This window comes from Streptomyces sp. NBC_00104 (assembly GCF_045160825.1).
In the GTDB taxonomy this organism is placed as follows: Bacteria; Actinomycetota; Actinomycetes; order Streptomycetales; family Streptomycetaceae; genus Streptomyces.
Map to the genome: position 1 here is coordinate 5230902 of NZ_CP108215.1, position 112536 is coordinate 5343437.

109 protein-coding genes, 1 tRNA gene, 3 pseudogenes and 1 riboswitch (2 of these 114 running past the window's edge) are annotated in these 112536 nt (G+C 70.8%); of the genes and pseudogenes, 51 read left to right on the forward strand and 62 right to left on the reverse strand.

What is annotated here, in order from left to right:
* Positions 1-524, forward strand: the 3' end of a protein-coding gene (locus OG272_RS22940) for a DNA repair helicase XPB (protein WP_326581893.1). It extends 1120 nt beyond the left edge of the window; only the last 524 of its 1644 coding nucleotides appear in the window; its start codon lies beyond the left edge, outside the window; it ends in the stop codon at positions 522-524.
* Positions 525-595: 71 nt separating this feature from the next.
* Positions 596-880 (forward strand): hypothetical protein, encoded by a 285-nt coding sequence (locus OG272_RS22945; RefSeq protein ID WP_326585754.1) that lies wholly within the window; start codon positions 596-598, stop codon positions 878-880.
* Between the two features lie 97 nt (positions 881-977).
* Here the strand turns inward: OG272_RS22945 and OG272_RS22950 are convergent, their stop codons facing one another.
* Positions 978-1175, reverse strand: coding sequence for a hypothetical protein (locus OG272_RS22950; RefSeq protein ID WP_326581892.1), 198 nt, complete (start codon positions 1173-1175; stop codon positions 978-980).
* Between the two features lie 332 nt (positions 1176-1507).
* On the opposite strand from OG272_RS22950, the gene OG272_RS22955 reads away from it, so the two are divergent.
* Positions 1508-3616 carry an ATP-binding domain-containing protein gene (locus OG272_RS22955; protein ID WP_327729034.1) on the forward strand — a complete coding sequence of 703 codons (2109 nt, stop codon included), beginning with the start codon at positions 1508-1510 and terminating at the stop codon, positions 3614-3616.
* Positions 3617-3742: 126 nt separating this feature from the next.
* Here OG272_RS22955 and OG272_RS22960 read toward each other — a convergent pair whose 3' ends face one another.
* A complete protein-coding gene (locus OG272_RS22960) occupies positions 3743-5002 on the reverse strand; it encodes a hypothetical protein (RefSeq protein WP_327729032.1) in 1260 nt (419 codons plus the stop codon).
* Positions 5003-5360: 358 nt separating this feature from the next.
* Here OG272_RS22960 and OG272_RS22965 point away from each other — a divergent pair, with 358 nt between their 5' ends.
* The 3 genes from OG272_RS22965 to OG272_RS22975 all read left to right on the forward strand — a co-directional run bounded on the left by OG272_RS22965 (position 5361) and on the right by OG272_RS22975 (position 9543).
* Positions 5361-6149 (forward strand): NPP1 family protein, encoded by a 789-nt coding sequence (locus OG272_RS22965; protein WP_327729031.1) that lies wholly within the window; start codon positions 5361-5363, stop codon positions 6147-6149.
* A gap of 485 nt (positions 6150-6634) precedes the next feature.
* Positions 6635-8377, forward strand: coding sequence for a tetratricopeptide repeat protein (locus OG272_RS22970; protein ID WP_326581888.1), 1743 nt, complete (start codon positions 6635-6637; stop codon positions 8375-8377).
* A gap of 707 nt (positions 8378-9084) precedes the next feature.
* The gene (locus OG272_RS22975) at positions 9085-9543 is read left to right on the forward strand and encodes a hypothetical protein (protein ID WP_326581887.1); all 459 of its coding nucleotides are present in this window, start codon (positions 9085-9087) and stop codon (positions 9541-9543) included.
* Positions 9544-9663: 120 nt separating this feature from the next.
* Here OG272_RS22975 and OG272_RS22980 read toward each other — a convergent pair whose 3' ends face one another.
* Positions 9664-10887, reverse strand: a complete 1224-nt coding sequence (locus tag OG272_RS22980; protein WP_405894690.1) for an ISAs1 family transposase — start codon at positions 10885-10887, stop codon at positions 9664-9666.
* A 240-nt stretch (positions 10888-11127) separates the two neighbouring features.
* Entirely contained in the window at positions 11128-12093 is a 966-nt protein-coding gene (locus tag OG272_RS22985) for an alpha/beta fold hydrolase (RefSeq protein ID WP_405894691.1), read from the reverse strand.
* Between the two features lie 118 nt (positions 12094-12211).
* Here OG272_RS22985 and OG272_RS22990 point away from each other — a divergent pair, with 118 nt between their 5' ends.
* The gene (locus tag OG272_RS22990) at positions 12212-13159 is read left to right on the forward strand and encodes a WYL domain-containing protein (RefSeq protein WP_327729028.1); all 948 of its coding nucleotides are present in this window, start codon (positions 12212-12214) and stop codon (positions 13157-13159) included.
* Between the two features lie 105 nt (positions 13160-13264).
* On the opposite strand, the gene OG272_RS22995 is transcribed toward OG272_RS22990, so the two are convergent.
* Positions 13265-13879: a YdeI family protein gene (locus OG272_RS22995; RefSeq protein WP_405894693.1), complete on the reverse strand. Its 615-nt coding sequence runs from the start codon at positions 13877-13879 to the stop codon at positions 13265-13267.
* A gap of 65 nt (positions 13880-13944) precedes the next feature.
* Here OG272_RS22995 and OG272_RS23000 point away from each other — a divergent pair.
* Positions 13945-14202, forward strand: a pseudogene (locus OG272_RS23000) (phytanoyl-CoA dioxygenase family protein); the annotation flags it as partial.
* 26 nt (positions 14203-14228) lie between these two features.
* Here OG272_RS23000 and OG272_RS23005 read toward each other — a convergent pair.
* Together OG272_RS23005 and OG272_RS23010 are read right to left on the reverse strand one after the other, a co-directional pair.
* Positions 14229-14984: a copper homeostasis protein CutC gene (locus OG272_RS23005; RefSeq protein WP_326581880.1), complete on the reverse strand. Its 756-nt coding sequence runs from the start codon at positions 14982-14984 to the stop codon at positions 14229-14231.
* A 514-nt stretch (positions 14985-15498) separates the two neighbouring features.
* Positions 15499-16179, reverse strand: a complete 681-nt coding sequence (locus tag OG272_RS23010; protein ID WP_327729025.1) for a maleylpyruvate isomerase family mycothiol-dependent enzyme — start codon at positions 16177-16179, stop codon at positions 15499-15501.
* A 57-nt stretch (positions 16180-16236) separates the two neighbouring features.
* Between OG272_RS23010 and OG272_RS23015 the strand changes: the two genes are divergently transcribed.
* The 3 genes from OG272_RS23015 to OG272_RS23025 all read left to right on the forward strand — a co-directional run bounded on the left by OG272_RS23015 (position 16237) and on the right by OG272_RS23025 (position 19440).
* Positions 16237-16968: a hypothetical protein gene (locus OG272_RS23015; protein WP_405894695.1), complete on the forward strand. Its 732-nt coding sequence runs from the start codon at positions 16237-16239 to the stop codon at positions 16966-16968.
* 73 nt (positions 16969-17041) lie between these two features.
* A complete protein-coding gene (locus OG272_RS23020; RefSeq protein ID WP_405894696.1) occupies positions 17042-18301 on the forward strand; it encodes a Cmx/CmrA family chloramphenicol efflux MFS transporter in 1260 nt (419 codons plus the stop codon).
* A 29-nt stretch (positions 18302-18330) separates the two neighbouring features.
* Entirely contained in the window at positions 18331-19440 is a 1110-nt protein-coding gene (locus OG272_RS23025) for a GNAT family N-acetyltransferase (protein ID WP_327732195.1), read from the forward strand.
* 198 nt (positions 19441-19638) lie between these two features.
* Here OG272_RS23025 and OG272_RS23030 read toward each other — a convergent pair whose 3' ends face one another.
* Positions 19639-19932 (reverse strand): DUF4031 domain-containing protein, encoded by a 294-nt coding sequence (locus tag OG272_RS23030; RefSeq protein ID WP_327729023.1) that lies wholly within the window; start codon positions 19930-19932, stop codon positions 19639-19641.
* Entirely contained in the window at positions 19929-20333 is a 405-nt protein-coding gene (locus OG272_RS23035) for a hypothetical protein (RefSeq protein WP_327729022.1), read from the reverse strand. The genes OG272_RS23030 and OG272_RS23035 overlap by 4 nt, the downstream gene beginning before the upstream one ends.
* A 55-nt stretch (positions 20334-20388) precedes the next feature.
* Between OG272_RS23035 and OG272_RS23040 the strand changes: the two genes are divergently transcribed.
* Both OG272_RS23040 and murQ read left to right on the forward strand, forming a co-directional pair.
* Complete coding sequence (locus OG272_RS23040) at positions 20389-21363, forward strand: MurR/RpiR family transcriptional regulator (protein WP_326581862.1); 975 nt, start codon at positions 20389-20391, stop codon at positions 21361-21363.
* Positions 21364-21512: 149 nt separating this feature from the next.
* Entirely contained in the window at positions 21513-22472 is a 960-nt protein-coding gene (gene murQ / locus OG272_RS23045; RefSeq protein ID WP_405894697.1) for an N-acetylmuramic acid 6-phosphate etherase, read from the forward strand.
* Between the two features lie 55 nt (positions 22473-22527).
* Here murQ and OG272_RS23050 read toward each other — a convergent pair whose 3' ends face one another.
* The 3 genes from OG272_RS23050 to OG272_RS23060 form a co-directional block, all read right to left on the reverse strand.
* The gene (locus tag OG272_RS23050) at positions 22528-22944 is read right to left on the reverse strand and encodes a PIN domain-containing protein (RefSeq protein ID WP_405894698.1); all 417 of its coding nucleotides are present in this window, start codon (positions 22942-22944) and stop codon (positions 22528-22530) included.
* Complete coding sequence (locus OG272_RS23055) at positions 22941-23165, reverse strand: type II toxin-antitoxin system VapB family antitoxin (protein WP_060891249.1); 225 nt, start codon at positions 23163-23165, stop codon at positions 22941-22943. The genes OG272_RS23050 and OG272_RS23055 overlap by 4 nt, the downstream gene beginning before the upstream one ends.
* Positions 23166-23269: 104 nt before the next feature.
* Positions 23270-24484 (reverse strand): IS110 family transposase, encoded by a 1215-nt coding sequence (locus OG272_RS23060; protein WP_405893262.1) that lies wholly within the window; start codon positions 24482-24484, stop codon positions 23270-23272.
* A gap of 297 nt (positions 24485-24781) precedes the next feature.
* Here OG272_RS23060 and OG272_RS23065 point away from each other — a divergent pair, with 297 nt between their 5' ends.
* A complete protein-coding gene (locus tag OG272_RS23065; protein ID WP_326581854.1) occupies positions 24782-25360 on the forward strand; it encodes a hypothetical protein in 579 nt (192 codons plus the stop codon).
* Between the two features lie 90 nt (positions 25361-25450).
* Here OG272_RS23065 and OG272_RS23070 read toward each other — a convergent pair whose 3' ends face one another.
* Complete coding sequence (locus OG272_RS23070) at positions 25451-25663, reverse strand: hypothetical protein (protein ID WP_326585993.1); 213 nt, start codon at positions 25661-25663, stop codon at positions 25451-25453.
* Positions 25660-25890, reverse strand: a complete 231-nt coding sequence (locus tag OG272_RS23075) for a hypothetical protein (protein ID WP_326581850.1) — start codon at positions 25888-25890, stop codon at positions 25660-25662. Before OG272_RS23075 ends, OG272_RS23070 begins: the two co-directional genes overlap by 4 nt.
* Before the next feature lie 114 nt (positions 25891-26004).
* Between OG272_RS23075 and OG272_RS23080 the strand changes: the two genes are divergently transcribed.
* Positions 26005-26844, forward strand: coding sequence for a helix-turn-helix transcriptional regulator (locus tag OG272_RS23080; protein ID WP_326581848.1), 840 nt, complete (start codon positions 26005-26007; stop codon positions 26842-26844).
* Positions 26828-27091, forward strand: coding sequence for a DUF397 domain-containing protein (locus tag OG272_RS23085; RefSeq protein WP_326581846.1), 264 nt, complete (start codon positions 26828-26830; stop codon positions 27089-27091). The genes OG272_RS23080 and OG272_RS23085 overlap by 17 nt, the downstream gene beginning before the upstream one ends.
* On the opposite strand, the gene OG272_RS23090 is transcribed toward OG272_RS23085, so the two are convergent.
* Complete coding sequence (locus OG272_RS23090) at positions 27088-27705, reverse strand: hypothetical protein (RefSeq protein WP_326581844.1); 618 nt, start codon at positions 27703-27705, stop codon at positions 27088-27090. The two genes, OG272_RS23085 and OG272_RS23090, sit on opposite strands and share 4 nt — an antisense overlap.
* Entirely contained in the window at positions 27656-28615 is a 960-nt protein-coding gene (locus tag OG272_RS23095; protein ID WP_326581842.1) for an LLM class flavin-dependent oxidoreductase, read from the reverse strand. Before OG272_RS23095 ends, OG272_RS23090 begins: the two co-directional genes overlap by 50 nt.
* A gap of 464 nt (positions 28616-29079) precedes the next feature.
* On the opposite strand from OG272_RS23095, the gene OG272_RS23100 reads away from it, so the two are divergent.
* Positions 29080-29952, forward strand: coding sequence for a hypothetical protein (locus OG272_RS23100; RefSeq protein WP_405896061.1), 873 nt, complete (start codon positions 29080-29082; stop codon positions 29950-29952).
* Between the two features lie 59 nt (positions 29953-30011).
* On the forward strand, positions 30012-30692 hold the full coding sequence (locus OG272_RS23105; protein ID WP_326581840.1) for a Uma2 family endonuclease: 681 nt from the start codon (positions 30012-30014) through the stop codon (positions 30690-30692).
* A gap of 147 nt (positions 30693-30839) precedes the next feature.
* Here OG272_RS23105 and OG272_RS23110 read toward each other — a convergent pair whose 3' ends face one another.
* The 6 genes from OG272_RS23110 to thrC all read right to left on the reverse strand — a co-directional run bounded on the left by OG272_RS23110 (position 30840) and on the right by thrC (position 37533).
* Complete coding sequence (locus tag OG272_RS23110; RefSeq protein ID WP_326581838.1) at positions 30840-31460, reverse strand: superoxide dismutase family protein; 621 nt, start codon at positions 31458-31460, stop codon at positions 30840-30842.
* Between the two features lie 195 nt (positions 31461-31655).
* A complete protein-coding gene (locus OG272_RS23115) occupies positions 31656-32789 on the reverse strand; it encodes an NADH:flavin oxidoreductase (RefSeq protein WP_405894700.1) in 1134 nt (377 codons plus the stop codon).
* A gap of 302 nt (positions 32790-33091) precedes the next feature.
* Positions 33092-34714: a chaperonin GroEL gene (gene groL / locus OG272_RS23120; protein WP_326581833.1), complete on the reverse strand. Its 1623-nt coding sequence runs from the start codon at positions 34712-34714 to the stop codon at positions 33092-33094.
* 449 nt (positions 34715-35163) lie between these two features.
* On the reverse strand, positions 35164-35370 hold the full coding sequence (locus OG272_RS23125) for a cold-shock protein (protein ID WP_005486335.1): 207 nt from the start codon (positions 35368-35370) through the stop codon (positions 35164-35166).
* Positions 35371-35853: 483 nt separating this feature from the next.
* Entirely contained in the window at positions 35854-36129 is a 276-nt protein-coding gene (locus OG272_RS23130) for a ubiquitin-like small modifier protein 1 (protein ID WP_326581831.1), read from the reverse strand.
* 117 nt (positions 36130-36246) lie between these two features.
* A complete protein-coding gene (gene thrC / locus OG272_RS23135; RefSeq protein WP_405894701.1) occupies positions 36247-37533 on the reverse strand; it encodes a threonine synthase in 1287 nt (428 codons plus the stop codon).
* Between the two features lie 17 nt (positions 37534-37550).
* Positions 37551-37726, reverse strand: a riboswitch (SAM riboswitch).
* A gap of 131 nt (positions 37727-37857) precedes the next feature.
* Between thrC and OG272_RS23140 the strand changes: the two genes are divergently transcribed.
* Positions 37858-38802 (forward strand): glucosyl-3-phosphoglycerate synthase, encoded by a 945-nt coding sequence (locus tag OG272_RS23140; protein WP_328223472.1) that lies wholly within the window; start codon positions 37858-37860, stop codon positions 38800-38802.
* 264 nt (positions 38803-39066) lie between these two features.
* The gene (locus tag OG272_RS23145; RefSeq protein WP_326581825.1) at positions 39067-40485 is read left to right on the forward strand and encodes a trehalose-6-phosphate synthase; all 1419 of its coding nucleotides are present in this window, start codon (positions 39067-39069) and stop codon (positions 40483-40485) included.
* Positions 40486-40577: 92 nt separating this feature from the next.
* On the opposite strand, the gene otsB is transcribed toward OG272_RS23145, so the two are convergent.
* The 3 genes from otsB to OG272_RS23160 form a co-directional block, all read right to left on the reverse strand.
* Positions 40578-41453 (reverse strand): trehalose-phosphatase, encoded by an 876-nt coding sequence (gene otsB / locus OG272_RS23150; protein WP_328223475.1) that lies wholly within the window; start codon positions 41451-41453, stop codon positions 40578-40580.
* A 17-nt stretch (positions 41454-41470) separates the two neighbouring features.
* A complete protein-coding gene (locus OG272_RS23155) occupies positions 41471-41698 on the reverse strand; it encodes a DUF3263 domain-containing protein (protein ID WP_326581821.1) in 228 nt (75 codons plus the stop codon).
* Positions 41699-41928: 230 nt separating this feature from the next.
* The gene (locus tag OG272_RS23160; protein ID WP_405894703.1) at positions 41929-43176 is read right to left on the reverse strand and encodes an ABC transporter substrate-binding protein; all 1248 of its coding nucleotides are present in this window, start codon (positions 43174-43176) and stop codon (positions 41929-41931) included.
* A gap of 242 nt (positions 43177-43418) precedes the next feature.
* On the opposite strand from OG272_RS23160, the gene OG272_RS23165 reads away from it, so the two are divergent.
* The 4 genes from OG272_RS23165 (at position 43419) to OG272_RS23180 (ending at position 47285) form a co-directional block, all read left to right on the forward strand.
* Positions 43419-44423: an ROK family protein gene (locus OG272_RS23165; RefSeq protein ID WP_327729013.1), complete on the forward strand. Its 1005-nt coding sequence runs from the start codon at positions 43419-43421 to the stop codon at positions 44421-44423.
* Positions 44423-45697 (forward strand): N-acetylglucosamine-6-phosphate deacetylase, encoded by a 1275-nt coding sequence (nagA, locus tag OG272_RS23170; protein ID WP_326581815.1) that lies wholly within the window; start codon positions 44423-44425, stop codon positions 45695-45697. Before OG272_RS23165 ends, nagA begins: the two co-directional genes overlap by 1 nt.
* Positions 45698-45916: 219 nt before the next feature.
* The gene (locus OG272_RS23175; protein ID WP_405894705.1) at positions 45917-46843 is read left to right on the forward strand and encodes a 1-phosphofructokinase family hexose kinase; all 927 of its coding nucleotides are present in this window, start codon (positions 45917-45919) and stop codon (positions 46841-46843) included.
* 154 nt (positions 46844-46997) lie between these two features.
* Positions 46998-47285, forward strand: coding sequence for a peptidase inhibitor family I36 protein (locus OG272_RS23180; RefSeq protein WP_371271434.1), 288 nt, complete (start codon positions 46998-47000; stop codon positions 47283-47285).
* Between the two features lie 132 nt (positions 47286-47417).
* On the opposite strand, the gene OG272_RS23185 is transcribed toward OG272_RS23180, so the two are convergent.
* Positions 47418-48389, reverse strand: a complete 972-nt coding sequence (locus tag OG272_RS23185) for a CBM35 domain-containing protein (RefSeq protein ID WP_405894707.1) — start codon at positions 48387-48389, stop codon at positions 47418-47420.
* 213 nt (positions 48390-48602) lie between these two features.
* On the reverse strand, positions 48603-50342 hold the full coding sequence (cdgB, locus tag OG272_RS23190) for a diguanylate cyclase CdgB (protein ID WP_405894708.1): 1740 nt from the start codon (positions 50340-50342) through the stop codon (positions 48603-48605).
* Positions 50343-50916: 574 nt separating this feature from the next.
* On the opposite strand from cdgB, the gene OG272_RS23195 reads away from it, so the two are divergent.
* Complete coding sequence (locus OG272_RS23195; RefSeq protein ID WP_327729010.1) at positions 50917-51429, forward strand: flavin reductase family protein; 513 nt, start codon at positions 50917-50919, stop codon at positions 51427-51429.
* 21 nt (positions 51430-51450) lie between these two features.
* On the opposite strand, the gene arfB is transcribed toward OG272_RS23195, so the two are convergent.
* Positions 51451-51879 carry an alternative ribosome rescue aminoacyl-tRNA hydrolase ArfB gene (arfB, locus tag OG272_RS23200; protein ID WP_326581805.1) on the reverse strand — a complete coding sequence of 143 codons (429 nt, stop codon included), beginning with the start codon at positions 51877-51879 and terminating at the stop codon, positions 51451-51453.
* A gap of 234 nt (positions 51880-52113) precedes the next feature.
* Between arfB and OG272_RS23205 the strand changes: the two genes are divergently transcribed.
* Positions 52114-52689, forward strand: a complete 576-nt coding sequence (locus OG272_RS23205) for a TerD family protein (protein ID WP_086762889.1) — start codon at positions 52114-52116, stop codon at positions 52687-52689.
* A 196-nt stretch (positions 52690-52885) separates the two neighbouring features.
* Here the strand turns inward: OG272_RS23205 and OG272_RS23210 are convergent, their stop codons facing one another.
* Positions 52886-53314 carry a hypothetical protein gene (locus OG272_RS23210; protein ID WP_405894710.1) on the reverse strand — a complete coding sequence of 143 codons (429 nt, stop codon included), beginning with the start codon at positions 53312-53314 and terminating at the stop codon, positions 52886-52888.
* 538 nt (positions 53315-53852) lie between these two features.
* Between OG272_RS23210 and OG272_RS23215 the strand changes: the two genes are divergently transcribed.
* Complete coding sequence (locus tag OG272_RS23215; RefSeq protein ID WP_405894712.1) at positions 53853-55076, forward strand: GNAT family N-acetyltransferase; 1224 nt, start codon at positions 53853-53855, stop codon at positions 55074-55076.
* A gap of 205 nt (positions 55077-55281) precedes the next feature.
* Here the strand turns inward: OG272_RS23215 and OG272_RS23220 are convergent, their stop codons facing one another.
* A complete protein-coding gene (locus OG272_RS23220) occupies positions 55282-56871 on the reverse strand; it encodes a M1 family metallopeptidase (RefSeq protein ID WP_405894713.1) in 1590 nt (529 codons plus the stop codon).
* 7 nt (positions 56872-56878) lie between these two features.
* Between OG272_RS23220 and OG272_RS23225 the strand changes: the two genes are divergently transcribed.
* A complete protein-coding gene (locus OG272_RS23225) occupies positions 56879-57379 on the forward strand; it encodes a hypothetical protein (RefSeq protein WP_326581795.1) in 501 nt (166 codons plus the stop codon).
* A gap of 153 nt (positions 57380-57532) precedes the next feature.
* Here the strand turns inward: OG272_RS23225 and OG272_RS23230 are convergent, their stop codons facing one another.
* The gene (locus OG272_RS23230) at positions 57533-58201 is read right to left on the reverse strand and encodes a pentapeptide repeat-containing protein (RefSeq protein ID WP_326581793.1); all 669 of its coding nucleotides are present in this window, start codon (positions 58199-58201) and stop codon (positions 57533-57535) included.
* 160 nt (positions 58202-58361) lie between these two features.
* Here OG272_RS23230 and OG272_RS23235 point away from each other — a divergent pair, with 160 nt between their 5' ends.
* Positions 58362-59672, forward strand: a complete 1311-nt coding sequence (locus OG272_RS23235) for an FAD-dependent oxidoreductase (RefSeq protein ID WP_328223482.1) — start codon at positions 58362-58364, stop codon at positions 59670-59672.
* 137 nt (positions 59673-59809) lie between these two features.
* Entirely contained in the window at positions 59810-60781 is a 972-nt protein-coding gene (locus OG272_RS23240; protein WP_405894715.1) for a zinc-binding dehydrogenase, read from the forward strand.
* 245 nt (positions 60782-61026) lie between these two features.
* Here OG272_RS23240 and OG272_RS23245 read toward each other — a convergent pair whose 3' ends face one another.
* A complete protein-coding gene (locus tag OG272_RS23245; RefSeq protein WP_405894717.1) occupies positions 61027-62439 on the reverse strand; it encodes an NAD(P)/FAD-dependent oxidoreductase in 1413 nt (470 codons plus the stop codon).
* 156 nt (positions 62440-62595) lie between these two features.
* On the opposite strand from OG272_RS23245, the gene OG272_RS23250 reads away from it, so the two are divergent.
* Complete coding sequence (locus OG272_RS23250; RefSeq protein ID WP_405896062.1) at positions 62596-63435, forward strand: aminoglycoside phosphotransferase family protein; 840 nt, start codon at positions 62596-62598, stop codon at positions 63433-63435.
* A gap of 46 nt (positions 63436-63481) precedes the next feature.
* Here OG272_RS23250 and OG272_RS23255 read toward each other — a convergent pair.
* Positions 63482-63555, reverse strand: a tRNA-Thr gene (locus OG272_RS23255).
* A 233-nt stretch (positions 63556-63788) separates the two neighbouring features.
* On the opposite strand from OG272_RS23255, the gene OG272_RS23260 reads away from it, so the two are divergent.
* The 3 genes from OG272_RS23260 (at position 63789) to OG272_RS23270 (ending at position 66582) form a co-directional block, all read left to right on the forward strand.
* A complete protein-coding gene (locus OG272_RS23260) occupies positions 63789-64925 on the forward strand; it encodes a sn-glycerol-3-phosphate ABC transporter ATP-binding protein UgpC (RefSeq protein WP_326581758.1) in 1137 nt (378 codons plus the stop codon).
* A gap of 264 nt (positions 64926-65189) precedes the next feature.
* Positions 65190-65639 (forward strand): hypothetical protein, encoded by a 450-nt coding sequence (locus OG272_RS23265; protein WP_327729002.1) that lies wholly within the window; start codon positions 65190-65192, stop codon positions 65637-65639.
* A 211-nt stretch (positions 65640-65850) separates the two neighbouring features.
* Positions 65851-66582, forward strand: a complete 732-nt coding sequence (locus OG272_RS23270; protein WP_326581754.1) for a nucleotidyltransferase family protein — start codon at positions 65851-65853, stop codon at positions 66580-66582.
* 161 nt (positions 66583-66743) lie between these two features.
* On the opposite strand, the gene OG272_RS23275 is transcribed toward OG272_RS23270, so the two are convergent.
* From OG272_RS23275 to OG272_RS23300, 6 genes are all read right to left on the reverse strand, one after another.
* Positions 66744-68549: a DoxX family membrane protein gene (locus OG272_RS23275; protein ID WP_327729001.1), complete on the reverse strand. Its 1806-nt coding sequence runs from the start codon at positions 68547-68549 to the stop codon at positions 66744-66746.
* Between the two features lie 104 nt (positions 68550-68653).
* Positions 68654-69595: a 23S rRNA (guanosine(2251)-2'-O)-methyltransferase RlmB gene (gene rlmB / locus OG272_RS23280; RefSeq protein WP_326581750.1), complete on the reverse strand. Its 942-nt coding sequence runs from the start codon at positions 69593-69595 to the stop codon at positions 68654-68656.
* A 108-nt stretch (positions 69596-69703) separates the two neighbouring features.
* Positions 69704-71107 carry a cysteine--tRNA ligase gene (gene cysS, locus OG272_RS23285; RefSeq protein WP_326581748.1) on the reverse strand — a complete coding sequence of 468 codons (1404 nt, stop codon included), beginning with the start codon at positions 71105-71107 and terminating at the stop codon, positions 69704-69706.
* 250 nt (positions 71108-71357) lie between these two features.
* Entirely contained in the window at positions 71358-71885 is a 528-nt protein-coding gene (gene ispF / locus OG272_RS23290; RefSeq protein WP_327729000.1) for a 2-C-methyl-D-erythritol 2,4-cyclodiphosphate synthase, read from the reverse strand.
* A complete protein-coding gene (ispD, locus tag OG272_RS23295; RefSeq protein ID WP_327728999.1) occupies positions 71875-72651 on the reverse strand; it encodes a 2-C-methyl-D-erythritol 4-phosphate cytidylyltransferase in 777 nt (258 codons plus the stop codon). The genes ispF and ispD overlap by 11 nt, the downstream gene beginning before the upstream one ends.
* Positions 72652-72957: 306 nt before the next feature.
* Positions 72958-73440 (reverse strand): CarD family transcriptional regulator, encoded by a 483-nt coding sequence (locus OG272_RS23300; protein ID WP_003953493.1) that lies wholly within the window; start codon positions 73438-73440, stop codon positions 72958-72960.
* Positions 73441-74120: 680 nt separating this feature from the next.
* Between OG272_RS23300 and OG272_RS23305 the strand changes: the two genes are divergently transcribed.
* The gene (locus OG272_RS23305; protein ID WP_327728998.1) at positions 74121-74801 is read left to right on the forward strand and encodes a copper chaperone PCu(A)C; all 681 of its coding nucleotides are present in this window, start codon (positions 74121-74123) and stop codon (positions 74799-74801) included.
* 82 nt (positions 74802-74883) lie between these two features.
* Here OG272_RS23305 and OG272_RS23310 read toward each other — a convergent pair whose 3' ends face one another.
* A complete protein-coding gene (locus OG272_RS23310; RefSeq protein ID WP_046707143.1) occupies positions 74884-75564 on the reverse strand; it encodes a response regulator transcription factor in 681 nt (226 codons plus the stop codon).
* Positions 75561-76877, reverse strand: a complete 1317-nt coding sequence (locus tag OG272_RS23315) for an ATP-binding protein (protein ID WP_326581388.1) — start codon at positions 76875-76877, stop codon at positions 75561-75563. Before OG272_RS23315 ends, OG272_RS23310 begins: the two co-directional genes overlap by 4 nt.
* A gap of 265 nt (positions 76878-77142) precedes the next feature.
* Here OG272_RS23315 and phoU point away from each other — a divergent pair, with 265 nt between their 5' ends.
* A complete protein-coding gene (phoU, locus tag OG272_RS23320; RefSeq protein WP_326581386.1) occupies positions 77143-77850 on the forward strand; it encodes a phosphate signaling complex protein PhoU in 708 nt (235 codons plus the stop codon).
* Between the two features lie 321 nt (positions 77851-78171).
* Positions 78172-78333 (forward strand): hypothetical protein, encoded by a 162-nt coding sequence (locus OG272_RS23325; RefSeq protein ID WP_327728997.1) that lies wholly within the window; start codon positions 78172-78174, stop codon positions 78331-78333.
* 130 nt (positions 78334-78463) lie between these two features.
* Here the strand turns inward: OG272_RS23325 and OG272_RS23330 are convergent, their stop codons facing one another.
* On the reverse strand, positions 78464-78910 hold the full coding sequence (locus tag OG272_RS23330) for a hypothetical protein (RefSeq protein WP_405894719.1): 447 nt from the start codon (positions 78908-78910) through the stop codon (positions 78464-78466).
* A gap of 114 nt (positions 78911-79024) precedes the next feature.
* On the opposite strand from OG272_RS23330, the gene OG272_RS23335 reads away from it, so the two are divergent.
* Positions 79025-79273, forward strand: coding sequence for an SCO4226 family nickel-binding protein (locus tag OG272_RS23335; RefSeq protein WP_405894720.1), 249 nt, complete (start codon positions 79025-79027; stop codon positions 79271-79273).
* 114 nt (positions 79274-79387) lie between these two features.
* On the forward strand, positions 79388-79690 hold the full coding sequence (locus OG272_RS23340) for a hypothetical protein (protein WP_327728995.1): 303 nt from the start codon (positions 79388-79390) through the stop codon (positions 79688-79690).
* A gap of 137 nt (positions 79691-79827) precedes the next feature.
* On the opposite strand, the gene OG272_RS23345 is transcribed toward OG272_RS23340, so the two are convergent.
* Both OG272_RS23345 and OG272_RS23350 read right to left on the reverse strand, forming a co-directional pair.
* Complete coding sequence (locus OG272_RS23345; protein ID WP_326581381.1) at positions 79828-80154, reverse strand: GYD domain-containing protein; 327 nt, start codon at positions 80152-80154, stop codon at positions 79828-79830.
* A gap of 272 nt (positions 80155-80426) precedes the next feature.
* Positions 80427-81188, reverse strand: coding sequence for a phosphoglyceromutase (locus OG272_RS23350; RefSeq protein ID WP_326581379.1), 762 nt, complete (start codon positions 81186-81188; stop codon positions 80427-80429).
* A gap of 387 nt (positions 81189-81575) precedes the next feature.
* Here OG272_RS23350 and OG272_RS23355 point away from each other — a divergent pair.
* Both OG272_RS23355 and OG272_RS23360 read left to right on the forward strand, forming a co-directional pair.
* A pseudogene (locus OG272_RS23355) lies at positions 81576-83160 on the forward strand (IS200/IS605 family accessory protein TnpB-related protein); the annotation flags it as partial.
* Positions 83134-83786 (forward strand): annotated as a pseudogene (locus tag OG272_RS23360) (helix-turn-helix transcriptional regulator); the annotation flags it as partial. The pseudogenes OG272_RS23355 and OG272_RS23360, both read left to right, overlap by 27 nt.
* Here OG272_RS23360 and OG272_RS23365 read toward each other — a convergent pair.
* Positions 83743-84255, reverse strand: coding sequence for a YbjN domain-containing protein (locus tag OG272_RS23365; protein WP_326581371.1), 513 nt, complete (start codon positions 84253-84255; stop codon positions 83743-83745). The pseudogene OG272_RS23360 and the gene OG272_RS23365 sit on opposite strands and share 44 nt — an antisense overlap.
* A gap of 75 nt (positions 84256-84330) precedes the next feature.
* Complete coding sequence (gene mshA, locus OG272_RS23370; protein WP_405894723.1) at positions 84331-85671, reverse strand: D-inositol-3-phosphate glycosyltransferase; 1341 nt, start codon at positions 85669-85671, stop codon at positions 84331-84333.
* 258 nt (positions 85672-85929) lie between these two features.
* On the opposite strand from mshA, the gene OG272_RS23375 reads away from it, so the two are divergent.
* The 3 genes from OG272_RS23375 to OG272_RS23385 all read left to right on the forward strand — a co-directional run bounded on the left by OG272_RS23375 (position 85930) and on the right by OG272_RS23385 (position 90191).
* Positions 85930-86844, forward strand: coding sequence for a class I SAM-dependent methyltransferase (locus OG272_RS23375; RefSeq protein WP_405894725.1), 915 nt, complete (start codon positions 85930-85932; stop codon positions 86842-86844).
* Between the two features lie 260 nt (positions 86845-87104).
* Entirely contained in the window at positions 87105-88208 is a 1104-nt protein-coding gene (locus OG272_RS23380; RefSeq protein ID WP_405894727.1) for a C40 family peptidase, read from the forward strand.
* A 564-nt stretch (positions 88209-88772) separates the two neighbouring features.
* Positions 88773-90191, forward strand: coding sequence for a PP2C family protein-serine/threonine phosphatase (locus OG272_RS23385; protein WP_405894729.1), 1419 nt, complete (start codon positions 88773-88775; stop codon positions 90189-90191).
* Between the two features lie 119 nt (positions 90192-90310).
* Here the strand turns inward: OG272_RS23385 and OG272_RS23390 are convergent, their stop codons facing one another.
* The 7 genes from OG272_RS23390 to OG272_RS23420 form a co-directional block, all read right to left on the reverse strand.
* Positions 90311-90646, reverse strand: a complete 336-nt coding sequence (locus tag OG272_RS23390; RefSeq protein ID WP_326585749.1) for a DUF2516 family protein — start codon at positions 90644-90646, stop codon at positions 90311-90313.
* A gap of 175 nt (positions 90647-90821) precedes the next feature.
* Positions 90822-91430: a hypothetical protein gene (locus OG272_RS23395; protein ID WP_328506802.1), complete on the reverse strand. Its 609-nt coding sequence runs from the start codon at positions 91428-91430 to the stop codon at positions 90822-90824.
* A gap of 143 nt (positions 91431-91573) precedes the next feature.
* Positions 91574-92044, reverse strand: coding sequence for a helix-turn-helix transcriptional regulator (locus tag OG272_RS23400; protein ID WP_327728975.1), 471 nt, complete (start codon positions 92042-92044; stop codon positions 91574-91576).
* A 151-nt stretch (positions 92045-92195) separates the two neighbouring features.
* A complete protein-coding gene (locus OG272_RS23405) occupies positions 92196-92987 on the reverse strand; it encodes an ABC transporter permease (protein WP_405894732.1) in 792 nt (263 codons plus the stop codon).
* Positions 92984-93964 (reverse strand): ATP-binding cassette domain-containing protein, encoded by a 981-nt coding sequence (locus OG272_RS23410; protein WP_405894734.1) that lies wholly within the window; start codon positions 93962-93964, stop codon positions 92984-92986. The genes OG272_RS23405 and OG272_RS23410 overlap by 4 nt, the downstream gene beginning before the upstream one ends.
* Before the next feature lie 65 nt (positions 93965-94029).
* Positions 94030-94866: a DUF4097 family beta strand repeat-containing protein gene (locus OG272_RS23415; protein ID WP_326581354.1), complete on the reverse strand. Its 837-nt coding sequence runs from the start codon at positions 94864-94866 to the stop codon at positions 94030-94032.
* A 129-nt stretch (positions 94867-94995) separates the two neighbouring features.
* Entirely contained in the window at positions 94996-95526 is a 531-nt protein-coding gene (locus tag OG272_RS23420; RefSeq protein WP_327728973.1) for a toxin-antitoxin system HicB family antitoxin, read from the reverse strand.
* Positions 95527-96238: 712 nt separating this feature from the next.
* On the opposite strand from OG272_RS23420, the gene OG272_RS23425 reads away from it, so the two are divergent.
* The 3 genes from OG272_RS23425 to OG272_RS23435 all read left to right on the forward strand — a co-directional run bounded on the left by OG272_RS23425 (position 96239) and on the right by OG272_RS23435 (position 99601).
* The gene (locus OG272_RS23425; RefSeq protein ID WP_326581350.1) at positions 96239-97129 is read left to right on the forward strand and encodes a GNAT family N-acetyltransferase; all 891 of its coding nucleotides are present in this window, start codon (positions 96239-96241) and stop codon (positions 97127-97129) included.
* Positions 97130-97622: 493 nt separating this feature from the next.
* Positions 97623-98222: a DinB family protein gene (locus OG272_RS23430; RefSeq protein ID WP_328223500.1), complete on the forward strand. Its 600-nt coding sequence runs from the start codon at positions 97623-97625 to the stop codon at positions 98220-98222.
* A gap of 482 nt (positions 98223-98704) precedes the next feature.
* The gene (locus tag OG272_RS23435; RefSeq protein ID WP_328223502.1) at positions 98705-99601 is read left to right on the forward strand and encodes a nitroreductase/quinone reductase family protein; all 897 of its coding nucleotides are present in this window, start codon (positions 98705-98707) and stop codon (positions 99599-99601) included.
* A 365-nt stretch (positions 99602-99966) separates the two neighbouring features.
* Here OG272_RS23435 and OG272_RS23440 read toward each other — a convergent pair whose 3' ends face one another.
* Positions 99967-102192 carry an AAA family ATPase gene (locus OG272_RS23440; protein ID WP_328223505.1) on the reverse strand — a complete coding sequence of 742 codons (2226 nt, stop codon included), beginning with the start codon at positions 102190-102192 and terminating at the stop codon, positions 99967-99969.
* Positions 102193-102459: 267 nt separating this feature from the next.
* On the opposite strand from OG272_RS23440, the gene OG272_RS23445 reads away from it, so the two are divergent.
* Entirely contained in the window at positions 102460-103242 is a 783-nt protein-coding gene (locus OG272_RS23445) for a DUF899 domain-containing protein (RefSeq protein WP_327728968.1), read from the forward strand.
* Positions 103243-103658: 416 nt separating this feature from the next.
* Here OG272_RS23445 and OG272_RS23450 read toward each other — a convergent pair whose 3' ends face one another.
* A complete protein-coding gene (locus tag OG272_RS23450; RefSeq protein WP_327728967.1) occupies positions 103659-104276 on the reverse strand; it encodes a TetR family transcriptional regulator in 618 nt (205 codons plus the stop codon).
* A gap of 10 nt (positions 104277-104286) precedes the next feature.
* Positions 104287-105375: an aminoglycoside phosphotransferase family protein gene (locus OG272_RS23455; RefSeq protein ID WP_327728966.1), complete on the reverse strand. Its 1089-nt coding sequence runs from the start codon at positions 105373-105375 to the stop codon at positions 104287-104289.
* A gap of 222 nt (positions 105376-105597) precedes the next feature.
* Between OG272_RS23455 and OG272_RS23460 the strand changes: the two genes are divergently transcribed.
* The gene (locus OG272_RS23460; protein ID WP_328223507.1) at positions 105598-106368 is read left to right on the forward strand and encodes an HAD family hydrolase; all 771 of its coding nucleotides are present in this window, start codon (positions 105598-105600) and stop codon (positions 106366-106368) included.
* Positions 106369-106371: 3 nt separating this feature from the next.
* Here the strand turns inward: OG272_RS23460 and OG272_RS23465 are convergent, their stop codons facing one another.
* Positions 106372-107232, reverse strand: a complete 861-nt coding sequence (locus tag OG272_RS23465; protein WP_327728964.1) for a winged helix-turn-helix domain-containing protein — start codon at positions 107230-107232, stop codon at positions 106372-106374.
* Between the two features lie 188 nt (positions 107233-107420).
* Between OG272_RS23465 and OG272_RS23470 the strand changes: the two genes are divergently transcribed.
* On the forward strand, positions 107421-107582 hold the full coding sequence (locus OG272_RS23470; protein ID WP_327728963.1) for a hypothetical protein: 162 nt from the start codon (positions 107421-107423) through the stop codon (positions 107580-107582).
* Here the strand turns inward: OG272_RS23470 and OG272_RS23475 are convergent.
* Together OG272_RS23475 and OG272_RS23480 are read right to left on the reverse strand one after the other, a co-directional pair.
* Positions 107573-108292, reverse strand: coding sequence for an HAD-IA family hydrolase (locus OG272_RS23475; protein ID WP_327728962.1), 720 nt, complete (start codon positions 108290-108292; stop codon positions 107573-107575). The two genes, OG272_RS23470 and OG272_RS23475, sit on opposite strands and share 10 nt — an antisense overlap.
* A 29-nt stretch (positions 108293-108321) precedes the next feature.
* The gene (locus tag OG272_RS23480) at positions 108322-109212 is read right to left on the reverse strand and encodes a winged helix-turn-helix domain-containing protein (RefSeq protein WP_326581329.1); all 891 of its coding nucleotides are present in this window, start codon (positions 109210-109212) and stop codon (positions 108322-108324) included.
* 164 nt (positions 109213-109376) lie between these two features.
* Here OG272_RS23480 and OG272_RS23485 point away from each other — a divergent pair, with 164 nt between their 5' ends.
* Complete coding sequence (locus tag OG272_RS23485; protein WP_327728961.1) at positions 109377-109568, forward strand: hypothetical protein; 192 nt, start codon at positions 109377-109379, stop codon at positions 109566-109568.
* A 61-nt stretch (positions 109569-109629) separates the two neighbouring features.
* Here the strand turns inward: OG272_RS23485 and OG272_RS23490 are convergent, their stop codons facing one another.
* The 3 genes from OG272_RS23490 to OG272_RS23500 all read right to left on the reverse strand — a co-directional run.
* Positions 109630-110547, reverse strand: coding sequence for a winged helix-turn-helix domain-containing protein (locus OG272_RS23490; RefSeq protein ID WP_405894741.1), 918 nt, complete (start codon positions 110545-110547; stop codon positions 109630-109632).
* Positions 110548-110855: 308 nt separating this feature from the next.
* Positions 110856-112145, reverse strand: a complete 1290-nt coding sequence (locus OG272_RS23495) for a GNAT family N-acetyltransferase (RefSeq protein ID WP_326581325.1) — start codon at positions 112143-112145, stop codon at positions 110856-110858.
* A 195-nt stretch (positions 112146-112340) separates the two neighbouring features.
* On the reverse strand, positions 112341-112536 hold the 3' portion of the coding sequence (locus tag OG272_RS23500) for an AmfC protein (protein ID WP_327728960.1). 437 nt of this gene lie beyond the right edge of the window; 196 of the gene's 633 nt are visible here — the last part of the coding sequence; its start codon lies off the right edge, out of view; it ends in the stop codon at positions 112341-112343.

Here is a 112536-nt window from a genome sequence, read left to right on the forward strand (position 1 = left end):
GGCTCGCCTACGCCACCGCCGAGCAGGAGGAGAAGTACCGCTTCTGCTCCACCACGGCGACCAAGCGCAAGGTGGCCGAGGCGATCGTCCGCCGCTTCGCGGGGCAGCAGATCCTCGTCATCGGGCAGTACATCGACCAGCTCGACGAACTGGGCGCCCATCTGGACGCCCCGGTGATCAAGGGCGAGACCAGCAACGCGCAGCGCGAAAAGCTCTTCGACGCGTTCCGGCAGGGCGAGATCAACGTCCTGGTGGTGTCGAAGGTCGCGAACTTCTCCATCGACCTCCCGGAGGCCACGGTCGCCATCCAGGTCTCCGGCACCTTCGGCTCCCGCCAGGAGGAGGCCCAGCGCCTCGGCCGCGTCCTGCGCCCCAAGGCCGACGGCCACCAGGCGCACTTCTACTCCGTGGTCGCCCGCGACACCATCGACCAGGACTTCGCCGCCCACCGCCAGCGCTTCCTCGCCGAACAGGGCTACGCCTACCGGATCATGGACGCGGACGAGCTGCTGACGGAAGGCTGAGCAACAGGTCACACGGGGTGGCCGCGCTCGGTACGCTGAGTCGTACCAGCATGGCAAGGAAGAAGGGCACCATGCCTCACGAGGACATCTACGAGGTGCTGTACACCGAGCCGGCGGCCCGTGACCGCGACCGGCTCGACCCCACGCGCCGGGCTTCCTTCGACAAAGCGATCGAACTGCTCGCCCGCGATCCGTACACCGACCTCTCCCGCACCATAGGAGTGGGCGACCAGGACCGCGAGATCCGGCTCACCTCGCAGATCGTCGCGGAGTACATGGTCTCCCGCGGTCGCCTGCTCCTGGTGATGCTGCGGATCTTCGACGACGCGGACATCCTGCTGCCCGAGGAAGGCTGAGGCCGCCGACGAGGGCGGCGAGGGGCTGAGCGGCAGGGGTGACCGCCCCGTGGGCCGGTCGGGGTGAGCGGCGTACGTACGTCTGGTGGGCCGGGCCTCACCGGCGGCGTATGCCCGCTTCCTCCGCGTACTCGCCGAGGACGACGACGCCGAACGCGGCGGTCGCGAAGACCCGGACGGCGCGGAGGGCGTCGGCGAGGCGGTGGCGGTTGTGGTGGTCGTCGATGCCGGTCGCGCCGGGCGGCGGACCGGGTCGGCCGGAGGCCGAGGCTGGGATGAAAGTCGCTGCACTCATGTCTCCATGGTGGAACGTCCGCCTTTGGATTACGTCGGTCTCCGGAGTGAACCCGCTGAGCCCCCGGCTCACCCTCAGGTCTCGCCCACCCCTAGTACCCGCGACGTACGCACCCCCTAGGGGTACGACGAGCGTGGATCGGGGCCCCACACGGGCGAGCCGGGGGAAATCCGTTGGCCCCCGCCCCCTCCCCTCACCTACACTCTCCGCTCTTGCCCGCCTCCCGTTCGTGGAGCGCCGCCGCCCGGACGGAAACCGGTCGGTCACCGCCACTGGGCAGAACCCGCCCTGAGGCAGACCCCTAGGTCCCGTAGGCCACCGGAGGCACCCCCTTGCCCGCGCACCCCGACGACCCCGCCCCCAGCGCCGTCATCGCTCCCCCCGCCCCCACCGACCCCCTCTCCCGCGAACGCTCCCACCTCGCCGCCTCCCGTTCCGCGCTCCGGGCCATGCGGGAGGACGTGGAGGCGCTGGACATCAAGGACGTCACCGCGAACTGGGTGAACGCGGAGGTGCTGGCGCGCCAGATCGAGGAGCGGATCAAGGCGCTGGCCGACCTGAGCCACACCCCGCTCTTCTTCGGCCGCCTCGACTATCTGCACGCACCCCGTGCCGACCAGGCCGAGGGAGCGGAAGGGGAGCGCCCGCGGCCGGAGGCCGCTTATCAGTCACTGCACATCGGGCGTCGGCATGTGCACGACGCGGACGGTGATCCCATGGTCATCGACTGGCGTGCCCCGGTCTCGCAGCCGTTCTACCGGGCCTCCAAGACCGACCCGATGGACGTCGGACTGCGGCGCCGCTTCGGGTACACCGGCGGCGACCTCACCGCGTACGAGGACGAGCACCTCTCCGACCCCGCCGAGGCGGCGGCCACCAGCAAGCTGCTCCAGCAGGAGATCGAGCGTCCGCGCGTCGGCCCGATGAGGGACATCGTGGCGACGATCCAGCCGGAGCAGGACGAGATCGTCCGGTCCGACCTCGCCGGCTCCCTCTGCGTCCAGGGCGGCCCCGGCACCGGGAAGACCGCCGTCGGCCTGCACCGGGTCGCCTACCTCCTCTACGCCCACCGCGAGCGCCTCTCCCGCACCGGCACCCTCGTCATCGGGCCGAACCGCTCCTTCCTCCACTACATCGAGCAGGTCCTCCCGGCGCTGGGCGAGCTGGAGGTCAAGCAGGCGACCGTCGACGACCTCGTCGCCCATGTCGAGGTGCGGAGCGCGGACGAGGCGCCGGCCGCCGTCGTCAAGGGCGACGCCCGGATGGCCGAGGTGCTCCGCCGGGCCGTACGGTCGCACGTCACCCTCCCCACCGAACCCGTCGTGGTCGTCCGGGGGTCGCGTCGCTGGCGCGTGCCGGCGTACGAACTGACGGACATCGTGCGAGAGTTGCTGGACCGGGACATCCGGTACGGAGCCGCCCGCGACGCTCTGCCGCAGCGGATCGCGCACGCCGTGCTGGTGCAGATGGAACGGTCCGGCGAGGCGCCCGACGACCGGGTTCAGGACGCGGTGGCCCGCAATCCCGCCGTGAAGGCGGCGGTCAAGGCGATCTGGCCGCCCGTCGAGCCCGCCAGGCTCGTCCTGCGTCTCCTCTCCGACGCGGACTTCCTCGCCGCCCACGCGGACGGGATCCTCACGGACGACGAGCAGAAGACGATCCTGTGGGCGAAGCCGGCGCGGAGCGTGAAGTCGGTCAGGTGGTCGGCCGCCGACGCCGTGCTCGTCGACGAGACCACCGACCTCGTGCAGCGCACGCACTCGCTCGGGCATGTCGTCCTCGACGAGGCGCAGGACCTGTCCCCCATGCAGTACCGGGCGGTCGGCCGCCGCTGCACCACGGGGTCCGCGACGGTCCTCGGCGACCTCGCGCAGGGCACGACCCCGTGGGCGACGAGGAGTTGGGCCGAGGCCCTGACGCACCTCGGCAAGGCGGAAGCCCATGTGGAGGAGCTGACGGCCGGTTTCCGTGTCCCGACCGACGTCATCACGTACGCCTCCCGGCTCCTCCCCCACATCGCGCCCGGTCTGACGCCCGTCGCGTCGGTCCGTGAGAACCCGGGCTTCTTCGACGTGCGGACGATCACGGACGACTCCCAAGTGATCGCCGCCTGCGAGGAGTTGCTCCGCAACGAGGGGTCGACCGGGCTCATCGCCGCCGACGCCCGCGTGCCCGCGCTCGCCGAGGCGCTCACGGCGGCCGGGATCGGATATCTGGCGCCGGGCGAGGAGACGACGTACGAGACGCGGCTGACTCTCGTGCCGGCGTCGCTCGCCAAGGGTCTTGAGTACGACTACGTCGTCCTGGACGAACCGCGGGCGGTCGTCGACGGCGAGCCGGACGAGCGGACGGGTCTGCGCCGCCTGTACGTGGCCCTCACCCGAGCGGTGTCGGGCCTGATCGTCACCCACGCGGCCCCGCTGCCGCCGCAGCTGACCTAGCCCGCCTCACCTGCCCCGGTCGAGCGTGGGGGCGGTGGGGGCAGTGGGGGCGGTGGGGGCGGTATGCGCGATCGGCCCCCGGCGACCGAGGTCACCGGGGGCCGATCACGCGGAACTCCGCTGTGCCTACTTGAACTTGTTGCTGGTCGCCAGGTAGACCTGCTTCGCGTTCTTCCCGAGCCGCGGCCCGGTGATGAACGTGGAGCGGTCGCTCAGGGAGTTGTTGGAGACCAGGTAGGTGCGGCCCTTGTAGGTGGTGAACCAGGGGCCGCCGGAGGCGCCGCCGTTCATGGTGCAGCCGACCATGTACTGGGCCGGGTAGTCGCTCGGGTAGCTGTAGCCGAGGACGAAGCGCTTGGTGGCGCCCTGGCAGTGGTACATCTTCGAGCCGTCGTACGGGGCCTCGGCCGGGTAGCCGCGGACCTTCATGTTCTTGACCTTGTTGGCGGCGGGGGCGTTGAACCACACCGGCAGGGCCGAACCGACGCGCTCCTCAAGGGACTTGGCGCCCTTCTCCGGCTTCACGTGGAGGACGGCGTAGTCGTACGCGGCGGCCACGGTGCCCTTGCTCGCGGCACCGCCCTTGATCCAGGTGCCTGAGGTGGTGGCCCAGTCGGCCCAGGCGATGCCGTACGGGGAGACGTTGCCCGCGCGGTAGTTCTTCGACGCCTGGGCGATGTTCAGCTTGCCCGTGTTGTTGAAGGACGGGACGAAGGCGATGTTGCGGTACCAGCCGCCGCCCTTGCCCGCGTGCACGCAGTGCCCGGCGGTCCACACGAGGTTGGACTTGCCCGGGTGCGCCGGGTCCTTCACGACCGCGGCCGAGCAGACGCTCGACCCCTGGGGCGTGGTGAAGAAGAGCTTGCCGACCGGGGCGGCGTTCTTGTGGTAAGTCGCCTTGACCTTGGCGGCCTTCTGCTTCTTGACCTTGCCGTCGGGCAGCCAGACCTGGGTGGTCTTGCCGGAACCGGTGGCGGTGTTGCCCGCCTCGGCGACCGCCGGCAGGTCCGGCAGGTTCTCCTCGGCCTCGGCGATGCGCTCCGGCGTCCAGAAGTTCTCGATGTACGGGTTGGCGAAGTCCTCCGCCTTGGAGGCCCAGTCGCCGCTGAAGTCCTGCCAGCCACCGTCCTTCCACTTCCGCAGCGCGTCACCGCTGAGGTCGGTGGGCACGCCCTCGGGGAGCTTGAAGCCGCCGATGGTCGTGTCACCGCCGCTCTCGTTCTCGCCGGTGTCGATGTTGTCGCCCGCGTCCGCCTGGGCGGTCGAGGAGTCCGAGGCCTTGGCCCCGCTCTCCTCGGTCTTGCTGCAGGCAGTGGTGGTGGTGACCATGATCGCGGCGATCACGGCGGCCGCGGCCGTGAGGCCGCGACGGCGTATGAATGGCATGGAGCCCGTCCCCGTGTGATGAAACTTGTCATGCCCCCGCTTGGCTGGGGCGGAGACAACTATGCACGCGGGCGGGCGCGTAACGATCTCCAGGGCGGCCCGCACGGCGACTTCGCACACAACAACTACGTGGCGGATATCTACCCGTGATGTGACACCGAGTCGCGGCGCCCGGCACTCACCCAACTCACAGGCCGCTCACATTGATTGATTCTTCATCACTCCGACACCTCCTGACACTTGTGCATTACCCGTGAGTAGGGCGAACCTGACCTGCGCATGCCATCCCCCATCGTCGGCATGCCCCCACCCGGCTCCCGGCCGTCACCCCCGCGCCGCGGTCCATCAGGAGGTCGCAGTGAAGACACGTTCGCGCACGCGCACTTCGCGCCGTTTCCGCAGATCCGCAGTCACCCTCGGCGCCACCGTCGCCCTGGTCGTCGGCGTCGCCGGCAGCGCGTACGCGGCTCCGCCCGCCGCGCTGCCGGCCAACGCGGAGACCCTGGAGACGACCTGGCAGCCGGCCTACGACTACGACACGGACGGCTGTTACCCCACCCCCGCGATCGGCCCGACGGGCACGGTGAACGGCGGGCTCAGCCCGACCGGTTCGCTCAGCGGCGACTGCCACGACCAGTCCGACCTGGACAACACCAACGGCTACTCGCGCTACAAGTGCAACAACGGCTGGTGCGCGATCATGTACGACCTCTACTTCGAGAAGGACCAGGCGGTCGCGGGCAGCAGCATCGGCGGGCACCGGCACGACTGGGAGCACGTCGTGGTCTGGGTGCAGAACGGCACGGCCCAGTACGTCTCGACCTCCGCCCACGGCGGCTACAGCGTGTACGCCGCGTCCTCCGTCCGCTGGTCCGGCACGCACCCCAAGATCGTTTACCACAAGGACGGCATCCGCACGCACGCCTTCCGCCTCGCCAACTCGAACGACGAGCCGCCGGAGAACCACGAGGGCACCTGGCAGTACCCGCCGCTCGTCGGCTGGAACGGCTACCCGTCGACCGCCATCCGCGACACCCTCGTCGCGTACAACTTCGGCAGCGCCAACTTCGGCCTCAAGGACGGCAGTTTCGCGTCCAACCTGTCGGCCGCGATGCCTTCGGGGATCTCGTTCAACCCCAACGCTTAGCCCTGCGGGCGGCGTCGGCCGGGTGAGTGCGGCGCCGCACGGGTACGGCGCCGTACGGCACGAGGCGGCGCCGTACGCCCGACGCTCACGCGTGACGTCTGTCCAGTGCCCTGCGCCGTTCGGCCCGGTGCGAGGTACTGAGCGTGCTTTCGTGAACGACTACGCAGAATGACGGCCCGCGTCCGGGCCAGATCGCATCGCCCGCTTCTGCCGACGGATCTACGGCGCATCACACTGGCTTGCGGGAGCGCCGGACGAGAGTGATGACCGGGCTCTCGCCGAACCTGGTGGGGGCGCCCCGGACAACTCCCCGCTCTGCAGGCCGTGCTCGGCGGGCGTGGACTTGACTCACTTCTCGATCTCCCGGCCCGCGCGTCACGACTACCGTGAACCACCACCCCACCGCCACCTCATACCTGTCTTCATACAACCAAGGCGCGGTCCCGGCAGTCATCCAGCCAGTCATCTCTCTGAAAGGGGGGTGGATGGGGGCTGTGCGGATCCTTCTGCCACTGCCGCGGACGCTGGCGCGGGCCGGCGTCGGGGTGGGTGGGCCGTTGCTCGGGGCCGCGTTGCTGCGATGCCTCACTCCCGGACTGTTCCTGCTGTGGCAACGGCCTCCGGCGCGGCGGCTCGCATGGAGCGCGGAGGCCGTCGCGGTGTACCGCGCTCTCCTCTCTCGTGGAGGCCCCCGGCGGCGTAACTGTGACGGCCTGGCGCGTGCCCTGGTGCACTACGCCGATGCGCTGTATCTGACCGACCAGTACGACGACGCGCTCGCCGCGGCCGACGAGTCCCTGGCCGTCCCCGGCGCCCGGATGTCCCAGACACAGACCGCCTACGCCCTGCGCGTGCGCACGCTGGTCCTCGCAGAAATGGGGCGGCTCGACGAGGCCTTGGAGACAGCCCGGCAATGCGTGGCGGCCTACCGGGATGCCGTACCCAGGGGCAGGGACAAGTCACTGGGCAGTCTCGCCGGTGCGTTGCGCATTCAAGCGTGGGTGCTGGGCACCATGGGCCGCGTCGAGGAGTCCGTGGCCCTCTACATGGAATGCGCCGCGCTGCTGCGCGCGATGCCCCTTTTGAAGGTGCTCCTGCGCACCCTGAAGGTACAGGTCCGCGTGCTGATCGAGCTGACCGGCGGCCTGCGTACTCTCGGCCGGTATGAGGAGGCCATCGCGGCCGGCACCGACGCCCAATGGTGGGCCGCCGACGTCACCCCCTGGTTCTACCCCGACATCCTGCAACTGCGCGCCCAACTTCTGACCGACCTGGCCTGGTGCCACTGGAGGACCGGCGACCCGTCGCGCGCGCGGGAAAGCGCCGAGCGGGCCGTGACCGTGTGCCGCGAGCTGGTCGAGCGCACCCCGGACATCGGCGAGCCCCGGCTCGCCCTGGCCCTGCAAAGCCGCGCCTACCTTGGTGGCGGGAGGGCCGTGTCCCCCGCGGCCGAACAGTCTGATCCGCAAAAGCTGGCTGACCTGCAGGAACTGTCGGATCTGTGCGCCCGTCTCACCGTCACCGATCCCGGTGCCTTCGAGCCGATGCTCGCCTGCGCTCTGGACGATATGGCCTACTGCCACGGGCAGAGCGGCGCCCACCGCCAGGCCGTCGAGGCCACCGAGCGCAGCGTCGCCGTTTACCGCCGAGCCGCCCGCCGTGACCCCCAGGAGTACGAACCGGAACTGGCCCGGACGCTGGCCAACCTCGTCATCCGGAAGCGCCAAGTAGACGTCCTGGACGACACGGTGGCCCACGCACGGGAGGCATTGGCCATCACCCGCCGACTTGCCGAAACCGACCAGGACCCATACCAGTCCCTGACCGCCCAGCGCTTGGGGATCCTCGCTCGGTCCCTTCGACGTACCGGGGACGACGAGCAGGCGCTGGCCTGTTACGACGAGGCCGAGACCATCCTGCGGGACCTGATGGAGACGGACCCCGGGTTCGACATGGGCTCACTCACCGCCGTCCTCACAGACCTTGCCGACACCCTCCGCTCGACGGCCGAGTCCCACCTCACCACAGGCCACTTCGACGACGCCGTCTCCGCCCTGCGCCGCCTGCTGGCCCTGACCCGGCGCACCGACCAGACCGCCGTCCACGCAGCCTGCCTCACCGCCTTCGCCCATGCCCGCGGCTCGGCCCCCGACGAGATCAAACGGGCCTGGCAGGCGGGCACAACGGACCCTTTCCCCTCGTTCGTCTACCGCGCTCCCTCTTCTTGACGAAGAACTCGGTCAGTTCGGCGACGGCGGGGGCACGGGCCCGACGCCCGGACCCGCCGGCCTGCACGGGGAGTACGACTCCGAGGTTCCGGATTCACGCCGGACGGGAGGCGACAGAAGTGGCCGCAGCACAGGCATTGGCCCTGTTCTCGTATAGCTACGACCAACGGAAATGTAACGCTGCGTAATGCCAGGGGTCAAACCCCGCGCGAGGGCGAGGGGGCGACGGGGCGAGTAGCCGATCGCGGCGCACGGGCGATGCCGCCCGCAAGTACGCCGAGGCCCTCTGCCGGGTGCTGATGTCGGCCCGCCCCGTCGGCCTGCACCTGCCGCAGTTGATGCAGGGCGGTTGCAAGTTCCGGGGTTGTGCGGCTGGTCGGGTTGTGACCGGTTGGGGCGCCTCACAGGGCATGCACGGGCTTCGTGATCATTGTGGTGTCTAAGCCAGATGCTCATGAGGTGGCCTGTGCCTGCTGCTGCATCCTCTCCCATTCCTGCGGGTGACTGCTCAGGTCCTTGTGTGACCTGAGCAGTCACCGGACACCTACAGAACTTGATCAAGCCCTGCCCGGAGCCAGGCCGAACACCAGCACATTGAGGTCGTACGTTCAACCTGAATGGTTAGAGGTACTCCGCTTCAGTGCGGCACCCGAACATGGTGAAGCCCTTACGAATCGTGACGGCGATAACTATGAGGGGAACGCACTATGAAGAAACTGGCCGCCCTGGCCATGACCGGCGCGATCGTCGGCGGCAGCCTGCTGGTCACCACGACAGCTGCCGCAGCCGAGGAGATCGGCAGCTGGAAGCCTTACGGCGACACAAACCCGATCACCTCCAGCTCCAGTACGTGGAGTTGCAACAGCAGCAGAGAGATCGCCCCCAATGTGGTCGCGCAGGTCTGCTCGATCAGGTCGCCAAAGGGGGGCTCCGTACAGGGGGCGGTGATCGTGCGTAACAACAACCTCGCCCTCTTCTCCACCACAGCAGAGGTGGACCTGGTCAACGCAACAAATGTCGAGGTGGGCTACTGGAAATGCCGGTCCTCAGGGGTCGGGCCGAAGTCCTGGTCGGTGTGCTTCGGGGATACCAGGCCCTACAGCGGCTGGGTGAACTCGGGAGGGTTGGCCGGTGGTATAAGCCTCGGCATATCACCGGGGGTCTGAACCTGAGCTCGTCGAAGCGGCACGAATCCTGCTGGGTTCCCAACGTCCGATACGGTCGCTGAGCTTGTGAGGGGGACCGAACGTCACACCCTTCTCACGGGCGTTGTTCCCAGGACGGCTTCAAGTTCCCGGTAGGAGCGGGCTGTCGGTGATGCCCCAGATCCAGACGGCGTGTTCGGGTGCGTCCCGGATCGCTCGGGTGGTCTTGGCGATGTTGTCGGCTCCCAGCAGCCGCAGCCTGCCGATGGCCAGGTTCCGCAAAGCGGCCATCGCCCGCGGCGCGTTGCCGGTGTGGACGGTGGAGGCATCCTCGGCGAACACCACATCTCTGACATGGTGGCTGGAATTTTCGATTCCCCAGTGCCCGCGCACGTATCCGCCCAGGTCAGCGGGGCTGGCCTGGTGGGTATCGAGGCTGGTGACGGCGTAGACCGTCTCCCGGGTCTGCCGCTTGCCGCTCTCCTGGCGGCGCCGGTGGATGCGCAAGGCCAGCCGCGCTTCGGGGAAGGCGATCCCGCCCAGGTTTGCCGCGATGGCCATGGTCTTGACCGAGCGAGACTCCCGCCGCCCGTGCCCGGTCCCGGAAACGGTGTGTGCCACGGGCACCTGCTCCCACGGCAGGGCCTTGACCTGGGCCGACGCGGTCGGCTGGTTTCCCTTGATCACCGCGATGTAGTGGGCCTTCTCCTCCTGCACCAGCCAGCGCACCTGGTCCTTGACGCTGTGCAGGGCATCGAAGGTGACCACGGCGCCGGCCAGATCGAGTGGTTCCAACAGCGGGCGGAAGGCGGCTGTCTCGTTGGTCTTGGCCCCCACCTCCCGCTGGGCCAGGGTGACGGTGGGGCCGTGGGTGACGGCGGACAGCAGGTGCCGGTGGCGCCGGTGTCGGTGCGCGGAGCCGGACAGCGCCTTGCCGTCCACCGCGATCGCCGGTCGCGGCGCCGAGCCGGTGGCGCCGACGGCGGTGTGGTCGTGTCCGGTCAGGTAGGCGCCGATCGCGGCGTCCAGGGCATCGCCGTCGAGGCTGGCCAGGAGCCGGGTAAAGGTGGCGTGGGACGGGGCGCGGCGACGTCCGGGCAGGTGGCGGCGGATGCCGAGCAGCTCCAGCACCGTGATGGTGGCGCGCTGTCCCCACTCGGTGATCTCGGTGATGGTCCGGGCGCCGGAGACGACTGCGCAGGCACAGATCAGCAGCAAGCCGACCAGGGGATACCACCGTCCGCGACGTGAACGCGGGTCGGGTACGCACTGGAGGTGGGCGCGCAGGCGGCCGGTGTCGTGCTGGTGGAGGGGACCCAGTTTCGCCAGAACGGCAGGGACCGGAGAGGATAGAGCGGCAGGCACGGGACCTCGATGTGATCAGCTGGCGTAGACACCCTGATGATCACCGGTCTCGTGCCTGTGCTGTTGCCACGTCAACTCCCGCTGGACGCGGACGATCTACGCGATCCCGGAACCTGCAACCGCCCTGCAGTTGATGCGGGCCACCGAACTGACCCACAGCCAGGTCCGCTCCGCGCTTGCGGTGCTGCGCGACGTCACCGCCAAGAAGGGCTGGCTACTGGGGCAGAGCCCCTACCGTGATCATCGCGACCTGCGGCGGGGCATTCCGGCATCCCGCTGGTCCAGCCACTTGAGAATGGCCTGGTTCGTTTCTTCCGGCTTCTCCTGCTGGATCCAATGACCGCAATCCAGACTGACTACTTCCACATTCGGCACGAATTCTGTCAGTCTCTCAGACCTCGAGATCACGTCGCGGTCGCCGTAGATCATGAGGGTGGGCTGTTGGATGATCGGGTCCACGTCCGCCAACAGGCACCAGTTGCGGTCCAGATTTCTGTACCAATTCACACTGGCCGTGAACCCTGATGCTTCGAAAGCGGAGACGAGAACAGCCAGTTCACTGTCGCTCATTACGGGATCACCGAGTGGTGTTTCCGCTCTGGCGAGATCGATCAGCGCTATACCCGGCTGAGGCTCCCTGGGGGTCTCGTTCTTCCGGTACAGGTTGCGAAGGAACTGGAAGGTGTTGTCTTCGAACACGGCGTCCGCGACGCCTGGCTGCCGATTGAAGTGGACGAAGTAGAAGTCGCCACCAAGCATATCTTCCATGAACTCGATCCAGGGCTTCTCTCCGCGCTCCTGGTAAGGCAGGCTCAGATTGATCACCTTGTTTACACGGTTCGGATGCAACAGGGCCAGTCCCCAGACGACGAACGCGCCCCAGTCATGGCCGACGAAGGTGGCGTCTTCGTATCCGTAGTGGTCGAGGAGCGCGACGAGGTCACCCGACAGGTGCTCGATGTCATAGTCCGTCACTTCGACCGGGCGGGACGAATTGCCGTAACCTCGCTGGTTCGGTGCGATGACGTGGTAGCCGGCTGCGGCGAGGGCGGGCATCTGGTGGCGCCAGGAGAAGGCGTGCTCCGGCCAGCCGTGGCAGAGCACGATGGGCTTTCCCACGTTCTCTCGGCCTGCTTCGAAGACTTCGAGTTCCACACCGTTGACCGGAATGAGGGTGGGCTTGGGAAAATCGGCTGGATTGAACATTTGCATTTCCTCTCTGGGGGCGTTCGCTAGCGGTCGACCTCCTCGGTGAGGTCATGTCGCCATCCTGCTGCCATAAACCGGTCACCCCATGACCGGTTTATGTGAAAGCTTTGTCGGCGTGCGAACCGACCGGCTGGTGGCCATCCTCCTCATGCTGCAACGGCGCGAGCAGGTGACAGCAGCAGAGGTCTCCCGAGAGCTGGAGGTCTCCGAGCGCACCGCCCGCCGCGACCTTGACGCCCTGACCATGGCCGGGGTGCCCGTGTACTCCGTGCAGGGCCGAGGCGGCGGCTGGCGCCTCGTGGGCGGCGCCCGTACCGACCTGTCCGGGTTGACCGCCAGTGAGGCCCGCGCCCTGTTCCTGGCTGTCGGCCCGGCCTCGGCTGCGACGCCGGCCGTGAAAGCAGCTCTGCGCAAGCTCGTCCATGCTCTGCCGGAGCCCTTCCGGGTGCAGGCCGAGGCAGCAGCGTCGTCGCTGGTCATAGACCCGCAGCGATGGGGGGCGAGCCGGGTCGAGCACCGGCCGCCTCACTTCCTCGACGAACTCCAGGACGCGGTGATCCGCGGCGTCCAGGTGCGGCTCGGCTACGTCGACAGCAAAGGCGTCGACACCCAGAGAACCGTCCACCCGCTGGGCATCGTCGCCAAAGGTCCGGCGTGGTACCTCGTCTCCAACACCGAGACCGGCCGACGGGCCTTCCGGATCGACCGCGTGTCGTCCGCCGACCCGACCGACGATCCCGTGCACCGACCCGAGGACTTCGACCTTGCCGAGAGCTGGTGCGAGATCACCGACGAGGTCGACCGCAAACGAACGCCGCTGGAGATCCAGGCGGTATGCACACCCCACGGGATAGGCATACTCCGGATGGCGCTCGGCGGCCGGCTCGACGTGGGAGGTTCCACGACCGACGGCCGCATCGAGGTCGTGATCCGCGGCCACAGCGAGTACATGCTCGCCGGCGAGCTCGCCGGGCTGGTCGAATGGCTCGAGGTGACCGGCCCTCCGGGTGTCCGAGACCACCTGGCCTCGATCGGCAACGCGCTCGTCGAACGATACGGCTGACCGCGCACCAGCGGAGACCTTCACGCTTCTTGAAGCGGACGAGACAGAGTTTCGAGAACAGTTCCGCTCAATAGCGTGGGTTTGTCCGTTCCGGCAGACGCCCGGTCACGACGTCGGCGGGTCCGCCGGCTTGGCTCGCTGCGGGTGGACCGTCTCGTGCCGGACCAGCATCGCCACGCACTCGGCGATCTTCCGGGTGCGCGTCTCGGCCCGCTTGACGGCATTGACCCGGCTGATGAGGGCGAAGCGGTTGGTCCTGGTGAGCACCTCGAACATCGCCTGCGCCGCCGGCTCGGCGGCGATCGCGGCTCGCAGGTCGGCCGGCACCTCCGCTTCCGATGACGGCGCATAGGCGGCCGTCCACCGCCCGTCGGCCTTCGCGGCGTCCACCGCGGCGCGGCCGGCGGGCAGCATCAGGCCGGCCGCCTCCAACCGGGCCACGTTGGCGACGTTGCGCTGGGACCAGACGCTGCGGGGCCGGCGCGGGGTGAACCGCCTCCAGGAACTCCCCTCGTCGCGCTTGCGGGCCTGCCCGTCGATCCAGCCGAAGCACAGTGCCTCGTCGACCGCCTGCTGCCAGGTCAGCGTGGTGACGGAGCCGCCCTTCCTGGTCAGGGCGAGCCACACGCCAGGAGAGGCGGTGTGGTTGTCCAGCAGCCACGCGCGCAGCGCCGCGCCGTCAGCAACGATCAACTCATCCAGCTCGGTTCCGGTCACCACCGCAGGTTAGTGTCGCAACCCGGTGTTGCGACCTGTCGGGGTGACTCGTTGAGCCCGCAGCGTCGGTGTCGGCCTGGCTCGCCCTCACCGAAGCCACCGTGGAGAACGGCTGCCTGCACATCGCCCCCGGCTCCCACGAACTCGGTTACCTGTCGCATGAACTGGAGGCCGAGCACGGACAGCGACGCGGCCGCGCGGACCAAGCCGTCCTGGCCGAGGCCGGGTTCGGGCATGGCGACGCTGTTCCCGTCCCGGTCGCGGCAGGCGACGCCGTCCTCCTGGGCGTCGCGCTGCTGCACCGCTCCGGCCCCGACGCCAGCGACGTGGCGCGCATCGGCCTGAACGCCCGCTACCTCGCTCCCGGCGCCGTCCGCACCCGCGACGGCTCCGCTCCCGGGGCACCCCGGCCATGGCGACGCCTGTCCAGTGCCCTGCGCCATTCCCGTACGGCATCGGCGGCGACCGGCGCGGTCCATCCTTCGGGGCGGGCCGCGCCTCCGATGTGGAAGGCGTCGACGCGGGCGGCGCGCAGGCGCGGGACGTGGTCGAGGCGCAGACCTCCGCCGATCATGAGGCGCTGCGTGTAGCCGGGGTCGCCACGGCGGGCCGCCTCCGCGAGGAGTACGGGCAGACCGTCGTCGACCCCCGCCGCCGAGCCCGCCGTGAGGTAGGTGTCCAGCCCCGGCAGGTCCGCGAGCTGCTTGCGCAGGGCGTCCCGGTCGGCGGCGCGGTCGATCGCCCGGTGGAAGGTCCACGCGCGTCCGTCCAGCTCCGCGACCACCCTCTCCACGGCGCCGAGATCGGTCCCGCCGTCCTCCCCGAGGAACCCGAGCACGAACTCCTCCGCCCCGGCCGACCGCATGTCGCCCGCAGCCCGCACCAGCGCGTCCACGTCCCCCGCCGCGAACCCGTCGGCGAGCCGCAGCATGACCCGTACCGGGATGTCCACGGCGGCGCGCACCTCCACGAACGTCGCGACCGTCGGGGTGAGTCCGTCGGCCCCCATGTCCGTGACCAGCTCCAGCCGGTCGGCACCTCCAGCCTGGGCGGCGACGGCGTCCTCGGCGTCGAGGGCGATCACCTCCAGAAGCGCGCGCGTGGTCATGGGGCCCCTTCCGTCGGGCATCGATCGGTGACGACTACAGGTCTAGTCCAATTTAGCAACAACCCGGACCGTTGGACGCCGCTGTCACGGTTCGCATGCGGACGACCACCGTCCGCATCTACCCTCGATGCGGCGCACCGCAACAAGACCGGCTGTTCAAGGGGGAGTTGCCCCCGAACTCAGTAAGTGGTGATCCGCTCGCTCCTGTGGACCTCGGTGCCGACGTTTTCGAGTACGCGCGGCCGTCGCCGGTAGGGAGTCACACCGGGGTCCGGCAGGTTCACTGCCCAGGGTTCGCCACCGGCCGTCGACCGCACTCCGAGCTGAGGCTGAGCGTCTCTCGCCCTCTGCGGGACCGATGTGGATCGGCTCCCCGGGAGCGCGCCATGCCTTTGCGGAGCCCTGGCCATCTTCCCGGCCCAGAGCCGGGGGTCGATGAATGGCCGGGTGTTTGTACTGTTCGACCAGCTCGGCCAGGTGCTCCTTCGTGCACCCGACGACCATCCGCTTACCGTCAGACGGCGTAAAGGTTGAGCTCGGCCTCGGTCGCGCCGGCCAGTTCGTACGACGTGCCGGCGGGTGGGCGGCGTCCGGAGTAGAGCCGTACGAGGGTGGTGGCGTCCCCGAGGTAGCGCGCGGGCGGCGCCTCGCCGCTCGGGGCACCGAGCAGCAGGGGCTCGTCGGTGTCGTCGAGGTCGGCGTGCAGGGGGCGGGTGCCGCGCGCCCGGGTGAGATGGGTCAACAGCTCGATCGCCGGAGCGAGTTGAGCGCCGCCGTACGCGTCGGGCAGGCCCCAGGCCTCGCGTACGTCACCGGCGTGCACCCACTCCCCGAGGGCGACCCCGTCCAGCACGCCGCCTGCCTCGGCGATGACCGGGCCCGCGTCGGTCATGCCCCGCTCCAGCTCGTCCACGATCCGCGCGACGGACCACTCGCCCCGCTCCGCGATGTCCCGGTCGTTCGACTCCGGGCCGAACACGCCCTTCTCGAACCGCCCCTCCACCACCCGCGACAGCGCGGCCGAGCAGTGCGCCAGCACATCCCGCACGGTCCACCCCGGACAACAGGTCCCCGCCGAGAAGTCCCCCTCCGGCCGCCCCCGCAACAGCGGCACCAGCACGTCCCGCTCACCGGCCAGCAGCCGCGCGGGGAGTCCGGGGTCCCGTACGTCGTGTGTATCAGCCACAGTCGTCATGGGATCCACGCTAGGGGGAGAGGCCCGCTGTGTGCACAGCACAGGCACAATGCGTATATGCCCGACCCTGACACCTCCGACGCTTCCGGCGCTTCCGGCGCTTCCGACGTCCCCGGCGTCCCCGGCGTCCCCGGCATCGACGCGGCCCGCCGGGAAGCCCTTCGCCACCGCTGGCTCCCCGCGCTGCTCTCCGCCCGGGACGGGGCCTGCGATCCCCCGCCGTCCCCGTATGCCGACAACCTGATCGAGCGGTGGTCGGAGCCCCAGCGGAAGTACCACACCCTTGATCACCTGACGGCGGTGCTGGACCGCGTCGAGGTGCTGGAGGACCACGCGGCGGACCCGGATCTCGTCCGCCTGGCGGCCTGGTTCCACGACGCCGTGTATCTGCCGGAGCGGTCGACGAACGAGGAGCGGTCGGCGCGGCTCGCCGAGCGGGCGTTGCGCGAGGCCGGGGTCGCGGAGGAGAAGGTGGCGGAGGTCGTGCGGCTGGTGCTGCTGACCGTCACCCATGATCCGGCCGACGACGACCCGAACGGGCAGGTGCTGTGCGACGCGGATCTCGCGATCCTGGCATCGGCACCGGACGCGTACGCCGCCTATGCCGCCGCCGTGCGGGCGGAGTACGGGTTCGTGCCGGACGAGGCGTTCCGGGCGGGCCGGGCGGCTGTGCTGCGCCAACTGCTCGATCTGCCCCGGCTGTTCAGGACGCCGTACGGGCAGCGGGAGTGGGAGGGCCGAGCTCGGGAGAACCTGCGGGCGGAGCTGACCGGACTGACGAAGGACTGACGGAGGACTGACGAGACCGACTTCCCGGCCCTGTCCGGGGGAAGGAATGCGACCCCGTGACCGCCTGTTGCCCATGAATGTGTCCTCATCCGCCACCGCTCCCGACCATGCCCGTTTCCGCGTCCCCCTCTCCGTCTACGTCCTCGGCCTGGCCGTCTTCGCGCTCGGGACCAGCGAATTCATGCTCTCGGGGCTGCTGCCGCCCATCGCCGAGGACATGCACGTGTCCATCCCACGGGCGGGACTGCTGATCTCGGCGTTCGCGATCGGGATGGTGATCGGGGCGCCGCTGCTGGCGGTGGCGACACTGCGCCTCCCCCGGCGTACGACCCTCGTCGCGCTGATCACGATCTTCGGCTTCGGGCAGGTCGCCGGGGCCCTCGCCCCCACCTACGCCGTCCTCTTCGCCTCCCGGATCGTGAGCGCGCTGGCCTGCGCCGGGTTCTGGGCGGTCGGGGCGGCCGTGGCCGTCGCGATGGTGCCGGTGAACGCGCGGGCCCGCGCCCTGGCCATCATGATCGGCGGGTTGTCGATCGCCAATGTGCTGGGGGTTCCGGCGGGGGCCTTCCTCGGAGAGCACTTCGGATGGCGGTCGGCGTTCTGGGCGGTGGCGGTGGCCTCGGCGATCGCGCTCGTCGGGGTCGTGACACTCGTACCGGCCATCCCGCTGCCCGACCAGCGGCCCCGGCTCGCCCGAGAGGCCCGGATCTACCGCGAACCCCAGGTCTGGCTCTCCATCACGATCGTGGCGCTGGCCGCGGGCGGCGTCTTCTGCGCGTTCAGCTATCTCGCGCCGCTGCTCACGGACGTGGCCGGGCTGGACGACGGCTGGGTGCCGACGGTTCTCGCGCTGTTCGGGATCGGGGCGCTGATCGGCACGGCGGTCGGGGGACGGATCGCGGACGCGCACCTCTTCGGGGTGCTGCTCACCGGTACCGCCGCGTCCACGGTGCTGCTCGTCGCCCTGGCGCTGCTCGCCGAGTCCGCCGTCGCCGCCGTCCTGCTCTCCTTCCTCCTCGGGGTGTCCTGCTTCTACACCGCCCCGGCCCTCAACGCCCGTCTGTTCAACGTCGCCGGTGCCGCCCCGACCCTCGCCGGCGCCACCACCACCGCCGCGTTCAACCTCGGCAACACCGGTGGCCCCTGGGTCGGCGGCGTCGTCATCGACGCGGGCCACGGCTTCGCCTCCACGGCCTGGGCGGGCGGCGCCATCACCGCGGCCGCCATCGGCACCACGGCCGTCTCGCTGCGCCTCCACCGGCGTACGCGGGCCTCCCGGCTCGTGGCCGGGAGCGGTGACAGCGCCGTAAATCCGGTACGTACGGACGTCTGAGCCCGCCTATCCTCGCCGCCATGCGACCAATGGGTGGGGAACAGGTTCAGGAAGCCGTCGAACACGGCCTGACGGTGCTGGGGACGGTGGTGGACCAGGACTGGAAGGGCGTCAAGGCCGGTCGGCTGGAGTGGGATTGCCGGGAGACCGCCGAGCACGTCGCGTCGGACCTGATCGCCTACGCGGGACAGCTGGCGGGGCGGCCGACGGCACGCTACGTACCGTTCGAGATCGACATGGCGGAGTGCGAGAACAACGCCGACGTGCTGGAGGTGATCCGCACGACCGGCGCCCTGCTCACGGCCGCCGTCCACACCACCCCCCGCTCGGTCCGCGCCTTCCACCCGTACCCGTTCCGCGCCGCCGACCGTGAGGGCTTCGCGGCGATGGGTGTCGCCGAGGTGCTGCTGCACACGCACGACATCGCGGAGGGCCTCGGGCTCCCGGCGTCCGCGGCCGTGCCGCCCGCCGGGCTCGGACTGTGCGAGTCCGTGCTCGCCCGCCTCTTCCCGCACGTCAGGCCGGGTGACGACCCCTGGACGACCCTGCTGTGGGCCACCGGCCGGGGCGAGCTGCCGGGGCGCGCACCGGTCACGGAGTGGCGTTGGAGCAATCCGCTGCACATCGACGCCGAGAACGTCGTCCTGCAGGGCGTCCACCCGGCCGCCGCGGCCGATCTCGCCGAGGGCGGCACCGGCGGCTTCGCGTGGATCGCGGGCGGGCCGGTCGAGGGGACCCGGGTCGGCGCGGGCATGGTGTTCCAGGCCTACGAGGCGGGGGTGCACCGGCCGGAGTGGGGCATGTTCGTGCTCGTACGCAAGGAGGACGGGTTCGCCGTCGGCGCGCTCGGCTACCACGGCGCGCCGGACGAGGAGGGCCGCGTCGAGATCGGCTACGACCTGGTCGAGGGGGCGCGCGGGCGCGGTCACATGACCGACGCGGTGCGCGCGCTGGCCGGCTGGGCGCGGGAGCGGAGCCGGGAGCCGGGGGACGTACGGTCGCTGTTCGCGGTCGTCGACAAGGTCAACGCCCCGTCCCAGAACGTCCTTTCGCGGGCCGGATTCGACAAGGTCAGCGACGACTGGGGCGACGGGGAGCACGGGGCGCAGTTCGCGTACGAACTCCGCCTGCGCGCCTGACGTACAACTCCGCCTGCGCGCCTGACGTACGACTCGGTCCGCGCGCCTGACGTACGCCGGGGCCCGAGCGGTGTCGAGTGCCCCGGCCCTTCAGACCGTGGCCCGCGACCTCTCAGGCCGTGGCCCGCAACCCCTCAGGTGTGTCCCCGACCCTTCAGGCCATGGCCCGCGCCCCCTCAGGCATGGGCCCCGACCCCTTCAGGCCGTGGTCCCCGACCCCTCACGCCGTGGTCCCCGCCGCTTGGGCCTGCGCAGCCCCGCCTCCGTCAGTCTGCGCAGCAACTCCTTCGAGCCCACCTCCACGGCACCCGCCCGCACGACCGCCTCGTAGCGGTGGGACGGGATGTCGTAGTGGTCGCGCTCGAAGGCCCGCTCGGGGATGCCCAACCGCCCGGCGAAGGCGTGCAGTTCGTCGAAGGACGCGTCGCTGACGAGGTGGGACCACATGCGCCCGTGCCCCGGCCAGGTGGGCGGGTCGATGTAGAGGGTCACGGGGACGGGGCCCCTCCGGACGCGGCGCCCAGCGTCCCCAGCGCCGCGACCCGCACCCCGGCCTTGTGGCACACCCACTGCGGATCGGGCCCGAGCTCGGGCTCGACGTCGAGCGCGTGCGGGTCGCCGACGCCGCAGACCGGGCAGAGGGGCCAGCGGCCGTACCGTTCGAGCAGGGCGTCCTGGACGTCCTGGGCGACGAGCCCGGCGACGTACGCCGCGCCGTCCGGCCACTGCTCGACCCACCAGCGGCGCTGGACGACGGAGTCCTCGACCATCGAGACGATGTCCGCGTCGGCGACCTCGCCGGATGCCAGGTCGGCGAGCACGAGGGCGCGGGCGGCGTGCAGCGCCTGCTCAAGGGGGCCGAGGGGGCTCACGGGGTCACTGCTGGGACTCATGCATCCATTGTGCGGCCCTTGACCATACGACCGGAAAGAAAATATCTTTCATAAGGTGAGCGATGAAGTGAAGGAAATTTCCGCACCTGCGGAAGGCCGGTCCCCGGGTCGCTCGCCCGGAGGGAAGAGCGGCACCGCGGGAGCGCCGCCCGCCCCCGCCGCCCTCGCCGCGAAGGTACGGACGCTGGCCCCTTCCATGACCCGTTCCATGCAGCGGGTCGCGGAGGCCGTCGCGAGCGATCCCGCGGGCTGCGCGGCGCTCACGGTCACCGGCCTCGCCGCTCTCACCGGCACCAGCGAGGCGACGGTCGTCCGCACCGCCCGCCTCCTCGGCTACCCCGGCTACCGCGACCTGCGCCTCGCCCTCGCCGGCCTCGCCGCCCACCAGCAGTCGGGCCGCGCGCCCTCGGTCACGGCCGACATCGCGGTCGACGACCCGCTGCCCGACGTGGTCGCCAAGCTCGCGTACGACGAGCAGCAGACCCTCGCGGACACGGCGGCCGGACTCGACATGGTCCAGCTCGGCGCGGCGGTCGGCGCGCTCGCCGGGGCCCGCCGCATAGACATCTACGGTGTCGGGGCGTCCGGGCTGGTCGCCCAGGACCTCACGCAGAAGCTGCTCCGCATAGGGCTGATAGCGCACGCGCACAGCGACCCGCACCTCGCCGTCACCAACGCGGTGCAGCTCCGCGCGAAGGACGTGGCCATAGCGATCACCCACTCCGGCTCGACGGGCGACGTCATCGAGCCGCTGCGGGTCGCCTTCGACCACGGGGCCACGACGATCGCGATCACCGGGCGGCCCGACGGACCGGTCTCCCAGTACGCCGATCACGTCCTGACGACGTCCACGGCCAGGGAGAGCGAGCTGCGGCCGGCGGCGATGTCGTCCCGGACGAGTCAACTGCTGGTGGTGGACTGCCTGTTCGTCGGCGTGGCGCAACGGACGTACGAGTCGGCGGCGCCCGCGTTGTCGGCGTCCTACGAGGCGTTGGCGCATCGGCACCGGGTCGGGGGGCCGTCGCGGTAGGTGGGCCGGGGACGAGCGCCCCGTCAGGGCACGGAACCGTGACCACCGCGGCTGCGCCGCGGAGCGCGATCGACCACGACGAACCCGCGGACCACCACCGCGTCTGCCCCGAAGGCACAGTCGCACCGCACCGTACGGAATGAGTCACCATGGCCACTTCCCCCCACGCCTCCGCCCTCCCCCACCATCTCTCCGTGCGCGCCGAGCTGGAGTCGCTGACGACCGAGGCGTTCCGCCCGGAGCTGGCCGACATCGATCAGCTGCCCACGCTCGACATCGCGAAGCTGATGAACGCCGAGGACGCCGCCGTGCCGACGGCCGTCTCCGCGCAGCTGCCGCTGATCGCGGCGGCGATCGACGCCATCGCCGAGCGGATGGCCCGGGGCGGCCGACTGATCTACGCGGGCGCGGGCACGGCGGGCCGACTGGGCGTGCTGGACGCGTCCGAGTGCCCGCCGACGTTCAACACGGCACCCTCGCAGGTGGTGGGCCTGATCGCGGGCGGCCAGGAGGCCGTGGTCACCTCGATCGAGGGGGCGGAGGACTCGGCGGAGCTGGCCCGGACCGACCTCGACGCGCTCGCGCTGACGCCCGACGACACGGTGGTCGGCGTCTCCGCCTCCGGTCGCACGCCGTACGCGGTGGGCGCGGTGGAGCACGCGCGCGCGACCGGCGCGCTGACGGTCGGCGTGTCCTGCAACACGGCCAGCGCGCTCGCCGCGGCGGCCGATCACGGCATCGAGATCGTCGTCGGCCCGGAACTGGTCACCGGCTCGACGCGCCTCAAGGCGGGCACGGCCCAGAAGCTCGTCCTGAACATGCTCTCGACGATCACCATGATCCGTCTCGGCAAGACCTACGGGAACCTGATGGTCGACGTCCGGGCCACCAACGACAAGCTCCGCGCCCGCTCCCACCGCATCGTCGCCCTCGCCACCGGCGCGACGGACACCGAGATCGAAACGGCCCTCACCGCCTCGGGCGGCCAGGTGAAGAACGCCATCCTCACCATCCTGAGCGGCGTGGACCCGAGCACGGCGACCCGCCTGCTGACGGAGAACGACGGCCACCTGAGGGCGGCCCTGGCGGCGGCGATGACGACGGGCTGATACTCCGCGGGCAGGCACAGGCGGGTGCCCCCGGAGCAGACACCGCATCAGCTCTCTACGGCGGCGGCCCTCGGCGCACGTCGAGCTGACGGAGTTCGACCGCCAGGCGAGCGGCCGTCACGAAGCCCCTGTCGTCGTGCAGGACGACAAGACCGTGGTGAGCGGCGGTGGCACAGACCTGCAGATCGACCGCGGACAGCGCCTGATGCTCGCCTCGCTCGGCGGCCCGCAGCTGCAGCCCGCCGATCCAGTGGGGCGCGCCCTCCGGGACGGAGACGTCGTCGTAGAGCTCGGCGAACATCGCGCTGTACTCGTACTCCTTGAGGCCGCGTGCCGAGCGCAGGAACTCCGCCCGCTGCGGATAGCACGACCGGAGGTCGCCGTCCATGACGACGGGGCGCCACGCCTCGTGAAGACGCCGGTCCCGGAGCAGGCGCCACAGGGCCGACGAGTCCAGCAGGTAGCCGGTCACGCGCGGTGGGCCTCCTTGTCCGCACGGTGCGCGGCCTCGGCCCCTTCGATGTCCCACTCCTGGGCAAGCTCGAAGTACTTGTCGTGGGCGGTGGCGCGCAGAAGCCGCATGTTGTACTCCTCCAGCGCCTTCGCCACCGCTGCGGTCTTCGTCCGGTGCCCACCCAGGCGCTTCGCGGTCTCCAGCGCCTCATCGTCGATGTCGATGTGTGTCAGAGACATGCGGCCTCCCGCGATGTACAGAATTTCCGGTAATCCCCTCATGGAATGTACATACCCCTCCGAGGTTGAGCCCGACCTTCGGGGACTGAAGCTCCTATTGGCTGTCAAGCAGTGGTGAGCCAGTCGCGGTAGACGTTGGCGAGGTCGTCGTCGCGGCGTGTGCCGCGTTCGATGCCGGAGATGACGGTGGGCCAGACACCGAAGTGGTGGGCGGCGGCGGTGAGGGTGATGTTCTTGGCCTGGCGTGCGGGCCGCAGGTCCGCGATGTCGGGGACCGTGACTGTGGTGGTGAGGTAGCGGAACACTTCACGGGCGATGGCCCGTTTGAGGAGCCGGATGATCTCCTTCTTGGTGCGGCCTGCTGTGGTTTGGCGGGCCACGTAGTCGCGGGTGCGGCGGTCGCTGGACATGCGGACGAGGGCTATCCGGTAGAGGGCCGCGTTCGCGGCCCGGTCGCCGCCTCGTGAGAGGCGATGACGGTTGGTTTTGCCGCTGGAGGCGGGCACGGGGGCGACGCCGCACAGAGCTGCGAAGGACGCCTCGGTGCGCAGGCGGTCCCGGTTGCCGCCGGCGGTGATCAGCAGCTGGGCCGCGGTGTCGGGGCCGACGCCGTAGGCGGCCCGCAGGCCCGGATTGTGTCCGGCGACGATGTCGTCGAGGGCGGCGGTGAGGTCGTCGTGCTCGGCGGCCAGGGCCTTCACGCGTCGGGCGAGGCTCTTCAGGGCGGTCAGGACGGCGGTGTGGACGGCGTCTCCAGTGGGACGCAGGCGTGCCAGGGTGTCGATCAGCGGTTTGCCGCCGAGGGCCCGGTAACGGGCGCGGATGGTGTCGGGGGCGCCGATGAGGATGTGGCCGATCTGGTTCATGGCGGCGGTGCGGGCTTTGACCGTGGACCGGGCGGCGTTGTGGAGGGCTCGTATGCCGGTGACGGTCTCGTCCTTGGGTGCGCTCGATGCGCGTCCGGAGAGTGCGGCGCGGGCGGCGGCGTAGGCGTCGATGGGGTCCGACTTGCCGCTGCGGCGGCGTTCGGCCCGGTCGGGGCGGTTGACCTCGATGACGGTCAGACCGTCGGCGCGGGCGGCGCGGGTGAAACCCGTTCCGTAGGACGCGGTGCCTTCGACGCCGATCGCGGCCACGTCTCCGTGTGCGGACAGGAACGCGAGGGCTGCCGCGTATCCGGCGGAGGTGGTGGGGAACTCGGCGTCGGCGAGATGGCCGCCGTTGCCGGTGACGACCGCGACATGAACGGTGTCGGCATGGGAGTCCACGCCGCCGAACACCCACTGGCCGGCCATGTCTGCTGTGCCCGCTGATGTCATGCTGGAGATGCCTTCCTAGCCGGAGGCGGCACCGGCCGGGTGGGGCAGACAGGACATTGAGGGGGCTTCTGACCAAGCTCCTATCAGGTCATGTTCCACCTGGCCGGAGCCATGGAGAACGGGCCCCGGCAGCCGGACGGTACAGCCGGAAGACAACCCAGCAGGGTGTCAGTCAGTGGCAGAGCCACGACCACCGGAACCCGCTTACGAGTATCAATGTCAGTGGCGTGTGGCACGGTGGTGGGGATCGCTGATGTCTCCCTTGTCTCCCCTGCCTCCCCGGGAAGGACCGCGCCCGTGAACCACGCGCAGCTCACCGCCCTCGGCCGCGCCCTGCGTCTCCTCGGGGAGCACGGCGACGCGCTGAACGCCGACACCCCGGACGCCCGGCTGCACGAGGTGAAGGCCGACCTCAGACGAGCCCTGGAGCTGCTGGACGAGACGGTCACGACGGCCGCCCCGACGACCCGCTGCGCCGAGCACCCGAACGGCCCCGTGGACGAGGAGGCCCCCGACCGCTGCCTGCTCTGCGAGACCCGCCGCCGAGCCGCCCGCCGCACCCAGCTGAACGACAGCTACGGCCCGGCCCGCCCCGCCGGCCCCGCCACCCCGACCCCCTCGCGCTACGGCGTACGGGACGACCGCCCCCAGCCCCAGCAGCGCTGGCTCCCGGAGGCGTGGAACGGCCAGGTCTGGCAGCTGTGCGGCACCCCCCGCCGCGACCGCCGCGAGGCCGAGCTCTACCTCGCCGCGCAGCGCCGAGGCCCCCGCCCCGCGATCGCCTACCGCCTGGTCCAGGAGTTCACCGACTACGACGTGACACGCATCTGGGGCGAGCCGGTCCGGGTGGACATCGAGCCGCTGGGCAATCTGTAGCGAGGGGACGAGAGGCCACCCCGGTCTCGGCCCAGGAGCCCGGCCGTCCCGGACGCCCGGCCGTCCTGGACGCCCCGACGCCGCAACGGCTCAACACGGCAGCCGCCCCTCCTCGTTGACCCGCCGCACCCGGGCCCGCAGCACCTCCCCCGGGGTCGCCTCCCGCAGGGTGTCCGGCGGACAGTCCCACTCCCGGCCGCCCCCGACCGGCCGCAACTGCACGTAACCGCCCTCCCGGCCCATCACCTCGCCGAGCCGCCCGTCCCGTACGTCCACGGCGTACGACCGCTGCGGGGCGGTCACGTCCGAGCCGCCTTCCGCAGCACGGCGGCGAGGTCGGCGGCGACCTGGAGGTTGCAGCACCCCAACTCGACGAGCGGGTAGGGCAGTTCACTGGCCCCGGTCACCGGGTCCACGCGCAGCGACGGGAGCACGATGCCGACTCCGCGCAGGGCCTGGTCGAGTTGCTCCACGGCTTCCTCGGTCGTCCGCACTGTGCTCCGCCCCTTCGCCGCCGCTCTGTTCTTCACGTCCGCTTCCTCCACGCTGGGTTGCCGATTCACCACACAGCGTGGCCGAGGGGCCTCTAGCCTGGCCAGATACGACGCCCCAACAGGGGGACTGCTGGACAGGAAGTTGCGGCCATGCCAGGACCGAAGGACCTCGACCCGTCGTCGTCACCCCGGGCGCTGCTCGGCGCCGAGCTGCGCCACGCGAGGGAGCGGGCGGGGCTCAGTCAGGATGATCTGGGCCAGCGGTTGTTCGTGAGCGGGTCGTTCGTGGGCCAGCTGGAGTCGGCCGTACGACGCCTGCAGCCGGAGATCGCGCGGCTGATCGATGTGGCGCTGGAGACGGGGGACTTCTTCAGCCGCAATTGCAAGGCGGCGTCCAAGTCCCGCTATCCCGAGCACTTCGCAGAGGCAGCGGAGGCGGAGGCGCTGGCCACGGCGATCCGCCAGTACACGCCGATGTTGATCCCCGGACTGCTCCAGACGCCCGCGTACGCACGAGCCGTGAACCGTGCCTACGCCCCGACAGCGCCGGAGGAGACCATCGAGGGGTGGGTGGAGGGACGGATCGCACGGACCCGGCTCCTCGACGATCCAACAAAACCTTTGCTGTGGGCGGTGCTTGACGAAGCCGCGCTACGCCGAGAGACCGGCGGCCGTGCCGTGATGGAGGAAGCCCTGACTCACGTCGCGGGCCTGGCCCGCCGGAGCCGGGTCATCGTGCAGGTACTGCCGTTCAGCGCGGGAGCGCACACGGCCATGGAAGGCGCGCTGAAGCTGATGGACTTCGACGACGCCCCTCCGCTGGTCTACTTCGAGGGCGTCCGTGTCGGACGGCTGGAGGACGACCCAGCCCTCGTCAGCCAGCTGCGGCTCACCTTCGAGCTACTCGCGGCCTCCGCCCTCCCGCCTGAGAAGTCCCTGGCCCTGATCGAGGCGTTGGCGCAGGATTATGCCCATGAGGAACATCCCTGACCACGACCTGAGCGCCGCCATATGGCACAAGTCCAGTTACAGCGGCGGCGGTGGCGGCGACTGCCTGGAGGTCGCCCGCTGGCGCAAGTCGACGTACAGCGAGGGCGGAGGCGGCAACTGCCTGGAAGTCGCCGAAGGCCACCCCACCCACATCCCCGTGCGCGACTCCAAGACCCCCCTCGGCCCGAAGCTCGTGTTCCGGGCCGAGGTGTGGTCCGTGTTCGTCGAGGACCTCAAGTCGCGCTAGGCGAACGGGTTGCCGTGCCCCGGTAGCCGTCCGCCCGGTGGCACATACCGCAGCCGCCCGACCTGGTCGGTCACCGGCGTGAACCCGGCGGCCTGGAGCCGGGCGGCATACCTGGCGGTGCGGCGTCGGCTGTAGCCGAGCCCGAAGTACACCAGGCCCATGAGCGCGGCCCAGACGCCGACGGCGATGACGACACCGGTGGCGCCGTCCGCGAACCGGAACGCGATCGCCGCGACCAGCGCGGTGAAGCCGAGACCCGAGATGGCCATCCGCTGCTTGTCGGTGAACTGGTGCCCGAGGTCGAACACCATGCGGGCCTTGAGAAGTTCGGCTTCGGCGGGCACGACGGGCGGCAGCGAGCCCCCGTCCCCTGCCTCGGGATACCGCTCCCGGTTCCGCGCGGCACGCTCCCGGCCCTCCCGGCTCGGGTCGGGCACGACGCGCAGCGCGAACCTGTTGTCGTTCAGGTTCAGGTCCGCGTACTCGTACCCGAACTGCTGCGCGATGAAGGCGAGTCGGGTGAGCCCCTTCATCGTCGTCATGCTGACGACGAGTTCCACGGGCTCACCGCTCTCCATCTTCCGCAGCAGTTTCCGCACACGTCTCTTGCCCACCAGATCCCCCGTCCGTCAACAACTTCTCCTGATCGAACAGCATTTCACCGAGACGGCCGATCTGGGCGGGGTCCGAGGACCAGCAATACAGGACCACCTCGTCCGCCCCGATCCCGGCGAACGCGTCGACCGCGCCGCGTACGGCCTCCGGCGTGGTCAGCAGCCCCTCGGCCATGTACTCCGCGCGCCCGGTGAAGGCGTAGTACCGCAGCAGGTTGGCGCGGGCGTCGGCGATCACCGACGGCCCACCGATCGCCACACTGGCCTGGGCCACGAGCTTCGGGCGCCCGGCCCGCCCGTGGTTCTCCCAGGCGGTCTCGACCTCACGGAACATCCGGTCCATGTGGGCCGGAGGCAGCGCCGCGCCGAGGAAGCCGTCGCCCCAGCGCGCGACGCGTTCGAGGGCGGCGGGGGCGAAGCCGCCGAACAGGACCTCGGGGCCGCCGGGGGTCGCGGGGAGCGGCCCGATCGGCCCGACGCCCTCCGCGTACGGCTGCCCGGACCAGGCCCAGCGCAACTGCTCCAGCTGCTCGTCGAGCCGACGCCCGCGCCGCCGGATGTCGATGCCGGCGACCTGGCAGTCGTCCTCCCGCCCGCCGATCCCGATGCCGAAGGTGAAGCGCCCGCCGGAGATCCGGTCCAGCGTGGCCGTCTGCTTGGCGAGGATGGCGGTGTTGTAGTGCGGGGCGAGCAGGACTTCGGTCTGGACGCGGATGCGGCTCGTCGCCCCGGCGAGGGCGGCCAGCGTGACCAGCGGGTCGGGGTTGTCGTAGACGAGCCGGTCGAGCAGTCCCAGCGTGCTGAACGAACTCTCCTCAGCGAGCCGGGCCCAGGTCAGCAGGCCGGCGGGGTCGTCGACGGGCAGACCGAGCCCGACGGGTATGCGTGCGGGTACGGAAACGGGGCTCATGGCGGAACACTCCTGTGAGCGGTGGAAGGGCAGGGCAAAATCACTGCCGCCCGCTTCCTGGCCACGCACGTGTGCGTGTGCGCCCGCTCCCGTTCTGCGGCGTCCTTCTGGAGAGCGTGATCGTCGAAGTGGCGCCACAGTACTCAGCCGCCCCACCCCCCGGCGACCGAATTAACGCCCCCGAAGCTCAAGCCCCCAGCTCCGAGCCCTCTTTTCAAGGAACGGGAGGCGGGCCTCACCCCCCCCCACCCGGCGAGTTGACTTGACGCGTTCGACTTGCCACGCACGGTGACGATGCTGATACCGTGCCCGCAGACGAAACAGCCCCCGCCAGGTGCTACCAACACCGGCGGGGGCTTGACCTACGAGATCGAAAGACACGGTTCGATCCCATGGCTGATGCCAACCTTAGTGCTGCCTCCCTGCCCGCGCACGCGGACCCGCACCCTCCGCGCCCCCACCCCATGGCCAACCCGGGCTACGGCAAACGCACCGCCCCCGACCAACACCCCCGCACGGCCCACGACTTCGCCGACCTCCCACCCCGCGAAGCAGCCGTCGCCGCGTACATCGACCGCCTCCCCGACGGCGCCGACATCTCCGTGAAAACGCTGGCCAAGACACTCCCGTACGGACAGTGCGCGCTGCGCACGGCCCTCAACAGGCTCCAGGAGGCGGGCCACTTGCGCCGGGGCCGGGAGTCCATCGAGGCCGGCTCGGGAGGTTCCCGCTGGATCACCCGATCGTGGTTCTCCCGGACGGCACGGGACGACGACTGGTGGGCGAGGTTCACGCGGGGCGACGTACCGCAGGAGCCGGGGCAGGTGCCGGGGCAGGTGCCGGGGCAGGTGCCGGGGCAGGTGCCGGAGAAGGCCCCCACCCGTTCCCGGGCCCACATCCTCCTCGCCGCGCTGGGCCGGGAGGCCCCCGCACTCTCCCTCTCCCAGGCGGACTGCGCGGCACTGGCCCCGCTCCTGCTGCCCTGGTTCGAGCGCGGCGCGACCGACGAGTCCATCCGCCAAGCCCTGACCTCCGGCCTCCCGACCCCGGTCCACAGCCCGGCGGCCCTCCTCCGCACCCGCCTCCTCGCCAAGCTCCCCCCGGAACCGGCGCCCCTCCCCGACCCCGTACGCCCTCCCCTCCGCATGCTGGAGTGCGCGAAGTGCGGCATCGCGGGCCGTCCCGAGGCCCTACCGGGCGGCATGTGCGGCGCCTGCCGAGGCGAACGCGCCCCTACTCAACCCAACACGCCCCTGTCCGCCGCCGCAGTACACACCCACGCGGCCCAGATCCGTGTGGCGATGTCACAGCAGTCACGAGAAAGGACACCCGTATGACCGCTCCTACGGTCCGTCGTCACCACACCGGGGCACGATGGGAGGAAGGAGGCGACCCCATGACCCCTGATACCGCCGAGCGTCCGCAGATGTCCGTCGAGGACTTCGAAGAACTCGTCCGCAGGGCTCCGACGGAGCTGCGGAACCGGCTGGAGTTTCTCGGCGGGAGGCTGTGCGTCCGGCACGGCCCGCTCGATGTCGACGAGTTCGAGGAGCTGGCCGCCGTGGCTCCCGAAACCGTGCGGCTCGAGTACATCAACGGAAATGTAAAGGTCAAGGCCATGCCTGACGGCAACCACCGCTCGATCTTCATGTGGCTGCTGCGCCAGTGCATGCAACACCGTCCCGACCTGGATCTCGTGCCCGAGTCCGGAGTGAAGGCCGAGGCCTATCGCAAGGGCCGCGCGCGCACTGACGGCACGCTGGTGCCGGTGGATCACTTCCGGGGAGACGGCGAGTGGTCCAACCCCGACGGCGCTCTCATGGCCGTGGAGATCACCTCCCGCGACCGCGACACCGACCAGCGCGACCGTATCGACAAGCCGGTCGGCTACGCGGCAGCCGGCATCCCCGTCTACCTCCTCATCGACCGCGACAACAACACCCTGACGGTCTTCAGCGAGCCGAGGGACGGTCGCTACCAGCAAGCCCCCTCCTACCCCTGGGGCGCAACCGTCGAGATCCCCACCCCTGTCGACATCACCCTCAAGACCGAGAAACTCAAGGACTACGCCGACTGACCCGTCCCGATACCGGCCCGGGCACAGCCCCATGAACGCGACGGTGACCGTCTGCCCGATGTGGGCGGACGGGTCGAAGACGAGGGGCGCGGCGGAGGTTCCGCCTGCCGCCCGTGCCGGTGATCGGCTCGGGCGGCACACGATCGCCTACTTGAACGGAACGTTCACGCAGGCCAGCCGCGCCCCGGCCGTCCCCGCGTGCCCCTCGTGCGTGGACGTCGCCGCCTCGTGCAGCACCACGGAACGGGCCCCGCCCTCCCGGAACCGCCAGTCGACGACGCCTATGGAACGCGCCGAGCCGTCGTCGTTCGTCGTCACGTCCAGCCACACCTCGTTCTCGGCGTTGGCGTACTCCGGGTCCACGGACGGCTGCTTCGGGTCCACCTCGTCCTGGTAGTGCGGCCCGGCGTCGGCGGGCAGCTTGCCGCACGGCTTGGTGTGCACGTGCGCGCCGTACACCCGGTTCGCGGTGAGGTCCCGCAGCCGCAGCTCGATCCGCGTACCGCCGTCGCGCCGCAGCTCCTCCTTGACCTGCACGCGCCCGGCGACGGGCACCAGGTCGGTGTTGTAGGTGACGGCGCGCGCCGCATCCGCGGTGCCGGCCGGGGCGAACACCGTCTTGACGAGCACCTTCTCCACCGGCTTCTTCCCGGTGGTCTCACTGGCGCCCGCGGTCGCGGCGACGCCGAAACCGCCCGCGACGGCCGCCACTGCGGCACCGGCCGCGATGAACCGCTTGTGCTTGAGGGTGAGCTTGTGTCGTGCCATTGGATCTCTCGTCCCGTTCGTGGGGGGTGAAGGGGAGCTGTCGCAGACAACAACGCACCCCAACTGCCTCCCTAAAAGCGGCAGTTGGGGTGCCTGGCGACGCTGTGGTCTCGACCCTACAGCGACACATATGACGGGATTGGCTCACTACCGCCAGGTACTCGCCAGGTAATGGGGAGACTTGGCGAAAGATCCTCAGCTGAGCGAGCCCAGCGCCGCCGGCTCGAACGCCTTCAGTTCGCCGAAGCGGCCGTCGAGCACCTTCGCCGCCCACTGAGGGTCCTGGAGCAGCGCGCGGCCCACGGCGACGAGGTCGAACTCGTCGGCCTCCAGGCTGGTCAGCAGGTCGTCGATGCCCTTGAGTGTCGCTCCCTCACCGGAGAACGCGGCGAGGAACTCGCCGTCCAGGCCGACCGAGCCGACGGTGATGGTGGGCTTGCCGGTGAGCTTCTTCGTCCAGCCCGCGAGGTTGAGCTCGGAGCCGTGGAACTCCGTCTGCCAGTAGCGGCGCGTGGAGGCGTGGAACGCGTCGACACCGGCCGCCACGAGCGGGCTCAGCAGCGCCTCCAGCTCCTGAGGCGTCTCGGCCAGCCGCGCGTCGTACGCCCCCTGCTTCCACTGCGAGTAGCGGAAGATGACCGGGAAGTCGGCGGACACGGAGTCCCGCACGGCCGCCACGATCTCCGCCGCGAACTTCGTGCGGGCGACCGGGTCACCGCCGTAGGCGTCCGTACGGCGGTTGGTGCGCTCCCAGAGGAACTGGTCGATCAGGTAGCCGTGGGCGCCGTGGAGCTCGACGCCGTCCATGCCGATGCGCTCGGCCTCGGCGGCGGACTGGGCGAAGGCCGCGATGACCTCGTCGATGTCGGCCTGCGTCATGGCCCGGCCGCCCTCGGCCTCGGTGCCGTCGAACCGCAGGCCGGAGGGGCCGAGGACCGGGGCCTCGGGGAAGAGCCTGCCCTGCTGCCGGACGGTCCCGATGTGCCACAGCTGCGGCACGATGGTGCCGCCGCCGGCGTGCACGGCCTCCGCGACCTTCGCCCACCCGGCGAGCTGCTCCTCGCCCGCGAACCTCGGCACCCCGTCCAGGTGCCCGGCCGTCTCGTGCCCGACGTAGGTCCCCTCGGTCACGATCAGACCGACCCCCGCGGCCGCCCGGCGCCCGTAGTACGCGGCCACGTCCGCACCCGGTACCCCACCGGGCGAGAACTCCCGCGTCATGGGCGCCATGGCGATCCGGTTCGGAACGGTCAGACCGTTGATCGTGACGGGCCGGGACAGCACCTCGGCGGCGCGGGAGGTGGAGGTGGAGGTGGAGGCGGTGGTCACGTGGGGACTCCTCGGAGAGGTCGTCGGGACATCGACATCGACATCTGCGTCGACATCTACGTCGACATCGACAGGGCGTCGACGGAACATCGACACGTACTGCGATGCGGGCATCGAATTGAATGGAGCATGCACTACATGCGCACGCATACAGCGTCTCTCCGCACAACCGCCCCGCCCGCCACGGAATTCCGCCGCCGCGCCCTCGTCCGCCGTGACCCAGGACACGCCCGAGGGCGGCACCCCCTGCGTCCAGGGAGTGCCGCCCTCGGTACTGAAGGACGGTGATCGACCGGGGTCGATCAGAAGTCCATGTCACCGCCCGGCATACCGCCGCCGGCGGGCGCGGCGGACTTCTCCGGCTTGTCGGCGATGACGGCCTCGGTGGTGAGGAAGAGCGCGGCGATGGAGGCGGCGTTCTGCAGGGCAGAGCGCGTCACCTTCGCCGGGTCGATGATGCCTTCGGCGATCATGTCGACGTACTCACCGGTCGCGGCGTTCAGGCCGTGGCCGACGGGCAGGTTGCGCACCTTCTCGACGATGACGCCACCCTCGAGGCCACCGTTGACGGCGATCTGCTTGAGCGGGGCCTCCAGGGCGAGCTTCACGGCGTTGGCGCCGGTCGCCTCGTCACCCTCCAGCTCCAGCTTCTCGAAGACCGAGGAGGCCTGCAGCAGGGCCACGCCACCACCGGCGACGATGCCCTCCTCGACGGCCGCCTTCGCGTTGCGAACGGCGTCCTCGATGCGGTGCTTGCGCTCCTTGAGCTCGACCTCGGTCGCGGCACCGGCCTTGATGACGGCCACGCCGCCCGCGAGCTTCGCCAGGCGCTCCTGGAGCTTCTCGCGGTCGTAGTCCGAGTCGCTGTTCTCGATCTCGGCGCGGATCTGGTTGACCCGGCCGGCGACCTGGTCGGTGTCACCGGCGCCGTCGACGATCGTGGTCTCGTCCTTGGTGATGACGATCTTGCGGGCGCGGCCCAGGAGGTCCAGGGTCGCGTTCTCCAGCTTGAGACCGACCTCCTCGGAGATGACCTCGCCGCCCGTGAGGATGGCGATGTCGCCGAGCATGGCCTTGCGGCGGTCACCGAAGCCCGGGGCCTTGACGGCGACGGACTTGAAGGTGCCACGGATCTTGTTGACGACCAGGGTCGACAGGGCCTCGCCCTCGACGTCCTCGGCGATGATCAGCAGCGGCTTGCCCGACTGCATGACCTTCTCCAGGAGCGGGAGCAGGTCCTTGACGTTGGTGACCTTGGAGTTGGCGATGAGGATGTAGGGGTCCTCGAGCACCGCCTCCATGCGCTCCATGTCGGTCGCGAAGTACGCCGAGATGTAGCCCTTGTCGAAGCGCATGCCCTCGGTGAGCTCAAGCTCCAGACCGAAGGTCTGCGACTCCTCGACGGTGATGACGCCTTCCTTGCCGACCTTGTCCATCGCCTCGGCGATGAGCTCGCCGATCTGGGTGTCGGCGGCGGAGATGGAGGCCGTGGAGGCGATCTGCTCCTTGGTCTCGACCTCCTTGGCCTGGTCGAGCAGCGCACCGGAGACGGCCTCGACGGCCTTCTCGATACCGCGCTTGAGGGCCATCGGGTTGGCGCCGGCGGCTACGTTGCGCAGGCCTTCGCGGACCAGCGCCTGGGCCAGGACGGTCGCGGTCGTCGTGCCGTCACCGGCTACGTCGTCCGTCTTCTTCGCGACTTCCTTGACCAGCTCGGCGCCGATCTTCTCGTACGGGTCCTCGAGCTCGATCTCCTTGGCGATGGAAACACCATCGTTGGTGATCGTGGGGGCGCCCCACTTCTTCTCGAGGACGACGTTGCGGCCCTTGGGGCCGAGCGTCACCTTGACGGCGTCCGCGAGCTGGTTCATGCCGCGCTCGAGGCCGCGCCGTGCCTCCTCGTCGAACGCGATGATCTTGGCCATGTGAAGTGGTCCTCCCGGACTGGGGTGGATTGCTCCGGACCGCGCTGGCGCCCGCGACGGACGGCCTGCCTGCCTCGTGGTTCCTTGCCCCACTTGGCCTGCGGGCCTCACCGACCCGGTCCTCGTTGTCACTCTCACCTTCAGAGTGCTAACGCCAATGATTAGCACTCGGCATGCCCGAGTGCAAGGTGCGCCCGCGAAGCGGGCTCGTCGAGGGGTGGTGGTCGGGCGGCGGGCGGGCGTAAGCGGCTCTCGGTGATCCGCAGGTGAACGCGCCCCTGCGCCCCCGTACGCGACCCCGCCTCGACCCCGCCTGACCCTCACCTCGACCGCGCCTCGGCCCGGACCGCCCCGGTCACGGGCACGCAGAAGGGCCCGCACCCGTGGACAGGGTGCGGGCCCTCCTTTGAAGAACGAAGAACGTCGCTGCGTTAAACCCGGCGCGTACTTCAGCCGGCCGCGAGTCGGACCATGTCCGCCTGCGGCCCCTTCTGACCCTGCGAGATCTCGAACTCGACCCGCTGGCCCTCTTCCAGGGTGCGGTAACCGTCCATCTGGATCGCGCTGTAGTGGACGAATACATCCGCACCACCGTCGACCGCGATGAAGCCGTACCCCTTCTCCGCGTTGAACCACTTGACGGTGCCCTGAGCCATGCCTAACTCCCCTATTACTGGCCCTTGCACAGATCCACACTTCGCGGATCCGGGTCAGACCTCACCCCCCAACGGTTGGGGGTGTGCGCCGGAACGCGTCGACCGCGGCCGAATGTATCTGTCCAACTGCCCTCTGCAACAGGTCAATCGGACGAGAATTCTGGACACGACCGGTCGGGAATGTACGAACAATTCGCCCGAATTCAGGGCAAGTCGGGCCCCATAAAAGGAACGAAATACGCAAAAGGCCTGCACACTTTGGCTACTTCATATAGGGCGTGCGGCGCGATCAGATATGCGCCCGGCATGAAATCACTACGGCGATCGATCCGGGTTCCCCAACTGTACCGCGCTCAATCATAGAGAATTGCCCCCTCCGCTTCTCTGGCGGAGAGGGCAATTCGATGAACGCTCGGTAATCAATGTTACCGACGGTTACTACCGGCGGGTACCGATCGCGGGTCAGCCACCGGCGACCGAGGGTCAGCCACCGGCGACCGCGGGAATGATCGACACGCCCGCACCGTCCGGCGTGGCCGTCTCCAGCCCCTGCTCGAACCGGACATCGTCGTCATTCACGTACACATTCACGAATCGCCGCAACTTGCCCTGATCATCCAGAACCCGGGCGGCGATCCCGTTGTGGTTCTTCTCCAGATCGGCGATGACCTCGGCGAGGGTGGCCCCTTCGGCGGTCACCTCGGCCTTGCCGCCCGTGTAGGTGCGAAGGATGGTGGGGATACGGACGGAAACGCTCACGATGGGACCTCCGGTCAGCTGTGTTTTTCAGGGGCGCGGGGCTGTACTGGACGTGCGGCTACCGCCGCGTGGGCGCGACCAGCCCCCACGGACCCGCAGACGAGTGACTACCAAGCCTTACGCAAGACCGGCTTCCCGGAACGAATCCAGGTTGGGCCGGATGGTCGCCGTCAGCCCGGTCCCGGCCACCGCGTCCAGCGTCTTGAGACCGTCACCGGTGTTCAGGACGACGGTCGTCAGCGTCGGGTCGAGAACACCGTCCTCGATCAGCTTCTTCGTCACCCCGACGGTCACCCCGCCCGCGGTCTCGGCGAAGATCCCCTCCGTCCGCGCCAGCAGCTTGATCGCCTCGACGATCTGGTCGTCCGTCACGTCCTCGACGGACCCACCGGTGCGCCGCGCGATGTCGAGCACATACGGCCCGTCCGCCGGGTTACCGATCGCGAGCGACTTCGCGATCGTGTTCGGCTTCTGGGGCCGCACCACGTCGTGCCCGGCCTTGAAGGCCACCGACACCGGCGAGCACCCCTCCGCCTGCGCACCGAAGATCTTGTACGGCTTGTCCTCGACGAGCCCGAGCTTGATCAGCTCCTGCAGCCCCTTGTCGATCTTCGTGAGCTGCGACCCGGAGGCGATCGGCACGACCAGCTGGTCGGGGAGCTGCCAGCCGAGCTGCTCGCAGATCTCGTACGCCAGGGTCTTGGAGCCCTCCGCGTAGTACGGGCGCAGGTTGACGTTCACGAAGCCCCAGCCCTCGCCGGCCGGGTCGCCGATCAGCTCGGAGCAGAAGCGGTTCACGTCGTCGTAGTTGCCCTCGATACCGACGAGCTCGCCGCCGTAGACGGCGGCCATGACGATCTTGCCCTGCTCCAGGTCGTGCGGGATGAACACGCAGGACCGGAAGCCGGCGCGGGCGGCGGCGGCGCCGACGGCACCGGCCAGGTTGCCCGTGGAGGAGCAGGAGAGGGTGGTGAAACCGAAGGCGCGGGCCGCCTCCAGCGCCTGGGCGACGACACGGTCCTTGAAGGAGTGCGTCGGGTTGCCGGAGTCGTCCTTGATGAAGAGCTTGCCCGCGTCGACGCCGAGCGCGCCCGCCAGGTTGTCGGCCTTGACGAGCTGGGTCCAGCCGGGGTTGATGTTCGGCTTGGTGGCCACGTCGGCCGGGACGGGCAGCAGGGGCGCGTACCGCCAGATGTTCGCGGGGCCGGACTCGATCCGCTTGCGGAGCTCTTCCGTTTCGTAGGCGGAGTAGTCGTACGCGATCTCGAGCGGTCCGAAACACTCCTCGCACGCGAAGACCGGTCCCAGCGGAACGCGGTGACCGCATTCGCGACAGCTCAGGGCGGCGGCGGGGCCGAGGTCTACTGTGGAGTCGGTGGTGCTTGCAACAGTCTGCGCAGCCATGGAGGCGAGGCCCTTTCTCCTCATCTTCCTCACGACGCACTTCGCCGTGAGACGGATTTGGCACCTTCCCGAGCCGGGAGCCTCGCGGAGCGATCGTCGGTGACGCGTCGATGCGCCGTCGATCGGTACGAGACCGGCTGGAGGGTTGCCGGGGCTTCATCGGGCCGTATCCCTCTGCCCCTCTGGATGAGCGGTATTTGGTTGTATACGCGGACGAGCAGCGACATGCGATGGTCACCAGCGTTGTCCAAGACTGTAACCGAAGGCCAGGACAGTTGAGTGAGCCGTCCGAACCGCGAGATGAACGCAGAGGAGCCGCGCACTGTGCTGAAGGAAGTCGAGCGCTGGCTGAGCACCCGCTCCTGGTCCATGGCCGACCGCCCGCTCCACAAGATCATGGCCGCGAAACGCGCCACCCATCAGACCGTCAGCGTGGTCCTGCCCGCGCTGAACGAGGAGGAGACGGTCGGCGACATCGTCGCGATCATCCGTCATGACCTCATGCGGCAGGTCCCGCTCGTCGACGAGATCGTGGTCGTCGACTCCGGCTCGACCGACCGAACGTCCGAGGTCGCGGCCGCGGCCGGGGCCCGGGTCGTGCACCGCGACGACATCCTGCCCCGCATGCCGACCGTGCCCGGCAAGGGCGAGGTCCTGTGGCGGTCGTTGCTGGTGACGTCCGGCGACATCGTCTGCTTCATCGACGCGGACCTCAAGGAGTTCTCGTCCGACTTCGTCTCCGGGATCGTCGGGCCCCTGCTCACCGATCCCGGCGTCGACCTCGTCAAGGCGATGTACGACCGCCCCCTCGGCTCCGCCGCCGGCCAGGGCGGCCGTGTGACGGAACTCATGGCCCGCCCCCTGCTCAACATGCACTGGCCCCAGCTGGCCGGCTTCGTCCAGCCGCTCGGCGGCGAGTACGCGGCCCGCCGCTCCCTCCTGGAGCAGCTTCCGTTCCCGGTCGGCTACGGCGTGGAGCTGGGCATGCTGGTCGACGCGCTGCATCTGGTCGGCCTGGACGCCCTGTCCCAGGTCGACGTGGGCATCCGCAAACACCGGCACCAGGACGGGCAGGCCCTCGGCCGTATGTCCGCGGCGATCTATCGCACGGCCCAGCTCCGGCTGGCCCGCGGCCACATGATCCGTCCCGTTCTGACGCAGTTCGAGCGGGGCCGGGAGGGGTTCGAGCCGCGGACGTATTCGGTGGACCTGGAGGAGAGGCCGCCGATGGTGGAGATCGCGGAGTACGTGGAGCGAAGGGCCGCGTGAGGGGGTGGGGGCGCGGTTCGTCGGCGGGTGCGGCTCCGGTGGAGGGCTGGTCGCGCAGTTCCCCGTGCCCCTGAAAAGCCGGGGCTGCGCCCCGTGCTTTCCAGGCCCGCAGGGCCTGGTCTTTTGGGGGCGCGGGGAACTGCGCGACCGGCCCCCACCGACCCGCACCCGCCGCCCCACGCACACCCCCCAACCCCATGGGCACTCCTGTATACGGCCGAACCGCACGTTTGACCACCGAACCCCCGGGCTAGGTTGAGCCGTATGGCATCAACGCACGGCTCGGCCCAGGTACTGGTCGCGTCCAACCGGGGTCCCGTCACCTACACGCTGGACGACGAGACCGGCGAGCTCACCTCCAAGCGAGGCGGGGGCGGCCTCGTGTCCGGCCTCTCCGCGATCGACCCGGAGTCGGGCGCGGTCTGGGTGTGCTCCGCCCTCGGCGACGGCGACCGCGAGGCCGTACGACGCGGCGTCGCCGAGACCGGCGTCCGCATGCTCGACATCCCCGCGGACGTGCACGCCGACGCGTACAACGGCGTGGCCAACTCCACGCTGTGGTTCGTGCACCACATGCTCTACCAGACCCCGCTGGAGCCGATCTTCGACGCGGAGTTCCGGCGCCGGTGGGCGTCGTACGAGACGTACAACCGCGCCTTCGCCGAGGCGCTCGCCCAGGAGGCGGCGGACGGCGCGTCCGTGCTGGTCCAGGACTACCACCTGGCCCTGGTCCCCCGGATGCTCCGCGAACTCCGCCCCGACCTGCGGATCGGCCACTTCTCGCACACCCCGTGGGCGCCCGTCGACTACTTCCGGCTGCTCCCCGACGACATCGCCGCCCAGGTGCTGGACGGCATCCTCGGCGCCGACCGGGCGGCGTTCCTCACCCAGCGGTGGGCGGACGCGTTCACCGAGTGCTGTCGCGCCGTCCTGGGCCCCGGCCATCCGTCCGGCACCCGGATCGGCGTGCACGGCCTGGGCGCCGACGCGGACTTCCTGCGGGCCCGCGCCCACCAGCCGGACGTCGACGACCGCATCGCCCTGCTGCGGGAGCAGATCGGTACGACCCCGGAGGGCACCCCGCGCCGCACGATCGTCCGCGTCGACCGCACGGAGCTCTCCAAGAACATCGTGCGCGGCCTGCACGCCTACCGGCAGCTCCTCGACGACCAGCCGTCCTGGCGCGAGCGCGTCGTGCACGTCGCGTTCGCGTACCCGTCGCGCCAGGACCTCGCGGTGTACCGGGACTACATGGCCGAGGTCCAGCGGGTCGCGGACGACATCAACGAGCGGTACGGGACGCCGGGCTGGACCCCGGTCATCCTCCATCTGAAGGACGACTTCGCACGGTCCCTGGCGGCGTACCGGCTGGCGGACGTGGCCCTGGTGAACCCCATCCGGGACGGCATGAACCTCGTCGCCAAGGAGGTGCCGGTCGTCTCCGACGAGGGGTGCGTGCTCGTGCTGTCGCGGGAGGCCGGGGCGTTCGAGGAGCTGGGGGACGACTCGGTGGTCGTGAACCCCTATGACGTGGTGGGTACGGCGCGGGCCTTGCACGAGGCGCTGAGTGTGCCGGTGGACGAACGGGCGGAGCGGATGAAACGGCTCGCCGCCGCGGCCACGGCGTTGCCGCCCACGCAGTGGTTCCTGGATCAGTTGCGGGCGTTGGAAGGCGCCCAGTAGCTCGGAGGAGCTGTTTGGGGGCGGGTGCGGGAGCGTCGTGGCTGGTCGCGCGGTGCCCCGCGCCCCTGAGGGGCCTGCGGCCCCTCGACGATCTAAGCCCCCCTTCCCTCCAGGTGCTCGGCGATCGCCGCCAGGAGTTGTACGACGCCCTCCGGGCCGTCGACCACCAGGTCCGCTCGCTCTGACAGTTCGGTGACCTCCGTACTGCCGCTGCAGACCAGCAGGCCCGGGGTGCCCTCGGTGCGGAGTTTCTCGATGGTGGCGAAGGCGGGGAGGTCGCCGAGGTCGTCGCCGGCGTAGAGGACGGCTTCGGCGGCGGTTTCCGTCAGGTGGTCGCGCAGGGCGACGCCCTTGTCCATGCCCGGCGGGCGGAGTTCGAGGACCAGGCGGCCGGGTTCGACGATGAGGCCGTGGCGGGCGGCGAGGTCGGCGAGGGGGGCGCGCAGGGCTTCGAAGGCGGCCTGGGGGTCGGTGGCGCGGCGGGTGTGGACGGCGACCGCCCGGCCCTTCTCCTCGATCCAGGTGCCCTGCCGCGCGCCGACACCGTCCAGGAGGCCGGGCAGCTCCGCGCGGACCGCCGCGACACCGGGGTGCGGGGCGGGGGCGGTGACCGTGCCGCTGACGGCGTCCCAGCGTTCGGCGCCGTAGTGACCGAGGACGACGAGGTGTTCCAGGCCGGGGACGCCGGCGAAGCCGCCGTGGCGGACGGCGACGCCCGCCGGGCGGCCGGTCACCACGGCGACGGAGGCGACCTTGGGGGCGAGCGCGGACAGCGCGGCGATCGCGTCGGGGTGGGCGCGGGCCTGTTCGGGGTCCGGCACGATCGGGGCGAGTGTGCCGTCGAAGTCGAGTGCGATCACCGTACGGCCGGGGCGGGCGAGGATCGCGTCCAGCGCGTCCCGCCCGGCCGGGGTCACGGGTGTCGGCAAGGTGGCCTTGGGGTTCTCTGCGTCCTTGTGGCTGCCCATGCCTGAGACCCTATCCGTCATCGCTCGGCCCGGCGCCCCTCCCGAACTCTGCGCAGCCGGTTGACGGTGACCGGGTCGTGGGCGAGGGCGCGCGGGTCGTCGAGCAGGGCGTTCAGCAGTTGGTAGTACCGCACGGGGGCGATTCCGAGCCGCTCCCGGATGGCCCGCTCCTTCGCCCCGGGTCCGGCCCAGCCCTGCCGCTCCACGGCAAGGATGGCCTGCTCCCGGACGTCCAGCTCTTCCATGCGACGACGGTAACGGACGGGTATGACATTCGGCCGCGGGTGGGTGGGGGCTGGTCGCGCAGTTCCCCGCGCCCCCTGAAAGACCAGGCCCCTGCGGGCCTGAAAAGCAGGGGGCGCAGCCCCTGCTTTTCAGGGGCGCGGGGAACTGCGCGCGCGGGGAACTGCGCGAGAAGCCCCCACCGGACCCGCACCCGCCGACACAGCCGCACCCCCGAGCTATGAGGCGCCCCTCACTCCTCCCGGTCCGCACCCGTCGCCGTCTGCTGCAGCTGCTCCAGCACGGCCCCCGGCTCCGCACCGGGCCGCACCGCCCGCCCGATCTGCTCCTTGACCGCCGCGCTGACGTCCGCCCAGGACGTCTTGCCGACGGGGTAGAGCCGGGCGTCGGGAAGCTCGTCGAGGAACGGCGTGAGATCGGCGTCGTCCTTCTCCGCGGCCATCGCCTCGGACGCGGACGCGGTCACCGGCAGCAGGTCGTACTCCCGGGAGAAGTCGAGGACGTTCTCGTCGCTGTAGACGAAGTCGAGGAAGTCACCGATCTCGTCGCGGTGACCGTTCTGCTTGAAGGCCATCATCCAGTCGGCCACCCCCATGGTGGCGTGCTCCCGCCCGTCGAACCCCGGCATGGCGGCCGTGCCGTACTCGACGCCCCGGTCGGCGGCCATCCGCATCAGGGTGGGGTGCCCGTTGAGCATGCCGACCTCACCGCGCGCGAACGCCGCGAACGCGTCGGCGCGGTTGAGTTCGGCGGGGGCGGTGGGCCCGGTGAGGCCCTTGTCGACCAGCTTGTCCTTGAGCCAGGTGAAGGTCCGCACGTTCTCGTCGGAGTCGAGCCGGTAGGTGCCGACGTTGTCGGTGTAGCCGGCCCCGCCGCTGAGCAGCCACTGCATGGTCTCGGCCTGGGCCTCCTCGGGCCCGAGCGGCAGCGCGTACGGCGTCTCGACCCCGGCCTCGTCGAGGGCCTCGGCATCGGACGCCAGTTCGCTCCAGCTGCGCGGGGCGCCGTCGATGCCGGCCTGGGCGAAGAGCTTCTTGTTGTAGAAGAGGACGCGGGTGGACGCGGCGAACGGCATCCCGTACGCGACCCGCCGCACCTTGCCCGCGTCGGCGAGCTGGGGCAGGAAACCGGCCTGGACGGGGATGGAGAGCAGGTCGTCGACCTCGTAGAGCCGGTCGGCGGAGGCGTAGTCGGCGTAGGTGCCGATCTGGGCCAAGTCGGGCGCCTCACCGGCGGCGACCAGCTCCTTGACCTTGCGGTCGACGTCGTTCCAGGAGTAGACGCTGACGTCGACCGTGACGCCCGGGGTCTTCTTCTCGTACGCCTTCACGACCGCGTCCCAGTACTTCCGGGAGCTGTTGGCCTCGGAGTCGCCGTAGTCGGCGGCGACCAGCTTCAGGGTGACGCCGGAGCCGCTCGCCTCCGAGACGCCGCAGCCCGCAAGGGTCGCCATCAGCCCCAGCGCGGACAGAGCCGCCATCCCGCTGTTCCTGACGCCGTTCTTCGTCCGCCGCTGCCACTGTCGCACCTACTGCCCCAACCTGTCGCACGTGCCCCGCACACAACAGCCTGGATCACAGGTCCTGCGCCCAAAGCCGTCAATCTCTCAACTTCTCGAACTTCTCGAACTTCTCCATAAGGTCTACACCACTTGGCCCCATAAGGTCTATACCACGTAAGTGGACTAGACCTCTCGTGGGTCGAAGGGCCACACTGTCCTCCGTGAGACATGTCATCGCCCTCGATGTGGGCGGCACCGGGATGAAGGCCGCACTGGTCGGGGCCGACACCGCGCCGTCCGGGGGGACACCCCCCGGACCCCCCGTCCTGCTGCACCAGGCGCGCCTGGCCACCGGGCGCGAACGCGGACCGGACGCGGTCGTCGGGTCGATCCTCGACTTCGCCGCCGAGCTGCGCGCGTACGGCGAGCGGCGCTTCGGCGAGCCCGCGGCCGCCGCTGGCGTCGCCGTGCCCGGCATCGTCGACTCCGACCGGGGCATGGCCGTCTACGCCGCCAACCTCGGCTGGCGCGACGTCCCGCTGCGCGCGCTCCTCGCCGAGCGCCTCGGCGGCGTCCCGGTCGCCCTCGGCCACGACGTGCGCACCGGCGGGCTCGCGGAGGGGCGCGTGGGCGCGGGCCGGGGCACGGACCGCTATCTGTTCGTGGCGCTCGGCACCGGGATCGCCGGCGCGATCGGCGTCGACGGCCGGGTGGAGGCGGGCGCCCACGGCTTCGCGGGCGAGATCGGCCACATCGTCGTACGGCCCGGGGGCATCCCGTGCCCCTGCGGCCAGCACGGCTGCCTGGAACGGTTCGCCTCCGCGGCGGCCGTCAGCCAGGCCTGGGCGGAGGCCTCCGGCGATCCCGAGGCGGACGCGGCGGACTGCGCCAAGGCCGTCGAGTCGGGCGACCCGCGCGCGAGCGCCGTCTGGCAGCACGCCGTCGACGCCCTCGCCGACGGCCTCGTCACCGCCCTCACCCTGCTGGACCCGCGCACCCTCATCATCGGCGGCGGCCTGGCGGAGGCCGGTGACACCCTGTTCACCCCCCTGCGGGCCGCCGTGGAACACCGGGTGACCTTCCAGAAGGTCCCCTCCATCGTCCCGGCCGCCCTGGGAGACACCGCGGGCTGCCTCGGTGCCGGCCTCATGGCCTGGGACCTCCTCACCCCCACACACCCCGCGGCCCCCACAGCCCCCAAGGACCCTTCGGAGGTAACCCCCTGATGGCCGATCAGCAGAGACTTTCTGCCGCCGGTTCCGACAGCGCCCCAGCAGGGGCGCGGGGCAGCGCTGAACATGCGGCTACCGCCGCGCGGGCGCGACCAGCCCCCACGAACCCGCGGCCGCCCCACACAGCGCATCCGTACGTCCTCGAAGGCGCCAACGTCGTCCTCCCCACCGGCACCGTGAAAAACGCCCGTCTCACCATCGACGGCACCAAGATCACCGAAAGCGCCCCCGAGAACGCCCACACCATCGACGTCCGCGGCCACTGGCTGGTCCCCGGCTTCGTCGACCTCCACAACCACGGCGGCGGCGGAGCCTCCTTCACCTCCGGCACCATCGACGACGTACTGACAGGCATCCGCACCCACCGCCTCCACGGCACCACCACCCTCGTCGCCTCCACGGTCACCGACGACATGGACGGCCTCGCCCACCGCGCAGGCCTCCTCTCCGAACTCGCCGAGCAGGGCGACATCGCGGGCATCCACTTCGAGGGCCCGTTCATCTCCCCCTGCCGCAAGGGCGCGCACCTGGAGGAACTCCTCCGCGACCCCGACCCGGCGGAGGTCCGCAAACTGATCGACGCGGCGCGCGGCCGGGCGAGCATGGTCACCCTCGCCACCGAACTCCCCGGCGGCCTCGACTCCGTCCGCCTCCTCGCCGAACACGGCGTCATCGCGGCGATCGGGCACACGGACGCGACGTACGAGCAGACGGTTCAGGCCATCGACGCGGGCGCGACCGTGGCCACCCACCTCTTCAACGCGATGCCACCGCTCGGCCACCGCGAGCCCGGCCCGATCGCCGCGCTCCTGGAGGACGAGCGGATCACGGTCGAGCTGATCAACGACGGTACGCATCTGCACCCGGCCTCGCTCCAGCTGGCGTTCCGTCACGCGGGCGCCGACCGGGTCGCGTTCATCACCGACGCCATGGACGCGGCCGGCTTCGGCGACGGCCGCTACACCCTCGGCCCGATGGCGGTGGAGGTCGTGGACGGGGTGGCCCGGCTGATGGAGGGCGGCTCGATCGCGGGCTCGACCCTCACCCAGGACCGCGCCCTCAAACGCGCCGTCACCGTCGACCGCCTCCCGATCGAGGACACCGTCGCCGCCCTCTCCGCCAACCCGGCGCGACTCCTCGGCCTCTACGACCGCATCGGCTCCCTGGACCCCGGCAAGGACGCCGACCTCGTCCTCCTCGACGCGGACTTCGACCTCAAGGGTGTGCTGCGCAAGGGCGAGTGGGTGGTGGACCCGTTCGGCGGCTGACCCATGGGCCGATGGACCGGCCTACGGGCGATCGGTCCCCAACCGACCTGATCCGTCCGTTTGTTGGCATGCGGTGCGGAGTGCGGCGGTTGGCCCGGGGGGACTGGGCCGACCGCCGCTCCTTTGGCATGATCGAGCCTCCGTGACAGCTTCCGGCGCTCGCATTCCGGTCAGTGCGGACCGAACGCGCGCAGCCGAGACCCAAGGGGGTAGGCCCAGGTGATCCTCACGGTCACACTGAACACCGCTCTCGACATCACCTATCGCGTACGGGACCTGAGGCCCCACACCACGCACCGGGTGACCGACGTGACCGAACGGCCCGGCGGCAAGGGCCTGAACGTGGCCCGGGTACTCGCGGCACTCGGCCACGAGGTGACGGTCACCGGCTTCGTCGGCGGGGCGACCGGCCGGGCCCTGCGGGACCGGCTCACGCACACCCCGGGTGTCGTGGACGCGCTGATGCCGGTGGAGGGTGCGACGCGCCGGACGATCGCCGTGGCCGACGCGAGCGGTGACACGACCCAGCTCAACGAGCCGGGCCCGCTGATCGCGCCCGCCGAGTGGTCCGCCTTCCAGGAGGCGTACGTCGATCTGCTGCGCTCCGCCTCGGTGGTGGCCCTGTGCGGCAGCCTGCCGCCGGGGGTTCCGGTGGGCGCGTACGCGGGCCTGGTCCGTACGGCCCGCACCCTCTCCGTCCCCGTCCTGCTGGACACCAGCGGCGAGCCGTTGCGTCGCGGGGTGGCGGCCCGACCCGATCTGGTGAAGCCGAACACCGACGAACTGGCCGAACTCACCGGCTCCCACGAGCCGTCCCGCGCGACCCGGGACGCCCGGCGCCGCGGCGCCCAGGCGGTCGTCGCCTCCCTCGGCCCCGAGGGCCTCCTCGCCCACACCCCCGAAGGCCACTGGCGCGCCACCCCGCCCCGCCGCTTCCGCGGCAACCCGACGGGCGCGGGCGATTCAGCGGTGGCGGGCCTCCTGTCGGGCCTCGTCGACCGCCTGCCCTGGCCCGACCGCCTGGCCCGCGCCGTCGCACTCTCGGCCGCGACCGTACTGGCCCCGGTGGCGGGCGAGTTCGACCGTCAGACGTACGAGGAACTGGTGGGGCAGGTGGCGGTGACGGGGGAGGTCACGGCGGCCTAACGCTACCCGCCCGCGATCCAAGCCAGTCTTGTGGCGCATTTCCCTGTTGCACTTCGAACTCACGTGCGAAATCGTCTTGATCGGCCAACCTCGATCAAGAAAGAGAAGGCATTTGATGAAGCCGCGCCTGCTTGCCCTAGTCGGAGCCACTGCGATGGCCATACTGCCGCTCACGACCGCCCAGCCAGCGTCCGCCGCGACGAGGTGCCCGCAGAATTACGCCTGTTCGTGGACGAGCGCCAACTTCGAGGGGACGAGGCGCCTCCAGAACAACTCAAGCGGGTGCAACCCGTTCAGCGGCCGATCGGTGTCTAACCAGACCGGCAGGCTCATCACCATCTACAGGGACGAGTCCTGCTACGGCGACCGAATCGACATCAGGACGGGCCACTACTCGGCCAATACTCCGTGGCGTTTCAAGAGCGTAGCCGTCTGGGGCTAGTGACGTTCTCCGGGCCATGCCCGGGGTGACGCCTTCCCAAGAGCGGGGGATTTGAGGGCCGTCAGTGCAGTGCTGGCGGCCCTCAACTGTTGCACTCTACGAAGCCATTCTGGGACTACAGGCCTTCAACGCCTACTCAGGAGGCTTGAGGTACAGCTGATCAAAATTCGCGTCACACTGGTTGCCCTCATTGCACTCAATCTTGATCTCGTTCGTCCCCTTGTTCAGGGTGACGAGGGACCATGTGTTCTGCCAGCCCTTCGCGTAGTCGCCCTTCGGGGATTCGGCGAAATTTTTGAGGTTGAGCGGCCGGCTCTGAACCGTTCCATTCACTACGAGCGTCGCATTAGCATCCACACCGGGGATGCCGTACTGCACGTACAGACGGTACTGGCCGGACTTGGCGAGGTCCTCGACCTTCCAGGTCACCGACGAACCCACCGAGTTGAAGTTCCCCACATAGACCCCGCCCTCCGACTTCGCGCCGGGGACGTCGGAGGCGATGGCCGCGTTGCCGCCGAGGAGGAGGGTCTTGGCCTCGGCCTTGGGGAGTTCGGCGGCCTCGGGCTTCTTGGACTTGCTGGCCGACGGGCTGGGGTCGGCGCTCTCCTGGGTGGTGGGGCCGGTGGAGGCACCGGTGTCGTTGCCCGAGGCCTTGTCGGAGTCGTCGCCGCCGAGCATGGCGACGCTGATGCCGATCACCACGGCGGCCACGACGGCGATCGCGCCGATCAGGAGACCCTTGGTGTTGGGGCCACGGCCGCGGCCACCGCCCCCGCCGTTGCCGTATCCCTGCTGGCGGGTCGTCTGGGCGCCGCCGCCGGAGAAGCTCTCGGGGGCCTGGTAGTGCGCGTTCGGCTGACCGGGGGCGCCCTGCGGCTGGCCGTACCCCTGCTGCGGGACCTGCCCGTACTGCGCGGTGGGGGCCTGCTGGGTCTGCTGCCCGTACTGGCGTTCACCGACCGGCCGCGCCCGGTTGACCGCGTTGGGGTAGCCGTAGCTCGCGCTGGGCGGCTGGGCTCCTCGGGCCTGCCCGTCCTCGTAGAGGTAGCCGAACGGGTCGTCGTCCTCGGGCGTGCTCGCGCCGTTGTTGCCGGGCGTCATCCCTAGGTCTCCTCAGCGGTGCGGTACTTACACGTACGGGTGGCGGGTCATTGCGTTGGGGTGTAGGAGAGCGAGCCTACCCGCTCGTGGTGACCCAAACGGGTGACTCGGACCTCATCGTCCCACCCATGCACCGCCCACCAGGCGTTTTCCAGCCGTGATCAGGCTCTGACCTGGGCTTCTCTCCGAGTGTCGCAGGGGTCACTCCGGCCGCTATCCGGCCCGCCTGTGCTGTCTGGGACGAGATCGTTTCTCGACGTACATCCGCTCGTCAGCTGATTTCAACACCTCGTCCGCCGTCATTCCGCAGTGGGCCCATCCGATGCCGAAACTGGCGCCGACGCGCATGGCGCGGCCGTCGACCCGGATCGGCTGAATGATCTCGTTGCGAAGGCGTACGGCGAGGTCCTGGGCGTCCGCGCGGCCGAGCCCGTCGGCGAGGACGACGAACTCGTCACCGCCGAGCCGCGCCACGGTGTCGCCGTCGCGCACACCCCGGCTGAGGCGCCGGGCCACCTCGATGAGGACGGCGTCGCCCGAGTTGTGCCCGAACCGGTCGTTGATCGACTTGAACCCGTCGAGGTCGCAGAAGAGCACCGCGAGCCCCTTGGTCCCGTCGTCCCGCTCGTCCTCCGGCGCGACGGTGTGCACATGGTGGTCGAAGGCGTCGTACGGCCCGCCTGCCGCGTGGAAGTCGAAGGCGTGCCCCTTGTGCCCGGCGGCCTCGTACGCGTCGAACGACGGGTGCGGCAGCCGCGCCGGCTGCTCGCCGACGGCGTACTCCCCCTGTTCCTGTTCCCCGAACTGCCCGAAGGCCGCGTCCATCGCGTCGGCCGCCGCACCCGCCGGGAGCGACTGGGGGCGCTGACAGATGCGGGCGGAGAGGCGCGAGCGCAGCTCGGCGGAGTTCGGCAGCCCGGTGAGGGCGTCGTGCGAGGCCCGGTGCGCGAGCTGCAGCTCCCGCCGCTTGCGCTCCTCGATGTCCTCGACGTGGGTGAGCAGGAAGCGGGGCCCGTCGGCGGCGTCCGCGACCACACTGTTGCGCAGCGACACCCAGACGTACGTCCCGTCGCGCCGCCCGAGCCGCAGCTCGGCGCGCCCGCCCTCGGCGGAGGTCCGCAGGAGGGTGCCTATGTCCTCGGGGTGGACGAGGTCGGAGAACGCGTACCGCCGCATGGCGGAGGCGGGGCGCCCCAGCAGCCGGCACAGGGCGTCGTTGGTCCGCAGGATCCGGCCGTGCTGATCGCCGCCCATCTCCGCGATGGCCATACCGCTCGGGGCGTATTCGAAGGCCTGCCGGAAGGATTCCTCGCTGGCGCGCAGCGCCTGCTGCTCCCTTTCGAGCCTGACCAGTGCACGCTGCATGTTGGCGCGCAGCCGAGCGTTACTGATCGCGATGGCGGCCTGGAAGGCGTACATCTGGAGCGCTTCCCGTCCCCATGCGCCCGGTCGCCGACCGTTTCGCGGCCGGTCCACGGACACGACGCCGAGCAGCTCACCGCAGGAGGCGCCACCGGCGCCCGGGGTGTACATCGGCGCGAAGAGCCGGTCGGAGGGGTGCCACTCGTCCTCGAAGCGGGGCGCCGGGCCGTCGGTGTACCACTGCGGTACGTCGTCCTCGTCGAGCACCCAGCCCTCGGTGTGCGGTATGAACCGCAGGTCCCCCCAGGCCTCGCCCATGCTCAGCCGGCGGTCCCAGGAGGCGCGGGAGCCGACGCGGCCGGTGATGAGGGCCTCGGCGGCGCTGTTCCCGGAGAGGGCGGCGACGACCAGGTCGCCGTCGGGGCGGACGAGGTTCACGCAGGCCAGTTCGTAACCCAGGCCGTTGACCACACCGTCGGCGACGGTCTGCAGCGTGTCGGCCAGGCTGCGCGCGGTGTTCATGTCCGCCATCACCTGGTGCAGCTGCCGCAGCGTCGTCAGACGGACGTAGGGCTCCGACTCGGTCTCCATTCGCCCTCCCCCCGAGATCTCGTGGCAGCTCCAGGCTCCAGGTAACCTGCTTAACTCGCGGGCTTACTACCGCTTACAGTTCCCGCTTACAGCTTGCAGCATCCCCGCCACTGAATCACAGCGCGAAGCCCACTCGGTACACAGGGTCAACAAAATATGGCTCCTGTGACTCAAGTCACAACAGAAGATGAGCAATTGAGTGGAGTTTATGCGTTTCTCTCGTGCGCTTATTGAACAGGATTCAGAACTCTGTGTAGGCACTGTGAGCGAGGTTGAGCGGGGCCGATGGGGGCCGAGTGTGGTCGGGGAGCGGGCCCGGACGTCGCGACGCCACGGAGATCCATCAGAAGGGCCCTAGGTCGCAGGTCCGGGTGACGGGTCGGGCCGTGGCCCGATGCGGTGGCCGGCCGCCGCGGATTAGCGTGCGGACGTGTCGAAGACCCCGCCCTCAGCCCCGCCGGTGACACCGCGCACCGTTCCTCCCGTCCGTCCCGTTCCTCTCGCACATGCGCCCGTGGCCGCCGGGCGCACCCCGGCCGCTCCCGGCTCCGTGCCCGGCGGGCATGCTGAGGGGGTGAGTGAAGACGAGTTCCGTGCCGCGATGTCCCGACTGGCGGCGGGTGTGGTCCTGGTGACCGCGCACGAGGCGGCGCTGGACCCGCAGGGCCCGCGCGGCGAGGACGTCGGCATGACGGCCACCTCCTTCATGTCCGTGTCCCTCGACCCGCCCCTCGTCATGGTCAGCCTCCGCGAGGGCTCCCGCATGGACGACCTCCTCGCCGAGCAGCCCCGGTGGGCCGTCTCCGTCCTCTCCGACCACCAGCGCGCCGTCGCCGGCCGCTTCGCCATGAAGAACCGTGTCAGCGACCGCCTCCTCTTCGAGGACCTCCCCCACACCCGAGGCGACATCTCCGGCGCCCTCCTGATCACCGGCGCCCTGGCCACCCTGGAATGCCACACCGAACAACGCGTGACCGCCGGCGACCACACCCTGGTCATCGGCAGAGTCCTGGCTTCGACGTCGCCGACCGCGGACGGAGGCCCACTGACCTACTTCCGGGGCCGCTACCGGCAGCTGGCCCCGTAACACCCGGGCGGGCCGGAGGCCTCAGCCCCAGTCCCGCCCCGACCGCCCCCGCTTGGTGTCGGACCGCTGCTTCTTCTCCCGCAGCCGCCGCTCGTTGATCCCCCTCGGGATACGGGTCGCCCGACGCGGCTTCGGCGGCGGCGCGGTCGCCTCCGCGAGCAGCGCGGCCAGCCGTACGGCGGCGGTCTCCCGGTTTCGCCACTGGGAACGGTGCTCGGAGGCCCGCACACTGATGACCCCGTCGACGAGCCTCGACGCGAGCCGCTCCAGCGCCCGCGCCTTCCACACCTCGGGCAGCGCCTCGGTGTTCGCGAGGTCGAACCGCAGTTCGGCCTGCGAGTCACTGGTGTTGACGTGCTGTCCGCCGGGACCGGAGGACCGGGAGAAACGCCAGATCAGCTCGGCCTCGGGAAGCGAGACGGAGCCACGGATGACGTGAGGACCGGACATGCCCCCATGGTCGCGCGAATGTCCGGTCCACGTCACGCCTTTTTCACCGGGCGCCCGGCCGCACTCGGAACGACAGCAACGACAGCAACGACAGCAACGGAGGGACCCGGGTAAAGAAAGTAAAAACCGCTGGAACCTCTGGCGCCCCTCCCGACGTTCATAGGGGTACAGGTAGCTTCGTCCCCGGCACGAAGCCTGTAAGGCACGTACGCAACGAGGGAAGGACTCCCAACCATGGCTGTAAGCCTGTCCAAGGGTGGCAACGTCTCGCTCACCAAGGAGGCTCCGGGCCTGACCGCCGTCACCGTGGGCCTCGGCTGGGACGTCCGCACCACCACCGGCACGGACTTCGACCTCGACGCCTCCGCGATCGCGGTCAACCCGCAGGGCAAGGTCTACTCGGACGGCCACTTCGTCTTCTTCAACAACAAGCAGACCCCGGACCAGACCATCGTCCACACCGGCGACAACCGCACGGGTGAGGGCGCGGGCGACGACGAGGCGATCAACGTCAACCTGGCGGGCCTCCCCGCCGACGTCGACAAGATCGTCTTCCCGGTCTCCATCTACGACGCCGAGAACCGCTCGCAGAACTTCGGCCAGGTCCGCAACGCCTACATCCGCATCGTCAACCAGGCCGGCGGCGCCGAGATCGCCCGCTACGACCTCTCCGAGGACGCCGCCACCGAGACCGCCATGGTCTTCGGCGAGCTGTACCGCAACGGCGCCGAGTGGAAGTTCCGCGCGGTCGGCCAGGGCTACGCCTCGGGCCTGGTCGGCATCGCCCAGGACTTCGGCGTCAGCGTCTGACGTTCTGACGTTCTGGCGTACTGGCGTACTGGCGTACTGGCGTTCCGACCTCTGGGAGCGACCGCGCCGCACCGTTGAAGGCCCCGCCGCGACACCGGCGGGGCCTTCGGCCGTCCCGCCCGCGCTCGCCCTCGCACCCGCCCTCGCTCCCGGCCTCGCCTCGCACCCGCTCCCGGCCTCGCCCTCGGCCCCGCCCTCACACCCGCCAGTCGGCGGAGTACTGGATGTGCAGTGGGGCGGGTACGCGCCGCCGGTTCCGCATCCGGGACCAGGGCCCCGGGCCGAGCTCGACACAGAAGTGCCCGGCGTGCGGGTACCGGTACGGGAACGACGGGGCCTGGTCGACGAGGCCACGCAGGGCGGTGCCGTACTCGCGGAACGCGGTGGGGCTGCCCACGACGAAGAGCGTGTGCGCCGCGATGTCGAAGGCGAGGTGGTCGCGGTACGAGCGGTAGTGCCGCCGTTGGTGGTCGATGGCGGCCTCGTCCGGGAAGTCCTGGTCCGGCGTGGCCGTCTTCTGGGGCATGCCCGCGTCGAGCCGTGACCGCACCTGTTTCCACGAGGCGGTCGGGAACCGCAGGCTGTGGTGGACCAGGACCAGCGCGACGGGTTGGTAGCTGCTCACCAAGGAGTGCACACAAGGCCGAGTTAGCTCGATCGTGTGATCGTCCACTTGTGAGCTTGCGGTGCTCTGGGCTGATCGGGCTAACGTGGTTGTGCGACCTGGGACACCGGGTACGGCGTCGGCGTGCGGGGCCCCTGCTCCACCGGAGTGATGGTTCAGGGCCTCCCCGTCGCCTCTGGCCGTACCTGATCGGCCAGGTCGCGTAGGCAGTGTCCATCAGCGGCCTCCGGCCGCGGGGGCCTCCGGGGTCCGGACCACGCACAGGATGCGTGTCGCCGCCCCCGGGTCGAGTACGCCGGGGACCAGCTCGCCCAAGACCGTTCGGGGCGCGCGGCTGAACGGGCTCACACCCGCTCAGTCCCTAGGAACGGTTCGAGCAGCAGCATGCCCCGCACGGTATCGATCGGGTCTGGCACCGGCTCCGAGCCGAGCGGCCCACTCCCCGCCGTGCGCCGGGATCTACCTTTGATCTTGTCCAGTGCTCCGCCGTTTACGACTCTGCTGAGGAATGCGTGATTCGAGCTGTCAGGCCGCGAGCATGAGGGCCTCGTGCGGGCTTGGTGCGCCGGAACCCCGCCAGGGGCCGCAGGTCGGCATCGCTCATTCGGCCCTGTGCGCACTCCTTGGTGAGCAGCTACCACCCCACTCCCCCGACGGTGTCGTCGGTGACCTCGAACCCCTCCGCACGGCCGAGGACGGCACCATTCCCGGCCCTCTCCTCGCCGAAATCACCGCCCTGCACGCCTCCAACCGCGACTTCTACGCCCTGAGCGGTGACTTCCCGGACGCGAACGACATCCGTCCCGAACAGGTGGCCGGCGCGTTGTCGGTGGAGCTGGCCAACCCGGACGTGGAGATCCTGCTCGCACGCGACGGCGAGGGCGGTGACAGGGACGGCGCCGACGGTGACAAGGACGGCGAAGGTGGCGGCGACGGTCGTCACGGTGACGGCGGGGGCGGTGGCGGTGGCCGACGGCTCGTCGGGGTCGCCATCACCCTCTCCCGGCATCCCGATCCGGCCGACCCCGACCCGTGGATCGGGCTGCTGCTCGTCGACGCCGGAGCTCAACGGCGGGGATACGGGCGTCAGTTGGCAAGCCTCGTCGAGGAACGGTTCCGGCTGGCAGGGCGTACCGCCGTACGGCTGGCCGCGCTCGACAACAACCCCGGCGCCCTGGCGTTCTGGACGTCCCTCGGTTACGAGGTCGTCGAACACCGCCGCGACCGGCAACTGGGGCGCCCCTGCACGGTGTTGCGCAAGACGCTGCGAAGGCAACGCCGGGCAGCACGGGTCGCCGTCCTCGATCCGGAAGGTGCCGTCTTCCTTTTCAAGTACCACAACGACGAGGTGGGCGTGCACTGGGCCCTGCCCGGAGGCGGTCTGGAGGCGGCCGAGACACCGCGCGAGGGTGCCCGGCGGGAACTGCGCGAGGAGACGGGCTGGACGGACCTGGAACCGGGCGCCTTCCTCTGCACCTGGTCCCATGACTTCACCCGCGCCGATGCCCCCGTCCGCCAGCACGACGACATCTACGTGGCCCGGAGGCCACGTAGAGAACCGGTCGGCGGCCTCCTCGCCGCCTCGCGCGCCGAGGAGGGCATCCTGGCGTGGCGCTGGTGGACCCGCGCGGAACTCGTCGCTCAGGCGGAGCCCGTGTGGCCACCGGAACTGGCGCGGCTGCTGGCGGAGTTCGAGGCAGCCGCCGAGGCCGAGAACCCTCCGGCCCCACCGGCCGACCTCACCGAACCCGGGCGGGCCTGACGACCGCTTCCCGGGGCCGTTCCTCCGGCGTCGGCCGACTCTCCCGCTCTCCCGCACGTGACCTTCGCCGTGCTCCCGAACCGACGGCCGGGCGACACCGCCGCCTCGGGGCGGTCCGGCAGACCGTCGGCGAAGGCTTTCGTCGGCGAAGGCTACGGAGGGTCCGGCCCCGGTGCCAGGGCCGCGAGGGGCCCCGGCGGCAGGATCAAGCCATCGGGGGCCTTCCCGTCCCGTACAGCCAGTCGTCCCAGACCGGGGTCAGGTCCGCGTCCGGAGCCGTCTTCTCCGCGAACTCCTCGACGTACGCCGTGAAGTCGGCCGTGTCCGCGTTGCCGTGACGGTGCGCGGTCGCCCAGCCCTGGAGCAGATCGAAGAAGGCGTCGTCGCCGACCTCCTCGCGGATCCTGTGCAGGACCATGGCGCCGCGTTCGTACACCGGGCTGTCGGAGATCCGGGCGGCGCTCGGCGGCTTCGCGGGCGGGAAGTCCCAGACGGCCTCGTTCGACGCGTCGTCCTGGTAATAGTCGCCCTCGTACAGCGCGTCGAAGGTCTCCTGGGCGGTGTCGCCGCCGTGGTCCTCCTCCCACAGCCACTCGGCGTACGTGGCGAAGCCCTCGTTGAGCCACATGTCCCGCCAGCTCTTCGGGGTGACGGAGTCGCCGTACCACTGGTGGGCCAGCTCGTGGACGAGGAGCGAGATGTCGGGGGCGCCGGGGAAGACGGGTCGGTTCTGGGTCTCCAGTGCGTACGCGACGTCGTCCGGCCCGTCGACGATCGCGCCGGTGGAGGAGAAGGGGTACGGGCCGAAGTTCCCCTCCGCCCACTCGACGACCTCAGGAATCCGGTCGAGGACCGCCCGGCTGTCCTCGGCCTGCGAGGGATCGACGGCGACGTACACCGGAATCCGGCCCGCGCCACCGCCGTCACCCTCGCCACCGCCCTCACCCTCACCCTCACCCTCGCCCTCGCCCTCGCCCACCGTCGCGCGCCGGATCTCGTACGTGCCGATCGCGATCGTGGCCACGTAGCTCGCCATCGGTTCGGCGGTGTGCCAGGAGTACGTCGTACGGCCGTTCTTGGTGGACTCGCTCTTCAACTCCCCGTTGGAGACGGCCCGCAGGCCCTCGGGGACGGTGACCTCGATGTCGTAGGCCGCCTTGTCGGAGGGATGGTGGTTGCCCGGGAACCAGGTCATCGAGCCCGTCGGTTCGCCGAGCGCGAGGACGCCGTCGGCGGTCGGCAGCCAGCCCTCCCGGGAGCCGTCGGGGTCGGTGATCGTCGTCGGGGCGCCCGAGTACCGCACGGTCGTCCGGAACGTCTCCCCTTCGTCGAGTCCTTTCCCGGGGGTGACGGTCAGCTCCTGCCCCGCCCGCTTCCACCGCGCCGCCACGCCCTCGACGGCGACCGACTCGACATCCATCCCCTTCAGGTCGAGGTTGAAGGAGTCGAGGTCCCGCGTCGCCCGTGCGGTGATGACGGCGGCGGCACGCAGGTGGGCGGCGGCCTCGGGGGCGTCCTCGGGGGCGTCGTCTGCGTCGTCCGCGGGGGCGTCCTCGGTCTCGGGCGGGGGTTCGTACCCGAGGGTGAGGGCGTAGTGGGTGACGTCGTAGCCGCCGTTGCCGAGCTTCGGGAAGTACGGGTCCCGGAGGCCGGCGGAACCCCTGGCCCCCTCGGCCTCGCCGCCGCCCTCGGTGCACGACGTGAGCGTGAGTGCCAACGCGACGGTGAGCAGGGCGGCACGGGCAACCGGTGCGGATCGGGACACGTCGGAGATCCTACGAGGACATGACACCATCGCCTACGTGCTCGACATCGGCTACGCCCTCTCCAACCGCTTCCCCGACCCGCCGCAGACGGACTACCGCCGCGCGGACGTGTACGCGCTGCGGCACGACCTGTTCTGCGGTGATGTCTACCTCGCCGACACCAAGGCGGACCGGGAGCTGTCCACAGCCTGGGGATGGGTGCCGGTGCTGGACTTCGCGTGGGCGCTGTGCGACATCGTGGAAAAGCTCGACCGGGACCCGGCGGGCTCCCGCGCCTCCCGGCCCCAGTACGCGGAACTCGACTTCACCGAGTCCACGGACCGCATGCTCTTCGAGCGCCGCTTCGGGTGGGTGGACGTCGAGGCGGACTGGATGCCGGCCGAGGAACCACCGCTGACCTTCTCCCACGCCGAGCTCCGCCGCGAGGCCCGCGACTTCCTGCACGATGTGATCGCCGACCTGTGCGACCTCCACGACGACCTCGACGAGAACCCGGCGATCTGGACCCTCCAGGCCCGCTTCCCCAGGGTGCCGTAGGGGCGCCGTAGGGATGTCGTAGGGGCGACGCCTTGTTCATTCGCGGGCCAGGTGGGGGCTGGTCGCGCAGTTCCCCGCGCCCCTCGACGGCATGGGTCGCGCCCGGAATCCTTCAGGGGCGCGGCGGCGAAACCCACCCGGCACCCCCGCACGTCACCCCTCCACTCGAATCCCCATCTCCCCCGCCAGCACCGGCGCCAAGTCCATCAACTGCGCCGCACTGATCACCGCCCCCGACAACCGCTCCACCCCCCGCGCGATCTCCACCGACGCGGCCTCCCGCAGATCCACGTCCACCAAGGTCACCCCGCTCAGGTCGGCCCCCTTCAACGCGCACCCCACGAACGCGACCCGCTCCAACCGCGCACCGCCGAAATCCGGCTCGACCAGGACACAGTCCTCGAAGACCACATCCTTGAGCCGGGCCTCACGCAGGTTGAGGTAGTCGATCTTCCCCCCGCGCACGAGCACCCGCTCCAGCACGGCCCCGTGCATCTGCACCCCACCGAGGCGCGCGTCCACCAGCTCCACGTCACGCAACGTCGCCTCGGCCAGATGCGTCCCGACGCCCCGTATCCCGGTGAGGACGGAGTCGAGCACACGAGCCCGGTGCAGTCGCGTCTCGTCCAGCGCGCAGCCCGTCAGCGCGCAGTCCATGAAACGGGCACCCCCGCCGTCCTGCCCGACGAAGTCCTGCTCCCGGAACTCCAGCCCGTCGTAGTCCCCGTCGGGCTCCAACCCCCCGCCCGCGTACGCCTCCAGCACCGGCAGCCGCACCTCCGGCCGCCGTGCCGCCTTCACCACCGACCTCGCCCTCACCATGCCCCCATCCTGCACCCCACCACTGACAATCCACCTGACCTGCGCGAACACGCCCCCGGCCCCTACCGACAGCCCTCATGTCACATTCCGGCGCCCTCGATCTGTCGTACCCACAGACAGCCACCGCGACGGCCGACACCGACCCGAGGGAGCCCCAGCCATGCACCGCGCTCCAGCCACGCCCCGCCCCTCCTCCCGTACGAACACGACCCCCCGCACCCGCACCCACACGTCCGCCGCCTCCCGACCCCCCACCCACCTCACCGTCATCGGCGGCGGCTTCGCCGGGCTCACCGCGGCGATCACCGCCGCCGAGGCGGGCGCGCGGGTCACCGTCCACGAGGCGCACCACACGCTCGGCGGCCGGGCGCGGACCACGGAGGGGCCGTACCGGACGAACGAGGGACCGCACGCGCTGTACAGCGGCGGCCCGCACTGGACCTGGCTCGAGCAGCGGGACCTGATCGGCCCGCTCGCGCCCCTCCCGCCCCGGGAGGCCGCCCGGCTGCGCCTGCACCACAAGGGCGCCCTGCGCCGGACCCCGCCGTTCGCGATGCTCAAGCTCCTCCGCCCACGCCGTACGGGCGGGCACGCGCCCGTCGACGTCGACTTCCTCACCTGGGCGACCGAACAGGCCGGCGAGGAGGCCGCGCGCGCCGCCGCCAACTACTCGGCGGTGGCCCTGTTCCACCACGACGCGGGCTCCCTGTCCGCCGCGTTCGTGCAGGAACGGCTGCGCCGGGCCACGAAGTTGCCCCCGGAGGCGCACTACCCGCGCGGCGGCTGGGCGAGCGTCATCGACCGGATGGCGGCCCGCGCCTGGAACCTCGGCGTCCGTATGGAGACCCTCAGCCGGGTCGACAGTCTGGACGCCCTCACCGGCCGCGACAGCGGCGGGAACCGCGGCCATCGCGCGTCCAGCGGCCCGGTCGTCGTCGCCACCTCCCTCGACGCCGCCCGCCGCCTGCTCAAGGACGACTCGCTGACCTGGCCGAGCGGCCGTACGGCCCTCGTCGACCTCGCCGTACGCACCCGCCGCGGCGACGCGTTCGCGGTCTCCGACCTGGACGCGCCCGGCTGGATCGAGCGGTTCACCGCGCAGGACCGCACGCTGGCCCCGGCGGGCGAGCAGGTGCTCCAGGGGCAGTTCCCGATCGGTCCGCACGAGTCGCGGGCGGACGGCGTCGCCCGGGCCGAGCACCTGCTCGACCTGGGCTTCCCCGGCTGGCGGGACCGGGTCACCTGGCGGCGCGAGGCGACCGCGAACGGCCGTACGGGCGCGGTGGACCTGCCCGGCACCAGCTGGCGCGACCGCCCGGCCGTGGACCGGGGTGACGGCGTGTACCTCGCGGGCGACCAGGTCGCGGCGCCGGGCGTGCTCTCGGAGGTGTCGTTCAACAGCGCCCTCGCGGCCGTGTCGCTGGCGCTGGGCAGAAGGTCGAAGAACACGCTTGACCTCAAGCATGCTTGAGGTCGGAGGCTGAGGCTCACCAGGCGAAACCAGGCGAGCGCGCGCCAGGCGTACGCACCCCACACGGACGCACGCCACACGGACGCACGCCAGGTGAACGCACACCACGCGAAAGCGAGACCTCCCAAGGGGCCCACATGCACGCCATCCGTCTGCACACCTTCGGCCCGGCCGAGAACCTGACGTACGAGAAGGTCGCGGACCCCGAGCCCGGCCCGGGCCAGGTGCGTGTCGCCGTCGCAGCGGCGGGCGTCCATCTGCTGGACACGGCCATCCGCGAGGGCCACCCGGGACCGGCACCGGCACCGGAACTGCCCACGATCCCCGGCCGGGAGGTCGCCGGAGTCGTCGAGGCGCTCGGGGAGGGCGTCCCGGAGCACTGGCTCGGCAGGCGGGTCACGGCCCACCTCGGCTTCGTGCCCGGCGGCTACGCCGAGCTGGCCGTCACCGAGGTCGAACGGCTGCACGAGATCCCGGAGAACCTCGACTACGCCGAGGCCGTCGCGATGATCGGCACGGGCCGTACGGCGATGGGAATCCTGCTCTTCGCCGCACCGGGCCCGGACGACGTGGTCGTGGTCCCGGCGGCGGCCGGCGGCCTCGGCACGCTCCTCGTGCAGTACGCCAAGAACGCGGGCGCCACGGTCGTCGGCCTGGCCGGCGGGCCCGAGAAGACGGCCCGGGTGGCGGCGAACGGCGCCGACCTCGCCGTCGACTACACGGACGCGGCGTGGCCCGAGAAGGTCGCGGCGTACCGGGGGAAGGCCACGATCGTCCTCGACGGGGTCGGCGGGGCGGCGGCGCGGGAGTCCGTCGCCCTGCTCGCCCCCGGCGGCAGGCACCTCGTCTTCGGCTGGTCGGCGGGCGGGAGCACCGGCACGGGTCCGTACGTCGTCGAGGGCGTCTCGGAGACGGTCCTGGGCGAGAAGATGCTGCGCCGGGCGGGCGGCCCCGACCCCATCCGCACCCTCGAACTCCGCGCCCTCACCGAGGCCGCCACCGGCCGCCTCACCCCGGCCGTCCACCGCTTCCCCCTCGCCGAGGCGGCCGCCGCCCACCGCGCCCTGGAGAACCGGGGCACCACCGGCAAGGTCGTGCTGGAGCCGTGACATCCCCTGCACCCGGCCCGGCCGTGATCCCACCGACGCCCCGAGCCACACGGCCCGGCCCCGTCGGACGCGCGGGCCGGGCCGCGGTCACCTCCCCCACCGCCCGCCCCGAGCCCGCCGCACCGCGTGCCGGCCTCTGGCCCAGCAGCACCCGCCGGGCGCGGCCGCGTCTCGGCGCCGACGGCGACTGCCGCCCGTGCCGAGTCGTGCCGCCAGTACTGAGCCGTCCCGTGAGTGCCGTCCCCTCAGTGCCGCCCCGCCACCCGGTCCGCCCACCGCGCCAACCGTGACGACTCCCCCTTCTGCGAGGCGGCTTCCCGCCGGTCGGCGGTGCGATACGTCGCGTACATCCCCTGCACGCCCACCCAACGCAACGGCTCCGGCTCCCACTTGCGCACCCGGTGGTTCACCCACGGCAGCGAGGTGAGCTCGGTGGCCCCGGCCTGCCCGGAGTCCCGCTGGACGAGATCGCGCAGGGTGCGGGCGGCGAGGTTGGCGGTGGCCACACCGGAGCCGACGTAACCGCCCGCCCAGCCGAGCCCCGTCGACCGGTCGAGCGTGACCGTGGCACACCAGTCGCGGGGGACCCCGAGCACGCCGGACCAGGCGTGGTCGACCTTCACCCCCGTCAGCGAGGGGAAGAACCGCACCAGGATCTCGTACAACGCCTCGATCGTCGCCGTCTGCGTACGCCCGTCGTTGTCCGTCCGGGAACCGAAGCGGTACGGCACGCCGCGGCCGCCGAGCGCGATGCGGTCGTCGGCGGTGCGCTGGGCGTACATGTACGCGTGCGCCATGTCGCCGAGCGTCTCGCGGCCCTCCCAGCCGATCGTCGCCCACTGCTCGGCCGTCAGCGGCTCGGTGGCGATCATCGAGGAGTTCATCGGCAGCCAGGTCCGCCGCTGCCCCTTGAGGTTCGCCGTGAAGCCCTCCGTGCAGCGCAGCACATAGGGCGCCCGGACCGTGCCGTACGGCGTGACCGCGTGCCCCGGACGGATCTCGGTGACCGGCGTCAGCTCATGAACGGTCACTCCCAGCCCCTCCACGACGGCCGCCAGACCCGTCACCAGTTTCACCGGGTTCAGCCGCGCCCCGTGCGGCGTCCACGTCGACCCCACGGCGTCCGCGACCCTGATCCGCTCGGCCGTCTCCCGGGCGCCGTACAGCTCGCGGTCGTCCTCGCCGTAGGCCGCTTCGTGCTCGTGAAAGGCCTTGAGACGCCCCAACTGCGCCGGTGTACAGGCGACTTCGAGCACCCCACCCCGATGGATGTCCGCCTCGACACCCTCTTCCCCCGCCACCCGCACGACCTCGTCGACGGTCTCGTTCATGGCCCGCTGCAGCCGCACGGCGGCCTCCCGCCCGTGCAGCCGCGCGTACCGGTCCCGCCCGGCGACGCCGTTGTAGAGCCACCCACCGTTGCGCCCCGAAGCCCCGTACCCACAGAACTTCTGCTCCAGGACCGTGATGCGCAGAGAGGGAGCGGCCTTCTTCAGGTAATAGGCCGTCCACAGCCCGGTGTACCCACCCCCCACGACCACCACATCGGCGGACGCGTCCCCGGCCAGCGGCTCCCTCGGAACGGGAAGGCCGGCCCGCGCGTACCAGAAGGAGATCCCACCGTTGACGGTGCCGACGATCGCGTCCGTGCTGCTCACGGCCGGACGCTAGCCCCTGCCGACGGGCCCTGTCACCTACGGATTCCGTGGCGCACGGGCATCACCGGGCCGGAAATCCAAGGGAAAAGGGGAGGGCGCGTGCGTAGTGTCGGCCTCGTGATCGATGTCCCCGAGGAGCTGGCCGCCACGCTGGAGATGTTCTTCGCGGAGGAGGGCGTGGCCTTCGCCGCCGCCCTTCCCGACCTCGCCGCCGGGTTCCTGGACCGCTGGGGGCTGCGCCTCGACGGGGCAGCCCTGCACGGCATGTGCGCCCTGGTCCTGCCGGTGGTCCGCACGGCCGACGACACCCCGGCGGTCCTCAAGCTCCAGATCCTCGACGCCGAGAGCGCGGGCGAACCGGTGGCCCTGCGCGTCTGGGACGGCGACGGGGCGGTACGGCTACTGGCCCACGACGCCGAAACCGGCACCATGCTGCTCGAACGCCTCGACCCGGCCCGCATGCTGTCCCACGAGCCCGACACCCGCGAGGCCGTCCTGGTCATCGCCCACCTGCTGGCCCACCTGACCACCACTCCGGCCCCACCGGACATGCGCCGCCTGTCCGACATCGCGACGGACATGCTGGACCGGACGCCGGCGGTACTGACCCGCATCCCGGACGCGTCCCACCGCCGCCTGATCGCCGACTGCGCGGCCGCCGTACGCGAGGTCGTCACCGAGCCCGGCGACCGTCTCCTCCACTGGGACCTGCACTTCGACAACGTCCTCGCCGCCGACCGAGCGCCCTGGCTCGCCATCGACCCCAAGCCCCTCGCCGGCGACCCCGCCTTCGAACTCTGGCCGGCCCTCGACAACCGCTTCGACCCCGCCGAGGTCCGCTGGCGCTTCGACGCGATGACCGACGTCCTGTCCCTCGACCGCGAACGGGCCCGCGCCTGGACCCTCGCCCGTCTCCTCCAGAACGCCGTCTGGGAGATCGAAGAGGGCCGCCCCCTCCCACCGGACGCCCTCGAAATCGCCCACCGCCTGCGCTGAACGCAAAACCCCAGGCCAGAGAACATCTGGCCTGGGGCAGCAAGAGAGCCCCCTGTCGGATTCGAACCGACGACCTACGCATTACAAGTGCGTTGCTCTGGCCAGCTGAGCTAAGGAGGCGTGGCCCCTCGCGGGGGCGCCCGTGCAGTGTACCCACGTCACAGGGCGCACTCGTCGAAAATTTCCGCGAAGTTCACAGGGGTCCAGGTACTGACAGACCTGGTGAACGGAAGGTACCGTCCTGACCCAATCCACTCCCGTGGACTACACCACCGTGGAAACGTCCGCGGTGGATCACCACCTTTACTCGGATCGTCCGGCACGTTCCTGCCGGTGAAGGGGGTCTACGACCCATGGCCACAGTTTCGTTCGACAAGGCGACCCGGATCTACCCGGGTTCCACGAAGCCCGCCGTAGACGCGCTCGAGATCGAGATCGAGGACGGCGAGTTCCTCGTTCTGGTCGGCCCGTCCGGTTGCGGCAAGTCCACCTCGCTCCGCATGCTCGCGGGCCTCGAGGACGTCAACGGCGGCGCCATCCGCATCGGTGACCGCGACGTCACGCACCTGCCGCCGAAGGACCGGGACATCGCCATGGTGTTCCAGAACTACGCGCTCTACCCGCACATGACCGTCGCCGACAACATGGGCTTCGCCCTCAAGATCGCCGGCGTCAACAAGGCGGAGATCCGGCAGAAGGTCGAAGAGGCCGCGAAGATCCTCGACCTCACCGAGTACCTGGACCGCAAGCCGAAGGCCCTCTCCGGTGGTCAGCGTCAGCGTGTCGCCATGGGTCGTGCCATCGTGCGTGAGCCCCAGGTCTTCCTCATGGACGAGCCGCTGTCGAACCTCGACGCCAAGCTCCGTGTCTCGACCCGTACGCAGATCGCGTCCCTGCAGCGCCGCCTCGGCATCACCACCGTCTACGTCACCCACGACCAGGTCGAGGCCATGACGATGGGCGACCGTGTGGCGGTCCTCAAGGACGGTCTGCTCCAGCAGGTCGACACCCCGCGCAACATGTACGACCGCCCGGCCAACCTCTTCGTCGCCGGCTTCATCGGCTCCCCGGCCATGAACCTGGTCGAGGTCCCGATCACCGACGGCGGCGTGAAGTTCGGCAACAGCGTCGTCCCGGTCAACCGCGAGGCCCTGAAGGCCGCCTCCGACCGGGGTGACACCACCGTCACCGTCGGTGTCCGTCCCGAGCACTTCGACATCGTCGAGCACGACGGCTCCGTCGCCTCCTCCCTGTCGAAGGACACCGACGACGCCCCGGCCGGCCTCGCCGTCACCGTCAACGTCGTCGAGGAGCTCGGCGCCGACGGTTACGTCTACGGCACCGCCGAGGTCGGCGGCGGGACCAAGGACCTCGTGGTCCGCGTCAACGGCCGCCAGGTCCCGGAGAAGGGCGCGACGCTGCACGTCGTGCCGCGTCCGGGCGAGAACCACGTGTTCTCGACCTCCACCGGCGAGCGCCTCTCCGACTGACCCGGACACCGCCGTTCATGCACGGCCGTGCATGGCCGTGCATGGCCGTTCGCGAAACCACCGGCCCGGGATAAATCACCCAGGTTGACGAAAAGGGCCCCGCAAACATCTGCGGGGCCCTTTTCGCTGCCACCAACTACCCCGGCAAATCGGTTCATTTCGACCAGTGTGCGTCAACCTGCCACTCGGAGAACGGCGCTTCGACATCCCCCGTACCGGTGACCTAATGTCGCCATATCACTACCCCGCGCTACCCTCACTCGCGTGAAGCACACCCACACCCACACCCAACGGACGCGGCACGGCCGCGGCCCGGCCCGCCGGATCGGCCGCTCCCTGGCCCTGGTCCTGCCCGTCGTCCTGGTCCTCTCCGGCACCCTCGCGGTCACCCGGGTCAACTGGTCGGGCTCCGACCCCGCGGAGTCGGTACTCGCCGCCTCGGAGGTCTCCCAGCGCGCCAAGACCCGCGCCCCGCACGAAGTGCTGCGCGACAAGCTGCTCGTGGAGCTCCAGAAGGAGGACCCGGGCGTCGCCCTCACCCACCTCCAGCAGGCGGTGAACGGCCGCCCGGCCCTGGCGAGGCACTGCACGTCCATCGCGCGCGCCCTCGGCCGCGCCGCCGTCCGCGCCTACGGCCCCACCCGGGCCCAGTCCTACGCCCGCCCGGTCTGCGACACGTCCTTCGCGACGGGAGTGGCCGCCCTGCACAGCTGAAGGCCGCGCGGGGCGGCGCTGAGAGCCCGACAGGGACCGTAGCGGCCCCTCCAGAGGCCCGGCCGCCCTCCGTGGCTCCGACGGGCCCTAAGGGCCCTAAGGGGCTCCAAGGGCTCCAGGGGTCGCGCCCCCGTATACCGCCCCGTTTCCACCCCGTATACCGATCCCAGGGCCGTGCTCCCGCGAACGGGGCGCCACGTACAGTTCGGTCATGACCGATCCGAACGCCGCGTCGCGCCCCGTTCAAGCCGTGGTCCTCGCCGGTGGCCAGGGCTCCCGGCTGCGTCCGTACACCGACGACCGGCCCAAGCCCATGGTCGAGATCCCCGGTACGGGCACCCCGATCATCGGCCATCAGCTCACCTGGCTCGCCGAGGAGGGCGTGACCGACGTGGTCGTCTCCTGCGGCCATCTCGCCGACGTCCTGCAGAAGTGGCTGGACTCGGCCGACCTGCCGGTCCGCGTCACCACGGTCGTCGAGTCGGAGCCCCTGGGCCGAGGCGGAGGGCTCAAGTACGCCGCCTCCCACCTCCCCCACCCCGACCGCCCCTGGTACGCCACCAACGGCGACATCTGGACCCGCTTCTCGCTCCGCGACATGGCGGACTTCCACGCCGAACGCGACGCCCTCGCCACCCTCGCCCTGGCCCGCCCCCGCATTCCCTGGGGCGCCGTGAAGACGGACGGCTTCGGCCGCGTCACCGACTTCATCGAGGCCCCGCCGACGACGTACGAGATCAACGCCGGCGTCTACGTCTTCTCCCCCGAGTTCACCGACCTCCTCCCCGCCCGTGGCGACCACGAGCGCACCACCTTCCCCCGCCTGGCCCGGGAACGCCGCCTGGCGGGCTTCCCCATCCCCCAGGGCGCCTACTGGCGAGCCATCGACACGGCCAAGGACCTGACAGAGGCAGCGAAGGAACTGGCGGCGCTGGGCCGTTGAGGGGGCGGCGCCCCGAAACGGGCGCGGGGAACCGCGACCAGCCACACACCGGCCCGCAGCCGCCCCACCACAGCGCCTCCCGAGCTCTCGGGCGTCCATGCCACGCACGACGACGGGCCCCGCGCGACAATCACGCGGGGCCCATCTGTCTGTCTGCGCGCCTACCCGAGCAGTCCCCCCACCAGCCCGGGCTGCCCACCCGAAGAGGTCCCACCAGTACCCCCGGTGGAGCCGCCCGACCCCCCGGTCGTACCGCCGGAGGCACCCACACCCGTGCTCCCGCTGGAGCTCGGCCCGGCGGTGGTGCTCGGCACCTGCTCGACCGGCGCGGACTGCGGCGGCGGCGCCTGCCCGGCCGTGCCCTGCGTCTGACTCGGCTGCCCCCCGGTGACGGCCCCGGTGTCCTGGGTCGCCCCCGGCGTGGTGGCCGCCTCCGAAGGCTTCGCGGACGTCGCGCCCGCGGTGGGCGAGTTGGACGCGGAGGGGCTGTCCTGGCGGCGCTTCGTCGGCTCACCCGGCAGCGGCGACCCCGGCAGTTCGTTGCGCGGTGCCTCGCCGGGCCCGGGAACGACGATCCGGTCGGCGTCCCGCACGGCCCCGCCGAGCACGGACCCCACCAGCAGCGTCAGCCCGACCACGATCGCGGTGACGAGCGCGCCCCGCCGCAGCACGTACCGCCGCAGCTCCCAGATGTGGGCGCGCGGCCCGAGCCTGCGCCAGGCGCCGCCCGCGAGCCGCCCGTCGACGGAGTACACCGGCGCGCCCGCGATGATCAGCGGGGACCAGGCGGCGAGGTAGATGATGTCGGGCGTCTCGTAGACGGGGACGGTCTTCCAGCTGACGGTGACGAGCAGCGCGGCCGACAGCAGCGCCCCGACTCCGGCGGCGACGCGCTGCCAGAGCCCGAGGACGGTCAGCACACCGACGATGACCTGCGCGAAGGCGATGACGAGCCCCGAGCCCACCGGATGTTCGAGGGCGAACTGCCGCAGCGGCTCGGCGACTTCCCACGGGTGCAGCGTGTTCAGCCACTTCACCATGGAGCCGCGCTTGCCGCCGTCGAAGTAGTGCGGGTCGCAGAGCTTGCCCATGCCGGCGTAGAGGGAGATGAACCCGAGGAAGACGCGCAGCGGCAGCAGCACCACGCCGAGGTTCATCCGTCGGCCGGGGTAGTAGGCGTGCCGGACGGGGTCGCTGCCGGCCCGCCGCCCGCTCCGCTCGTCCGCGCCGTCGTCGTACGGGTCGGCGAACTCCCCGTCGCCGAACTGCCCGTCACCGAACTGCCCGTCGCCGAACTGCCCGTTGGCGAACTCCCCGTCGGGGTAGTCGCCTTGGCCGTACCGCGCCGTCTGGTCGTACCCCGGTTCGTCGTACGTGCTGCCGACGCTCCGCATGGCGGGGAGCAGCCGGGTGCCGTCGGGGGCGGCGTGGTCGCCGTGGGTGCGCTGGTTGCCGACGATGGGCGTCTCGACGGTCTCGACGGTCAAGTCCGCGCCGTAGCGCCCGCTTTCGGTGTCGTAGCCACCGCTGCCCGTGCCGTCGAGGCGGGGGATGACCTGGGTCGAGCCCGTGTCGCTCAGCGGGTCGGGGGCGCCGACGCCCGCGCCGCGCACCGCCTGGAGGAGCCGGTGGGCTCCGGTGTCGTCCGGCGCGGACCTCCCGCTCCAGACGACGGGCGCGCGCCGGCGCCCGGCGGCGGGCGCGCCGGAGCGCCCCACCGTGCCCACGAGGGGGATGCGCGCGGTGTCCTCGGCGGCAGAGTGCCGTGCGATGCGCGGGGACGCCCGCGTGGAGACGCCCAACTGCACGCGGAAACTCGCGTGGTTGACGATGACCTGCGCCGGATCGCTCGGCACCTTCACCATGCTCAGCGCGGGAGCGTCGTCGAATCCCGAGTCGAATCCCGAGCCGAATCCCGACGAACGGTCGCCCGTGGGTGTGCGGGGTGTTCTGGTGTCCACACTCATCTAACCGAGTGACGTGTCGTTAGGACACTGCTTTGACCGCCCCTATCTGTCCGGACCGCGTCAAGGTGATCCAGAACATCCCGAACCCCCAGCCAGGACCCCTTTCAGGCCCTGCGCCGCGACGCCTCGTACAGCACAACTCCCGCCGCGACACCGGCGTTCAACGACTCGGCGCCACCCGGCATCGGGATCCGCACCAGGAAGTCGCACGTTTCACCGACGAGCCGGGACAGGCCCTTGCCCTCGCTGCCGACCACGATCACGACGGGCCCGTCCAGGACCTCCAGGTCGCCGACCTCGGACTCGCCGTCGGCGGCGAGACCGACCACGACGACACCCGCCTTCTTGTACGCCTCCAGCGTGCGCGTGAGGTTGGTGCAGCGGGCGACGGGCGTACGGGCGGCCGTGCCGGCGGACGTCTTCCAGGCACCGGCGGTCATGCCGGCCGCGCGCCGCTCGGGCACGACGACGCCGTGGCCGCCGAACGCGGAGACGGACCGGACGACGGCACCGAGGTTGCGCGGGTCGGTCACCCCGTCGAGGGCGACGATCAGCGGGTCCTCGCCCTCGTCGTGCGCGGCGGCCACCAGGTCCTCGGGGTGCGCGTACTCGTACGGCGGGACCTGGAGGACGAGCCCCTGGTGGTTGAGCCCGTTGGTCATGCGGTCCAGTTCGGGCCGCGGCGCCTCCATGAGGTTGATGCCGCCGCGCTCGGCCGCGAGCTGCAGCGCCTCACGCACCCGCTCGTCGTTGTCGATGAACTGCTGGACGTAGAGCGTCGAGGCGGGCACGCCCCCGCGCAGCGCCTCGACGACGGGGTTGCGCCCGACGACCATCTCGGACGTGCCCTTGCCACCGCGGCCACGCGGCGTGGGGCGGCGCGCGGCCTGCTTCGCCTTGGCGTTCGCGATGCGGTTCGCCTTGTGCTTCTTGCGCATCTCGGCGGGCGGCGTCGGCCCCCTGCCTTCGAGCCCCTTGCGCCGCTGGCCGCCACTGCCGACCTGCGCGCCCTTCTTGCCGGACATGCGGCGGTTGTGAGCGGCCATGACCTACCCGTCTCTGAGAAGTGTGCGTGTGTACGTAATGCAGTGTGCCGCCCGGATGGCCGGGCGGCACAATCGATCAAGGTCGATCGATCCGGGTGACCGGAGGACTCAGCGTGGGCCGAGCGTCCAGCGCGGACCGTCGGGGCTGTCCTCGATGGCCAGACCGGACTGGTTGAGCTGGTCCCGGATGGCGTCCGCGGTGGCCCAGTCCTTGCGGGCGCGGGCGGCCTCGCGCTGCTGGAGGACCAGCCCGACGAGCGTGTCGACGACCCCGTGGAGGTCCTCGCCGCGGTCGCCGCCGTCACCGGCCCAGTGCGCGTCCAGCGGGTCGAGGCCGAGCACAGCGAGCATGGCCCGCACCTCGGCGAGCCGCGCCACGGCCTCTTCCTTGTCGTCGGCGGCCAGCGCGCTGTTGCCCTGACGGACCGTGGTGTGCACGACGGCGAGCGCCTGCGGCACGCCCAGGTCGTCGTCCATCGCCTCGGCGAACGCCGGCGGCACCTCGGCCGCGGGCTCGACGACTCCGCCGGCCTTCTCGACGACCCGCTGGATGAACCCCTCGATACGGGCGAACGCCGACTCGGCCTCGCGCAGGGCGTCCTCGCTGTACTCGATCATCGACCGGTAGTGCGGGGTGCCCAGGTAGTAGCGCAGGACGATGGGCCGCCAGCGCTTGACCATCTCGCTCACGAGCACCGAGTTGCCCAGCGACTTGGACATCTTCTCGCCGCTCATGGTGACCCAGGCGTTGTGCACCCAGTACGTGGCGAAGTCGTCGCCGAAGGCCTTGGCCTGCGCGATCTCGTTCTCGTGGTGCGGGAAGATCAGGTCGAGGCCGCCGCCGTGGATGTCGAAGGCGCTGCCCAGGTACTTGTGGGCCATGGCCGAGCACTCCAGGTGCCATCCCGGCCGCCCCCGACCCCAGGGCGTCTCCCAGGTCGGTTCCCCGGGCTTCGCCGACTTCCACATGGCGAAGTCACGCGGGTCGCGCTTGCCGGTCTCACCCTCCCCGGAGGGCTGGAGGAGGTTGTCGAGCTCCTGGTTGGACAGCCGCAGATACTCGGGGAACGACCGCACGTCGAAGTAGACGTTCCCGTCCGCCTCGTACGCGTGTCCGCGCTCGATCAGCCCGCGCATCATCTCGACCATCTCGGTCACATGCCCGGTGGCACGCGGCTCGTAGGTCGGCGGCAGGCAACCGAGCACGCCGTACCCGTCGTTGAACGCGCGCTCGTTCTCGTACCCGATCGACCACCAGGGGCGGCCCTGGTCGGCCGCCTTGGCGATGATCTTGTCGTCGATGTCCGTCACGTTCCGCACGAACGTCACGTCGTACCCGCGGTACTCGAACCACCGACGCATGATGTCGAAGTTGAGCCCCGACCGGATGTGTCCGATGTGCGGGGCCGCCTGCACCGTGGCGCCACACAGGTAGATCGAGACACAACCCGGCGTGAGCGGGGCGAAATCACGAATCTGCCGGGCGCTGGTGTCGTACAGGCGAATAGTCACGACTCCCAGGGTAGTGGGCCACCGGCCGTGCCCCGAGCCCTTCGCCCCAAGGACAACAGATTCGTGACGTGTGCACACCCGGCACCGGGGCCTGCGGCCCTTTGACGGGCCGCAGGCCCTCAAGGGGCGCGGGGAACGGCGCGAGCAACCACGACGCTCCCGCACCCGAACGACTCACGAGAGCGGGGGGGGCTGGGGCGCAGCCCCGGGATGGGACGGGTAGGGGCGGCGGGGGCGAGAAACCCTCGGCTCAGCCCACCCGCACGACAAGCGCCGTGGCGACCGCCATCAACCCCTCACCCCGCCCGGGAAACCCGAGCCCGTCGGTCGTCGCCCCCGACACCGACACCGGCGCTCCCACGACCTCCGACAGCACCTTCTGCGCCTCGTCCCGCCGCTTGCCGATCTTCGGCCGGTCACCCACCACCTGCACGGCCACGTTGCCGATGGCGAACCCGCCGGCCCGCACGATCCGTGCGGCCTCCGCCAGCAACGTCACCCCGGACGCGCCCGACCACTCCGGCCGTCCCGTCCCGAAGTGCTGCCCGAGGTCGCCCATCCCGGCGGCGGAGAACAGCGCGTTGCAGGCGGCGTGCGCCACGACGTCCGCGTCGGAGTGCCCGGCCAGCCCCGGCCCCTGCCCCTCCCACTTCAGCCCGGCGCACCACAGCTCCCGCCCCTCCTCGAAGGCGTGGATGTCGGTACCGATCCCGACCTGCGGCACCACCACGGAACCCGGTACCGGGGGCACCGGTACCGGTGGCGTCTCAGAACCCATCGTTGAGCCTCCTGCGCGCCAGAACCGCCTCCGCGAGCACCAGGTCCAGCGGCCGCGTCACCTTGAACGCCTCCTCGTGCCCCGGCACGACCACGACTCCCAGCCCGAGCCGCTCCACCATGCTCGCGTCGTCGGTCACCTCCCCGGTGACCGTCTCGTGCGCCCGGACCAGCGTCTCCCGGTCGAACCCCTGCGGCGTCTGCACCGCCCGCAGCCGAGCCCGCTGCGGCGTGGCGACGACCGGCTCCGGCGCCCCCGGCGCGTCCGCCGGCTCGACCTCCTTGACCGTGTCCGCGAGCGGCAGCGCGGGCACCACGGCCGGCGCCCCGTCCCGTACGGCCTCGATGACCGCGTCGACCGTGTCGACGGGCACCAGCGGCCGGGCCGCGTCGTGGACGAGGACGATGTCGAAGCCGGGCGGCAGCGCGTCGAGGCCGAGTTTGACCGACTCCTGGCGCGACTCACCCCCGGGTACGACGAGGAAGTCGGTCCGCTCGGGCAGCGCGTGCGCGTCGAGCAGGGTCTTGACCTCCGGGGCGCCGTCGGGCGGCGCCACGACGATCACCAGGGAGACGGCACGGGACGCGGCCATGGCCCGCACCGCGTGGATCAGCATCGGGGTGCCGTTCAGCGCGCGTAGCGCCTTGGGGGCGCCCGGGCCGAGGCGTACGCCCCGGCCGGCGGCCGGAATCACGGCCGCCGTGCGGGTCGCCGTGCGGGTCGCCGTACCGGTTCCGGACGGTGAAGGGCGCGAATCGTCAGACATCGGTTCCTGTCAGGTTTGTGTGCTCGGCCTACGTGGGTATGGCCACAGCGTGCCGGGCGCGACACCTTGACCGGACCCTTCCGTGACATCTGGTCGAGCCAGCTGCCCGGGCCCGGCACGCCAAGTACGACCACTTACTGAGTACCGGGGCGCACCAAGTATCGGTGACCCCGTTCAGGCGTACGGCATCCGGGTACGAACATGCCGCAGCGCCCGGCGACATTACCTACGTCATCGGGCACCGCGGCATTTCAATGTGCTGCGCTGAACGGCTGAGCGGGCTGGCTGCCTGCCTCAGGAGTCAGTTCAGGACGCGAGAACCTCGTCGAGCAGGGCCTCGGCCTTGTCCTCGTTCGTGTTCTCCGCGAGGGCGAGCTCGCTCACCAGGATCTGGCGGGCCTTGGCGAGCATGCGCTTCTCACCGGCGGACAGTCCGCGCTCGCGCTCTCGACGCCACAGGTCACGCACGACTTCCGCGACCTTGATGACATCGCCGGAGGCGAGCTTCTCCAGGTTTGCCTTGTAGCGACGCGACCAGTTCGTGGGCTCCTCGGCATACGGTGCGCGCAGTACCTCGAAGACCCGGTCCAGGCCGTCCTGCCCGACCACATCACGCACGCCGACGAACTCCGCATTGTCCGCTGGCACACGCACTGTCAGGTCGCCCTGAGCGACCTTGAGCACCAAGTAGGTCTTGTCCACGCCTTTGATCTGGCGAGTTTCGATGGCCTCGATCAGCGCGGCCCCGTGATGGGGATAGACCACGGTGTCGCCAACCTTGAACGTCATGTGACAGGTACCCCTTCCGTGGCTATCCAGGGTAACACGGAAACGGCGTGTTCTGAATGGCGTTTTCGCAGGTCAGGGCGCATCTCGGGGCTTGACAACTGCAACAGGAACGTGCTGCGAGGGCCGAACGGAGGAGGGTATTCGCAGGTCGGAGCGGCTCTCCGGGCGGAGTGAAACGCGTACGTTACACGCATCCGGAGGGCGCCACGAGCATCCTAACGTCCCGCTTTGTCCGGCTCCAGGCGTGCGACTTCCGCTACTCCGTTCGGCTAGTGGAGTCGGGTACGAGACGAATCCGGAATTGATCAAGGAGTTCGATCCGCGGGCGATGTTCCGCCGTTACCGGATCGTGTTCTGCGCTGTTCCGGCGAGCGTTCCGGTGACGTTCTGACCGGCGTTCTGGCCGATGTTCTGGCGGGCGTTCCAGCAGACGTTCTGGCGGCTGATCGATTTTCTGTACCGCCTCGCATTCCTTGGTGGAAATCCAGGGCGCGGCGGCGGCGAGATCGAAGGCGGTTATGTGAATGCCGGACGGGCGTGCGGGTGACGCCTCCGCCCTTTGCTTCCGGTGACTTGTCGGGAGACTTGGGGAGGGTCGGGTGCGGCGGCGGCGGAACGGCTCGGTAACCTAAGGCCGCTACAGACCACGTACCGCCCACGTTCTAGGAGTTGCCGCAGCCGTGAGCAGCAGCCTTCGACGCGGCGCCCTCGCCGCCGCCGCCCTCGCGTTCTCGATCGCCTCACTCGCGGCGTGCTCCGCGGGCAGCAACGCCCAGACGCTGGGGGTCAAGCCGGACAACGCGGCCACCAGCGTCGGTGACATCAAGATCCAGAACGCGATCGTGGTCACCCAGCCCGGGACCGAGACCAAGGGCCCCGCCGTGGTTTCCGCGACGCTGTTCAACGGCGCCACGACCGACCAGACCCTGGACTCCATCACCGTGGAGGGCGCCGGCACCGCCGAGGTCACCCCGGCCAAGGGTGAGGGCAAGGGCGGCAAGATCGTCGTCCCGGCCGGTGGCTCCGTGGTCCTGGGCGGCGAGGGCAACGCCTCCGCGGTCCTGACGGACGTCACCGAGGCCGTCCAGGACGGCAACGCCCAGAAGGTCACCTTCAACTTCAGCGAGACCGGCGAGGTCAGCCTGCGCGCCTTCGTGGTCCCCGCCGAGCACTACTTCGAGAAGTGGGGCCCGAGCGACCTCCCCGAGGCCCCCGCCACCAGCCCCACGCCGGCCGACGAGACCTCCGGCTCCCCGTCCGCGTCCATCTCGGGCTCACCGTCCGCAGAGGAGGAGGGCACCGCCGCCGGCTCGACGTCCTCCCCGTCCGCCTCGGCCTCCGAGGAGACCGCGGGCCACTGAGCCACGCACACCAACGCCGAAGGGCGGCACCCCCTGCGAGGGGTGCCGCCCTTCGGCGTACGGCGAGCATGCGCCCGTCGGCCTACGGCTCGAACTTGTAGCCGAGGCCTCGCACCGTCACCAGATACCGCGGCGCGCCCGGGTCGGGCTCGATCTTGGCGCGGAGGCGCTTGACGTGGACGTCGAGGGTCTTGGTGTCGCCGACGTAGTCGGCGCCCCAGACTCGGTCGATGAGCTGCATACGGGTCAGGACGCGGCCCGCGTTCCGCAGCAGCATTTCGAGCAGGTCGAACTCCTTGAGGGGGAGGTCGACCTTGGAGCCCGAGACAGTGACCACGTGACGGTCGACGTCCATACGGACGGGGCCCGCCTCCAGCGCGGCCGGGCTGACCTCCTCGGGCTCGCCGCGGCGGCGCAGTACGGCCCGGATACGGGCGACGAGCTCGCGGGAGGAGAAAGGCTTCGTGACATAGTCGTCGGCTCCTATTTCCAGGCCCACGACCTTGTCGATCTCGCTGTCCTTGGCGGTCACCATGATCACCGGGACATTGGAACGGCCGCGCAGCTGACGGCAGACCTCGGTACCCGGCAGACCGGGCAGCATGAGGTCGAGGAGAACGAGGTCGGCTCCGTTGCGCTCGAACTCGTCGAGACCGTCGGGCCCGGTGGTCGCGATGGCGACCTCGAAGCCCTCTTTGCGGAGCATGTAGGACAGGGCGTCGGAGAAGGACTCCTCGTCCTCGACGACGAGCACTCGGGTCACGGAAGGACCTCCGGGGCAGGAAGCGATTCGTACGGTCCGTACGGGGATGGGTCGGGGTGAGGCTGTCCGTCCTCGTCGTCGAGGTCCGGGTGCTGGGCCGCGCGGTCACGGGCCACGCCCGCCTCCGGCAGCCTGAGGGTGAACGTGGAGCCCTGTCCCTCCGAGCTCCACACCGTGACCTCCCCGCCGTGCGAGGCGGCCACGTGCTTGACGATCGCGAGACCGAGACCCGTACCGCCGGTCTGGCGGGAACGGGCCGGGTCCACGCGGTAGAAGCGCTCGAAGATGCGCTCCTTGTCCTTGTCCGAGATGCCGATGCCCTGGTCGGTCACGGCGATCTCGATATGGTCCCCGCCGGGAGCGGTCACCCGGCGCGCGGCTATGCCGACGCGGGTGCGGGCCGGGGAGTAGTTGACGGCGTTCTCGACGAGGTTGCCGAGGGCGGCGGCCAGCTGCCCCCGATTGCCCCAGACGCGCAGCTCGGCGGTGCCGCCCGCCCGTCGCCCGCCACCACCCTGTTCGAGCCCTTCGGGCACCCCCGTGTTCGAGGCCATGGTGATCTGCTTGGTGCCGGCCTGGTGGCGGCAGCGGTCGACGGCCTCGGCGACCAGCTCGTCCACCCGTACGGGCTCGGCGTCCTCCAGCGGGTCGTCGTTCTGCACCCGGGAGAGGTCGATGAGTTCCTGCACGAGGTTGGTGAGCCGGGTGGCCTCGATCTGCATGCGCCCGGCGAACCGTTCCACGGCCTCGGGGTCGTCCGACGCCCCCATGACGGCCTCGGAGAGGAGGGAGAGCGCGCCGACCGGCGTCTTCAGCTCATGGCTGACGTTGGCGACGAAGTCACGCCGTACGGCCTCGATCCGGCGGGCCTCGGTCAGGTCCTCGACGAGGAGCAGCACGAGCCGGGAGCCCAGCGGCGCGACGCGCGCGGAGACGGCGAGCGCGTCGCCGCGTCCCGTGCCGCGCCGGGGCAGGTCCAGCTCGACCTGGCGTATCTCGCCGTCGCGGCGGGTGTCGCGGGCCATCCTGAGCATCGGCTCGACGGCGAGCTTCCCCCCGCGCACCAGCCCGAGGGCGTACGCGGCGGAGCTGGCCTTGACGACGGCGTCCGCCTCGTCGAGCACGACGGCGGAGGAGCGGAGCACCGACAGCACGGTGTCGACGCCGGGCGGAAGCACCGGGTCGGTGTGCAGGGAGGTTCTGGTGGGACGCTTCTGCTCGCGCTCGCTGAAGCGGAACGCCAACACGGCGATGACACCGGTGAGCACTCCGGCGATCGCTGCCGCTGCGGCGACCGCCGCGTTCACGTCCATGCATCCAGGTTAGGCACGAGGTCGGACATCCCCACAGCGATCGGAGGGCGACCTCGAACACTCGTCGCCCAGAGTTCACCTTGGAGCCAGTATTGGTTCATTTGAGATGGCCGAAACGGACGCGTACGGGTCGGAACGTGGGAGCGTGGGGTTCATGCGGGCCCCCGGTGACCGTTCATTCGGTCGTCCTGGCCTGGCGGAACGGCCTTCGGCACGGCTTTCCTGGTTACCCACGAGCAGACGTACGTAAGAGAGGGACACCCTGATGCGGGACGCGTACCACGAGGAACTTGACTCGATCGGTGAGGGCCTGGTCGAGATGGCCCGACTGGTGGGCTCGGCCATCGGACGCGCCACGACGGCGATGCTCGACGCCGACCTGAAGCTGGCCGAGAGCGTGATCGAGGCCGACAAGAAGGTCGACGACCTGCAGCACGAGCTGGAGGCCCGCGCGATAGCCCTGCTGGCCAGGCAGCAGCCGGTGGCGACGGATCTCCGTATCGTCGTGACGTCGCTGCGCATGTCGGCCGACCTGGAGCGCTCCGGCGACCTCGCCCAGCACGTGGCCAAGCTGACCCGGCTCCGCTTCCCCGACCACACGGTCCCGCGTGACCTGCACGCGACGATCCTGGAGATGGGGCAGCTCGCGCAGCGCCTGATGGCCAAGGCCGCCGAGGTCATCATCACCAAGGACGTCGACCTCGCGCTCCAGCTGGAGAGCGACGACGACGCGATGGACCTCCTCCACCGCACCCTCTTCCAGCACCTCATGGACGACCGCTGGAAGCACGGCATCGAGACCGCCGTCGACGTCACCCTCCTCGGCCGCTACTACGAGCGCTTCGCCGACCACGCGGTGTCCGTCGCCAAGCGCGTGGTGTACCTGGTGACGGGCGAACACGCGGACGAGCTGCAGGCGGACATCCAGCCGGTCCAGCCGGTCCAGCCGGTCGCGGGGGTGGATGAGGAGTAGGGCTGCCTGCCCGGCGCGGGAAGAGCGGTGAGCGCGGGGCTCCACATGCGGGGGCTCCACATGCGGGGGCTCCACATGCGGGGGCTCCGGCGCTCGATGGCCGACCCGCGATGGCCGACCCGCAATGGCCGGCGCTTGATGGTTCGGTGCTTGAGGGTCCGGCGCTCGATGGTCCGGCGCTCGATGGTCCGGCCGGGCGGGCGGACGCCTCTGTGCGCCGTTGATGCGCCCGGCTGAACGGGCGTGCAATGGGGCAACCAACGGGTACGGGCACCAGCCGTCGGTGCCTTGAGCCTTTGCCGCCTTCTTCGAGGAGGGACCATGGCCGAATCCCCCGCCAGCCCCAGCACGCCGGACCCGACACAGGTCCGGGACACCCATCAGCCCGCCGACATCAAGACCCTGCCCCTTTTCGGCGCCTGCGGCTGCGGTTCCGGATGCGCGTGCGGGTGCCAGTCCGGCAACCCGTGCCAGTGCGGCTGACCGGTAGGCAGGCGCTTTCGTACGCGGACCGTATGCGGGTTCCTACGCGTGCTGTACGCGGGCTGTACGCGGACGAAGGGGGCCAGTCGCTCGTGACGGGTCCCCTTCACTCATGCTCGCTCAGGCTCGCTCAGCACCAGTGCTCGGTGGCACCGTCGGCGGCGATGATCTCGACCTGCAGGGAGCCGTCGGCCGGCCCCTCCAGGATCAGACTCGCCACGGACCCGTCGATCGACTTGGTGAAACAGTCACTCGTCCGGTACCGCCACCCATGGGCCCGCGCGGCGTCCCGGTAGTGCACGAGCACGCTCTCCCGGTCCCCGCCGTACCGGTACGCCTTCCCCGCGACGACGTTCAGATCGTCGTCGTCGCACTCCTGATACGACTCCTCGGCCCTGGCCTCCTCCACCCCGGCGTCCAGCACGGGGTCCCCGGCCAACGCCTCTCCGAGTCGCTCCTCCGTGGGCCCGCACCCGTACTCCATGACGAACGACGCAGCAGGCACCCCCACGACCAGGCCCCCCACAGCGGCCATGACCCCGACCGCCGATATCCCCACCCACATCAGCATGCGCATGACGGGCGACGCTAGCGCACCGCGGAGTCGCCCGTACGGCCGTGCGGGCGCAGCATGAGGGGAGAGGCAAGGAAGAGGAACGGGAAGAGGAAAAGGAAGAAGGAGGTGCGGGCCATGACCAAGTTCATGGACGTCCACCACGACATGAAGGGCATCACCGCGGACCAGTTGCAGGCCGCGCACAAGGCCGACCTCGACATCGAGAAGGACGAGAACGTCCACTTCGAACGCGCCTGGGCCGACCCCCAGTCCGGCACCGTCTACTGCCTCTCCGAGGCCCCCTCCGCCGAGGCCGTCCAACGCATCCACGAACGCGCCGGCCACAAGGCGGACGAGATCCACCCGGTCCCCCTCACGGTCTGAGCGCGCGAGAGCGGCCGACAGACGCCGGTACGCCTCCGCACGCCCTGTCCGGCGGAGCTCGCGGGATGGAACCATCCCCATGCCGACACCGGTAGCACAAGGGGGGCTTTACACATGGCCGTAGTGATGTCGATGCACTGGGCAGAGGTGACTCCGGAGCAGTACGACACCGTGCGAGACGCGGTCGCCTGGGAGGAGATCCCGGCGGCCGGCGGGCAGGTCCACGTGGCCTGGTTCGACGACCAGGGACTCCACGTCACCGACGTCTGGGAATCCCAGCAGGCGTTCGAAACCTTCTTCATCGAACGCCTCCTCCCCGCCATCCAGAAGGCCGGCATCCAGGGCACCCCCGACGCCACCGCCCTCACCCCACTGCACCGCCGCTTCATCGCCCCGGACGTCAGTGGCGCGGCTTAGCCACCGCCGCCCATCCATCCATCCATCCATCCACGCAACACAACGAGCCCCCTGTCCGCGCATCAGCCATCGGCAGGGGGCTCTTGGTCAGAGATGCTTACGTCTTCTTCCCCGGGTCTCGCTACCGATCCGGACCGCTACGCGCCAGGAGCCCGGTACCGGACCTGCTCGGCTGTGCGCAAGGCCTCCACCGTCTCATCGACGGTCAGGAGAACAGTCGTCTCGAACGAACTCAGCGCACCGCCTCCGCTGATCGCCAACGCGACCGCGGCCATGGACACGTTGTCCGGAGCTTCCCAGAGGTTGTAGCCGTCGTGCGTGCCGAAGGCGTACCAGAAGCCATGGAGCTTCCCGCCGACGGACTCGATGTACGACTGAGCTGCCTGTGCGCGGTCCTCCGGATGGCCGATGAGCCTCGCCCATGTCTCCGGGGTGTAGCTGAACCTCGATAGGTAGAGCGGCATCGTGTCTCCCTTTCGTTGCGTCAAGGGATGCCCTGCGAGGCGAGGAAAGCGCCGGCGGAGGCCCGCCTGTCCCCCGAACGGCCGGGCACGATGACCGGCACGACGACAGTCGGCGAACGCCGCAACCGGCGACCGTCAGCCACGACAGCGGTGCGCCGAACGATCAGGCACCCGTGCGCCTCCCCGTGCCCCAGCCCCAGAGACGGCCCGAGGCCACTGAAAAGCCCCCCACCCGCAGGGAAACCGCAGGTAGGGGGCTTGTTCGGCTCTGGTTACTTCTTCTTGCCCTGGTTCTTGACCGCCTCGATGGCCGCCGCCGCCGCGTCGGGGTCGAGGTAGGTGCCGCCGGGGTTGAGGGGCTTGAAGTTGGCGTCCAGTTCGTAGGACAGGGGGATGCCTGTCGGGATGTTCAGGCCCGCGATGTCGGCGTCCGAGACGTCGTCGAGGTGCTTGACGAGGGCGCGGAGGGAGTTGCCGTGGGCGGCGACGAGGACCGTGCGGCCGGCCAGGAGGTCGGGGACGATGCCGTCGTACCAGTAGGGGAGCATGCGGGTGACGACGTCCTTGAGGCACTCCGTGCGGGGGCGGAGCTCCGGCGGGATGGTCGCGTAGCGCGCGTCCGAGGCCTGGGAGAACTCCGAGTCGTCCGCGAGCGGGGGCGGCGGGGTGTCGTACGAGCGGCGCCACAGCATGAACTGCTCCTCGCCGAACTCGGCGAGGGTCTGGGCCTTGTCCTTGCCCTGGAGGGCGCCGTAGTGGCGCTCGTTCAGACGCCAGCTGCGGTGGACCGGGATCCAGTGGCGGTCGGCGGACTCGAGGGCCAGCTGCGCGGTGCGGATGGCGCGCCTCTGGAGGGAGGTGTGGAGCACGTCCGGGAGCAGGCCGGCGTCCTTCAGCAGCTCACCGCCGCGCGTCGCCTCCTTCTCGCCCTTCGGTGTGAGGTTGACGTCCACCCAGCCGGTGAACAGGTTCTTCTCGTTCCACTCGCTCTCGCCGTGGCGGAGGAGGATCAGCTTGTACGGTGCGTCGGCCATGGCTCCGAGCGTAATCCACGGCCGGGAATCGTCGCCCATGCGGCCGATAGGCGGACAGGTAGGCAGCTCCTCGCCTCATTCGTCTTCGGCAGTGACTGGGGTTGCTCATCGGGTGGCCCGGTTCCTGAGCGGGTTCGTAAGGCGTGTTCACTGCCTTAGCCACTTACGTCCGTGGGGTTTGGAGCTGCTGCCGCTGGAGTGCGTTCAGGAGCGTTCTGGTGAGCGGGGGTGAGTGTGGGTGGTCTGTGCCGGGTCGCGTGTCTCGGCCGTGGGGGCGGGTTTCGGTAGGGAACTGACGTTCTCGCATCGAATGCGTGACCTTCCCGGGTGGTGCTCGTTTCTCATGGCGACGGGTTCTTCGGGTGGGGTCGGGCAGGGGGTGACGGGGTGGGTGAGCTGCGGAGTGTCGCGGCGTCGTTCGTCGTGTCCGGTCCGAGTGGTGTGGCTGTCCGGACCCGTCTCAAGCAGCTGACGCCCGGTGATGAGAAGGTGCTGCGTCTGGTGGGTGCGCATCTGGGGTCGCTGGCGGCGAAGGATCTCAAGGTCCGCTGCCGGGACGGCCTGTCGCATTCCGGTCAGGCGTGGGCGGTGCGTAAGCGGGAGCTGACGGCGCTGTCGTCGTCGCGGTGGGCGGGCAGTATCACCAAAGCCACGCATGACCAGTGGGCGCTGGCCCGCCGCTGCCAGCTCGCGCACATCCACACCCTGGAATCCGGTGTCCGTGCCATCGAGCACCGGCTGTCCCTGCCGGTCGGGCAGAAGGGGACGAAGAAGGCGCCCGGGGGTTACCGGTCCGCGCGGGAGTGGCATGCGAAGTCGAGGCGTCTGCGGGTGCTTGAGGACCGGCTGACCGCCGCGCGGGCGGACCGTGAGGCCGGCATCGTGTACGTGGTGCGCGGCGGCAAGCGCCTGGTCCGTACCCGGCATCACCTGGAGGCGGCCGGGCTGACGGAGTCCGGGTGGCGTGGGCGGTGGGAGGCGGAGCGCTGGTTCTGCCAGGCGGACGGGGAGTCCGGCAAGCGCTACGGCAACGAGACCATCCGCATCAGCCCGGACGGCGAGATGAGCCTCAAGCTCCCCGCGCCGCTGGCTCATCTGGCGAATGCCCCGCACGGACGGTACGTCATCGCAGGTCGGGTCGCGTTCGCACACCGGGGCGGCGAGTGGGCGGACCGCGTCGCGGCCGACCGGGCGATCGCCTACCGCATCCACTACGACACCGGCAGGGACCGCTGGTATGTGACCGCGTCCTGGCAGACCCCGCCCACCCCCACCCTCCCACTGGAGGCCGCGCTCGCCCACGGCGTGATCGGCGTCGACCTGAACGCCGATCACCTCGCCGCCTGGCGCCTCGATCTCCACGGCAACCCGACCGGCGCCCCGCGCCGCTTCTTCTACGGCCTGACCGGCACCGCCGAGCATCGTGACGCCCAGGTCCGCCACGCGCTCACCCGCCTTCTGCACTGGGCCCGTACCTGTGGGGTGAAGGCGATCGCGGTGGAGGACCTGGACTTCGGCGCGGAGAAGACCCGGGAGAAGCACGGACGCCGCACACGCTTCCGCCGGCTGGTCTCCGGCATGCCCACCGGCAAGCTCCGCGCCCGGCTGGCCTCGATGGCCGACGCCACCGGGATCGCGGTCATCGCCGTCGACCCGGCCTACACCAGCCGCTGGGGCGCCCAGCACTGGCAGAAACCCCTCACCACCACAAGCCGCACCACCACCCGCCACGACGCTGCCGCCGTGGCGATCGGAAGGCGCGCCCAGCAACCCCCGATCCGGCGACGGACGACACCGCCCCCACAGCACCGGAGCGATGCGGTGGGGCATCGGACCGTCCAGGCCCGACCAGGTGTTCCTGGGCGTGAGGAACCCCGCCGCCGCATCCCCGGACCACGGACACGATCCGTGCCGCCCGGACGCGGAGCGAACGCGGGCAACCAGAACGCCCAACACCGTCCGGGGCGTTCGGCCGAGCATGAGACCTGGCAACAGGACTCACTCCCGCTCAGTCCCTAGGAACGGTTTCCGCAAGCGGGTGTTGTATCGGCCCCGGATTCGAGCGCGCTGGACGAGAGTCTCATCGGGGCGGCGGTGGACGAGCCCGACCTGCGGGATCCACTGCTGCGGCGGCGCGTGGGGCAGGTGCACGCGGCGCTCGCGCGGCCGGGGGACGAGCTGGAGGCGGAGAGCCGGCTGGCGCTGGTCGGGGAGCGGCTGCGGGAGCATCTACGGCCACGGGCCCAGTCCGCGCGGAGAACCCCGGCCGACGGCCGTACGGTCGCCCATCGGCTGCGGGAACTGCTCGACGAGCGGGTCACGGACGGGGTGACGCTGGAGGAGGCCGCGGGGACGGTGCACGCCCACCCGGCGCATCTCGTGCGGGCGTTCGGGGCGGCCTTCGGGATCGCGCCGCACCAGTACCTGATGTCCCGGCGGGTGGAGCGGGCCAGGCGGCTACTGCTGGACGGGATGCGGCCGGGTGAGGCGGCGGCGATGGCCGGGTTCTACGACCAGGCGCATCTGACACGGCACTTCAGGCGCTGGGTGGGTGTCACCCCTGGCCGCTACCGGAGCGGTCGGCCACCTCACGCGTGAGGTTGCTGAACGCGTCCAGGTTGCGGGTCGACTCCCCCCGGGACACGCGCCAGGCGTACTCCTTGCGGATCGCGGAGGCGAAGCCCAGTTCGAGGAGGGTGTTGAAGGCGCCGTCGGCCGCTTCGAGGACCTGGCCGAGGAGGCCGTCGATGCCCTCGGGGGTGACCGTGGAGAGGGGCAGCCGGGCCGTGACGTAGACGTCGCCAAGCGGGTCGACGGCGTAACTCACGCCGTACAGCTTGAGGTTGCGTTCCAGGAGCCAGCGGTGGACGCCCGCCTCGTTCTCGTCGGGGTGGCGGATCACGAAGGCGTTGAGGGAGAGGGAGTGCCTGCCGACGATCAGGGAGACGGTCGTCGACAGTTTGCGGGTGCCGGGGAGTTTCACGACGTACGTGCCGGGTGCCGTGCTCTCCCACTCCAGCTCGGCCTCGGTGAGGACCTGCTCGATGATCGACGCTTCGTCAGCCATGGGGCGAGCGTACCCGCCGGTACGGGCGGACCGACGGCTCACCCGTGGTGCGCCCGGTACGGGCGGACCGACGGCTCACCCGTGGTGCGCCCGCGCCCAGTGGCGGCGGTGTTCGTGCATGGCGGCGGTGTACACGTCCGCGGTGGCGGCGGCCGACGTGTCCCAGCCGAACGACTCGGCGTGGCGGGCGGCGGCCGCGCCCATACGGGCGGGCAGGTCGGGGGTGTCGGCGAAATCGCGCAGCACGCGCGCGTAGGCGACCGGATCGTGGCCCTGGACCAGGAAACCGGTCTGCCCGTCCCGCACGGCGACCGGGAGGCCGCCGACCGAGGCCGCCAGCACCGGCGTACCGGCCGCCTGCGCCTCGATGGCGACGAGCCCGAAGGACTCGCTGTAGGAGGGCATGACCAGCACGGACGCCGCCCGGAACCAGTCCGCGAGCTGCTCCTGGCCGACCGGCGGCCGGAACCGTACGACATCCGCGATGCCCAGCCGCGCGGCCAGCTTCTGCAGCCCCTCCGGCTTGGCGAGGCCGCTGCCGCTCGGCCCGCCGACCACCGGCACGACCATCCTCGACCGCAGCTCGGGGCGTTCGTCGAGGAGGACGGCGACGGCGCGGAGGAGGACGTCGGGGGCCTTCAGGGGCTGGATGCGGCCGGCGAAGAGGGGGATCAGGGCGTCCTGCGGCAGGCCGAGACGGGCCCGGGCCGCCGCGCGGCCGTCGGCCGGACGGAAGCGGTCGAGGTTGACACCCGGGTGGACGACGGCCACCTTGGCCGGGTCGGCCTCGTAGTGGCGGACGAGTTCGTCGGCCTCCTCGGCCGTGTTGGCTATGAGGCGGTCGGCGGCGCGGACGATCTGGGTCTCGCCGATGACACGGGCGGCGGGCTCGGGGGTGTCGTCGTCGGCGAGCGCGGCGTTCTTGACCTTGGCCATCGTGTGCATGGCGTGCACCAGGGGGACCCCCCAGCGTTCGGCGGCGAGCCAGCCGACGTGGCCGGAGAGCCAGTAGTGGGAGTGGACCAGGTCGTAGTAGCCGGGGCGGTGGCCCGCCCAGGCCTGCATGACACCGTGCGTGAAGGCGCACAGCTGGGCCGGGAGTTCCTCCTTCGCCAGCCCCTCGTACGGGCCCGCGTCGACGTGCCGGACCAGGACCCCCGGGGCCAGCTCGACCGTCGGGGGCAGGGCGCCGGTCGTGGCGCGGGTGAAGATCTCCACCTCGACGCCCTGCGCGGCCAGCCGCTGCGCCAGCTCCACGATGTAGACGTTCATCCCGCCCGCGTCGCCCGTACCGGGCTGGTGCAGCGGTGACGTGTGCACCGACAGCATCGCGACCCGTCGCGGCTTGCGGTGCAGCCTCAGCCGCGCCGCCGCGGCCGGAGAGCGTCGCCCGAGCCTGCTGACGTAGTGGCTCACGTGGCGTTCCTCCTCGCTGCGGGCATGCCGTTCGGAGGGCGTGGGGTCCCTCTAGGCAGGAGGAACGCCGGAGGAGGCCGTTCCATTTCCTCTTTGCAGAATTATTACCGAGCTTCGCTCAACCGTTCGAGCCCGTGGGGAGTGGCCCGTGGGGAATGAAGGGGCACGCGCCGCCTTCAGGAGCGTGCGCAAGCAGGCGGCCTCGCACGGCACGGGGCCTGGGCCGAGAGCCGCGGAAGGCGCGCTTACGCTCACCCCATGGCAAGACCAGTCGGCACCGCGACGCCAAGACCAGTCGGCACCGTGACGCGCGGCACCACCAACCCCAACCGCCTGCGCCGCATGGACCGCTGGATCGCGGCGACGCACGGCGCCGAACTCCGCCGCGCCACCACGCCCCTCGCCGTCGACCTCGGCTACGGCGCCGCCCCCTGGACCGCCGTCGAGCTCCTGCTCCGCCTCCGCGCGGCGGCGCCCCGCACCCAGGTGGTCGGCGTCGAGATCGACCCGGCCAGGGTCACGGCGGCGAAGCCCTACGAGTGCGAGGGCCTGACCTTCCGGCACGGCGGCTTCGAGGTGCCGGTGCCGGGCCGCCCGACCCTCATCCGGGCGGCGAACGTACTGCGCCAGTACGACGAGGAGGAGGTCGCCGCCGTCTGGGAGCGCCTGTGCGCCCGCCTCGAACCCGCCACACCCCCTCCCTCCGGCAGCCGCCACGCGACCAGCCCCGGCGCCATGAGCCCCGCAGGCCCCCACTCCCCCACCGCCCCCTACCCCTCCGCCGGCCCCTACCCCTCCGGAGGTCTGCTCGTCGAGGGCACCTGCGACGAGATCGGCCGCCGGCACGTCTGGGTCGCCCTCGGCCCGGAGGGCCCCCGCACGGTCACCTTCGCCACCCGGCTCGGCTCCCTCGACCGCCCCTCCGATCTCGCCGAACGCCTCCCCAAAGCACTCATCCACCGCAACGTCCCCGGTGAACCGGTGCACACCTTCCTCCGCGACTTCGACCGGGCCTGGGCCGCCGCGGCCCCGTACGCCTCGTACGGCGCCCGCCAGCGCTGGATCCGCGCCGTCCGCACGCTGAGCGCGGACTGGCCGGTACGGGACGGGGTGACGCGCTGGCGGCAGGGCGAAGTCACGGTGGCGTGGGAGGCGTTGGCGCCAGGGAGGTGAGCGTCCGATCAAGCCGCACCCTGATCACCCAGAGCGACGATATGGTGACACATGGGAACGATACCGTCGGGCCGTTCGTCACACGGGCGGGGGCGACGTCACGGCAGGTGGGAGCGAGGGAGGACCAAGAAGGAATGGGGGGAAGTGAGTCCTTGCCCACCTCTGTCGCATTCCGCGACGCCGTGACACGATCACCCGGGCACCGGCAAGTTACTGACGGTTAATCATTTCTGTTTCAACTGGGGTGGGAGGCAAGGGGTATGGGAGCCGGCAAGCGGAACCTGACCATGGCCGCCGTGGCCGTGGTCTGCGCGATGACCGTGCTGGGCGCACCGGTCACCGCGTACGCGAGCCAGACGACGCCGACCGATCCGACCCCGAGCGCGAGCACGAGCCCGACGCCCTCGCCCGTGTCGACTCCCGTGACGAACGAGGAGTTGGAGACCGTCCGTCTGAAGCTGGAGGGCCTCTACCACGACGCCTCGGTCGCCACGGACGCGTACAACGCGGCCGAGGAGAAGGCCGACAAGCAGTCCGAGGAGATCGTCGACCTGGCCCACGAGGTCGTCCAAGGCCAGCAGAAGCTGGACAAGTTGCAGGATCTCATCGGCGCCGCGGCCCGCGCGCAGTACCGCGGCGGCGGCCTCCCGCCCGAGGTGCAGCTGTGGCTGAGCCAGAACCCCCAGGACTTCCTGGAGGGTGCGGACCGCCTGCGCCAGGGCCAGCTCGCGACCAAGGGCCTGCTCGCCGAAATGAACCGGACCCAGGAGGACTTGGAGCAGTACTCCAAGGACGCCTCCGCGCGCTGGGAGAAGCTCGAGGCCAACCGCAAGGCCAAGGAAAAGGCCAAGAAGAAGATCAAGAAGCAGATCGCCGCCGCCGAGGAGCTGGAAGCACAGCTGGAGGACGACGAACTGGAGCGGCTGGCGCAGTTGGAGGAGGACGCCGCGCAGGAGTCCCAGGCCGCGTGGCTGGACTCCGGCATCCTCGACGAGATCAACGGCAAGGCGTCCCCGCAGGGCAAGAAGGCCGTGAAGTTCGCGACGGACCAGATAGGCAAGTGGTACGAATGGGGCGCCGAGGGCCCCACGACGTACGACTGCTCCGGCCTCACCAGCCAGGCCTGGGCCGCCGCCGGCCTGACCATCCCCCGCACCTCCCAGGAGCAGTGGCGGCAGCTCAAGCACATCGACATCCAGGACATGCGCCCCGGCGACCTCATCATCTACAACTCCGACGCCAGCCACGTGGCCATGTACCTGGGCGACGGCTCCGTAGTCCACGCCCCCCGACCGAACCGTAAGGTGACGATCGCGGGCGCGGGGACGATGCAGATCCTGGGAGTCGTACGACCGGACGCGTAGACGGGACACCGCGCGGCGGCGTCAGCCGGGGTCGCGGGCTGAAGGCAGCGGGCCGGAGGTTGAGGGCCGCGGGCTGAAGGCCGGGTACTGAGGGCCGCGGGCGCGGGTCGCGGGGTCGCGGGGTCGCGGGGTCGCGGGGTCGGTGCGGGTGTCCCGCCAACTGCGGGGGTCTCACTCGCATCCGGCCGGGGCCCACCGGGCACAGCACCCCGGGCGCGGGCCGGGCGTGAGTCCCAGGGGCAGCCGAACGAAGGCCGCCACCCGGCCACCCGGACCCCCGGCCCCCTGACCCCGCCCCGAAAACCCCCGCGTGACCCACCCCACGTGACTCTCACCACCTTCCCCACCCCGGCTCAACCTCCGCCGCGTGACATTCGTCATCCCAGGAGAAAGCCCTGCCATGTCCAAGTGCGATACAGGATGCGGCATATGACGCGGGCCGATTGCCGCCCGGCGTCCCGCCAACCATTCCGTTGCGGCGGCGCCTGGCGCTAAGGTCCCCGTCGGTGGGTCGAGGTCCTTCGCCCCACCGTGCCCTCGGGGGGAGGGAAGGAACCCAAGACGATGCCCGTACCCGTACCGCGGCAGAGAGCCATACCGGCCGCGGAGAGTGGTCAGGCGCACGCCGTGTCCGCGCCCAGCGGACCGTCCGGAGAGGGGACGGCCATGAACGCCTCGGCCCTGGCCCCTGCTGACAACGCCACAAACCCGCCCGGCCCCGGCGCCCTGAGTCCGGCAGGCCCCACGGGTCCGGCCCCCCAGTCCGGCCCCACCAACCTCACGGTCCTCCTCATCGAGGACGACCCCGCGGGTTCCCTCAACGTGCCCGAACTACTCGACTCCGCGGGCAAACCGATCCGCGTCCGCGCCGCCCGCAACCTCACCGAGGCCCAGCGGCTGCTGACCGACGACGTCAACTGCATCCTCCTGGACCTGGCGCTCCCGGGCCCGGCCCGTCCCGCCGACGCGGACGCCGAAGCGGCCGACCGCCCCGCCGACGAACTCTCCGTCCTCAAACACGTCCTGGAGCTGGCCCCCCGCCACGCCGTACTGGCCCTCACCGACTCCGGCGACGCCGAACGCGGCACGGAGGCCGTACGGGTCGGCGCCCAGGACTACCTCTTCCGGGACGAACTGGACGGCCGTCTCCTGAGCCGCGCGATCCGCTACGCGGTGGAGCGAAAGCGGTCGGACACGGCCGAGCGCCGGCTCACGGAGTCCAAGCTGCGTGCCCAGGAGAACGCCCGCCTGGAACGCGGTCTGCTGCCGACGCCCCTCCTGGAGGGCTCGTCCCTGAAGTTCGCCGCCCGCTACCGGCCGGGCCGTTCCCGCGCCCTGCTCGGTGGCGACTTCTACGACACGGTCCGCACCCCCGACGGCACCGTGCACGTCATGATCGGAGACGTCTGCGGGCACGGCCCCGACGAGGCGGCGCTCGGTGTGGAACTGCGGATCGCCTGGCGGGCGCTGACGTTCGCGGGGCTGTGCGGCGACGAGCTGCTGTCCACGCTCCAGCGCGTCCTGGAGCACGAGCGCGAGAGCGACGAGATCTTCGCGACGCTCTGCACGGTCGACATCGCCCCCGACGGCCGCCGCGCGGGCCTCTGCCTCGCCGGCCACCCGTCCCCGCTGATCGCCCGCCACGGCCAGGGCCGGACCACCCCGCCGGCCGAGCTGCTGCCGTACGACAACGGCGGCCCCGCCCTCGGCCTGCTCCCGAACGCCCGCTGGCCGCGCACCCAGATCGAACTGGGCGCCGCCTGGAGTCTGATGCTCTACACCGACGGCCTCATAGAGGGCCGGATCGGCGAGGGCAAGGAGCGGCTGGGCCAGGACGGCATGGTGGCGATGGTCCGCCGCCAGCTCGCCGAGGGCCTGCGCGGCGAGGAACTGCTGCGCGCCGCCGTGAACGAGGTACGCGACCTCAACGGCGGCGAACTGACCGACGACGTGGCGGTCCTCCTGCTGGACCGAGAGGGCTGACCGAAGCGGGCCTCGCCTGCATCCACTCGGCCTGGCTCGGGGTCACCGCCGTCCGCTCGGGACGGGGTCACCGCCCGTCCGCCCGGGACGGGTCCACCGCCCGTCCGCCCGGGACGGGGTCACCGGCCGCCGTTGTACGGCCCGTACGGACCGTCGCTGCTGGAGCCGCGGCGGCCCCCGCCGCCTCCGGAGACCTGCCGAAGCGCCGGCCGTACGTCGACGAGGAACACGATCGTCGCGATCAGCCCCGCGATCTGCAGGAAGAGCATCGGCACCACAAGGTTCACCACCACCGTGACGCCCAGAAGGATCAGCCAGAACATCTTGTTCTGTTTGTCGGCGGCACGATACGCGTCGTCGCGTGCCAGTGCGGCCATGACCAGCGCCGTCACCGCGAGGAGCAGCATGGCGAGGTAGAGCAGCGACACGAAGTCACCGAACGCCGTCAACAGCACAATGCCCACCACCCGGATCGAGTCGACTTACGGCCACCGTACCCGCAGAACGGGCCGGCCACCCCAAAGGTGCCCGGCCCGTATCCGTACCGCGAGATACCACGCGGGTACCTCTCGCTCTGTCGCCGACTCCGCCGTCGGCTATGTCGTCCACTTCGGCAGGGTGTCCTGCCGCTTACTTGGCGGGCGGAGTGGTCTTCTTCGCGGCGGTCGGCGTCTTGCGGGCCGGGGCCTTCTTCGGCGCGGCGGCGGCCTGCTTGGCGGCCGGGGCGGGGGCGGGCGCGGCCTTGGCGGGCTTCGCGGCCTCCGGCTCGTCCTTGACCGGCTGGGCCTTCGGCTCGACGGCGATCGCGAGCTCCTCGATCTCCTCCGCGGCCTCGCCACGCCAGGTCTTCACGGCCTGCTCGCCGTGCTCGGCGACCTTCTCGTACGTCTCCCGGGCCTTCACCGCGTACTCGGCGGCCACGCCGACGCTGCGCAGAGCGAGGTCCTGAGCGGTCTCACCGAGCTTCTTCAGGTCGGTGTCGAGGGTGCCGATGAGCTCGGTGACCTTGGTCTGCAGGTTCTCCTGGGTCTCCTTGACGCGGGCGGTCGCCTTCTCCTGCACGGCCTTCGGGTCGGTCTGGCGTACGGCGTCGATCCGGGCCGGCGCCTCGGCGCGCAGCTGCTCGACGATGCCGGGGACCTTCTTCGCCTGCTGGAGGGCGAGGTCGGCGGTGCCGGCGGCGAAGTAGAACGGCGTCGGGTCGGTGACGGCCTTGCGGATGTCGTCGGTGATGGCCATGGTGATGGTCCTCCGGGTTGCTTCAGCTGAGGGTTTTGTGTGGTTCCGGTCCGCGTCGACGGCTGGGTCGTTCGTCCGAGCCGGTCGCGCCACCGAGGCTGACGGGATCGCCCAGGTCATCGCAGTCGTCGAAGTCATCGAAGTCATCGACCCTCCGTCTGCCGCGGACCGGCATCGTCGCCGTCGGCCGCACGAGGGCCGGGGGCCGAGGGTTCCTCGGCGTCCGTCGCCGCGCCGGTGCCGAGGTCGATCTCGAACCCGTTCTCCTTGCGGAAGGACTCGTAGATCTGGAGCAGCACCTGCTTCTGCCGCTCGTTCAGCGTGGGATCGGCGAGGAGGACGGCGCGTGTCGTGTCCTCGCGTCGGCGCTCCTCCCCGTCCCGCTCGGCGTCGAGGATCCCGGCCCGCACGTACAGCGTCTCGGCGGAGATCCGCAGCGCCTTGGCGACCTGCTGCAGCACCTCCGCGCTCGGCTTGCGCAGCCCGCGCTCGATCTGGCTCAGATACGGATTGGACACCCCGGCGGCGTCGGCGAGCTGCCTGAGCGACAGCTGCGCGTTTCGCCGCTGTTCACGCAGGTACTCACCGAGATTGCCGACGTTGAGCGATGCCATGTCTCCACCATGCCCCACCCCCGCTAACTTTTGCAAGCACCCGCTTGCAAAAGTGCGCCACGCCACTCACCGGGCGGATTCAGCCGGATCCGTTCGGTTCCGGGCGGGTCAAGGCCGATATGAGCGTATATGACATCCGCAGCCGGGGCGTTCAGCTGCGGACGCCCCGCTTGAAGGCGGCCTTGGACCAGAGGTAGCCGGTCACTCCGATTCCCGTGCACCAGGCCAGGGCGATCCAGCCGCTGTTGCCGATCCCGGTGCCCATCAGGAGGCCGCGGAGGGTTTCGTTGACGGGTGTGAAGGGCTGATGGTCGGCGAACCAGCGCATCCAGGACGGCATGGAGTCGGTGGGGACGATCGCGCTGCCCAGGAAGGGGAGGAAGGTGATGGGCATGGGCATGTTGCTGGCGGACTCGACGGTCTTGGCGACCAGGCCCATCCCGGCCGCGAGCCAGGTCAGGGCGAGGGCCAGGAGGGACAGCAGGCCGAGGACGGCGAGCCACTCCACGACGGTGGCATCCGGGCGGAAGCCGATGGCCAGGGCGACACCGGTGACCACGGCGGTGCCGAAGACGGTCTGGACGAGCGTGCCCAGGACGTGGCCGGTGAGGAAGGAAGCCCGGGAGATCGACATGGTGCGGAAGCGGTTGACGATGCCCTCGGTCATGTCCATGCACACGCCGAGCGCGGCTCCGATGCAGCCGGTGGCAACCGTCATCAGGATGATGCCGGGGGCGATGTAGTCGATGTAGTCGCCCTTCGGGGTCTGTGGGCCCTGGATGCCGGCGCCGAGTGCGCCGCCGAAGGCGTAGGTGAACAGGAGCAGGAAGAGGACCGGCATCATCACGATGGTGATGACGACCGACGGATAGCGGATCGCGCGCTTCATGGTGCGGCGGAACATGGTGACGGAGTCACGGGCCGCGTAGCTGACGCTGCTCATCGGGAGATCTCCTGCTGCTGCTTGTCGCCGGTCAGGGTGAGGAAGACGTCGTCGAGGTCCGGGGTGTGCTGGGAGAGGGCCTCGGGGGTGATCCCGGCACCGTCGAGGATGTCCAGGACGGCGCGGAGGGTGGGGACGGTGCCGTCGGAGGGGATCTGGAGGGTGAGTTCCTCGTCGTCGCGAGCGGTGGCGGCGAAGTGGGAGGCCGCCAGGTCCAGGGCCACGGCGTCGGCGAACTTCAGCGAGATGTGCCCCCCGGGGATGAGCCGCTTCAGCTCGTCCGCCGTGCCTTCGGCGACCAGCTTTCCGCCGTCGAGCACGGCGATCCGGTCGGCCAGTTGGTCGGCCTCCTCCAGGTACTGGGTGGTGAGGAAGATCGTCACGCCGTCGTCCGCGACCAGCGAGCGGATGATCTCCCACATGGTGCGGCGGGAGCGCGGGTCCAGGCCGGTGGTGGGCTCGTCGAGGAAGATGATGCGCGGGTCGCCGACCAGGGTCATCGCCAGATCGAGCTTGCGGCGCATGCCGCCGGAGTAGGTGGAGACGGGGTTGCGGGCGGCCTCGGTGAGGTCGAAGCGGGCGAGCAGTCCGGCGGCGCGACGGCGGCCCTCGCGGCGGGGCAGATGGTGCAGGTCCGCCATGAGCAGCAGGTTCTCCTCGGCGTTGAGGAGGTTGTCGACGGCGGCGAACTGGCCGGTGACGCCGATGAGTTCGCGTATGGCGTCGGGCTCGCGGTCCAGGTCGCGGCCGGCCAGGCGGGCGGTGCCGGAGTCGGCGGCGATCAGGGTCGAGAGGATCTGGACGGTGGTGGTCTTGCCGGCGCCGTTGGGGCCGAGGAGCGCGAAGACGGAGCCGGCCGGGATGTCGAGGTCGATGCCGCGCAGGACCTGCTTGTCGCCGTACGACTTGGCGAGGCCGGTGGCGGTGATGGTGGCGGTGGCGGTGGCCGTGTCGCGTTTCATTTGTGTTGTGGGCATGACAGACAGCTCCTTGGCGGAGGGGAAGGAGAGGTGTGGTTCACGGGCGCGGGCCGCCCTGTGGGTCAGGCGCGGCGGATGTGGATGTCGCCGACCGAGGTGCGGGCGCTGACCTCCACCGTGTCGGTGGCGTCGCCGGGGCCTTCGGCGGAACCGAGGGTGGAGCGCAGGGTGCCGACCTTGGTGTGGATGTCGAGCCAGGCAGCGGTGGTCTCGGGGATGCCGACCTCCAGGTTGCCGGTGGAGCCGCGGAGGGTGACCTTGCCGCGGGTGACGCGGTCCAGGCGGATACCGCCGTTGGCGGACTTGGCCTCCACGTCGGCGTGGGCGGTGCCGACATCGATCCGGCCGTTGGCGGCGGCGACCTCCAGGGGGCCCGTGATCTCGCCGAGTTCGGTGTCGCCGTTGCCGTTCTTGACGGTGAGGCCGCCGTCCACCGTGCCGACGGCGACACGGCCGGCGGCGACGATCTCGGCGGAGGCGGTGGCGCGGTCCAGGCGGACCATGCCGAGCTCGCCGTGCAGTCGGACGGCGGCGGCCTCCTCCACGTGGAGGTCGCCGACCGAGGTCTTCAGACGGGTCTCGCCCAGGCGTCCGGTGCAGTGGAAGTCGCCGACCTGGGCGGTGCCTTCGAGGGCGGAGCCGGCCGGCAGGGCGATGACGATGTCGATGCCGCCCACCCGCCCGAAAAGCGAGGACTTGCGCGGGCCCTTGACCGTGAGGACACCGCCGGAGCAGGTCACCTTGGTCTGGTCGACGGCCTTGGCGTCCGCGTCCGAGGAGGGGTTGGCGGGGTGGACCTCGACCACGGTGTCGGTGCGGTCGGAGGCGATGATCCGGGCGGTGCCGATGGAGTACTCGACGATCGCGGTGATCGGCTTGGGGGTGTCGTAGGAAGGCATGACGGATCTCCCGTCCTCTCCGGATGGGTGGATGAAGTGGTCTCGCGGCAGTCGTGCGGCAGTCGGTGAAGCCCGGTGAAGCAGTCGGTGATGCAGTCGGTGATGCAGTCGGTGAGGGGGCTCAGTGCGTCAGCGGACCCAGCCGGTGAAGCCCCGGTCGCCGGTGGCGAGGTTCGGTGCGGAGGCGGGGGGCGCGCTCGTACGGGCACCTGCCGTCGGACCGAGTGCGGCGGAGGTGGCGCGGACCAGCCAGGCGTTGACCGAGAGGCCCTCGCGGCCGGCCGCCTCCTCCAGGCGGGCCTTGAGGTGGGCGGGCAGGCGGAAGTTGATACGGGCCGAGGCGCCGTCGTCGCCTTCCGGCACCGGGGGCGGGGTGGGCGCCTCGGTCCACGGTGCGGCCTCGTGGACCGGGGCGGCGGGTGGCAGGGTCACCACGAACTCCGGGTCGGCGCCCCGGAGCCGTACGTCGACCGAGCCCGGGGCCAGCTCGCGGGTGACCTCGCTCATGGCCGCCGAGAGCGCGGTGAGGAGGGTGAGGCGGGTCGCGGAGTCCAGCGGGGCGGTGAGGCGGTCGGCCAGGGCGCGGGCCTCGTCACCGCCGGCTTCGGCGGCGACGGCGAGCTCCTGGCGGAGGCGGTCGACGTAGGGCGTGAGGTCCATGACGCCATAATGGCACACTAATGGCGCCACGGGAAGCAGGTTTGGCGCCGCGAAGGCGACGAGAGGGGGCGAGGGAGGCCCACACGCGCCACCTTTTCGCAGGTCGGACTGCTTTTACCGGAAGCAGGACCAGCCTGGCACCACGGGACTTCAGCGGCTCTATCCGGCTCCCCACGAGACCGTACGGCGCCACTCGACACACAAGTGGCGCACCACGTGGCACCGAGTGGCACTTAGTGGCGCCGAATGGCGTCATGCAGCACGGGCACGGGCACGGGCGCGGGCGGACCCGTGACCGGTCGACCATTTCTGGACAACGATCTCGGCGGGCTCGGCGGCAGCCCCGTCTCCGTCGCCCGCGCGCACCCCGGCGGTCGACCGATGACGAAGGCCGCGTAGGGGACGTAGTAGGGGACGCAGGGGATGCCGTGCGTCTGCTCCGGCGCGGGCGGGCGGCGGTCAGCCGGTGTCCTTCGAGTGCCACCGCTCCCGGCGGATCGGATCGTCGCGCGGTCGAACGGACTGGGGCCGTCGCCACCGCACGCCTGCCGCAGAAGCCTCTCGCAGGAGCCTGCCGACGGAGCCTGACGACGGAGCGGAGAGGACGATCGCCACCTTCTCGGCGCAGAGGGCCGGACAGCGGGAGGAAGCCCCCTGTCTCGTCCTGGCGGAAAAGCACGGGGCAGGCCCGCGGAGCGGGACACCATGCGGCATGCGCCCGGATGACTGGCACCTCACCGAAGACGTCGACGCGTTCCTGTCCCGAGCTGGGGACTTTCTGCGCTCGCGCCCCGCCCTGCACACCATGCCGCTGACGGTGACCGAGAAGTATCGGACGAACGGGGCGCCCGCGCACGGCGCCGCAGCCCCTGTATTCGGCCGACTGGAGCGAGGGGACGAGGTCCACGCCGCCTTCTTCCAGCGCACCCCGTCCGGCCCACTGAGCCTCACCTCGGTCACCCGCGAGCAGGCCGACGCGCTCGCCGCCCGCCTGGCCGACCTCGGTCACCCCGTCCCCGGCGTCGGCGGGGACCACGACGGGTCCACCGCTTTCGCCGAGGCCTGGCAGCGGCGGACGGGCGCGAATCCGGTCCTCACCACGCGGCTCCATCTCTACCGCCTCGGCACACTCACCCCGCCGGAGCCGTTCCCGGAGGGCCGGGGTCGCCTCGTGGGCGAGGAGGACCGCGAGCACCTCATCCGCTGGTGCCGTGAGTTCTGCGTCGACGTCGGGGAGGACTCCTCCATCAAGTTGATCGACGCCGGTTCCTGGGCCGAATCGCGCTTCGCCGACAGACACTTCACGTTCTGGGAGACCCCCGACGGCACTCCCGTCTCCATGGCGGCCGCGACCTCGATGGTCGGCGGCATGGTCCGGGTGGACCCCGTCTACACCCCGGCCCACCTCCGGGGCCGCGGCTACGCGGGCGCGGTGACGGTCGAGGCGAGCCGCGCCGCGTTGGCAGGGGGAGCGACGGACGTCGTGCTGTTCACGGACCCCGGCAACCCCACCAGCAACGCCCTCTACCAACGCCTCGGATACGTCCGGATCACCGACTTCGCCGTGTACGACTTCTCGGGTGCCGCACCTCAAGCCGGTTGAGAACCAGGGAAGTTGTGGAGCGCCCCCCCGGCCTGGCTACGGGCCTGCGCCGGGGGGCGGTTTCTGCGCCTCGGGGTCGGCAGTGCGGCAGATGCGTACCGTGCCTCGGTCCGGGTCCACCCGGAAGGGCGGGTCCTCCGCAGGCCTGACGTTCTTGCGGGCGAGGCGACGAAGGAAGGTGAGGGACTGCGGAAGGGACTGCGGCAGGGACTGCGGGAGGGACCGCGGGAAGGGAGACGGACGACGGAGGGCAAGGGACGACGGAAAGGGCGGCGGGCGGCGGACGGCGGGCGGCGGACGGCGGGCGGCGGGCGGCGGGCGGCAGGCGGCAGGCGGCAGGCGGCAGGCGGCAGGCGGCAGGCGGCAGGCGGCAGGCGGCAGGCGGCAGGCGGCAGGCGGCAGGCGGCAGGCGGCAGGCGGCAGGCGGCAGGCGGCAGGCGGCAGGCGGCGGAAAGACGGTGGACAACGATCGCGCGAGCGGCAGACTGACCGTATGACCGCCGCCGCTTCGGACGCCAAGGCCGACCTCCTCTTCTATCTGCAGTCCGCCCGTGATGCCCTGCTGTGGAAGCTCGAAGGGCTGTCGGAGTACGACGCCCGCCGCCCGCTGACGCCGACCGGCACCAACCTCCTGGGGCTGCTGAAGCACGCGGCCGGTGTCGAACTGGGCTATCTCGGCGACACCTTCGGACGGCCGTCGGGCGAGGCACTGCCCTGGCTCGACGGTGACGCCGAGCCCAACGCGGACATGTGGGCCACCGCCGACGAGTCCCGCGCGGACATCGTGGAGTTCTACCGCCGGGCCTGGGCACACGCGGACGCGACCCTCGACGCGCTGCCGCTGGACACCGTCGGCCGGGTGCCGTGGTGGCCCGACGGCAAGGACGACGTGACGCTGCACCACGCCGTCGTCCGCGTGATCGCCGACACCCACCGGCACGCCGGGCACGCCGACATCCTCCGGGAACTCATCGACGGCGCGGTCGGCATGAACGAGGGCAACACCAGCACCCCGTCGAGTGACCCGGCGTGGTGGGAGGACTATCGCGGCCGACTGGAACGCGCGGCCAAGGAGGCCGACCGAAAGGCGTGACCCACGGCCGATCGAGAGCGTGTGCTTTCCGGGCGGCCGTCCTGCCGCCCACGTACGCCGGAATCCCGGCCGAATATGCGTTGCCCGGCCCCGCCCCCTCCCCTTAATGTGGGTCGTATGACTGCCGGGTCGGCCTTGAGCCGTGAGCGGATTGGTTGCCCGGCCTCCGAGTGAGGCCGGGGCGGGCCAGGGGCCCGCCTGCTGAAGTTCCGCGCACCGAACACCGTTCTCTTTCTTCCGAGTTCCTTCGGTGCTCCTCGGTATTCCCTTGGCGCTCTCGCGCGCGCCGAACTCTCACTGCACTGCACTGCACTGCACTGCACCTCACCGCGCCGCACCGGACCGCACCGCACCGCACCGCACCGCACCGCGAAAACGCCCCACCGCACATTCCGACGGCAATGTGCTGACGCGCGCGCTGCGGTAATCACCCCTGCCCGAATTCCGCGACAACCGTTGTCGCCATCCATGGAAAGCAGAGAATGCCCAACCCCTTCAATCAGCAAGTCATCGACGAGTTCCGCGCCCATCACGGCAAGGTCGGCGGTTATTTCGAGGGCGCCCGTCTGATCCTCCTGACCACCACCGGCGCCCGTACCGGCAACCGGCACACCACCCCCCTCGGCTACCTCCCCGACGTCGACGGCACGATCCTGGTCATCGCGTCGGCCGGGGGATCGCCCCAGCACCCCGACTGGTACCGGAACATCACGGCCGACCCCCGTGTCACCGTGGAGAGCGGGGCGTTCACCTACGAGGCCGATGCCGTCGTCCTGGACGGCGAGGAACGGGACCGGGCGTTCGCGCGGGCGGTCGAGTCCGATCCGGGGTGGGCCGAGTACCAGGCGAAGACGGACCGCACGATCCCCGTCGTCGCCCTGCGCGAGGCCCCCGTGGCCGGCCCGCCGAACATCAACGCCGGTTCCATGGGCGAGGCCCTCAAGGTCGTCCATGACGCCTTCCGTCGCGAACTCGCCCTGATAAAGCAGGAGTTGACCGCGAGTGGCGGCAGGGCCGACCTCGGGGCCCAGCTCCGCGTCAACTGCCTCGCCTTCTGCCAGGGCCTCCACAACCACCACACCGGCGAGGACATGGGCCTGTTCCCCTTCCTCGGCGAACGCCACCCCGAGCTGGCCCCGACCCTCACCCGCCTCCACGAGGAACACGAGCGCATCGCCGCCCTCGTCGAGGACCTGCGCCGGGTGGTGACCGCCGAGAACGCCGACCCCGTCGCCGTACTCCCCGAGGTGGAGCGGCTCATCGCCGAACTCGAAGCCCATCTCACCTACGAGGAGGAGCAGTTGATCCCGGCGCTGGATGCCGCGGCGAAGCCCGAGGAGTGGGAAGCGGGGCGCGAGAGCGAGCCCACCACCCCGTGAGCGAGGCGCGAAGGCGGGCGCGCATCCCCGTGAGAGGGACGCGGAAGCGGGCGCGTCGGCCCGCGTGATCAACCGGCGAGCGGCGCACGAGCCCCCTGGGGGGAGGGAGATCGGGCTCGTGTGCCGCTCACCGGCGCCCGCTCACCGTAGCCACGGGCCCGATCACCAAGGTGCCGGTACGGTCATGACTCCGCCGCCTTCCGGTAACACGGCCTGCCGCCAGATCCCGTGGCACGCGCCACCACGGCGGCACAGGCCCGCCCGCACCCGTCTCACCACGGCGGCTCACGTCAGAACCCGTCTCACCACGGCGGCACAAGCCCGCACCCGTCTCACCACGGCAAGGCACCCGCATGCCCCCCGTCTCACCACGGCAGCGCACGCGCATGCACCACGTCCAGTCGTGACACCGCCCGGGTGAGTACGACATACAGCCGGTGCAGCCCCCGCCCCTCGGCCGCCGCGATCGCGGCCGGCTCGACGACCACGACATGGTCGTACTCGAGCCCCTTCGCCATCCCGGCCCCCAACACCGTGACGCGCGAACGGAGTTCGTCCGGGCCGCCCGTCACGACACCGGCCTCGCCGAGCACCTTCCGCAGCCGAACGACCTCCGCGTCGGCCGCGATGACCCCGACGGACCCCTCGCGGGCGAGCGCGTCCCGCACGGCGGCCACGGTCTCGGCGGCGACACCCTCGCCGCCCTCGCCGTCCTCGTCCCGGGCCTCTGCCCCGTCCACCCTCCTGATCCGCAACTCCCCGCCCCTGCGCAAGGACCGGGCGGCGGGCACGTCCACCGCCAGCCGCCCCAGCAACCCGTTCGCCAGCCCCACGACGGCCTGCGGCACCCGGAAACCGGTGGTGAGAGGGACGACTTGAGCGTCCGGCTTGCCCAGGTGGGCGAGGAGTCGGGGCCAGTCGCGGGCGGCCCAAGGGGTGGTCCCCTGGGCCAGGTCGCCGAGGACGGTCACCGAGCCGTAGGCCGCCCGGCGGGCGATCGCGCGGCACTCCATCGGGGAGAGGTCCTGGGCCTCGTCGACGACGACGTGGCCGTAGCCGTCGGGGTGGGCGAGGAGCCCCGCGACCTCGTCGAGGAGGACCAGATCGGCGGCCGACCAGCGGGCCGACCGCCACGTGCGCGGCGGCTTCGTCCAGGAGACGGCCTTCTGCTCGTCCGCGTCGAGCAGTCCCTCCGCCGCGTCGGCGAGCGCGTCCGGGTCCCCGAGCAGCCGCGTCACCACCTCCTCGGGCCGGGCCTTCGGCCATCCGGCGTCGACGTACGCGCCGACCGGCCGCGACCGCGAGACCCGGTACAGCCACGCGTTCGGGCGCGGCCCGGCCCGCCGCTCCGCCTGCTCCCGCAACAGCCGCACGACCCGCGCCCGGACGCGCTCCCGCCCGATGTCGTACGGCAGTTCCTCCGCCCGTACGTCCGCCACGATCCGTCGCAGCTCGTCCCCGGACACCCGCCAGCGATACGAACCCTCCGCCAGGACAAGGGAGTCGAACCGCTCCCCGGATCCGCCGCCGCCCGCGACGCCGGTGTACAGGGCCCGGCGGAGCACCTCCGCCATCCGGGCGTCGTGCTTCACGACCGCCGCCCGCTCGTCGTCCTCCGCCGTGACCGGGTGCCGGGCGATCTCGTCGGTGACCGTCGACTGGCGTACGCCTGTCTCGCCCAGCGCCGGCAGAACCTCCGCGATGTACGAGAGGAAGGTGCGGTTCGGGCCGAGGATCAGCAGTCCGCCGCGGCGGATGCGCTGGGGGTGGGTGTAGAGGAGGTAGGCGGCGCGGTGCAGGCCGACAGCCGTCTTGCCCGTACCCGGGGCGCCCTGCACACAGACGGAGGTGGTGAGATCCGCCCGCACCAGGTCGTCCTGCTCCGGCTGGATGGTGGCGGCGATGTCCCGCATGGGGCCGAGGCGGGGTCGCTCGATCTCGGCGGCGAGGAGGCTTCCGGGGCTCCCCTGGCCGCCCTGGCCGTCCTGGCCGTCCTGGCCGTCCTGGCCGTCCTGGCCGTAGGGGCCGCCCAGACCGTCGCGGCCGTCCGGACCGCCCGAGGCGGGGCCCGGGTCGCTGGAGGCTCCACGCCGGTCCAGGCGCTCCAGGTGCTCGTCCTCGAGCCCCGTGAGGTCGTCCGAGTCGCCGCGGCTGCCCGGCGCCCACCCGAAGCGACGCCGTACGGCGACACCCCGGGGATCACGGGAACTCGCCTGGTAGAACGCCCGCGACACCGGCGCCCGCCAGTCCACGACGAGGGGCGGCGCGGCCGGATCCTCACTGATCCGCAGCCGCCCGACGTGGTAGCTCTGCCCGGCGTGATCGCTTCGGACGTGAGCGGCGAAGTCCAACCGCCCGAAGAACAACGGCCCCTCCGGGAGCTCACGCATCTCCTTGGCGTGGCTGCGCAGCCGGTACCCGAGCACCTCCGCGTCGGCCCCCGAGGCGGAGACGTCCTCCCCGACGACGACCTGCTCCCCCGCCCCCTCGACCATGGCGGCGAGGGCGGCGCGGCAGGTGTCGTGGTACGCCCGCTCGTGGGCGAGGGCGTGCCGGAGCTCGGCGTCGGCGGCAGGTTCGAGAGGCGTCATTCCACCGAGCGTACCAAAAAACGTAACCGAGTCACATTCTTTACTGAGGCTCACTGATTGCCGAGAGACTCGCCGATCGGGGGCGACCATCGCACGGACATCGCCTCCCCCCAGCGCGTCAGTGAACTTGTCCGCCCGACGGGGCCCCTGCAGGCTCGACGAGGGCGTCCCCGCCGCGATGAGTTCCGGCCGGGTCGCGAGTCCGTACTCGTGACCGTCGTACGCGTCGTACGACGCCGCCCGGCACGAGACACCACGGAGGACGCCATGACGGCCACACCGAGTGACCCGACCACCCCGCTGCCCGGCCGCCCGCCCGTCGTCGACCTGGCCACCTGGCAGGCCGCCCGTGACGAGCTCCTGGTCCGCGAGAAGGCCCACACCCGTGAGGGCGACGCCCTCGCGGCTGCCCGCCGCCGGCTGCCGATGGTGGAGTTCGACGGGACGGTCGAGGTCGTCGGACCCGACGGCCCGGTCCCGTTCCTCGACCTGTTCCAGGGCCGCGACGAGCTCGTGGTCTACCAGCACATGTGGTACGACGGCGCGCCGCACCAGGGACAGTGCGAGGGCTGCACCACCACGGCCTGGCATCTGAAGGACGCCGTCTATCTCAACGCCCGCGGTATCTCGTTCGCCATCCTGACCACGGGCCCGTGGGAGGAGGTGGCCTCCTACGTCGCGTTCATGGGCTACACCCAGCCCTGGTACTCGGTGCGCGGCGTGGACCCGCCGGTCGGCGGCGAGATGGGTTACCTCGCCTGCTTCCTGCGCGACGGCGACCGCGTGTTCCTCACCTACTCCACGACGGGCCGCGGCAACGAGCGGGTCAACGGGTCCCTCGGCCTGCTCGACATGACGCCCTACGGCCGCGGCGAGGCGTGGGAGGACAACCCCGAGGGCCGCCCCGAGGGGGGCAGCCCGTGCTGGTCCTGGCGCTCCGACGCGGACGGGAACGCCACCTGGGGCCCGACCAGCCGCCCCGTACCGCAGTGGACCCGCCCCGGCGCGACCCCCGTGGAGACCCTCGGCAGGCGCGGCCACCACCACTGACGCACCTTCACCGACGGCCCTGACGGCGGCCCGGCACCGACGAAAGGGGTCAGGCTGCGGCTGGCGGACGACGGACGCGGACGACGGACGACGGACGACGGACGACGGACAGCGAACAGCGGACAGCGGACAGCGGACAGCGGACAGCGGGCGAATCCTCCGGACGGCGCGAGGGCCCGCCCACCCGCCCGCTCGGCCGGCCGGCAGACCAGGAGACCGGGAGACCGGCAGACCGGCAGACCGGCAGACCAGGAGACCGGGAGACCGCTCCGCCGGAGACCGGCACACCGCTGGGCCGGTAGCCCACACCCCACTCGCCCGCTGGGCCGACAGGCGGTTCACCCGACAGGCGGTTCACCCCGGAGGGAAAGGGCTCCTGGTGGAAAAGAGCTGTCCGGGCTCGCGGGCCCACCCGCTCAGACCGCCCCGAGCGGAAGCGCCCCCTCCAGCCGCCCGAACACACGCTCGGCGGCGGCGACGGCGTCCCGCTCGACCCGCTCCATCGGCTCCCCCCGCTCCACCCGCCGCCGGTTCTCCTCCGCGAGCACCCGCCGTACGGCGACGATCTGCCCGGCGGCGACCCGCGCGTCGAGCCCGCCCCCGAGCACCTCGGCGAGCGCCGCCTCGGCCCGCTCCAGATGGCCGTAGGCCCGGGCGACCAGCGACGGCGTCCCGTAGAGCAGCCGATGGAACGCGAGCACCTGCGGATGGTCGTTCAGCCCGGTCACCGGGTCCCGCCGGGCCAGCCCCGCCAGAAAATGCGCCCGCACCGCCCCCACCACGGACTCCCCCTCGGCCCGCCCCGCGACCACCCGCGCCGTCTCGTCCTCGTGATCGGCGATCCGGTACAGCACGAGGTCCTCCTTCGCCGGGAAGTACCGGAAGAGCGTCGGCTTCGAGATCTCCGCCGCCGCGGCCACCTCGGCCACGGACACCGCGTCGAACCCCTTCTCGAGGAACAGCCGGATCGCGACCTCCGACACCGTCTCGTACATCCGCCGCTTCTTGCGCTCCCGCAGCCCGCTCTCGCTCATGCCGTCGAGCCTAAGCACCACCGCCACGCGCCCGGAGCCACCGGGTGAGCGCGGCCTCGATCACCGACACGCCCGGCGCCTCCTCGACGCCCAGGGGCTGTGCGCCTCTGCTCAGCACGTCCCAGACCGTCCAGCTCGCACGGCGAAGCAGGCTCCGGTCCACCTTCGCCTCCAGGCGCAGGGACTGCGAGGTGCGGATCACGTCGGTGAACACCGACTGCGCCTTCTTGTAGTCGAGAAGCTTCGGCAGGTCCTCCCGCCAGCCCCGCGAACTCCCCGGCCGGACGTCCTCGACGAGCGCGCACCACCGCTGCGTCATCCTCCGTTCCTGCTCCAGCGGGTATCGCATCAGGTACAGGTGGGTGGCCAGGTCGTAGAGCGGGTCGCCGAACATCGCGAGTTCCCAGTCGATGGCCCAGAGCCGGTGCTCGCGGTCGACGATGAGGTTCTCGCGGTGGAGATCGGCGTGGAGGAGGCAGAACGGGCGTTCCCGCAGGCCGGCCACACGCTTCCGGAGCTGTTTGAAGGAGTCGAAGTCCAGCCGCAGGGCCGCGAACAGCTCCCCGTACTCCGGGAGGTTGTCCCCGTAGACCCGCTCCTCGGTGAAGCGGATCAACCGGTCGAGGAAGCCCGCGCTGTCGCCCTCCGGCGCGCGGTCCCGCCGCTCGCACCTCCGCTTCACCAGAAGGGTCCCGGGTGTGACGGCGACCAGTTGCCGGAACAGGGCGAGGATCTGCTCGAACTCCTTCTCCGGAACCGCCGTGTCGGACGCGTGGAGCGCCCCGAGGGTGTCCCCCTCGATGAACCGCTGGAGGACGGTGCCCTCGACCTCGATGAGATCGGGGATGTTGTCGATGCGCCCCTGCAACTCGGTGAGCAGGCGCTCCTCCGAGTCGAAGCAGCGCCGGTCGAACCAGAGCAGGCTCTCTCTCGGGTCACGGCACTTCCACCGTGCGCTCCCCCCGACCCCGGCCTCGGGCGGCAGCCGGAAGACGTAGGTCTCGTGGTGGTAGCCGCTGAGCGGTCCCTCCACCCCACCCGGGTCGGCGCTCATCTCACCGGCGCGGCGCCGCCCCGTGGAATCCGATTCAGCTGGCATTGCCCGTTCTCTCGCCGTGGTCGCACCAGGGGTGAAATCAAGGAAGTGGAGGCACGTTACTCCTCCGTGGGCGAGCATCGTGCCAGAAGCGGGTGTTTCGCCGGTGGCGGTCCACTGGTTGAACGCTCACGCGCCGGGGCCCGTACAGACACGCATCGAGCGACTGCCCGAAGGTCTCCCGCTCCCGGAGCGGGCGGCCGGCCCTGCACCACACTCACCACGATGACAGCGATGAATCCCACGCTCGGCGGGACGACCGATCCGCTTCGCCTGCGGCGGCTGCTCGGCAGCGCCCGAGCCGTCCTCCTCGACTTCGACGGCCCCGTCTGCGACCTGTTCGCCGGGCGGTCCACCCAGCCCATCGCCGGGGAGATCAAGGCCATGGCGCGGAGGAAGTGGAACGCACTCGATCCCGCCGTCGAGGCATGCGACGACTCGCACGGCGTCCTTCATCTCCTCAGGGACATGCTGGACCGAAAGAGGGATGGCGTCCTCGACCCGGCCGCCCTGGGCGCGGCGGACGGCATCGTCACGCGGTACGAGTACGAGGCCGCGGGTTCCGCCGTGCCGGCACCGGGGATCCACCTGCTGCTGGACACCCTGCTCGGTCACGGGAAGCGTCTGGCGATCGTGACGAACAACGCCGAGGGACCTGTGCGGAAGTTTCTCGAACTTCACGGGATGTCCCGGAAGTTCGAGGCGGTCTGCGGCCGTGATCCTCGTGAACCGCGCCGTATGAAGCCCGACCCGGCGTCGGTCCACAGGGCCCTGCGGACTCTGAGCCGTATGAGCCCGGCCCACGCCGTCCTGGTCGGCGACCAGCTCACCGACCTCCGGGCCGCCACGGCCGCCGGGGTCGGGTTCCTGGGCTACGCGACGGATCACGAGCGGGGCCGGCTCCTGCTCCGCGAGGGTGCGCGGGGCGTGGTCGGGTCACATGCCCAGCTCATCGCGGCGTGCGCCCCCCTGACGGTCAGTCGCTCTCGTCCCTGACGGTCAGTCGCTCTCGTCCGTGAGCAGGTTCCAGACCGAGTCGAACCAGGCCTGGACGGCCTCTACGAAGACGGTCCCCTGCGACGACGGATCGGTGTCCCCGGCGTGGTGGGTCAGGGTGGCGCCCAGTCCGAGTACGTCGAGGACCTCGATCCCCTCGCCGTCCACCTCGATCTCTCTCTCGACCACCTGGTAGAAGCCGTGCAGCGCTTCGGTCCGGTTGAGCAGATACACCTTGAAGGTCGGCGTCAGCGGCGCGTGCCGGATCGCGACGTCGACACGCGGGACAAGGCCTTCTCGCTGGAGATCCTCCAGCGCCTCTCGCAGAGATGATTCATGCACCCGGGTGATCCCACGAAGGCGTTCTTGAGGTCGCGTGTCCTCATCGGACCCTTTGGCCGCCGGATACGGCAGGGACATCGACTCCCGGGGCAGCAGCATGCGCAGGACGATGCGCTCGGGGGTGATCTCCCGGTCGCGGACCCGTTCGGCCTGCAGTCGGATGTGCGTACCCACGGACTCCGACGTCAGCGTGTTGATGTCCAGGAGCACCTCACTCTGCTCGAAGGCATGATCGAAGAACGAGCGCAGAGTCACCCTGCCCGCTGCCCGGGGCGGCACCCGCTGAGCACTCAGTACCCGGGTGCCGCTCCCCTGGCGGGACTCGACCCAGCCCTCTTCGCTCAACCTGGTCAGGACCCGCTGCAGGGTGTGGCGGGAGACATCGAGCTCCTTGACCAGCTCGCGCTGCGGAGGCAGGGACGCCCCCACCGCATAGGTGCCGTCCCCTATCCGAGCCCGCAGCGTCTCCAGAGCCCGCCCGAACTTGCTGCCGCCGCCCTCGCCGGTCCGCTCATCACCCACACCCCGACCGTACCGCCCACGACCGTCAAGCAAACCAGTTCCAGCCAACCAGCGCTCCAACTGGACTGCCTGTTAAGGGATCAGCCCAATCGGGAATACCAATCACAGGTCAATCACCGACCAATTGGACTGGTCGGTGAGGCAGTCGGCAGAACGGGGTGGAGAACATGTTTCTACGGGAAGTGGTGGTGGCAGCAGTCCAGTTCACCGCGGGTCATCTGGTCTCGCGGACGCTCGGCCCCCTCGGGCTCGTACTCCTGCTCATGGCGGCCGTGGCTCTCCGGGTCGGTCATGTCCGCCCGGCCTGCTGGGCGGCGCTCTTCTTCGTCCTGCTGATGGTTCAGGCCTGATCCGGTAGTCGGGTACGCAGGATGTCCAGGACGGGCTTCAGTGAGTTCACGATGTGCTCGGGCGGGACCTCCGCCTCCAGAAGCGCCTTGAGCTTGCGCTCGTTACGCGCGTAGCCCAGGAAGGGGACGCCGGCGTCCCGGGCCGCCTCGAAGTCGGTCGGGGCGTCGCCGAGCATCAGGGAGCGCGAGGGGTCGGCGCCCATCGCGTTGAGGGCCTGGCGCAGGATGTGGGGGTGCGGCTTCATGAGGTCGAGGTCGCGCGTGCGGCCGTAGATATAGGGGAAGCAGTCGGCGAGGCCGCGGGTGTCGATGTAACGGGCGGCCGCGAGCGCCGAGTTGTTGGTCGTGATGGCGAATCGGGCCCGCCGCGACCAGGTCCGGATGAGCGGGTCGGCCCAGGTGGTGGGGTACGCCTTCGGGGCGGCGGTCAGCTCCTGCTGGGTGAGCCATTTCTCCAGGTCGATGATCAGGTCGCTGCTCGGGTGGCGGCGGCCCAGACCGAGGAGGACGACCTGGGGGTCGGCCGTACTCCGTTCCCGCTCCGTCAGCAGGCCGCCCAGCCCGCGCCTGTCGATCAACGTGACCAGGTCTCGGGCCACTTGGTGCGCGGGATGCCCGGAAAACAGTCGACAGATCGGCCCGTCCAGGTCCCAGAGCACGAAGCGGACGGGAGTGATCAGTTCTCGAAGGGACTCTGTCTCTACTGTCACCGGTTCAGTCTGCGCCGTATCAGGAGTCACTAGGAGAGTGTCAGGTCCGTGGTGATGGTTTCCCAGAGGGCGTTGAACCATTGCTGGGACTGATCGACGAAGGCGGCGTCGCGGGGGCCGGTCTCCTTCTCGAAGGAGAAGAGGAGGGACTGGGTGCCGAAGGCGTCGTACATCTGCAGGGGGCCGTCCGCCATCTGCTCCTCGCGCTGCATGAGCATGTAGTACGCGATCAGCGCCTCCCGGCCGTTGAGGAGGTAGAGCTTGACGGGCGGGGTGAAGGGCAGGGCGCGGAAGGCCACGCGGACGTCGAGCTGGTGGGACGTGCGCAGGGCCAGGAGGTTGTGGCGCAGGACGCGGATCTGCGCGTTGCGCTGGTCGAGCCAGCGCTTGTGGACGGGGTCCTCCTCGTCGTCCTCGCCGCGCGCCTCCACCGGGACCGGGAACGCCAGGTTGATCTTCCGGGAGGGAAGGAGGATGCGGACGTCGATGGACTCGGGGCGGATCGTTCCCTCGTGGATGCGGCGGACCGGTTCACCGAGGGCCATCATCAGGGTCTCGGCGGTGAGGCAGGCCGCGTCGACGCGGACGTGCGGTGCGGAGAAGGCCTCGGCCAGGCGGGGGCCGAGGCCCACCATCGTCGGCTGCGGCTCGTCCCTCGCGGCATGGCCGGCCTCGGCGACCCTGGGCGGGCTCCCCTTGCTCACGTTGCTCAGCAGCCCGTCCTCCTGCAGGGCGCGCAGGGCCTGACGGACCGTGCCGCGCTCCACGCCGAACTCCTCCGCGAGTTCGGCCTGGGTGGGCAGGCGCTCGCCGGGCCTGAGGTCGCCACCGCGGATGCGGTCCCGCAGGGTGGCGGCGATCTCCTGGGACGAGAGCTTTCTGCTGCCGTTCACTGCAACGTTCTCCTGGGTCACGACCAAACGCTACAACTAGCACCCATCTTTGGGGAGTTCACGGGAAGGTGGTTATGAACATAGACCAAGTGGGAACCATTTAAACAAAGTTGGTTGCCAACTTGGTCAAGTTGGCGAAAGTTCCCCCCACGCCGGCCCCGGTCGCCCAGCCCCTCGGAGGAGGTACCACCATGCCCGCTGCCATCGCCCTCATCTCCGCCCTCGCCGTCCTCGCCTTCCAGCGATTCGTCGAGTGGCGCTTCGGCACGATGGGATTCGTCGGCCTGCTGTTCCTCACCATCGGGCTGAAGGCGAACAACCACACATGCAGCTCCATCGGCGCGGTCATCCTCGCGCTGATGTTCGCCGGGCCCGCGATGTGAGGCCCGCCGCCGGGCCCGCACGGGCCCGTCCGACCCCCGTACGACCCCCGTACGACCCCCGTCAGGTCGTGAGCAGCAGGTCGGAGCTGATGGTCTCCCAGAGCGCGTCGAACCAGAGGCGGGACTGCTCGACGAAGGTCGTGTCCCGCGGGGCGGCGGCCGCGCTCCGCTCGAACGCGAACAGCGTGGACTGGGTGCCCTCGGCGTCGTACATCTCCAGGTGCTCACTGTCCACTTCGGCCTCCTTCCGCTGGATCGTGTAGTACGCGAACAGCGCCTCCCGTTCGTTGAGGAGGTACAGCTTCACGGGTGGGGTGAAGGGCAGCGCGCGGAAGGAGACATGGACGTCGACGCCGTGCGTGGACCGTAACGCCAGCAGGTTGTGCTTCAGGACCTGCCCCTGGGCGTTGCGCTGGGCGAGCCAGCGGCGCTGCAGCCGGCCGTCGGCCGAGGCGACGACCGGGGCCGGGAAGGCGAGCGGGATGTCACGGCTGGGCAGCATCACCCGGACGTCGACCCTGGCCGGTTTTATGCGCCCCGCGTGAATCTCGCGCAACGGCTCACCCACGGCGAGCGTGAGGGACACGGACGTCAGGCAGAGGGCGTCGATCTTCACATGCGGGGCCGCGAAGGCGGCGGATATGCGGGGGGCAAGCTCCACCATCGTGGGCCGCGGGGCCGCTCCGGGCCCGCCGAGGGCCGCCGCTCCCCGGCTTGGGGCGACAGTCGCCGGGCTGCCCTTGGAAACGTTGGTGAGCAGGTGCTCCGACTGCAGGATGCGCAAGGCCTGCCGTACGGCTCCGCGCTCGACGCCGAACTCGTCGGCCAGCTTCGCCTGGGTGGGCATGCGCTGCCCCGGTCGCAGCTCGCCGGACCTGATCCGGCCGCGCAACACGTCGGCCACCTCGTGATGTGACCTCTGGGGCCGCTGTGACGACTTCCGCCCATCGACGGCCGTTCGTTCCCGCTCCACGAACAAACACTACAACTTCTCGCCATCTTAGGGCAGTTCGTGGGAAGGTGGTTATGAGACGACTCCAAGCGGAGATAAGTACGGTGGAGTTGGTCGCCAACTTTCACAACATGGTCAAACTTTCAGATGGTTGGCGACACCGAGAGTGACATCGGGAGCGACACCCAGACCGACCGATCGACCTCCCTTCCGGAGGGGAGCCGGGAGTTCGACCGGTCCGCACAGCCACAACTGAATGGTTCAGCCACAACTGAATGCGCAGCCACAACCACAACTGAACAGCTACGGATACCGCACACACACCAGGAAAGGTCTCAGAAGATGTCCGGGCACCACGGGCGCCTGGACGTCCGCAGCAGGGCGTCGGCTACGGAGGCGGCGCCCTTCCGCTGTTCCCGCACCCGGCCGAGCGCGGCGAGCCGTACGGCCGACTCGTCGCCCAGCCACAGCGCCGCCAGGTCCGCGGCCTCCAGCACGAGGTCCCCGTCCTGGCCCGTCGGCACACAACTCGCCCCGTCCGGGCCCGCGTCCAGCCGGTAGCGCCCGTCCGCGAACCCGTCCCTGTCGACGACCTCCAGCACCAGCGCCCCGGTCCCCGCGTACGTACGGGCCTCCAGCGCCCGGACGACGTCCAGGATCCGCACCCACAGCCAGTCCGCCTGGGTGGTGAGGCTCGCGGCGCGCGGGTCGGGGAAGAAGTGCGGGAGGAGGTCGTCGGGGGCCCGCCAGCCCGACTTGACCTTGGTGATCCAGTCGATCGAGCAGAGGTAGTGCCACAGGGCGCGCTCGGCGGCCGGGGTCGTCGCGATCAGCCAGTTGACGTCCGCCGTGTTCTGCGGCTGCTTCATCTGCCAGGTGTCGTCCGCCTCGTACGAGACGAGGCCCTCGATCTCGCCGGCCGCCGAGCGGTACACCGCGTAGAACGGGTCGGTCCAGGGGGTGTGGGTCCGCAGGTCGCCCGTGTTGACCCGCCACCAGCGCTCGTCGCGGCTCACCGCGCCGGGCTGGGCACGGCGGAGCCGGTCGTGGAGGGCGGGGCCGAGGGCGCGTACGGCCGCGCCGTCGACGAGGTCGACCCGGCCGCCGTCCGCCGGGCCGGACCAGCGGGGGTCCAGACCGGTGCGGGGTACGTCGACGGTCCACTCGGTGGTCCAGGTGGCGGGGCCGAAGCCGTAGCGGCCGTAGATGGGGTACTCGGCGGCGATCAGGGTGGCGACGACGTCGCCCCGGTCCTTCGCGGCCGTGAGGTCGTGGGCCATCATCCGGCTCAGCAGGCCTCGGCGGCGATGGGTGGGGCTGACCGTGACGTTCGAGATGGCGTCGGCGGGGACGGTCCGGCCGCCGACCACGGTCAGCTCCTGCGGGAAGGAGCGGAAGGTCGCGACGACCTGCGTGGTGTCGGCGGGGGTGAGGGGAGTGCGGGAGCGGGACGCGTCGAACGCCCCGAGGGTGCGGGGTGGGTCGATGTGGGCCGAGCGGTCCTTGAGCTCCTGCTCGGAGAGGGATTCCGGGGCGCGGAGGAAGCCGGTGTTCAGGGCGTTCAGCCAGGCCGGGATCTCGTCCTCGGTGACGGGGCGCACGGCTATGTCGTGGGAGGAGCTCATGGGGCCACGCTAGGGGGGCGCTCCGCGGTGTGTCTCGGGGTTTTCCTCGCCCCCGCCGCCCTTACCCGTCCCTCCCCCCAGGGGCTGCGCCCCTTCGACCCCCAGGCGCGGGTCCGGTGGGGGCTGGTCGCGCAGTTCCCCGCGCCCCTGGAGGACGGCCCTTCGGGCCTGTCCTCCAGGGTGCGTGTCCGCCGGTCACATGAGCAGGTCATCCACCTGGGCCTCGCCCTCGCGGTAGCGGCGGCCGATTTCGGCGCTGCAGTCGTCCGCGGTGCGCTGGAGGTGCTGGCGGCGGCCGGAGATCTGTCGCTCGTGGTGGACGAGGCGGGCGAGGCCGGCGGTGAGTTCGTCGTCGGTGCGTGCCTCCAGGTCGGAGAGCCCGACCTCGTCG

Coding starts and splice junctions, on each gene's coding strand:
- OG272_RS22945 (WP_326585754.1), top strand. CDS start 596: ATGCCTCACGAGGACATCTACGAGGTGCTGTACACCGAGCCGGCGGCC.
- OG272_RS22950 (WP_326581892.1), bottom strand. CDS start 1,175: ATGAGTGCAGCGACTTTCATCCCAGCCTCGGCCTCCGGCCGACCCGGT.
- OG272_RS22960 (WP_327729032.1), bottom strand. CDS start 5,002: ATGCCATTCATACGCCGTCGCGGCCTCACGGCCGCGGCCGCCGTGATC.
- OG272_RS22970 (WP_326581888.1), top strand. CDS start 6,635: ATGGGGGCTGTGCGGATCCTTCTGCCACTGCCGCGGACGCTGGCGCGG.
- OG272_RS22975 (WP_326581887.1), top strand. CDS start 9,085: ATGAAGAAACTGGCCGCCCTGGCCATGACCGGCGCGATCGTCGGCGGC.
- OG272_RS22985 (WP_405894691.1), bottom strand. CDS start 12,093: ATGTTCAATCCAGCCGATTTTCCCAAGCCCACCCTCATTCCGGTCAAC.
- OG272_RS23005 (WP_326581880.1), bottom strand. CDS start 14,984: ATGACCACGCGCGCGCTTCTGGAGGTGATCGCCCTCGACGCCGAGGAC.
- OG272_RS23010 (WP_327729025.1), bottom strand. CDS start 16,179: ATGACGACTGTGGCTGATACACACGACGTACGGGACCCCGGACTCCCC.
- OG272_RS23015 (WP_405894695.1), top strand. CDS start 16,237: ATGCCCGACCCTGACACCTCCGACGCTTCCGGCGCTTCCGGCGCTTCC.
- OG272_RS23020 (WP_405894696.1), top strand. CDS start 17,042: ATGAATGTGTCCTCATCCGCCACCGCTCCCGACCATGCCCGTTTCCGC.
- OG272_RS23025 (WP_327732195.1), top strand. CDS start 18,331: ATGGGTGGGGAACAGGTTCAGGAAGCCGTCGAACACGGCCTGACGGTG.
- OG272_RS23035 (WP_327729022.1), bottom strand. CDS start 20,333: ATGAGTCCCAGCAGTGACCCCGTGAGCCCCCTCGGCCCCCTTGAGCAG.
- murQ (WP_405894697.1), top strand. CDS start 21,513: ATGGCCACTTCCCCCCACGCCTCCGCCCTCCCCCACCATCTCTCCGTG.
- OG272_RS23055 (WP_060891249.1), bottom strand. CDS start 23,165: ATGTCTCTGACACACATCGACATCGACGATGAGGCGCTGGAGACCGCG.
- OG272_RS23060 (WP_405893262.1), bottom strand. CDS start 24,484: ATGACATCAGCGGGCACAGCAGACATGGCCGGCCAGTGGGTGTTCGGC.
- OG272_RS23080 (WP_326581848.1), top strand. CDS start 26,005: ATGCCAGGACCGAAGGACCTCGACCCGTCGTCGTCACCCCGGGCGCTG.
- OG272_RS23085 (WP_326581846.1), top strand. CDS start 26,828: ATGAGGAACATCCCTGACCACGACCTGAGCGCCGCCATATGGCACAAG.
- OG272_RS23095 (WP_326581842.1), bottom strand. CDS start 28,615: ATGAGCCCCGTTTCCGTACCCGCACGCATACCCGTCGGGCTCGGTCTG.
- OG272_RS23100 (WP_405896061.1), top strand. CDS start 29,080: ATGGCCAACCCGGGCTACGGCAAACGCACCGCCCCCGACCAACACCCC.
- OG272_RS23105 (WP_326581840.1), top strand. CDS start 30,012: ATGACCCCTGATACCGCCGAGCGTCCGCAGATGTCCGTCGAGGACTTC.
- OG272_RS23110 (WP_326581838.1), bottom strand. CDS start 31,460: ATGGCACGACACAAGCTCACCCTCAAGCACAAGCGGTTCATCGCGGCC.
- groL (WP_326581833.1), bottom strand. CDS start 34,714: ATGGCCAAGATCATCGCGTTCGACGAGGAGGCACGGCGCGGCCTCGAG.
- OG272_RS23125 (WP_005486335.1), bottom strand. CDS start 35,370: ATGGCTCAGGGCACCGTCAAGTGGTTCAACGCGGAGAAGGGGTACGGC.
- thrC (WP_405894701.1), bottom strand. CDS start 37,533: ATGGCTGCGCAGACTGTTGCAAGCACCACCGACTCCACAGTAGACCTC.
- OG272_RS23145 (WP_326581825.1), top strand. CDS start 39,067: ATGGCATCAACGCACGGCTCGGCCCAGGTACTGGTCGCGTCCAACCGG.
- otsB (WP_328223475.1), bottom strand. CDS start 41,453: ATGGGCAGCCACAAGGACGCAGAGAACCCCAAGGCCACCTTGCCGACA.
- OG272_RS23155 (WP_326581821.1), bottom strand. CDS start 41,698: ATGGAAGAGCTGGACGTCCGGGAGCAGGCCATCCTTGCCGTGGAGCGG.
- OG272_RS23160 (WP_405894703.1), bottom strand. CDS start 43,176: ATGGCGGCTCTGTCCGCGCTGGGGCTGATGGCGACCCTTGCGGGCTGC.
- nagA (WP_326581815.1), top strand. CDS start 44,423: ATGGCCGATCAGCAGAGACTTTCTGCCGCCGGTTCCGACAGCGCCCCA.
- OG272_RS23180 (WP_371271434.1), top strand. CDS start 46,998: ATGGCCATACTGCCGCTCACGACCGCCCAGCCAGCGTCCGCCGCGACG.
- OG272_RS23185 (WP_405894707.1), bottom strand. CDS start 48,389: ATGACGCCCGGCAACAACGGCGCGAGCACGCCCGAGGACGACGACCCG.
- cdgB (WP_405894708.1), bottom strand. CDS start 50,342: ATGGAGACCGAGTCGGAGCCCTACGTCCGTCTGACGACGCTGCGGCAG.
- arfB (WP_326581805.1), bottom strand. CDS start 51,879: ATGTCCGGTCCTCACGTCATCCGTGGCTCCGTCTCGCTTCCCGAGGCC.
- OG272_RS23205 (WP_086762889.1), top strand. CDS start 52,114: ATGGCTGTAAGCCTGTCCAAGGGTGGCAACGTCTCGCTCACCAAGGAG.
- OG272_RS23215 (WP_405894712.1), top strand. CDS start 53,853: ATGAGGGCCTCGTGCGGGCTTGGTGCGCCGGAACCCCGCCAGGGGCCG.
- OG272_RS23220 (WP_405894713.1), bottom strand. CDS start 56,871: ATGGTGTCATGTCCTCGTAGGATCTCCGACGTGTCCCGATCCGCACCG.
- OG272_RS23230 (WP_326581793.1), bottom strand. CDS start 58,201: ATGGTGAGGGCGAGGTCGGTGGTGAAGGCGGCACGGCGGCCGGAGGTG.
- OG272_RS23235 (WP_328223482.1), top strand. CDS start 58,362: ATGCACCGCGCTCCAGCCACGCCCCGCCCCTCCTCCCGTACGAACACG.
- OG272_RS23240 (WP_405894715.1), top strand. CDS start 59,810: ATGCACGCCATCCGTCTGCACACCTTCGGCCCGGCCGAGAACCTGACG.
- OG272_RS23250 (WP_405896062.1), top strand. CDS start 62,596: ATGTTCTTCGCGGAGGAGGGCGTGGCCTTCGCCGCCGCCCTTCCCGAC.
- OG272_RS23260 (WP_326581758.1), top strand. CDS start 63,789: ATGGCCACAGTTTCGTTCGACAAGGCGACCCGGATCTACCCGGGTTCC.
- OG272_RS23270 (WP_326581754.1), top strand. CDS start 65,851: ATGACCGATCCGAACGCCGCGTCGCGCCCCGTTCAAGCCGTGGTCCTC.
- OG272_RS23275 (WP_327729001.1), bottom strand. CDS start 68,549: ATGAGTGTGGACACCAGAACACCCCGCACACCCACGGGCGACCGTTCG.
- rlmB (WP_326581750.1), bottom strand. CDS start 69,595: ATGGCCGCTCACAACCGCCGCATGTCCGGCAAGAAGGGCGCGCAGGTC.
- ispF (WP_327729000.1), bottom strand. CDS start 71,885: ATGGGTTCTGAGACGCCACCGGTACCGGTGCCCCCGGTACCGGGTTCC.
- ispD (WP_327728999.1), bottom strand. CDS start 72,651: ATGTCTGACGATTCGCGCCCTTCACCGTCCGGAACCGGTACGGCGACC.
- OG272_RS23300 (WP_003953493.1), bottom strand. CDS start 73,440: ATGACGTTCAAGGTTGGCGACACCGTGGTCTATCCCCATCACGGGGCC.
- OG272_RS23315 (WP_326581388.1), bottom strand. CDS start 76,877: ATGGACGTGAACGCGGCGGTCGCCGCAGCGGCAGCGATCGCCGGAGTG.
- phoU (WP_326581386.1), top strand. CDS start 77,143: ATGCGGGACGCGTACCACGAGGAACTTGACTCGATCGGTGAGGGCCTG.
- OG272_RS23325 (WP_327728997.1), top strand. CDS start 78,172: ATGGCCGAATCCCCCGCCAGCCCCAGCACGCCGGACCCGACACAGGTC.
- OG272_RS23330 (WP_405894719.1), bottom strand. CDS start 78,910: ATGCGCATGCTGATGTGGGTGGGGATATCGGCGGTCGGGGTCATGGCC.
- OG272_RS23335 (WP_405894720.1), top strand. CDS start 79,025: ATGACCAAGTTCATGGACGTCCACCACGACATGAAGGGCATCACCGCG.
- OG272_RS23340 (WP_327728995.1), top strand. CDS start 79,388: ATGGCCGTAGTGATGTCGATGCACTGGGCAGAGGTGACTCCGGAGCAG.
- OG272_RS23345 (WP_326581381.1), bottom strand. CDS start 80,154: ATGCCGCTCTACCTATCGAGGTTCAGCTACACCCCGGAGACATGGGCG.
- OG272_RS23350 (WP_326581379.1), bottom strand. CDS start 81,188: ATGGCCGACGCACCGTACAAGCTGATCCTCCTCCGCCACGGCGAGAGC.
- OG272_RS23365 (WP_326581371.1), bottom strand. CDS start 84,255: ATGGCTGACGAAGCGTCGATCATCGAGCAGGTCCTCACCGAGGCCGAG.
- OG272_RS23375 (WP_405894725.1), top strand. CDS start 85,930: ATGGCAAGACCAGTCGGCACCGCGACGCCAAGACCAGTCGGCACCGTG.
- OG272_RS23380 (WP_405894727.1), top strand. CDS start 87,105: ATGGGAGCCGGCAAGCGGAACCTGACCATGGCCGCCGTGGCCGTGGTC.
- OG272_RS23385 (WP_405894729.1), top strand. CDS start 88,773: ATGCCCGTACCCGTACCGCGGCAGAGAGCCATACCGGCCGCGGAGAGT.
- OG272_RS23395 (WP_328506802.1), bottom strand. CDS start 91,430: ATGGCCATCACCGACGACATCCGCAAGGCCGTCACCGACCCGACGCCG.
- OG272_RS23400 (WP_327728975.1), bottom strand. CDS start 92,044: ATGGCATCGCTCAACGTCGGCAATCTCGGTGAGTACCTGCGTGAACAG.
- OG272_RS23405 (WP_405894732.1), bottom strand. CDS start 92,987: ATGAGCAGCGTCAGCTACGCGGCCCGTGACTCCGTCACCATGTTCCGC.
- OG272_RS23410 (WP_405894734.1), bottom strand. CDS start 93,964: ATGCCCACAACACAAATGAAACGCGACACGGCCACCGCCACCGCCACC.
- OG272_RS23415 (WP_326581354.1), bottom strand. CDS start 94,866: ATGCCTTCCTACGACACCCCCAAGCCGATCACCGCGATCGTCGAGTAC.
- OG272_RS23420 (WP_327728973.1), bottom strand. CDS start 95,526: ATGGACCTCACGCCCTACGTCGACCGCCTCCGCCAGGAGCTCGCCGTC.
- OG272_RS23425 (WP_326581350.1), top strand. CDS start 96,239: ATGCGCCCGGATGACTGGCACCTCACCGAAGACGTCGACGCGTTCCTG.
- OG272_RS23430 (WP_328223500.1), top strand. CDS start 97,623: ATGACCGCCGCCGCTTCGGACGCCAAGGCCGACCTCCTCTTCTATCTG.
- OG272_RS23435 (WP_328223502.1), top strand. CDS start 98,705: ATGCCCAACCCCTTCAATCAGCAAGTCATCGACGAGTTCCGCGCCCAT.
- OG272_RS23440 (WP_328223505.1), bottom strand. CDS start 102,192: ATGACGCCTCTCGAACCTGCCGCCGACGCCGAGCTCCGGCACGCCCTC.
- OG272_RS23445 (WP_327728968.1), top strand. CDS start 102,460: ATGACGGCCACACCGAGTGACCCGACCACCCCGCTGCCCGGCCGCCCG.
- OG272_RS23450 (WP_327728967.1), bottom strand. CDS start 104,276: ATGAGCGAGAGCGGGCTGCGGGAGCGCAAGAAGCGGCGGATGTACGAG.
- OG272_RS23455 (WP_327728966.1), bottom strand. CDS start 105,375: ATGCCAGCTGAATCGGATTCCACGGGGCGGCGCCGCGCCGGTGAGATG.
- OG272_RS23460 (WP_328223507.1), top strand. CDS start 105,598: ATGACAGCGATGAATCCCACGCTCGGCGGGACGACCGATCCGCTTCGC.
- OG272_RS23485 (WP_327728961.1), top strand. CDS start 109,377: ATGCCCGCTGCCATCGCCCTCATCTCCGCCCTCGCCGTCCTCGCCTTC.
- OG272_RS23495 (WP_326581325.1), bottom strand. CDS start 112,145: ATGAGCTCCTCCCACGACATAGCCGTGCGCCCCGTCACCGAGGACGAG.